General features: G+C 49.7%; 91 protein-coding genes, 4 tRNA genes, 1 other RNA gene and 1 other annotated feature (2 of these 97 only partly in view). Of the genes, 69 read left to right on the top strand and 27 right to left on the bottom strand.

What is annotated here, in order from left to right:
* From NOG13_RS08755 to NOG13_RS08720, 8 genes are all read left to right on the top strand, one after another.
* Positions 1-2,866 carry the final stretch of a hypothetical protein gene (locus tag NOG13_RS08755; protein WP_283110173.1) on the top strand. Its footprint begins 3,116 nt before the window's first position, so the window shows 2,866 of its 5,982 coding nt (coding positions 3,117-5,982); the start codon falls outside the window, past its left edge; the stop codon is at positions 2,864-2,866.
* Between the two features lie 71 nt (positions 2,867-2,937).
* Positions 2,938-3,855, top strand: coding sequence for an FHA domain-containing protein (locus tag NOG13_RS08750; RefSeq protein WP_283110172.1), 918 nt, complete (start codon positions 2,938-2,940; stop codon positions 3,853-3,855).
* Positions 3,852-4,886, top strand: coding sequence for a P-loop NTPase family protein (locus tag NOG13_RS08745; protein ID WP_283110171.1), 1,035 nt, complete (start codon positions 3,852-3,854; stop codon positions 4,884-4,886). Before NOG13_RS08750 ends, NOG13_RS08745 begins: the two co-directional genes overlap by 4 nt.
* Positions 4,887-4,900: 14 nt before the next feature.
* The gene (locus tag NOG13_RS08740) at positions 4,901-5,155 is read left to right on the top strand and encodes an EsaB/YukD family protein (RefSeq protein ID WP_283110170.1); all 255 of its coding nucleotides are present in this window, start codon (positions 4,901-4,903) and stop codon (positions 5,153-5,155) included.
* An 11-nt stretch (positions 5,156-5,166) separates the two neighbouring features.
* Positions 5,167-9,702 carry a type VII secretion protein EssC gene (gene essC, locus NOG13_RS08735; protein ID WP_283110169.1) on the top strand — a complete coding sequence of 1,512 codons (4,536 nt, stop codon included), beginning with the start codon at positions 5,167-5,169 and terminating at the stop codon, positions 9,700-9,702.
* Positions 9,703-9,852: 150 nt separating this feature from the next.
* The gene (locus NOG13_RS08730; RefSeq protein ID WP_283110168.1) at positions 9,853-10,188 is read left to right on the top strand and encodes a response regulator; all 336 of its coding nucleotides are present in this window, start codon (positions 9,853-9,855) and stop codon (positions 10,186-10,188) included.
* The gene (locus NOG13_RS08725; protein ID WP_283110167.1) at positions 10,151-10,660 is read left to right on the top strand and encodes an FtsX-like permease family protein; all 510 of its coding nucleotides are present in this window, start codon (positions 10,151-10,153) and stop codon (positions 10,658-10,660) included. Before NOG13_RS08730 ends, NOG13_RS08725 begins: the two co-directional genes overlap by 38 nt.
* A 345-nt stretch (positions 10,661-11,005) precedes the next feature.
* Entirely contained in the window at positions 11,006-11,176 is a 171-nt protein-coding gene (locus tag NOG13_RS08720) for a hypothetical protein (RefSeq protein WP_283110166.1), read from the top strand.
* 335 nt (positions 11,177-11,511) lie between these two features.
* Here the strand turns inward: NOG13_RS08720 and NOG13_RS08715 are convergent, their stop codons facing one another.
* A complete protein-coding gene (locus tag NOG13_RS08715; protein WP_283110165.1) occupies positions 11,512-13,920 on the bottom strand; it encodes a glycoside hydrolase family 94 protein in 2,409 nt (802 codons plus the stop codon).
* 210 nt (positions 13,921-14,130) lie between these two features.
* On the opposite strand from NOG13_RS08715, the gene hprK reads away from it, so the two are divergent.
* From hprK to pfkA, 7 genes are all read left to right on the top strand, one after another.
* On the top strand, positions 14,131-15,093 hold the full coding sequence (gene hprK, locus NOG13_RS08710) for an HPr(Ser) kinase/phosphatase (RefSeq protein ID WP_283110164.1): 963 nt from the start codon (positions 14,131-14,133) through the stop codon (positions 15,091-15,093).
* A gap of 28 nt (positions 15,094-15,121) precedes the next feature.
* Positions 15,122-15,898 carry a phosphatase gene (locus NOG13_RS08705; protein WP_283110163.1) on the top strand — a complete coding sequence of 259 codons (777 nt, stop codon included), beginning with the start codon at positions 15,122-15,124 and terminating at the stop codon, positions 15,896-15,898.
* Between the two features lie 12 nt (positions 15,899-15,910).
* Positions 15,911-16,819: a UDP-N-acetylmuramate dehydrogenase gene (gene murB, locus NOG13_RS08700; RefSeq protein WP_283110162.1), complete on the top strand. Its 909-nt coding sequence runs from the start codon at positions 15,911-15,913 to the stop codon at positions 16,817-16,819.
* 28 nt (positions 16,820-16,847) lie between these two features.
* A complete protein-coding gene (gene rapZ, locus NOG13_RS08695; protein WP_283110161.1) occupies positions 16,848-17,708 on the top strand; it encodes an RNase adapter RapZ in 861 nt (286 codons plus the stop codon).
* A 12-nt stretch (positions 17,709-17,720) separates the two neighbouring features.
* Entirely contained in the window at positions 17,721-18,635 is a 915-nt protein-coding gene (whiA, locus tag NOG13_RS08690) for a DNA-binding protein WhiA (RefSeq protein ID WP_283110160.1), read from the top strand.
* 110 nt (positions 18,636-18,745) lie between these two features.
* Positions 18,746-22,252, top strand: coding sequence for a DNA polymerase III subunit alpha (locus tag NOG13_RS08685; RefSeq protein ID WP_283110159.1), 3,507 nt, complete (start codon positions 18,746-18,748; stop codon positions 22,250-22,252).
* A gap of 169 nt (positions 22,253-22,421) precedes the next feature.
* A complete protein-coding gene (gene pfkA / locus NOG13_RS08680; protein WP_283110158.1) occupies positions 22,422-23,390 on the top strand; it encodes a 6-phosphofructokinase in 969 nt (322 codons plus the stop codon).
* A gap of 91 nt (positions 23,391-23,481) precedes the next feature.
* Here pfkA and NOG13_RS08675 read toward each other — a convergent pair.
* Positions 23,482-23,558, bottom strand: a tRNA-Ile gene (locus tag NOG13_RS08675).
* 154 nt (positions 23,559-23,712) lie between these two features.
* On the opposite strand from NOG13_RS08675, the gene NOG13_RS08670 reads away from it, so the two are divergent.
* From NOG13_RS08670 to nrdD, 6 genes are all read left to right on the top strand, one after another.
* A complete protein-coding gene (locus tag NOG13_RS08670; protein WP_283110157.1) occupies positions 23,713-23,997 on the top strand; it encodes a late competence development ComFB family protein in 285 nt (94 codons plus the stop codon).
* Between the two features lie 139 nt (positions 23,998-24,136).
* On the top strand, positions 24,137-24,457 hold the full coding sequence (locus NOG13_RS08665; RefSeq protein WP_283110156.1) for a putative heavy metal-binding protein: 321 nt from the start codon (positions 24,137-24,139) through the stop codon (positions 24,455-24,457).
* A gap of 86 nt (positions 24,458-24,543) precedes the next feature.
* Entirely contained in the window at positions 24,544-25,347 is an 804-nt protein-coding gene (locus tag NOG13_RS08660) for a M15 family metallopeptidase (RefSeq protein WP_283110155.1), read from the top strand.
* A gap of 78 nt (positions 25,348-25,425) precedes the next feature.
* Positions 25,426-26,886 (top strand): glutamate--tRNA ligase, encoded by a 1,461-nt coding sequence (gene gltX / locus NOG13_RS08655; protein WP_283110154.1) that lies wholly within the window; start codon positions 25,426-25,428, stop codon positions 26,884-26,886.
* A 12-nt stretch (positions 26,887-26,898) separates the two neighbouring features.
* Entirely contained in the window at positions 26,899-28,581 is a 1,683-nt protein-coding gene (locus NOG13_RS08650; protein ID WP_283110153.1) for a glutamine--tRNA ligase/YqeY domain fusion protein, read from the top strand.
* Between the two features lie 129 nt (positions 28,582-28,710).
* Positions 28,711-29,007: an anaerobic ribonucleoside-triphosphate reductase gene (gene nrdD, locus NOG13_RS08645; protein WP_283110152.1), complete on the top strand. Its 297-nt coding sequence runs from the start codon at positions 28,711-28,713 to the stop codon at positions 29,005-29,007.
* Between the two features lie 157 nt (positions 29,008-29,164).
* On the opposite strand, the gene NOG13_RS08640 is transcribed toward nrdD, so the two are convergent.
* The 3 genes from NOG13_RS08640 to NOG13_RS08630 all read right to left on the bottom strand — a co-directional run bounded on the left by NOG13_RS08640 (position 29,165) and on the right by NOG13_RS08630 (position 33,265).
* The gene (locus NOG13_RS08640) at positions 29,165-29,719 is read right to left on the bottom strand and encodes a hypothetical protein (RefSeq protein WP_283110151.1); all 555 of its coding nucleotides are present in this window, start codon (positions 29,717-29,719) and stop codon (positions 29,165-29,167) included.
* A gap of 73 nt (positions 29,720-29,792) precedes the next feature.
* Positions 29,793-31,538: an ABC transporter ATP-binding protein gene (locus NOG13_RS08635; RefSeq protein WP_283110150.1), complete on the bottom strand. Its 1,746-nt coding sequence runs from the start codon at positions 31,536-31,538 to the stop codon at positions 29,793-29,795.
* Entirely contained in the window at positions 31,535-33,265 is a 1,731-nt protein-coding gene (locus NOG13_RS08630) for an ABC transporter ATP-binding protein (protein WP_283110149.1), read from the bottom strand. Before NOG13_RS08630 ends, NOG13_RS08635 begins: the two co-directional genes overlap by 4 nt.
* 116 nt (positions 33,266-33,381) lie before the next feature.
* Here NOG13_RS08630 and NOG13_RS08625 point away from each other — a divergent pair, with 116 nt between their 5' ends.
* Entirely contained in the window at positions 33,382-34,272 is an 891-nt protein-coding gene (locus NOG13_RS08625; protein ID WP_283110148.1) for a LysR family transcriptional regulator, read from the top strand.
* Between the two features lie 569 nt (positions 34,273-34,841).
* On the opposite strand, the gene NOG13_RS08620 is transcribed toward NOG13_RS08625, so the two are convergent.
* Entirely contained in the window at positions 34,842-35,339 is a 498-nt protein-coding gene (locus NOG13_RS08620) for a phosphatase PAP2 family protein (protein WP_283110147.1), read from the bottom strand.
* Between the two features lie 91 nt (positions 35,340-35,430).
* Between NOG13_RS08620 and NOG13_RS08615 the strand changes: the two genes are divergently transcribed.
* Complete coding sequence (locus NOG13_RS08615) at positions 35,431-38,049, top strand: calcium-translocating P-type ATPase, PMCA-type (protein WP_283110146.1); 2,619 nt, start codon at positions 35,431-35,433, stop codon at positions 38,047-38,049.
* 160 nt (positions 38,050-38,209) lie between these two features.
* Here NOG13_RS08615 and NOG13_RS08610 read toward each other — a convergent pair whose 3' ends face one another.
* Positions 38,210-38,470, bottom strand: a complete 261-nt coding sequence (locus NOG13_RS08610) for a helix-turn-helix domain-containing protein (RefSeq protein ID WP_416200700.1) — start codon at positions 38,468-38,470, stop codon at positions 38,210-38,212.
* Positions 38,471-38,867: 397 nt separating this feature from the next.
* Here NOG13_RS08610 and NOG13_RS08605 point away from each other — a divergent pair, with 397 nt between their 5' ends.
* Together NOG13_RS08605 and rnpB are read left to right on the top strand one after the other, a co-directional pair.
* The gene (locus tag NOG13_RS08605) at positions 38,868-40,325 is read left to right on the top strand and encodes a nicotinate phosphoribosyltransferase (protein ID WP_283110144.1); all 1,458 of its coding nucleotides are present in this window, start codon (positions 38,868-38,870) and stop codon (positions 40,323-40,325) included.
* A gap of 45 nt (positions 40,326-40,370) precedes the next feature.
* Positions 40,371-40,716, top strand: an RNA gene (rnpB, locus tag NOG13_RS08600) — RNase P RNA component class A.
* A gap of 77 nt (positions 40,717-40,793) precedes the next feature.
* On the opposite strand, the gene NOG13_RS08595 is transcribed toward rnpB, so the two are convergent.
* On the bottom strand, positions 40,794-41,552 hold the full coding sequence (locus tag NOG13_RS08595) for a sugar transferase (RefSeq protein WP_283111186.1): 759 nt from the start codon (positions 41,550-41,552) through the stop codon (positions 40,794-40,796).
* 282 nt (positions 41,553-41,834) lie between these two features.
* On the opposite strand from NOG13_RS08595, the gene NOG13_RS08590 reads away from it, so the two are divergent.
* The 7 genes from NOG13_RS08590 (at position 41,835) to NOG13_RS08560 (ending at position 49,422) form a co-directional block, all read left to right on the top strand.
* Positions 41,835-41,909: transfer RNA gene (locus tag NOG13_RS08590), tRNA-Gly, on the top strand.
* A 765-nt stretch (positions 41,910-42,674) separates the two neighbouring features.
* A complete protein-coding gene (locus tag NOG13_RS08585) occupies positions 42,675-44,291 on the top strand; it encodes an ABC transporter substrate-binding protein (protein ID WP_283110143.1) in 1,617 nt (538 codons plus the stop codon).
* A 122-nt stretch (positions 44,292-44,413) separates the two neighbouring features.
* The gene (locus NOG13_RS08580) at positions 44,414-45,430 is read left to right on the top strand and encodes an ABC transporter permease (RefSeq protein ID WP_283110142.1); all 1,017 of its coding nucleotides are present in this window, start codon (positions 44,414-44,416) and stop codon (positions 45,428-45,430) included.
* 5 nt (positions 45,431-45,435) lie between these two features.
* The gene (gene nikC / locus NOG13_RS08575) at positions 45,436-46,347 is read left to right on the top strand and encodes a nickel transporter permease (RefSeq protein ID WP_283110141.1); all 912 of its coding nucleotides are present in this window, start codon (positions 45,436-45,438) and stop codon (positions 46,345-46,347) included.
* An 11-nt stretch (positions 46,348-46,358) separates the two neighbouring features.
* Entirely contained in the window at positions 46,359-47,336 is a 978-nt protein-coding gene (locus tag NOG13_RS08570) for an ABC transporter ATP-binding protein (RefSeq protein WP_283110140.1), read from the top strand.
* Positions 47,333-48,337 carry an ABC transporter ATP-binding protein gene (locus NOG13_RS08565; protein WP_283110139.1) on the top strand — a complete coding sequence of 335 codons (1,005 nt, stop codon included), beginning with the start codon at positions 47,333-47,335 and terminating at the stop codon, positions 48,335-48,337. The genes NOG13_RS08570 and NOG13_RS08565 overlap by 4 nt, the downstream gene beginning before the upstream one ends.
* Positions 48,338-48,345: 8 nt before the next feature.
* Complete coding sequence (locus tag NOG13_RS08560) at positions 48,346-49,422, top strand: M24 family metallopeptidase (RefSeq protein WP_283110138.1); 1,077 nt, start codon at positions 48,346-48,348, stop codon at positions 49,420-49,422.
* Positions 49,423-49,497: 75 nt separating this feature from the next.
* Here the strand turns inward: NOG13_RS08560 and NOG13_RS08555 are convergent, their stop codons facing one another.
* The 3 genes from NOG13_RS08555 to NOG13_RS08545 all read right to left on the bottom strand — a co-directional run bounded on the left by NOG13_RS08555 (position 49,498) and on the right by NOG13_RS08545 (position 50,734).
* Entirely contained in the window at positions 49,498-49,836 is a 339-nt protein-coding gene (locus tag NOG13_RS08555; protein WP_283110137.1) for a four-helix bundle copper-binding protein, read from the bottom strand.
* Between the two features lie 110 nt (positions 49,837-49,946).
* Positions 49,947-50,369 (bottom strand): TspO/MBR family protein, encoded by a 423-nt coding sequence (locus tag NOG13_RS08550; protein WP_283111185.1) that lies wholly within the window; start codon positions 50,367-50,369, stop codon positions 49,947-49,949.
* Between the two features lie 278 nt (positions 50,370-50,647).
* Positions 50,648-50,734, bottom strand: a tRNA-Ser gene (locus NOG13_RS08545).
* A 186-nt stretch (positions 50,735-50,920) separates the two neighbouring features.
* Between NOG13_RS08545 and asnS the strand changes: the two genes are divergently transcribed.
* The 5 genes from asnS (at position 50,921) to secF (ending at position 56,941) form a co-directional block, all read left to right on the top strand.
* Complete coding sequence (asnS, locus tag NOG13_RS08540; protein ID WP_283110136.1) at positions 50,921-52,315, top strand: asparagine--tRNA ligase; 1,395 nt, start codon at positions 50,921-50,923, stop codon at positions 52,313-52,315.
* A 36-nt stretch (positions 52,316-52,351) separates the two neighbouring features.
* Positions 52,352-52,738 carry a bacteriohemerythrin gene (locus tag NOG13_RS08535; protein WP_283111184.1) on the top strand — a complete coding sequence of 129 codons (387 nt, stop codon included), beginning with the start codon at positions 52,352-52,354 and terminating at the stop codon, positions 52,736-52,738.
* Between the two features lie 156 nt (positions 52,739-52,894).
* Positions 52,895-54,166, top strand: coding sequence for an aspartate aminotransferase type Ic (locus tag NOG13_RS08530; protein WP_283110135.1), 1,272 nt, complete (start codon positions 52,895-52,897; stop codon positions 54,164-54,166).
* A gap of 208 nt (positions 54,167-54,374) precedes the next feature.
* Entirely contained in the window at positions 54,375-55,829 is a 1,455-nt protein-coding gene (locus tag NOG13_RS08525) for a preprotein translocase subunit SecD (RefSeq protein ID WP_283110134.1), read from the top strand.
* On the top strand, positions 55,826-56,941 hold the full coding sequence (secF, locus tag NOG13_RS08520; RefSeq protein WP_283110133.1) for a protein translocase subunit SecF: 1,116 nt from the start codon (positions 55,826-55,828) through the stop codon (positions 56,939-56,941). Before NOG13_RS08525 ends, secF begins: the two co-directional genes overlap by 4 nt.
* Before the next feature lie 58 nt (positions 56,942-56,999).
* On the opposite strand, the gene NOG13_RS08515 is transcribed toward secF, so the two are convergent.
* Positions 57,000-57,395, bottom strand: a complete 396-nt coding sequence (locus tag NOG13_RS08515) for a hypothetical protein (RefSeq protein ID WP_283110132.1) — start codon at positions 57,393-57,395, stop codon at positions 57,000-57,002.
* Between the two features lie 88 nt (positions 57,396-57,483).
* Between NOG13_RS08515 and NOG13_RS08510 the strand changes: the two genes are divergently transcribed.
* The 4 genes from NOG13_RS08510 (at position 57,484) to NOG13_RS08495 (ending at position 63,371) form a co-directional block, all read left to right on the top strand.
* Positions 57,484-59,865, top strand: a complete 2,382-nt coding sequence (locus NOG13_RS08510) for a transglycosylase domain-containing protein (protein ID WP_283110131.1) — start codon at positions 57,484-57,486, stop codon at positions 59,863-59,865.
* A gap of 92 nt (positions 59,866-59,957) precedes the next feature.
* Positions 59,958-61,196: a homoserine dehydrogenase gene (locus NOG13_RS08505; RefSeq protein ID WP_283110130.1), complete on the top strand. Its 1,239-nt coding sequence runs from the start codon at positions 59,958-59,960 to the stop codon at positions 61,194-61,196.
* Between the two features lie 16 nt (positions 61,197-61,212).
* A complete protein-coding gene (gene thrB / locus NOG13_RS08500) occupies positions 61,213-62,109 on the top strand; it encodes a homoserine kinase (RefSeq protein ID WP_283110129.1) in 897 nt (298 codons plus the stop codon).
* Between the two features lie 41 nt (positions 62,110-62,150).
* Positions 62,151-63,371, top strand: coding sequence for an aspartate kinase (locus NOG13_RS08495; protein WP_283110128.1), 1,221 nt, complete (start codon positions 62,151-62,153; stop codon positions 63,369-63,371).
* A 93-nt stretch (positions 63,372-63,464) separates the two neighbouring features.
* On the opposite strand, the gene NOG13_RS08490 is transcribed toward NOG13_RS08495, so the two are convergent.
* From NOG13_RS08490 to NOG13_RS08475, 4 genes are all read right to left on the bottom strand, one after another.
* Positions 63,465-64,634 carry a cation:proton antiporter gene (locus NOG13_RS08490; RefSeq protein WP_283110127.1) on the bottom strand — a complete coding sequence of 390 codons (1,170 nt, stop codon included), beginning with the start codon at positions 64,632-64,634 and terminating at the stop codon, positions 63,465-63,467.
* 41 nt (positions 64,635-64,675) lie between these two features.
* Positions 64,676-64,725, bottom strand: a sequence feature (sodium ion sensor (DUF1646 type); this cis-regulatory element may regulate processes involved in with the transportation of sodium ions).
* Between the two features lie 114 nt (positions 64,726-64,839).
* Positions 64,840-65,937, bottom strand: a complete 1,098-nt coding sequence (locus NOG13_RS08485; RefSeq protein ID WP_283110126.1) for an oxidoreductase — start codon at positions 65,935-65,937, stop codon at positions 64,840-64,842.
* 186 nt (positions 65,938-66,123) lie between these two features.
* Positions 66,124-67,530 (bottom strand): glucuronate isomerase, encoded by a 1,407-nt coding sequence (uxaC, locus tag NOG13_RS08480; protein ID WP_283110125.1) that lies wholly within the window; start codon positions 67,528-67,530, stop codon positions 66,124-66,126.
* A gap of 35 nt (positions 67,531-67,565) precedes the next feature.
* A complete protein-coding gene (locus NOG13_RS08475) occupies positions 67,566-68,549 on the bottom strand; it encodes a LacI family DNA-binding transcriptional regulator (RefSeq protein ID WP_283110124.1) in 984 nt (327 codons plus the stop codon).
* A 274-nt stretch (positions 68,550-68,823) separates the two neighbouring features.
* On the opposite strand from NOG13_RS08475, the gene NOG13_RS08470 reads away from it, so the two are divergent.
* The 15 genes from NOG13_RS08470 to NOG13_RS08400 all read left to right on the top strand — a co-directional run bounded on the left by NOG13_RS08470 (position 68,824) and on the right by NOG13_RS08400 (position 90,956).
* Positions 68,824-70,293 carry a tagaturonate reductase gene (locus NOG13_RS08470; RefSeq protein WP_283110123.1) on the top strand — a complete coding sequence of 490 codons (1,470 nt, stop codon included), beginning with the start codon at positions 68,824-68,826 and terminating at the stop codon, positions 70,291-70,293.
* 1 nt (position 70,294) lies between these two features.
* Complete coding sequence (locus tag NOG13_RS08465) at positions 70,295-71,779, top strand: UxaA family hydrolase (RefSeq protein WP_283110122.1); 1,485 nt, start codon at positions 70,295-70,297, stop codon at positions 71,777-71,779.
* Positions 71,780-72,352: 573 nt separating this feature from the next.
* A complete protein-coding gene (locus tag NOG13_RS08460; protein WP_283110121.1) occupies positions 72,353-73,273 on the top strand; it encodes an ABC transporter permease in 921 nt (306 codons plus the stop codon).
* A 22-nt stretch (positions 73,274-73,295) separates the two neighbouring features.
* Positions 73,296-74,231: a carbohydrate ABC transporter permease gene (locus NOG13_RS08455; RefSeq protein ID WP_283110120.1), complete on the top strand. Its 936-nt coding sequence runs from the start codon at positions 73,296-73,298 to the stop codon at positions 74,229-74,231.
* Positions 74,232-74,299: 68 nt separating this feature from the next.
* Positions 74,300-75,817 carry an ABC transporter substrate-binding protein gene (locus NOG13_RS08450; RefSeq protein WP_283110119.1) on the top strand — a complete coding sequence of 506 codons (1,518 nt, stop codon included), beginning with the start codon at positions 74,300-74,302 and terminating at the stop codon, positions 75,815-75,817.
* A 77-nt stretch (positions 75,818-75,894) separates the two neighbouring features.
* A complete protein-coding gene (locus tag NOG13_RS08445; RefSeq protein WP_428849321.1) occupies positions 75,895-76,890 on the top strand; it encodes a glycoside hydrolase family 130 protein in 996 nt (331 codons plus the stop codon).
* Between the two features lie 188 nt (positions 76,891-77,078).
* Positions 77,079-77,219 (top strand): beta-galactosidase, encoded by a 141-nt coding sequence (locus tag NOG13_RS08440; RefSeq protein WP_346347678.1) that lies wholly within the window; start codon positions 77,079-77,081, stop codon positions 77,217-77,219.
* Positions 77,220-77,327: 108 nt separating this feature from the next.
* Positions 77,328-79,181: a beta-N-acetylhexosaminidase gene (locus NOG13_RS08435; RefSeq protein WP_283110118.1), complete on the top strand. Its 1,854-nt coding sequence runs from the start codon at positions 77,328-77,330 to the stop codon at positions 79,179-79,181.
* A 24-nt stretch (positions 79,182-79,205) separates the two neighbouring features.
* A complete protein-coding gene (locus tag NOG13_RS08430) occupies positions 79,206-80,225 on the top strand; it encodes a glycoside hydrolase family 18 protein (protein WP_283110117.1) in 1,020 nt (339 codons plus the stop codon).
* Positions 80,225-81,250, top strand: coding sequence for a glycoside hydrolase family 18 protein (locus NOG13_RS08425; protein WP_283110116.1), 1,026 nt, complete (start codon positions 80,225-80,227; stop codon positions 81,248-81,250). The genes NOG13_RS08430 and NOG13_RS08425 overlap by 1 nt, the downstream gene beginning before the upstream one ends.
* Positions 81,251-81,282: 32 nt before the next feature.
* Positions 81,283-82,341: a response regulator transcription factor gene (locus tag NOG13_RS08420; RefSeq protein WP_283110115.1), complete on the top strand. Its 1,059-nt coding sequence runs from the start codon at positions 81,283-81,285 to the stop codon at positions 82,339-82,341.
* Positions 82,331-84,181: a sensor histidine kinase gene (locus NOG13_RS08415; RefSeq protein ID WP_283110114.1), complete on the top strand. Its 1,851-nt coding sequence runs from the start codon at positions 82,331-82,333 to the stop codon at positions 84,179-84,181. Before NOG13_RS08420 ends, NOG13_RS08415 begins: the two co-directional genes overlap by 11 nt.
* 15 nt (positions 84,182-84,196) lie before the next feature.
* Positions 84,197-85,669 carry an alpha-L-fucosidase gene (locus NOG13_RS08410; RefSeq protein WP_283110113.1) on the top strand — a complete coding sequence of 491 codons (1,473 nt, stop codon included), beginning with the start codon at positions 84,197-84,199 and terminating at the stop codon, positions 85,667-85,669.
* A 16-nt stretch (positions 85,670-85,685) separates the two neighbouring features.
* Positions 85,686-88,781, top strand: a complete 3,096-nt coding sequence (locus tag NOG13_RS08405; protein ID WP_283110112.1) for an alpha-mannosidase — start codon at positions 85,686-85,688, stop codon at positions 88,779-88,781.
* Positions 88,782-88,853: 72 nt separating this feature from the next.
* Positions 88,854-90,956, top strand: coding sequence for a glycoside hydrolase family 3 C-terminal domain-containing protein (locus tag NOG13_RS08400; protein ID WP_283110111.1), 2,103 nt, complete (start codon positions 88,854-88,856; stop codon positions 90,954-90,956).
* Between the two features lie 1,019 nt (positions 90,957-91,975).
* On the opposite strand, the gene NOG13_RS08395 is transcribed toward NOG13_RS08400, so the two are convergent.
* The 4 genes from NOG13_RS08395 to NOG13_RS09525 form a co-directional block, all read right to left on the bottom strand.
* Positions 91,976-92,461, bottom strand: a complete 486-nt coding sequence (locus NOG13_RS08395) for an ABC-2 transporter permease (protein WP_283110110.1) — start codon at positions 92,459-92,461, stop codon at positions 91,976-91,978.
* Complete coding sequence (locus NOG13_RS08390; RefSeq protein WP_346347654.1) at positions 92,458-93,105, bottom strand: ABC transporter ATP-binding protein; 648 nt, start codon at positions 93,103-93,105, stop codon at positions 92,458-92,460. The genes NOG13_RS08395 and NOG13_RS08390 overlap by 4 nt, the downstream gene beginning before the upstream one ends.
* A gap of 69 nt (positions 93,106-93,174) precedes the next feature.
* Positions 93,175-93,384 carry an AbrB/MazE/SpoVT family DNA-binding domain-containing protein gene (locus NOG13_RS08385; protein ID WP_283110109.1) on the bottom strand — a complete coding sequence of 70 codons (210 nt, stop codon included), beginning with the start codon at positions 93,382-93,384 and terminating at the stop codon, positions 93,175-93,177.
* A gap of 187 nt (positions 93,385-93,571) precedes the next feature.
* Entirely contained in the window at positions 93,572-93,709 is a 138-nt protein-coding gene (locus NOG13_RS09525) for a class I SAM-dependent methyltransferase (protein WP_428849329.1), read from the bottom strand.
* A 618-nt stretch (positions 93,710-94,327) separates the two neighbouring features.
* Between NOG13_RS09525 and NOG13_RS08380 the strand changes: the two genes are divergently transcribed.
* The 3 genes from NOG13_RS08380 (at position 94,328) to NOG13_RS08370 (ending at position 96,592) form a co-directional block, all read left to right on the top strand.
* Entirely contained in the window at positions 94,328-94,861 is a 534-nt protein-coding gene (locus NOG13_RS08380; RefSeq protein ID WP_283110108.1) for a hypothetical protein, read from the top strand.
* A gap of 116 nt (positions 94,862-94,977) precedes the next feature.
* Positions 94,978-96,177 carry an ISL3 family transposase gene (locus NOG13_RS08375; protein WP_283110037.1) on the top strand — a complete coding sequence of 400 codons (1,200 nt, stop codon included), beginning with the start codon at positions 94,978-94,980 and terminating at the stop codon, positions 96,175-96,177.
* Between the two features lie 64 nt (positions 96,178-96,241).
* On the top strand, positions 96,242-96,592 hold the full coding sequence (locus tag NOG13_RS08370; protein ID WP_283110107.1) for a hypothetical protein: 351 nt from the start codon (positions 96,242-96,244) through the stop codon (positions 96,590-96,592).
* A 253-nt stretch (positions 96,593-96,845) separates the two neighbouring features.
* Here NOG13_RS08370 and NOG13_RS08365 read toward each other — a convergent pair.
* Both NOG13_RS08365 and NOG13_RS08360 read right to left on the bottom strand, forming a co-directional pair.
* Positions 96,846-96,922, bottom strand: a tRNA-Val gene (locus NOG13_RS08365).
* A 367-nt stretch (positions 96,923-97,289) separates the two neighbouring features.
* Positions 97,290-97,718: a Fur family transcriptional regulator gene (locus tag NOG13_RS08360; protein WP_283110106.1), complete on the bottom strand. Its 429-nt coding sequence runs from the start codon at positions 97,716-97,718 to the stop codon at positions 97,290-97,292.
* 231 nt (positions 97,719-97,949) lie between these two features.
* Between NOG13_RS08360 and NOG13_RS08355 the strand changes: the two genes are divergently transcribed.
* On the top strand, positions 97,950-98,648 hold the full coding sequence (locus NOG13_RS08355) for a C39 family peptidase (RefSeq protein ID WP_283110105.1): 699 nt from the start codon (positions 97,950-97,952) through the stop codon (positions 98,646-98,648).
* A gap of 45 nt (positions 98,649-98,693) precedes the next feature.
* On the opposite strand, the gene NOG13_RS08350 is transcribed toward NOG13_RS08355, so the two are convergent.
* Both NOG13_RS08350 and NOG13_RS08345 read right to left on the bottom strand, forming a co-directional pair.
* Positions 98,694-99,194: a superoxide dismutase family protein gene (locus tag NOG13_RS08350; protein WP_283110104.1), complete on the bottom strand. Its 501-nt coding sequence runs from the start codon at positions 99,192-99,194 to the stop codon at positions 98,694-98,696.
* A gap of 118 nt (positions 99,195-99,312) precedes the next feature.
* The gene (locus NOG13_RS08345) at positions 99,313-100,380 is read right to left on the bottom strand and encodes a GntR family transcriptional regulator (protein ID WP_283110103.1); all 1,068 of its coding nucleotides are present in this window, start codon (positions 100,378-100,380) and stop codon (positions 99,313-99,315) included.
* Between the two features lie 308 nt (positions 100,381-100,688).
* On the opposite strand from NOG13_RS08345, the gene araB reads away from it, so the two are divergent.
* The 3 genes from araB to NOG13_RS08330 all read left to right on the top strand — a co-directional run bounded on the left by araB (position 100,689) and on the right by NOG13_RS08330 (position 104,474).
* Complete coding sequence (gene araB, locus NOG13_RS08340; RefSeq protein WP_283110102.1) at positions 100,689-102,362, top strand: ribulokinase; 1,674 nt, start codon at positions 100,689-100,691, stop codon at positions 102,360-102,362.
* Positions 102,363-102,413: 51 nt separating this feature from the next.
* Positions 102,414-103,112 carry an L-ribulose-5-phosphate 4-epimerase gene (araD, locus tag NOG13_RS08335; RefSeq protein ID WP_283110101.1) on the top strand — a complete coding sequence of 233 codons (699 nt, stop codon included), beginning with the start codon at positions 102,414-102,416 and terminating at the stop codon, positions 103,110-103,112.
* Positions 103,113-103,250: 138 nt separating this feature from the next.
* The gene (locus NOG13_RS08330) at positions 103,251-104,474 is read left to right on the top strand and encodes an MFS transporter (RefSeq protein ID WP_346347677.1); all 1,224 of its coding nucleotides are present in this window, start codon (positions 103,251-103,253) and stop codon (positions 104,472-104,474) included.
* Positions 104,475-104,610: 136 nt separating this feature from the next.
* On the opposite strand, the gene NOG13_RS08325 is transcribed toward NOG13_RS08330, so the two are convergent.
* Positions 104,611-104,988, bottom strand: coding sequence for a DUF6483 family protein (locus tag NOG13_RS08325; RefSeq protein WP_283110100.1), 378 nt, complete (start codon positions 104,986-104,988; stop codon positions 104,611-104,613).
* A gap of 220 nt (positions 104,989-105,208) precedes the next feature.
* On the opposite strand from NOG13_RS08325, the gene NOG13_RS08320 reads away from it, so the two are divergent.
* Positions 105,209-106,816 (top strand): MORN repeat-containing protein, encoded by a 1,608-nt coding sequence (locus tag NOG13_RS08320; protein ID WP_283110099.1) that lies wholly within the window; start codon positions 105,209-105,211, stop codon positions 106,814-106,816.
* 58 nt (positions 106,817-106,874) lie between these two features.
* Here the strand turns inward: NOG13_RS08320 and spoIID are convergent, their stop codons facing one another.
* A complete protein-coding gene (gene spoIID, locus NOG13_RS08315) occupies positions 106,875-107,885 on the bottom strand; it encodes a stage II sporulation protein D (protein WP_283110098.1) in 1,011 nt (336 codons plus the stop codon).
* 275 nt (positions 107,886-108,160) lie between these two features.
* Here spoIID and NOG13_RS08310 point away from each other — a divergent pair, with 275 nt between their 5' ends.
* The 4 genes from NOG13_RS08310 to glgA all read left to right on the top strand — a co-directional run bounded on the left by NOG13_RS08310 (position 108,161) and on the right by glgA (position 113,795).
* On the top strand, positions 108,161-109,537 hold the full coding sequence (locus tag NOG13_RS08310; RefSeq protein WP_283110097.1) for a citrate/2-methylcitrate synthase: 1,377 nt from the start codon (positions 108,161-108,163) through the stop codon (positions 109,535-109,537).
* A 39-nt stretch (positions 109,538-109,576) separates the two neighbouring features.
* Positions 109,577-110,563, top strand: a complete 987-nt coding sequence (locus tag NOG13_RS08305; RefSeq protein WP_283110096.1) for a hypothetical protein — start codon at positions 109,577-109,579, stop codon at positions 110,561-110,563.
* A gap of 87 nt (positions 110,564-110,650) precedes the next feature.
* Positions 110,651-111,670 carry a type I glyceraldehyde-3-phosphate dehydrogenase gene (gene gap, locus NOG13_RS08300; protein ID WP_283110095.1) on the top strand — a complete coding sequence of 340 codons (1,020 nt, stop codon included), beginning with the start codon at positions 110,651-110,653 and terminating at the stop codon, positions 111,668-111,670.
* Positions 111,671-112,361: 691 nt separating this feature from the next.
* The gene (gene glgA / locus NOG13_RS08295) at positions 112,362-113,795 is read left to right on the top strand and encodes a glycogen synthase GlgA (RefSeq protein WP_283110094.1); all 1,434 of its coding nucleotides are present in this window, start codon (positions 112,362-112,364) and stop codon (positions 113,793-113,795) included.
* Between the two features lie 88 nt (positions 113,796-113,883).
* Here glgA and NOG13_RS08290 read toward each other — a convergent pair whose 3' ends face one another.
* A complete protein-coding gene (locus tag NOG13_RS08290) occupies positions 113,884-114,594 on the bottom strand; it encodes a helix-turn-helix domain-containing protein (protein WP_283110093.1) in 711 nt (236 codons plus the stop codon).
* Between the two features lie 173 nt (positions 114,595-114,767).
* Here NOG13_RS08290 and NOG13_RS08285 point away from each other — a divergent pair, with 173 nt between their 5' ends.
* Positions 114,768-115,343: the 5' portion of a histidine phosphatase family protein gene (locus NOG13_RS08285; RefSeq protein WP_283110092.1), read on the top strand. 147 nt of this gene lie beyond the right edge of the window; the window shows 576 of its 723 coding nt (coding positions 1-576); it begins with the start codon at positions 114,768-114,770; its stop codon lies beyond the right edge, outside the window.

Genomic DNA, 115,343 nt, shown 5'->3' with positions numbered 1-115,343 from the left:
TCTACTCGACTGCGTCCTTTCAGCCCTTACATTGGGGTTCTATGATTCTCCTGTGCAGGTAACTTTCACCGCACGCGATGCTACTTCCGGCGTGGATCATTTTGACTGGACCTATACTAGGCAGCAGGGAGCCAGCAGTGTCAACAGCAAGGCCGAAGCCGGAACCGTGAAGGCGGAAACAAAGGAAGGCGTGGCCACAGCAACGATTACGCTGCCTGAAACGGAAGAGCAACTTCGGGGCAGCATTTCGTTTACGGCAACCGACCAATGCGGAAATACCAGTAAAGAATATTCCGACGACGGGCACATCCTTGTTGTAGATACACTTCAGCCGAATATGAAAGTTACATACAGCGCACCGGCTTGCACAGTCGGCTCACGGATGTATTACAACGGCGTAGCGACCGCAACGCTGACCGTAAATGAGGCGAATTTCTTTGCACAGGATGTCAAAGTGATGGTTTCCAAAAATGGCGGGAAGCCTTATGCGGTCACGCCGTCTTGGACGGACAAAAGCACCGATGACCATATCGGTGTAATCACGCTGGCAGCACCGAAAAACCATTCCGGCGACGGGGATTATGTCTTCACGGTCAATTATACCGACCGCTCCGGCAATGCAATGGCGTCCTATACGTCCCCGAAGATTACAATTGACACAAAGGCACCAGCCATTTCGATTTCGTATTCCGGCGCGCAGGTAAAGAATACGGTGAAAGATAGTTCCGGAAACGTCAGAAAGTACTATAACGGCACGGTGACGGCAAAAGTCACGATTACGGAGCATAATTTTGACGCCAACCGCGTAAACCTGTCCGTCTCTGCAAAAGATGTCACGGGAAAAGCACGAAACAGCAACAGCCTGATTTCCAAATCCGCATGGTCAAGTAAGGGAGATCAGCATACGGCCACGGTAACGTTTTTCGGAGAAGCAAATTATCAGTTGCAGGTTTCCTGCACCGATCTTGCCCAGAATACGATAAAATCTGCTTATGATTCATTTACCGTTGACCGGACGGCTCCGGATCATTTGAAGGTCTCTTACAGCCAGAGCGTTCTTGATACGGTTCTGGAAGCAGTTTCTTTTGGTTTCTACAATGCCGGTGTGACGGTCACTATATCAGCTGCCGACCAGATATCCGGTATCTCGGAATTTCAGTACAGTTACATCAAAGCAGCAGGTGTAAGTTCGGTCAATGGGCAGCTGCTGAAACAGACCATTCCCTCAGCCAATATCACTTACTCGAGTGACGGCAGATATGCTACCGCAAAATTTAGAATTCCCAAGGCGGGGCTGGGGAGGGGCACCCAATTTAACGGCAACGTATCGTTTACTGCAAAGGACCGCTCCGGAAACAGCACGGATTACAAGGACGGCAAACGCATCGTAGTCGATAACATTGCCCCGACGGCGACCATTACCTATAATGCTCCGGTTAAGAAAGAGAACGGCATCTCCTATTATTCCGGCAACGTCACCGCAACGGTCACGATTAACGAGGCAAACTTCCGTGCGCAGGATGTTTCCGTGTCCGTGACGAAAAACGGAACGGCGGTGTCTGTTTCACCGAGATGGACAAATGTCAATGCAGATACGCATGTAGGAACCTTTACGCTGTCCGATGACGGCGATTACAAGGTTTCCATTGCATACCGCGACCGTTCCGGCAACCAGATGGCAACCTACACTTCCAACCAGCTGACGATTGATAAGAAAATCGAGGCACCTGTTATTGCGATTAATGGCTCCGACGGAAACGGAAAAGCGTTCCAGGGAGACGTAATTCCGTCCGTCAGTTTCAGCGACCAGAATTACGATGGCTATGAGATAAAATTGACCCGAACCAGCTATGAGAAAAAGAATGAAGACGTTACCTCGAAATTCATTGGCAATTTCGTGTCAATCAATGAGCACGGAGGCTCCGGGTCGTTCCCTGTATTCGAAAAAGTCGCGGAGAACGACGGTATTTACACACTGACGGTGATAGTCAAGGATAAGGCCGGGCACAGCAGCACGTCATCGTGCACGTTTACCGTCAACCGATTTGGCTCAGTGTATGCCTATAACGATGCATTGAACGATCTTATCGCCAACGGCGGTGCTTATGTCAAATCGGTGAAAAACGACTTGGTCATCACAGAATACAATGCCACCAAACTGCTGCAGGATTCGTTGAACATCGAAATCACATGCGACGGCAACCCGCTTTCAAAACCTGTTTATTCGGTTTCGCCGGAGATCAACTCTTTCGTCACTCCCGGAGAAAGCGGATGGTATCAGTACCAGTATGTCATCAGCAAAGACAATTTCAAGAGCGACGGTATCTACAAGATTGTCGTATCGTCAAAGGATTCCGCCGGTAATACCCCGGAAAACACAAATTACAAGGATAAGACGATTCTGTTCCGTGTAGATTCCACTCCGCCGGAACTGACAAGTGTAACGGGCCTTAACTCCGACATCATCAACGCCCAGAAAGTAAAGGTGCAGTATGATGCCTACGATACGATAGGGTTGAAAGCTGCTGAGGTTTACCTCAACGGCAAAAAAATCAGTGAAGTTACTGATTTCAAAGAGGACCCCAACAATTACAGGGGCAGCTTTGAACTGGAAGAAAACAGCAGTACCCAGAATATCCGCATTGTTCTCCGAGATATGGCGGGGAATGTGACGGATACCGATTCTGCTTCGTTCAAGAGTGCCTTTGCGTTCCATAAAGCGGTAATCATTTCAACAAATGCTTTTGTCCGCTGGTTTGCTGATAAGCCACTCTTTTGGGGATCTATCGGCGGTGGTGCAGCGGTGATTGCCTGCGGAATCGGGCTGGGCGTTCACTTGAAACGGAAAAAAGCAGCAGAACAGTAGTAATTCTTTTTGAAGATAACGTATGCCATTCCCAAAACCGCGTCAAAACGAATGGAGTTGTGCAAAACAGAATGAATGGTCTAGTACAAAGGGGCATTTGCACAGAGCTTAAGGTCCCCCAGAACATTGCATATCTTCTAAATGACGGTGTCACTTTTTTCCTCACCGGTTATAAGGTCCTTCAAAGTCAAGAGAAAAGAGGTTTTGTCAGGTGCGCGAGGCTGATGTATAACGGCAAGGTTGAACTGGTCTATTTCACTTCAGCCTATCAGCCGCTTTCTGCCCTACTCCCCAAAATTGGAATACACACATTCATGCAAATTCTGGTGAATCTGCTCGGTAAGATTTTGGAAGTGGAAGCAAACGGTTTTTTAGATTGTCATAATCTTGACCTCTCCGTGGACAAAATTTTCGTCGACGCAGATACCCACTCTGTTTTCTTGATTTATCTTCCCGTCAGCGTGCCTTCGGATGACCCGGGAAATGCAAATTTCGAGAATGAGCTTCGTGCGGATTTGATTCGCCTGATTCAGTCTACGCCGAATTTCGTGTCGCCGACTATGGCGGAAATCTGCACGAAGCTGGCAGACGGAACGATGTCGCTGGAAAGACTTTGCCGGTTCCTCACCACCCGCACGGAAAAGAATTCCAAACCGTGCGGGAAGGGTCAGCCGCCGCTCACCTTTACGGCAATCAATGCTCCGGAGACAGTCTCGTTTCACATCACCACCCCGGAATTTGTCATCGGGAAAAATGCTGCTGCGGTGCAGGGAGCTGTCACGTTCAACCGGGCAATCAGCAGGGTCCACTGCAAAATTACTTTTGCGCAGGACCGGTATTTCGTTACGGACCTCAACAGTGCCAACGGGACATTTGTCAATCGCACCCGCATTGAACCGCAGAAACCGGTGCCCATCCAAGACGGAGACGTTGTTCGGCTAGCCAATTCCGATTTCATGGTTCGGATTTCGGGAGGTGACGCGGAATGAGCAGACCAACCGTAATTCTAGCGGATGCGGATGAACAGTATATTGCAACGCTGGAAATGAAGTTCCTGGAAGAGCTTTATGAGAAAATTGATCTGATAGTCATCACGGATACAGAGTATTTCCAAAAGTTCTTTTCCACTCCTCAAAAAGCGGAAATCCTCGTCGTGAGCGAAGGGCTATATGACTCAACCCTGAAAAGGCATGACATTGACCACATTTTTGTTTTGGCGGAGCAGCCTGCCGGCGGAACGACAGAAGATCTTGCCGTCGATAAAATATACAAGTACACAAGCGTCAAGGAAATCTTCAATGAGATCGTCGGAAAGGGCGGGTCAATTTTTTCGGCGGAAAACTCCGGCAAACGTGAGACTGAGATAATTTTGTTTTATTCGGCGGCGGGTGGTGCAGGCACAACGAGCTTGGCGCTTGCTTTTGCGGATTCCGTCTCGCGCAATTACAAACGCGTTTTGTATTTTTCCGTCGGTTCTGTTCCGTCTTTTCAGTGCTGCCTTAAGGGGCAGGCTTTTTTGCCGGCGGAGGCATGCCGAATCTTCCGGGACAACACCGCCAGAATATATCAGGATATGAAACCTTACTTGAGGAACGAGGGATTCACCTATCTTCCGCCTTTTCATGCAACGCCGGGCTCGCTCGGGTTTAAGCGGGTGTCTTATCTCAATTTTCTCGATGCGGCAAAGGGGTCGAAAGACTTTGATTACATCGTGGTTGACGCGGAGTCCGGAATCGACGCGTTCCGTGCGGCGCTGATACAAAAGGCGAGCAAGGTTGTCATTGTGACACAGCAGGATACCTTGTCCATCGCAAAGACGGAATTTATGCTAAGGAATATTGACTGCAGGGACAATGAGAAATTTGTTTTCGTGTGCAATAAGTACAACCGAAGTTCCGAGGCAGTACAGAGTTCGCAGTACCTTGTGAGCTGCTATGTTGACGATTTAGATGGAAAATGCAGCATTGCCGAACTTGAGAAAACGGACGGCGTTCAGAGGCTCGTTTATCAGTTTGTCTAAGGAGGGGCAGTGTCATGGCCAGCGAAGTGATTACGCTTGTTGTGTGCAACCGCAAAACGGGGAAGACAGAAGATGTGGAAGTACCCGCAAGCATTACTGCCAATGATTTGGTAACTGCATTGAATGATGCCTATCAGCTGGGCATTCATACCGACAATATCCAGGAGTGTTACCTGAAAGCGGATAATCCTACGGTGCTGTTAAGAGGCAATCGAACGCTAGCCGATTTTGGCTTGTATGATGGGTCAGTCGTCTATATCAACGGTTAGGATGGGAGTTTATGCGGAATCGTTTTAAAATTATCCTGTTCAGCAAAAATATTTATCGGGAAATTGATCTTTCACCGGATATGCAGTCACTTAGCGTTGGCACGATGCTGTCCTGCGACATTCGCTTGAGAAAAGAACTGTTTTTTGAACCGTTTCGGCTCAATTTTTTGGTCGAGAACGATGCTTGGGTAGTCTATTGCTCCGACAATATCTACATGACGGCGGGGGATGTCCGAAAGCTTGCCGTAAAAACCCTTAAGCATGGCGACAAATTGACCGTCAAGTATCAAAGCTCCGACAGCGAAGTGTTTCGCTTCAGCTTCATGATTGATTTTGATTATGAAAAGAAAAATTATGATTTGAGCATTGATATTGCTTCATTGCAAGAGCTTCATGTCGGCGGGACAGCGGACTGCCAAATCTATCTTTACGGTGAACTAATCGAAATGGATCGGTTTGCCATCATTCACGAGGAAGGCAAACATTACCTTCAAGAAATCTCGGCAAAATACGGAATTCGGCTGAACGGGAAACGCATCCATGGAAGGACCGAACTGCAGGAGAACGATTTTATCTCCTTCTGCGATTACAGCTTTTGCTACAAAAACGGTTGCCTCTTCACAGACCGGCGCGCCAAACTGAAAATTGACGGATTGAAATCGTCCGTTATGGAAATCAGCAGAAGCGGTTATCAATATCCGCGCTTTAACCGAAGCACTCGCATTCATTCTGTGATTCCTGAAGACAAGATACCGATTCTTGCGCCTCCGGCACCGGTTGAGAAGCCTACTTCAAACTTTATTTTGCAGCTTTTGCCGGCCGTTGCGATGCTTGCGCTGGTTTTGCTTTTGCAGGGTTCCATCAGTTCCGGCAACAGCTCATTTATATGGATGAGTGCCGGCTCGGTCGGAGTCGGCGTAATTACCTCCATTGGGGCAATTATTACCGATCGGAGAAAATACAAAAAAGAAAAAGCGGAACGGGTCAGAAAATACAAAGATTATATCAGCAGAAAAAAAGAGCAAATTACATCTTACCGCAATGAGGAAAAACAACTGCTCAATGAAAAATATTATTCTGCCAGCAGAGAGCTGGAAATGATCCGTGACTTCTCGGCGGATTTGTTCAACCGTAATCCGGAAGACAAGGATTATCTCGATGTCTTTCTCGGAACCGGCCGACTTGAGGCAATTCGGCAAATTGATTACCAGCATCAGGAAAAGTTTGAAGGCGACGACGAACTGGCGGAAATACCGGAAAAAATTGCCGAAGAGTTTCGCTGGATTGACGATGTACCGGTTGTCCTTACCCTAAAGCAAAACAGCGCAACCGGTGTTGTCGGCCCCGAGGAAATCGTCTACGGCTTTTTGAAAAATATCACGCTCGATTTGGCTGTCCGGCAGTATTACGGCGATTTAAAATTGTTTTACATCATTGGGGAACAGGATCAGGAGCGGTTTCACTGGCTCCGCCTTTTGCCCCATGTCAAAAATGAGGTGCTCGGTGTCCGCAACATTGTCTGCGACGGAGACAGCAAGAATATCCTGTTCGAGTTTCTATATAAAGAGCTTTCACGCAGGGAGAGCCAAAAAATCTCGTCGCCCAATATCGTGGTGTTTGTTTACCGTGACATGGGAATCAAGCGCCACCCAATTTCAAAATTCCTAGAAAAAGCAGCGACACTTGGCGTCTGTTTCATTTTCTTTGAGCAGTCGAAAGAGTTTCTGCCGTCTTGCTGCTCCGATATTATTATGCTGGAAGACCGGCAAAACGGGTCAATTATTTCCGCTGCCGACTATACAAAGGTCCGCAGATTCCAATATGACCCGGTCAGCGACGATGAAATGGAGCGGGCGGTTACCAAACTGGCTCCGGTTTACTGCGAAGAGGTTTCGCTTGATGGCACCCTTACGAAAAATATTACCATGTTCGAGCTGCTCAACATTCTGAGCGTGGACGACATCGACCTCGAAAAGAACTGGTCGCAGTCGCAGGTTTATCAGTCTATGGCGGCACCGATTGGCGTCAAGGCGAAAAATCAGATTGAATATCTTGACCTGCATGAGAAGCACCATGGCCCGCATGGATTAGTCGCCGGTACTACCGGTTCGGGCAAATCCGAAATTCTGCAAACCTACATTCTTTCCATGGCACTTTTGTTCCACCCTTACGAGGTCGGCTTCGTCATTATCGACTTTAAGGGCGGAGGCATGGTAAACCAATTCAAAAACCTACCGCATCTGATCGGCGCCATCACCAACATCGACGGCCGAGAAATCAACCGGTCTCTGATATCCATTAAGGCAGAACTAAAAAAGCGGCAGGAACTGTTTGCACAGTATCAAGTGAACCATATTGACGCCTATATTAAGAAATACAAAAAGGGCGAAACAAAAATTCCGCTGCCGCATCTGATTTTAATTGTCGATGAATTTGCGGAGCTGAAAACCGATCAGCCGGAATTCATGAAAGAACTCATCAGCGCGGCGCGTATCGGCCGCAGCTTGGGAATCCACTTGATCCTTGCAACCCAGAAGCCGAGCGGTGTGGTGGACGCCCAGATTTGGTCAAACTCCCGATTCAAGCTTTGCCTCAAAGTGCAGAACCAGGAGGACAGTAACGAAGTGTTAAAGACCCCGCTTGCTGCGGAAATTAAAGAACCGGGCCGTGCGTATCTGCAGGTCGGCAACAACGAAATCTTTGAGCTGTTTCAGTCTGCGTACAGCGGCGCGCCGGCCGCGGCGGATGACACAGACTCCGGAAAGAGTTTTACCATGTATCGCCTTGACCTGAGCGGGAAGAAAACGCCCATTTACAGCCGAAAAGCGAAAAAAACGGCAGAAGAACGGGAAACGCAGCTCACGGCGATTGTCAATTATATCAACGAGTACTGCAAAAAGGAACATATTGAGAAGCTGCCCGGAATTTGTCTGCCGCCGCTTGCCGACCGTATCATTTACCCCGGCGCTTCGCCGGAGCCATTTGGCCCCGCGGCATCGGTGCCAATCGGAATTTACGACGACCCAGAGAATCAAATCCAAAGCATCGTCAAATTCGGCCTGCTCTCCGGGAATGTGGCAATCATCGGTTCCTCTCAGTATGGCAAAACGAACCTGCTGCAGTTGATTATCCGCGGAATTGCTGATCGTTATTCTCCACGGGATGTCAACCTGTATATTCTTGACTTTGCTTCGATGGCGCTTAAGGTTTTCGATTCACTCTGCCATGTGGGCGGCGTTGTCCTTGCCGCGGAGGACGAAAAACTCAAGAACTTCTTCAAAATGATGACTTTTGAAATGAAGAAGAGAAAAGAAACGTTTGCCAAACTCGGCATTACGTCATTCTCCTCTTATCGTGAAGCCGGGTATACCGATATTCCGCAAATCGTCGTGCTGATCGACAATTTCCTTGGTTTGAGAGAACTGTATCCGCAGTACGAGGATAACCTCACCTCCATTATTCGGGAAGGTGTATCGGTCGGCATTTGCATTGTGATGACTTCGCTCCAGACAAGCGGCATCGGTTATAAATTTATGAGCAATTTTCCCAATCGAATCTGCCTTTTCTGCAACCAATCCGACGAATACGGCACTTTATTTGATCGGTGTCACCTGCAGCCGAAGAATGTGCCCGGCCGAGGCCTCGTATTGATTGACAAGGTGGTGTATGAATACCAGACGTATTTGGCCTTTGAAGGGGAAAAGGAAATCGACCGTGTAAGGGCGATTCAGAGCTTTATCGAGGAGAAAAATCAAGCCAATGCAGGAGTATCTGCGAGAAAGATTCCGGAAGTCCCAGCACGGCTCGACCAAAAATACGTCGAAGAGAATATCGACCACAGTCTACTTCTGCCATACCGCGTACCGATGGGGATTGATTACGACAGTGTGGAGTTCTTCCTCAGCGATTTGAGCAGAGCGCTGACAATTGGCATCAGCGGCCGTTCCGAGGACACCCAAGCCCGCCTGCTGACCTTGATTCTCGAGTACTGTCAGAATCATGCCTCCGACTGCCCTGTTGAAGGCTATATTATTGATGATTATGACAAGAAGCTTCAGCCTTTCTCAACGGCAGAGTTCGTCCGCAAGTATTCGGTCGAAATCAATGATTTTGAGGCAGTGCTCCATGAGATGGAGGAAACGCTTCAGTCAAGGAAAGAAAAAGTCCGCGAATCGGGAATCTCCGTCTTGTCCGGCGAGCCTCTGCTGCTTTGCGTCATCCGCAATTCCAATGCCTTTTCGGAGGGTGTGGTTTCCGGGGAAACCGTCGATTTGTATAAGCGCATGATAAAAGATTACAGGCAGTTTAAGGTGCTTTTCGTTTTCGGCTCGATTGAAAACGCTTCGATTTCTTACAGTGCGCCCGATATGCTCAAATGCATGAAGGAACTAAGGTACCTGTTCATTTGTGAGGACTTGTCCAAAATCAAAATAGTAGACGTCAGCATGAATTTGCTTCGCCGTTTCAGCAAACCGATTGAAGAGGGTGACTGCTATGTCATTACCGGAGAAGATAACGCTGCCCGACTAAAGGTCATTCAAAACTGAGTTTCCGCAAAGACAACAGCCTCTTACATAAGACAGCCTGCCGCGTTAATCGGCAGGCTGATTTTTTGCCCAGATCCGGGAAATGATGCAGAATTTTCCTCTTTGTCATGTTATAATGGTGGCAATAGGGGAAAAAGGGAGCGAAATGAGATGGCAAACTACGATTGTCTGCTTGTGGATGACGAAGAGGCCCTGTCGCAGAGTACATGCGAATATTTCAATATGTTCGGTGTCCGCACGTTCTGGGCGGCGGATGAAAAGGCGTGCTTCGATTTTCTGGAACACAACCAGGTGAAACTGATTCTGCTCGACATCAATCTCGGCGGATCATCGGGTTTTCGCATCTGTGAAAGGCTGCTTTACGCAGGGCATCAGCATGGGAGGTCCCACCGCATTTCTCACCTATGGCGGTATGCTGAGGCTGGAACCGGATTTCCAACGAGAGACTTTGGAAATTTACTTGGACGACAACACAAAAAGTTCTGATTTCATCAAAACATTGCAGCAGGATTACAGCAGAGAATTTCGGTACCTTGTTGATGTTGACGAGGAATTCGACCAAGAGATGGGTTCTTACTCAACCGTTATTTCCAAAGTCGGCATTGCAATCTTTGTTGTTACCAATCTAATTGTTATTCTAATCCTGTACTTCGTTGTGAATTCCTCCATCACACGGCAGAAACGAACGCTCGGAATTCAAAAAGCCATCGGCTTTACGACGTTCCAGTTGATGAATCAGGTTTCGCTGAGTTTCTTAATTCCCGTGGCCGTAGGTGTTTTCATTGGCAGTGTGCTTGGCATCACGCAGACGAACGATGTGATGTCGGTCGGCGAGTCGGCTATGGTATATCGCAAAGGCAGATTATATCATTACCCCGAACTGGATTGCACTGTGCGGCGTAGCGATTATTGTGCTCTCTTATCTAATTTCCCTTCTTGTTACCTATCGCATCCGTAAAATCTCGGCCTATGCCCTCATCAGCGAATAACAGTTCGTGCTTAGGAAAGTGCTTCTTTCAAAACAGAATTATTCCTTGTAAAACGGCCTCTCATCATGGATTTAACCGTGGTGAGAGGCTTTTTGCCGGCATGTTTTTTGCCCTTATGCGCAGGATTCATTGAATTGATTTTCATTTTCTTGTATTATTATGCATATATTAAAAAATAATTAGAAAACACTGTTTTAATGTAACAATGTGATATAATGATAAATGGGAAAAAATAGAAGGGAACCGTCCGTCTGGCATCGATACGTTTCCATGATGCTTCGTGAGAGACTCACAATTTCGTTGGAGGTGTTATCATGACGGTGGAAGAATTGAAACGGATGGATCGGCGCATCAGACGGATTCCGGATCCATTCGGCTCAGGATATGAGGCTTGGATGAAGATACTGAAGGAGTATGCAGAAAAAAACGACACATCAGTTACCAACATTGCCATGCAGCATTTTGCGTGGAGGATCAAGAATTAATTCGGGAGAACCCTTGTGGTTTCCTCCTTAAAACTGTATTCGCCCGAAGAAATGTTTTACATTCCTTCGGGCTTTTTTGTGTTTCTCAAAATGATATCTCGTTTTTTGACGCTTTCCGTCAGGAATCAATCTGTTACCGTGCTACAATCAAACTGCTGGTCATTGGTTGATATTACATTGGTTAAGGAGAATGAAGAAAGTTTGGTTTTTTTGCTTTACCCCTGAGACACTGAAAGCCGCTGAAGAATCCATAAAGGTAATCCCTCAAAAGCAGTGAAAAGCAAAGAACCGCTGCCGGTCATGGCAGCGGTTCTTTGCACGAAAAGTGGAGGAAATTATTTCACCATTGTAACAACGACTTCGTTTTCAGACTGAAGCAAATCAGCCGAGATGAAATCACTGTGGAGGTTGGTGCCGTTTAGCACAATTTCGGTTTTGCCGCCCTGCGCACCGTCTGGGTTACGGACGGTAATGTTCAAAACCTTGCCGCGGAACACTTTCCGCATGGTAAACTCTTTCCAATCGGACGGGACGGAAGGTGAAATCACAATACCGTCAGGAGTCGGGCGCAGGCCCAGTATGCCTTCCACACAGCTTACCATGACGGTGGTGGCGGTTCCGGTCAGCCAGTGAACGTGAGATCTGCCAAAATGAGGACTGTGAATTCCCTCGGTGCTTTGGCCGTGAACGTAGGGTTCAATGACGCGGATTTCCGCTTTTTCGTTCATTTCGGCAGGGTTGCAGGCACGGAAGCAGCGGTAAGCGGCATCGCCGCGGCCGAGCAGCGCTTCCGCAAGAATCAGCCAGCCTTGCGTCTGCGAGAAAATTCCCGCATTTTCTTTTGTCGAGGCATTGAACAGCAGCATCCTTGCACCGTCAAAACCGTGTTCGCGGTAAGGCGGTTCAAACAGTGCTGCACCGTATTCCGTAAGAAGGCGATTCTCGACGTTTTCCAGAACCGTCTTGCCCTGCTCGCTGTCCGCACATCCGCTGATGACCGCCCATGACTGCGGATTCAGCCAGAAGTCAGCCTCGGGGTCGCCCGCAGAGCCGACCTTCACACCGTCGGCACGAATTCCGCGGATGAAACGGTCGCCTTGCCAGCAGTTTTCAAAAATCGACTTCTTCAACTTTGCGGCATCGGCTGTCATCTGCTTTTCGGTCTCTTTGTCGTGCCGCATCACGGCAATCTTTTTCAAAATGTCCATGGCAAGGTACAGCTGGAACGCAATGAACACGGATTCTCCCTGTTCGCCGAGGCGCAGGCAGTCGTTCCAGTCCGCGTAAAGACCGGCAGGGAGACCGTGGCTGCCGCTGTGTGTCTGGCTGAACGAAATGGCGCGTTTGAGGTGCTCGTAAACTGTGGCCTCGCCCTTGTCCGCAAACGGGATAATTTCGTCGAGGAACTCCGTCTTGCCGGTTTCGCAGATATATTTCCAGACAGCGGGGAACAGCCAGAGCGCGTCATCTCCGCGGTAAGAATCATAGTTGTAGCCCACCTCGCCGGGGAGCTTCACATGACCGGGACGGTAGTCATAAGGAATGAGCGGCAGCCCCGCACCGTTGGAAACCTGACCCGAAATCATCATGCGCAACTTGCCGAGCGCCATCTCCGGGTCAAGGTGTAGGATACCTTCCAGGTCCTGCACTTCGTCGCGGTAGCCGAAGCCGTCACGCAGGCCGCAGTAGATAAACGACGCCGCACGTGACCAAGTAAAGGTAATGAAGCATTGGTAGGCGTTCCAGATGTTGACCATGGAGTCAAACTTCTTGTCCGGCGTATGAACTGTCAGGCCGCTGAGCCTCTCACCCCAGACACGTTTCAGCTCGTCCACTTCGCGGTTGGGGCGGCTCGGATCGGCGATATAGCCGTCGAGAATTTCCTTTGCTTCCTTTTCAAAGTGTGCGCCGAGCAAAAAGCAGAATTCACAGCTTTCGCCGGGGGCAAGCGTGAAATCCGTCTGCAGCGCGCCGCATGGGTTGCCGTTGTAGCAATCCTCGTTCCCGCAGCTGCCGCGCTCAATCGTTTCCGGATTGGAATAGCTATGGTAAGCTCCGAGAAACACATCGCGGTCTCCGCAATAAGAGGTGACAGGCGCTCCGGCAAGCGCGAAAAAGCGCTGCACACCATTGGATTCATCTTTCAGACCGCAGTTTTCGCTCAGCAGGCAGTTTTCGTTGATGGTCTGCACAATCATCTGACCATGCTTTATGTAGGTTCGGCTGATAAACTGGGAATACTGAAGATTAACGCCGTCCTGCTCGTAGTTGTTGGCATTTGTCAGTTCGGCAAAGCCCACCGCAGAGAGGTTCCTTTTTTCTCCGCTTTTGTTTTCCACATGAACCCGCCAGACTTCATAGGTCTGCCCAATCGGTACATAGTACAGCACTTCGGCCCGAATGCCGGAATATTCCGAAGAAATCACAGAATATCCCGTGCCGTGGCGGCACTCGCTGTGGAACTGTGAAAGAGGCTTTGCAACCGGCTGCCAGGAAACCGACCAGTAGTCCCCGCTGCTGCGGTCGCGCAGGTAGACATAACGTCCGGGCTTGTCGTCCGCATTGAAGCGGTAGCGCAGAATTCGTCCATTTGCCCCGGATTTCACGAAGCTGTATCCGCCGGCGTTGTTCGACAGAATCGCTCCGTATGCGGGTGAGCCGAGGTAGTTTGCCCATGGCGCGGGAGTATCCGGCCGGGTAATGACATATTCGCGGTTCAGGTCGTCAAAATAACCATACTGCATAGGCATCCTCCACTTTTTATTTTCTCTATCATTAACGAAAAGATTTTCGCGATGATTCTATTTTAGCAATATATAAAATTTCGATTCTGGAATCTTTTGTACAAAATCTCTTTTATTTTTTTGCGGTTATCTGCTTTCATGTCGGTGCTCATTGGGTTATAATAAAAAAGAAATAAATAGCAGATTTTGAACGAAAGAGGCGGAATCCCAATGACCAATTATACCGTTTCCCTTTCCAAAGTGATTAAAGAACTCTCTCTTGATGTCATCAGTATGCCTGGGAATCCGGACGAGATTTTAATCTCCTCTACCGATGTGAACCGTCCTGGCCTTGAACTGAACGGTTTCTATGATTATTACGATCCAAAGCGGATTGTAATATTCGGTAAAGCGGAAACGGCGTTCCTCAATTCCATCAGCTCAGAAAGGCGCTCGAAGGTGCTCAATGAGCTTTTTTCCAAGAAGCCGCCGGCGGCAATTATCGCACGCGGCCTGAAACCTGTGCCGGAACTTGTGGAGGCGTCGAAAAACAACGGTGTTCCGCTTCTGTCCACGGCTGAAACCACTTCAAGCCTTGTGGCACGCCTCGTTTCCTACATGAACGTGGAAATGGCTCCCCGCATCACCCGTCACGGTGTACTGGTGGAGGTATACGGCGAAGGAATTCTCCTTGTGGGCGACAGCGGCGTCGGCAAAAGTGAAACAGCCATTGAGCTTATCAAGCGCGGCCACCGCCTCATTGCGGACGATGCCGTTGTGATTAAGAGGGTTTCGGCCATTTCGCTAGTAGGCGAGGCACCCGATAACATCAAGCATTTTATTGAGCTGCGCGGCATAGGGATTATCAATGCCCGCCGTATTTTCGGTATGGGCGCCGTCAAGCTGACGGAAAAAATTGATATGGTCATTAATCTTGAGATCTGGAATGACCAGAAAACCTATGACCGTATGGGTTTGGATAACGAGTATACCGAGATTCTCGGCATCAAGGTGCCGGTTTTGACAATTCCGGTCAAACCGGGCCGTAACCTCGCTGTCATCATTGAAGTTGCCGCCATGAATAATCGCCAGAAGAAGATGGGCTACAATGCGGCTCAGGAACTGATGAAAAACCTCGGTTTCAATGCGGAAGATATGCCGCAGACCGAGACAAAATTGCAACTGGACTTCTAACGAACGAAGGGAAAGCTGGAACAAAAAGATGAGACTTATCGCTGATACCCATACCCATACCATTGCTTCCACACATGCATACAGCACAGTTCAGGAAAATATCCATGCGGCAGCGCAGAAAGGCCTTTATGCCATCGCGATTACCGACCACGGCGTTCTGATGCCGGGAGCGCCCGGACCGTGGTATTTTACCTGCTTGAGAGGACTTCCGAGATATGTGGAAGGCGTTCTTGTCCTCCGCGGGGAGGAAACAAACATCATTGATGCGGAAGGCCATACCGACCTTCTCCCGGGCGACTTAAATTCGCTGGACTGGGTGGTTGCCTCCATTCATCCGCCGGTGTTCGGGCAGTATACCATTTGCGAAGACGGAACCTTCCGGAAGACTCCGTCCTCAAAACCTGCTTCCATCGAAGAAGTCACGAACGCATGGCTGAATATTGCGAAAAATCCTCACATTAACGTCATCGGCCACAGCGGAACTCAGGAGTATGTCTATGATTATGAAGCGGTCGTAAAGGAGTTCGCCAGAAACGGCAAGCTGGTGGAACTCAATGAAGCCACGTTTTCCGGCAGGAAAAGCTCTGTGCCGAACTGCAAAAAAATCATGGAACTCTGCAAGAAACACAGTGTTCCGATTATTGTGGACAGCGATGCACATTTTTCCACTTACATCGGCGAATTCCCAAACAGCCTGAGGCTGCTTGAGGAACTTGAATTTCCGGAGGAGCTTGTCGTCAATTCCAGTGCGGAGCGCTTTGAAGCCTACCTTAGAGAGTACACAAGCGTTTTCCGCGGCAAATAAACGGAGGGTCACATGAACGAAATAGAGAAGCTTGCGGAGTACGCCCGTTCACTTGGATGCGAGGCTGTCTTTAACGAACCGATGAGCCAGCACACCACATTCCGTATTGGCGGGCCTGCAGACCTGTTCCTTACCGTTGAAAATTTGCAGGCGCTGCAAAAGATATGCGCGCGTGCATTTGAAACAGGTGTGCGAGTGACCCCGCTCGGTAACGGTTCCAATCTGCTTGTGTCAGACCGCGGAATCCGCGGCGCCGTGATTCTGCTCAGCGGAGATTTCAAAAAAATATCCATGTGCGGCGAAACGTCCATTGTGTGCGGCGCAGGTGCATCCCTCGCGGCGCTTTGCGCCTTTGCGAGGGATCAGTCACTCACCGGAATGGAGTTCGCATGGGGAATTCCGGGTTCGGCGGGCGGCGCTGCCTATATGAATGCGGGTGCCTATGAACACTGTATGTCGGAGGTTATCACCTCCTGTTCGCATGTGACGCAGGACGGAACCTGCGGAACCATTTCCGGCAGCGACCTGCATTACGGATACCGCCACAGCGCATATTCCGAAAACGGATATATCATCACTTCGCTTCAGGTGCAACTGAAGCACGGCGACCGGGAAGCTATCACGGCGAGAATGGACGACCTTTTTAATCGCCGCAAAAGTAAGCAGCCGCTGGAACTTCCGAGTGCGGGAAGCGTCTTCAAGCGCCCTGCGGGACACTATGCAGGCACCCTCATTGAGCAGTGTGGCCTAAAAGGAAAACGCATCGGCGGGGCAGCTGTCAGCGAGAAGCACGCAGGCTTTATTGTGAACCTTGGCGGCGCAACCTGCGATGATGTGAAAAAACTGATTTCCTTGATTCAGGAAACCGTTCTGCGTGAGACAGGCGTAGAACTGGAATGTGAAATTAGAACTGCAGAATAGGGCTGCAGGAACGGATGAAGGAGAGACTATGGATTTTATCATTGTAACGGGACTTTCAGGAGCTGGGAAAACACGCGCAATCAACGCATTGGAGGACATCGGCTTTTTCTGTGCCGACAACATTCCGCCGCAGCTGATTCAGACATTTTATGAAATGGCGCAGCAGTCGCACGGTTCGCTGTCGCACGTTGCAGTCGTGACCGATATCCGCGGCGGCGATATGTTCTCCAAGCTGCTCTCTACGCTTGACCAGATGGACGCAGAGCGCAAAGTTTATAAAATCCTGTTTCTCGATGCCAGCGATTACGTCCTCATCAACCGGTTTAAAGAAACAAGGCGCAAACATCCGCTTGCAGAAAACTGCCTCGGATCGCTGGAACAGGCCGTCAAGCTGGAACGGGATGTACTTCGCCCCGTCAAGGAACGTGCGGATTACATCATTGATACTTCCTATCTTTCACCCGCTCAACTCAAAGAACGCATTTCGAGCTTGTTCCTCGGCGATGCTTCCGATGCCATGAAGATTCATTGCCTTTCGTTCGGCTTCAAATTCGGAATGCCTACGGAGGCCGACCTCGTGTTCGACGTAAGGTGTCTGCCGAACCCGTTCTATGTGGAGAACCTCAAACACCTGACAGGCCTCGACAAGCCGGTTCAGGACTATGTCCTGGGCTCCGAAGAAACAAAGGGCTTTGTTTCTCGTTTGTTCAGCCTCATTGACTACATGATTCCGCTCTACTGCAACGAAGGAAAAAGCCAGCTCGTGATTGCCATTGGCTGCACCGGAGGGCACCACCGTTCCGTTACGCTTGCACAGGTGCTGTATGAACACCTGATTGAGCAGAATCTGCGCGTGAGTGTCAACCACAGAGATATTCAAAGAAAGTAGCGGAGGTCCCAAATGTCGTTTGCGTCGGATACCAAAAACGAACTGTGCAGGATTGAGCCGCAGCGTTGCTGTCGAAAGGCGGAATGCTACGGCCTGCTTTTGTTCGGGCACAGCTTTTCCTTGCAGGGAGTGTCTCTGACGACGGAGAACCTTGCTACTGCGCGCCGCGCGGCTCAGTTCGCGGCTGAGGTAGCGGGAGCCGTTATGGATGTTTCAGCCCCGCAGGCACGCAAGAAGGATGCCGTGGTCTGCACGGTTTCCGCAGTCGGAGAGGAGGAAGCAAGGAAAGTCCTCGCCTGCTTTGGCCACACCGGCCACGAGATAAATTTGCATATTGGCTTTGCCAACATGGAAAACGACTGCTGCCAGGCAGCTTTTTTGCGCGGCGCGTTCCTTTCCTGCGGAACCGTAACGTCACCGGAACGTGAATATCGTCTGGAATTTGCTGTGCCGTACATGAACCTTGCAAACGACCTTGCCGGATGTATCCGCGACATTTTGGAACTTGACCTTGTTCCCCGCGTCTCGCGCAGAAAGGGCGCATTTGTTGTCTACATCAAGGGTGGTTCGCGGGTAGCGGACTTTTTGACGTTCCTCGGTGCACCGAACGCCGCAATGGAATTGATGCAGGTGCAGATGCTCAAAAACCTGCGCAACAACGTGAACCGCCAGACGAATTTTGAAACGGCGAATCTGGAAAAAACGGCATCCGCCGCGGCGCAGGAAGTGCTGGCAATCGAGAAGATTCAAAAACACGGAATGCTTGATGACCTGCCGGAAGACCTTCGGGAGCTTGCCGAACTGCGTTTGCAGAATCCGGATATGTCGCTGCGCGAACTCGGCAGTCAGCTTTCCGTTCCGCTGAGTCGTTCCGGTGTTCATCACCGGCTTCAGCGAATCCTCGCTTTTGCCGCAAAGCTTCGGTAGTGTTCCTGACGAGGTTCTGTAGGAGATGCTGGACTTATCTTCTGGTGCTGGGCAAATTCAGCACAAAGAAAAGAAGCGAGATTTTAGATTGAAAGGGTGTGTGCGCCGTTATGTTTGTCCATCTCCATGTGCACAGTGAATACAGCCTGCTTGACGGCGCCTGCCGCATTAAACAGTTGGTAGATACTGCTGCGGAGCGAAATATGCCCGCTGTTGCCATTACCGACCACGGCGTAATGTACGGCGCGATTGATTTTTACAAGGCTGCAAAAGCCCGCGGCATTAAGCCGATTATCGGCTGCGAAGTCTATGTGGCACAGCGCACGCGCTTTGACCGCGTCCATGAACTCGATTCCGAACATCGCCATCTGGTGCTGCTGTGCGAAAATGACACCGGCTACCGGAACTTGATTGCCATGGTGTCGAAATCTTGGACGGAGGGGTTCTATTCCAAGCCGCGCGTCGATTTTGAACTGCTTGAGCAGTACCATGAAGGTCTCATAGCCCTCTCGGCGTGCCTAGCGGGTGAGGTCGCGCGCGACCTCACTGCAGGGGACTATGAAGCCGCAAAGCAGGCTGCCCTTCACTATGACAGCATTTTCGGCAGGGGCAATTTCTACCTTGAGCTGCAGGACCACGGCCTACGGGAACAGAAAGCAATCAACCCCTCCATCATCCGCATCGCGCGCGAAACGGGAATTCCGCTTGTGGTCACGAATGACTGCCACTATATCAACCCCGAAGACAGCGAAATGCACCGCATTCTGCTTTGCATCCAGACGAACCATACTATCGAAGACAAAGACGGCATGGAGTTCGGCAGCGACCAGTTTTACTTCAAGACGGAAGAAGAGATGCGCGCCCTGTTCCCGCAGCTGCCGGAGGCCGCTGACAACACAGTGAAAATTGCCGAGCGCTGCAATGTGGAGTTTGAATTCGGCAAAACCAAGCTGCCTCGTTTCGATACGCCTACGGGCGAAGACAATGTCGCCTATTTTCGCCGCCTTTGCATGGAAGGCCTCATCCGCCGCTACGGAGAAAATCCAGACCAGTCGATTCGCGACAGGCTAAATTACGAGCTTGAAACGATTGAGAAGATGGGGTACGTCAACTACTACCTCATCGTGCACGATTTTGTCCGCCACGCCAAAGAAGTCGGTATTCCTGTCGGCCCCGGCCGCGGCTCGGGCGCTGGCAGCCTTGCGGCTTACTGCATTGGAATCACGGGCATAGACCCGATTCGCTACAATCTGCTGTTTGAACGCTTCCTGAATCCGGAGCGCGTCAGTATGCCGGATTTCGATATCGACTTTGCGGATGACCGCCGCCCGGAAATGATTGATTATGTGGTGAACAAATACGGCAGCGACCATGTGGCGCAGATTGTCACATTCGGCACCATGGCGGCAAGGGGCTCCATCCGCGACGTCGGCAGGGCGATGGCCATGTCGTACGCGGCGGTGGATGAAATTGCCAAGCTGATTCCCTCGGAGCTAAATATCACGCTTGATAAAGCTTTGGAGGCCTCCGGGGAGCTCAAACAGCGTTACGACTCCGACCCGCAGGTGAAAAAACTGATTGACATGGCGCGTCGGCTCGAGGGCATGCCGCGCAACGCCTCGACCCACGCCGCCGGTGTGGTTATCACCGATAGGCCTGTTTCGGAATATGTTCCGCTTGCCAAGAACGGCGATTCCGTTGTAACGCAGTACACCATGACGGCTTTGGACGAGCTTGGCCTGCTGAAAATGGACTTCCTCGGCCTGCGCAACCTTTCGGTTATCCGCAGGGCGCAGGATATGATTGAGAAACGGGAACCGGGCTTCCGCATTGAGAATATCCCGATGGACGACCATGAAGTCTTTGAGATGCTTGCTGCCGGAACGACGGACGGCGTGTTCCAGTTTGAATCCGGCGGAATGCGCAACGTGATGGTGCAGCTTCACCCGGAAAGCATTGAAGACCTCATTGCCGTTATTTCGCTTTACCGCCCCGGCCCGATGGAATCCATTCCGCGCTACCTCGAAAACCGCCATCATCCGGACAAAATCACATATCGCCATCCTCTCCTGAAGGATATTCTGAGCGTTACAAACGGCTGCATCGTCTATCAGGAGCAAGTGATGCAGATTTTCCGCACGCTCGCCGGTTATTCGCTCGGCCGTGCCGATATCGTGCGCCGCGCTATGAGCAAGAAGAAAAAAGATGTTATGGCGCGTGAAAAGGAGATTTTCATCCACGGTCTGACGGATGAGAACGGAAATGTCATCGTTGAAGGCTGTGTGCGCCGCGGCGTTGACGAAGCGACCGCCGAAGCCATTTACGGTGAAATGGCAAGTTTCGCTTCGTATGCGTTCAATAAGTCCCACGCTGCGGCTTACGCCGTTGTCAGTTACCAGACGGCGTACCTCAAGTGCCATTATCCGCGCGAATATATGGCTTCGCTGCTCACAAGCGTGCTGGATAATACCAATAAGCTTTCCACTTATATTGCCGAATGCCTGCGGCTGGGTATTCGCGTTCTTCCTCCCCATGTCAACGAGAGCGAGAGCGGCTTCACTGTCGCCGGAAAAGATATCCGCTTCGGGTTGCTCGCCATTCGCAATCTCGGCAGGGGCTTTATCGACCAGCTTGTGGCAGAGCGCAAGAAGAACGGACCATATACTTCTTTCTACGATTTTTGCAAGAGGATGTTTGATGGGCTGAACCGCCGCACACTGGAGAACCTTGTCAAGAGCGGAGCGCTGGACAATCTCGGGTTGAACCGCCGCCAGATGCTCACATCGGCAGAGTCCGTGCTCGACACCCTCGCCGAGAATAAAAAGCATAATGTAGAGGGACAAATCGGCTTTTTTGATGCGGCCCAAACGAACGGACAGGATGAATTCAAGGTTCCGCCCATGCCGGAACTCAGCATGAACGACCAGCTCGAAATGGAAAAAGAAGCAACCGGCATGTATCTTTCCGGCCATCCGATGGCGGCGTATGCCGGCAGGTATGCGGAGCTTCAGGCGGTGCGCATCGGCGATATTCTCGAGGAAGCAAAGGAAGGCAGCGGCAGCCTGCGCGACGGAGCTACCGTGAATGTGCTCGGAATCATCACCAAAGTCCAGCTCAAGGTGACGAAGAGCAACAGCACCATGGCCTTTGTTACGCTGGAAGACCTCTACGGCTCGATTCGTGTGCTCGTTTTCCCGAAATCGCTCACGGAATACGCCGGATTGATTGCCGAAGGCAAAATCCTGAAAGTGTCCGGGCGCATCAGTGTGCGGGACGAGAATGAGGTGGAACTCATCTGCCAGACCGTGCAGGAAATTCCGGCAGCGGGGCAGAGCGGTGCTGCGGCGCAGGAAAGCGCTCATCCGAACAGACGCCCGGGGCTTTATCTGAAAGTGCGCAGCAAGGACGACCCGGGTTACCGCAAGGCGATGCAGTATATCGCGATCTTTGACGGAGCAACTCCTCTGTATATCTATTTTTCGGAATCGAAAAAACTGATGGCGGCACCTCTCTCCATGCGCGTCAGCGTCAATGATGTCCTTCTGCGGGAGCTTCGGAAGGTCTTGGGCGAGAAAAATGTTGCCTTTGTAGAGAACATGCAACAAAAGTCCATATAGTAGATAGAATAATCCATATTTTCGCGTTGCTTGAGTTTTGCCTTATCGCTTATAATAAAAATGTAGGTTTCAATCATACCGCATTACAGCCGTACTTTTGGATGCGACAAATTGTGGTATGCTTCGGAACAGTTCGACAGGGATAATGCAAACAATAGGAGGAATCAGCATGGCGCTAAAATCCATTGCCGTTTTGACCAGCGGCGGCGACGCTCCCGGCATGAATGCTGCTGTGCGCGCAGTTGTCAGAACAGGCATTTCTTACGGAATGCGAGTGGTAGGAGTCTTAAGAGGTTACAACGGCCTGCTGAACGGTGACGTTATGGAAATGAATCTCCGTTCGGTTTCCGATATCATTCACCGCGGCGGAACGATTCTCTATACGGCACGCAGCCCCGAATTCAATACACCGGAAGGTGTGCAGAAGGCGGCGGATAACTGCCGCAAAATGGGCATTGACGGTGTCGTTGTCATCGGCGGCGACGGTTCGTTCCGCGGAGCACGCGACCTGACAAATGCAGGCATTCCTTGCATCGGAATTCCGGGTACCATCGACAACGACATTGCGTCGAGCGAATACACCATCGGTTTTGACACGGCCATGAATACCGCCGTTGAGATGGTAGACCGTTTGCGCGATACCATGGAGTCCCACGACCGCTGCAGTGTCGTGGAAGTTATGGGCCGCAGGTGCGGCGACCTCGCTTTGCAAACCGGTATTGCGGTTGGTGCAACGAGCATCCTTGTGCCGGAAATTCCGTACGATTTCCAGAGAGATATTATCGACCGCATGACTTTCACCCAGAAAACCGGCAAAAAGCACTTCATCATCATTGTTGCCGAGGGTGTCGGCGGCGTTGACAAGCTGGCAAAGGATATTGAACAGGCTACGGGCATTGAGACGAGAGCAACGGTTCTCGGCCATGTGCAGCGCGGCGGCTCGCCGACTCTTCGCGACCGTGTCGTCGGAAGCCAGATGGGTGCGATAGCCGCAAAGAAACTGTATGAAGGTTACAGCAACCGTGTTATTGTCATGCGCGGCGGCCGCATTGTTGACCTCGATATCACCGAGGCACTGAACATGAAGCGCGTATTTGACAAGGAACTGTATGATATCGCTTTGCGTATTTCCATCTGACTGAAATTTTTGCAGCAGCTTGATGTTTTTTCTTCGGCATCAGCTAAATGAAAAAATCCCGCTGAAAAGAATTTTCAGCGGGATTTCTTTTTGGTGGGCCATCAGGGACTCGAACCCCGGACCGACCGGTTATGAGCCGGCTGCTCTAACCAACTGAGCTAATGGCCCATGCGTCAAGACAACGCTAACAGTATAGCACAGGCACAAAAAAAGTTCAATCCGTAACGATAGATTCTTTAAATCGACATTTACTTTTCTTTCTGGAAATGTTATATTTACAGTGAAAATATTTTCCAAATGCATCGAGATTGGGGGGAGCTGGATGAACAAAGTTGTTCATAATGTCATGGAGGAATACGTCCAGCAGACACTAAATGAGGTGTGGGACAGCCTCGACTGCTGTAAGTGCGACCAGTGCAAAACGGATATTATGTCTCTGGCACTCAATCAGCTGAAACCGCATTATGTCAGCACGGAGCTTGGAAAAGCGTTCGTAAAAGTAAACACCATGTCCAGCCAGTTTGAAATTGATATTCTGACTGCCATTTACGAGGCAGCGAAAATCGTAAAAGAGAATCCCCGCCACGGAAAGAAACAAGCAAAATAGTTCTTGGGTTTGTACCGGCTGCACAGTTCCATAGGCACTCACTTCTGGGTGCCCGTTTTTTATACCAATCGGTTCCGGCAACAGCGAAACAAATTGCCTCATAGGATAAAGTATCAACGAAATTACAAGGAGGATATTTATGATTATTACAACAACCCCATCCGTGGAAGGCAAACACATTACGAGATATTACGGCATTGTCTGCGGTGAGGTCGTCGCGGGTGTCGACTTTGTGCGCGATTTAGCAGCCGGTATCAGCAACTTTTTTGGAGGCCGCTCCGGCTCCTATGAAGATGAACTGATTCGGGCGCGTGATGAAGCCATCAACGAAATGGGCAGGCGCGCGGATGCGATGGGGGCCAATGCGATTGTCGGCGTAAAGCTCGACTACGAGGTTCTCGGCGCAAACAACGGCATGCTCATGGTTTCCGCTTCCGGAACCGCAGTGCACATCGAGTAACCAGCGGAGCAAAAATTCCTTACAACCGAATGAAATGACACAAATCCCCCGATACTATCCATGGACAGAGTTAGGGGGATTTTGTGATGAAGAAAATTTTTCTGCATGCTGTCGCTTATGTGCTGCTGATTGTCGGCGGCATTTTCGTGTGTACCTTTTTGCTTTCCACCGCTTACGATGCAGGAGTGCGTTCGGCGCAGCTCGCCGCGTTGTCTTCTACAGCGGCTCAAAAGACCTCTGTATCGCAGGCAGCGTCCCAGACCGATGCGACGTCAGGGGCGGATTCATCAACGCAAATATCGTCTGCCGTAGCGACGGTAACACAGAATCCACAGAATCGCTGCCTTGTTCTGGTTGGGCCGGGCAATCCGTTCCCATCGTGGTATCAGCCCGAACTGACGGAGATTTTTGGAATCAAGGTTGACAAGGCGGTAGTCCAGCCGTTTACCGAAATGCGGACCGATGCCTCAAAAGACGGCATCGCTCTCTGGATTTCCTCAGGCTACCGGAGCGATTCGGAGCAGAGCACCCTCTTTCAGCGCGAGGTGGAGCAGTACGCGAAAACGTCACCCACCTATTCGGAAGCAGTCGCCGCCGCCGAACATTCCGTCGCAAAACCCGGTTTCAGCGAGCATGCCACGGGGTTAGCGATTGACCTCAACGGGGTCGAAGATGATTTCGACAGAACGCCGGCATTCCGCTGGCTGCAAAAGCATGCACACGAATACGGTTTCATTCTTCGCTACCCCAAGGATAAAGAGAATGTTACCAACATCAAGTACGAGCCGTGGCATTACCGCTATGTCGGAACAGAGGCCGCAGCGGCCATGAAAAAGTCCGGCCAGTGTTTAGAGGAGTATATCGCCGGAAAAACAAGTACCTCTCGTTGATTCTGCGGTGTATCTTTGCTATAATTAACAATACGGCGTTTGCCGCAATTTATTGGGGAAATGTCAGGAGGAAAATTCATGCCGGAGAAAGTTCGGACAAGGTTCGCCCCGAGTCCGACGGGCTTCATGCACGTCGGCAACCTGCGGACGGCACTTTTTGAATACCTGATCGCAAAATCAAACGGGGGAGACTTTGTACTCCGCATTGAGGATACCGACCGGGAACGTTATGTTGAGGGCGCTGTGAACGTTATCTACCACACACTCGAACAGGTCGGCATAAAGCACGATGAAGGGCCGGATATCGGCGGCGAGTACGGCCCCTATGTGCAGAGCGAGCGCAAAGAGATTTACAAAAAATACGCGGAGCAGCTCGTGAAGGAAGGCAAAGCCTACTACTGCTTCTGCTCCAAGGAGCGGCTTGACGCGCTGCATGAGAACAAGGGCGAAAACGGCGGAGGCTATGACCGCCACTGCCGCAATCTGCCGAAAGAAGAAGTGGAACGCCTTTTGGCTGCCGGAACGCCGTATGTCATCCGCCAGAAGATGCCCACAGAAGGCTCCACCACCTTCAACGATGTGGTCTACGGGCCAATTACCATCGAAAACAAGGAACTGGAAGACCAAATCCTGCTGAAGTCTGACGGATTCCCAACCTATAACTTCGCGAACGTCATTGACGACCATTTGATGAAAATTACGCATGTGGTGCGCGGGTGCGAATATCTGACCTCCACGCCGAAATATAACCTGCTTTATGAAGCCTTCGGGTGGGAGGTGCCGACTTACATCCACCTTCCGCTGATTATGGGCAAAAATGCGGACGGTTCCGTTTCCAAGCTGTCCAAGCGCCACGGCTCAACCGGATTTGAGGATCTCGTAAAAGAAGGATACCTGCCGGAAGTGATTGTGAACTACATAGCGCTTCTAGGCTGGTGCCCGAAAGACAATCGCGAGATTTTCACGCTGGATGAGCTGATTCAGAATTTCTCGATTGATGGAATCAGCAAATCGCCGGCCGTGTTTGACTATGAAAAACTCCAGTGGCTCAACGGAGAATATCTGCGTGCCATGACGCCGGAGGAGTTTACCCGCCGTGCGATGCCGTATTACAAAGAAGTTTTCCCAAAGGACGAGCGCCCGTGGGATGTGCTGACGATGATTCTGCAGCCCCGTGTCACTCGGCTGACGGACATCCCCGAAATGCTCGGCTTTTTCCGGGAACTTCCGGATTACCCCGTAGAACTGTTCGTCAACAAAAAGAGCAAAACGACGCTCGAGAATTCGGCAGATATGCTGAAAGCTGCCATTCCGGTGCTCCAGAATCTGCCTGAGTGGACGCTGAATGCGATTCATGACTCCATGATGGATCTTGTGCCCAAGCTCGGGGTTAAGAACGGTACCCTCCTGTGGCCTGTGCGCATCGCTGCGTCAGGGCAGCTGGTAACCCCGGGCGGGGCGTTTGAAATCCTCTGCATCCTCGGTAGGGAAGAATCCCTCAGACGGTTGAATCTCGGACTGAAAAAATTAGGTGCATAAGGAGTCTGCAAGATGAGCGAAGAAATCGTAACAAACGGAGCGGAAGAAAGCTCCGGCAACTTTATCCATACCCTGATTGAAAAGGACATTGCACCCGGCGGAAGATTTGAGGGAAAACGAGTGCACACGCGTTTTCCTCCGGAACCGAACGGATATCTGCACATCGGTCACGCCAAAGCGATTTGCATTGATTTCGGCACAGCGGAAAAGTACGGCGGTTTGTGTAATCTTCGCATGGACGACACAAACCCCACCAAGGAAGACGAGGAGTATGTCGAAGCCATCAAGGAAGATATCAAGTGGCTCGGTTTCGACTGGGAAGACCGCTTTTACTATGCTTCCGATTACTTCCCGAAGATGTACGAACTTGCGGTGGACCTCATCAAACGCGGCCTTGCCTATGTGTGCGAACTTACACCGGAGCAGATGCGCGAATACCGCGGTGATTTGACGCACCCGGCCATCAGCCCATACCGTGATCGTCCGATTGAAGAAAGCCTTGACCTTTTCCGCCGCATGAGAGATGGGGAGTTTGAAGACGGAAAAATGACGCTGCGGGCGAAAATCGACCTCGCGTCAGGCAACTTCAATCTGCGCGACCCGGTCATCTACCGCATCAATCATCAGCCGCACCACCGCACAGGAACAACGTGGTGCATTTACCCGATGTACGACTTTGCGCACCCGATTGAAGACGCCCTGGAAGGCGTGACACATTCGCTCTGTTCTCTGGAATTTGAGGATCATCGCCCGCTTTACGATTGGGTGATTGAACATGTCAATCTGCCTTCCAAACCGCGTCAGATTGAATTTGCACGCCTCAACATCAACAACACCGTCATGAGTAAGCGCAAGCTGCGCAGACTTGTGGAGGAAGGTTATGTTTCCGGCTGGGACGATCCGCGTATGCCGACCCTTTGCGGCCTTCGCCGCCGCGGATATACGCCGGCATCCATTCGCAATTTCTGCGAACGCATCGGTGTGGCCAAGGTCAACAGCACGGTTGACTACGCATTTTTGGAGCATTGCCTGAGGGAAGACCTCAATGAAAACGCCCGCCGCGCAATGGCCGTGCTGGACCCAATCCGTCTTGTCATCACCAATTACCCCCAAGGGAAAACGGAGACCTTTGAGCTGGAAAACAACCCGCAGAAGCCTGAGGCCGGCACGCGTAGCGTTACGTTCTCCCGCGAACTGTGGATTGAACGCGAGGATTTCATGGAAGTCCCCGAGAAGAAATACTTCCGTCTGTTCCCCGGCAACGAGGTTCGCCTGAAAGCGGCGTACGTCGTCAAGTGCACCGGCTGTGAAAAAGACGCCGACGGCAATGTTACAACCGTCTACGCCGAATATGACCCCGCAACTAGCGGCGGCAATACGCCCGACGGCCGCAAGGTGAAAAGCACGATTCACTGGCTCGATGTCAAAACGGCAATTGACGCAGAAGTACGCCTCTACGATAGGCTCTTTACCGTTCCGAACCCGGAAGACGGCGATTACATTAATGAACTGAACCCGAATTCCCTAATTGTACGAAAGGGCTGCAAGGTGGAACCTTGGCTTGCCGATGCAAAGAAGAACGAGTCGTTCCAGTTCCTGCGGCATGGTTACTTCTGTGCCGATAACCGCGATTTTACGCATGACCACCCTGTTTTCAACCGTTCAGTCTCCTTGAAAGACAGTTACAAGAAATAAATATCCTGTGTAAAAAATGCCCGGCTCGTCCGGGCTTTTTTACTGCACTGGATTACAATATATAGGATTTAATATTGACAAATGATACTATATGCTGTATACTTGGTGCAGCTGAAAGGAGAATGAACCATGGTAGGAACAATTGTGGAAAAAGATAAGATTACAGTCGAAGGCGGGGAGGCCTCCGAGAAGGAACTGGAAGCATATCTCAATCATATTGCTGAGCAGTACCCGAACCGCAAGCTCAAATATCTGAATGTGAAACTGGATGGCGAGTATGCCGATTTGAGTTACGAGTTTGAGCCGGTTCCGTTTGAAAGGGTCCGCCGCATTACTGGTTATTTGGTAGGAACCATGGACCGCTGGAACAACGCGAAACGCGCCGAAGAGCGTGACCGCGTCCATCATAGCGTTTCCTGCTGCTAACTTCCTGACAACAAAAGTGCAGGCATCCATTTTGGGTGCCTGCACTTTTTTCGCAGTCATTTAGCGGAAATCAGTAGAAATCGGTCGAAATGGTTGGTACATTAGCAGGAATATTTTTCTTTGCAGGAGCAATATGGCGCACAGAATTTTGTTCGCTTTAGGGAATGACTTCATCCGGCCGGAAGCACAGGCCGTCTAAAGTAACACAGATGCCCTCTTTTGTGGTGACCGTGTCGAAATTGTATGAGGTCACATGGAAACCGGAACGTGTCATCAGGTCAATCAGCCGCGTCCTGTCTTTGCCGAGGCTGCCGAGGTAGACGCAGCCAATGCCTTGTCTCAGCGCGTCGTAAATGTCTTCCCGAAATCCGGGGTATTCATTGTAGAGCAGCCGGTAAGCACGGTAGGCTTTTACGGCTTCAAAGAGGAAATCGCGTGTTACGGTGCGAAGTGTGTAACTCTTTTTTTGTGTGGTCAGAACGGCATCCAGACTGCTGTAAGTACAGTATTCTAGAAAATACTTTCCTTGATATTTCGTAACGGAAACACTGCGCTTTTCCATGCCGCGCCGAAAATAATAGACGACACAAGGGACATAGTCTTTGGACTGGGTGTCGAGCACGTTGTAACCAGGGTCTCCCATGCCGAAGCCTACAATGTGTCGAATGATACCGACGCTTGGGACAAGCATCTTGTCGATGTATTGAGCCATCCATTTCCGCCCCTTTCATTTTGCACCTATTATACCTGTTTCAATTATATATTCCAAAAAATAACATGTAAAGCTATTCTGGAGAATTCATTTGGCGGAATTGACTGTTGTAGAGTTTCGCATAGCTTCCGTTTTTTTGAAGGAGCTCCTCGTGTGTTCCGCTTTCCACAATGCGGCCGTGATCCATGACAAGAATTTTGTCGGCTGTCAATACGGTGGAAAGCCGGTGTGCAATTACAAAGCTTGTTCTTCCTTCGGTCAGGGCGGAGAAGGCTTTCTGAATCTTTACCTCCGTGTAGGTGTCAATGTTGCTTGTCGCTTCGTCAAGAATCAGCATGGGCGGATTTGCCAGCATGACGCGGGCGATGGTCAGCAACTGTTTCTGTCCCTCAGAAATGTTGCCGCCTTCGGCGGAAATCACGGTGTCGTAGCCGTTTTCAAGGCGGCGGATGAACCCGTGGGCACCGGCTTCTTTGGCGGCGCGGATAACTTCCTCGAGGGTCGCATTCGGCTTTGCATAAGCGATGTTCTCCCGGATGGTGCCGTCAAACAGCCATGTGTCCTGCAGAACCATGCCAAACAGGGAACGCAGGTCGTCGCGCTTCATTCTGCGGATATCAACGCCGTCAATGCGAATTTCTCCCGCTTGAACGTCATAGAAGCGCATGAGAAGATTTACCAGTGTCGTTTTGCCGGCCCCCGTATGGCCCACAATGGCAATGCTGCTGCCCGGCGCAACGTCAAGGTCGAAGTGCTCAATCAGCTTTTGGTCGGGCGTGTAGGAGAATGATACATCGCGGAATTCCACATGGCCGCTACAGCTTTCAAGATGCACCGCAGGTTCGGGGTCCGGGATTTCGGGTTTCAGGTCGAGGATGCGGAAAACGCGCTGTGCCGATGCTGCGGCAGACTGCATCTGCGCAAGCACGTTGGTAATGTCGTTGAACGGCTTTGCAAAAAGCACGGCGTAAATCAGAAAACTCGAAATGCCGCCAGCGGTCAGTTCGCCGCGGATAGCGGCAAGACTGCCGAAAACGCCTACAACCGTGTAAGCAATGTTGTTGACCACACGGGTGGATGGATTGGAGAGCGAAGAAATAAACTGGGACTTCACGCCGGTTTCATACAGCCTTGCATTAATCTCGCGGAATTTTTCCATCGCGCGCGGCTCATAGCGGAAGGCCTTAACAACTTTGTGCCCTTCGATGATTTCCTCCGCATAGCCGTTCAGTTCGCCGAGGCAGGACGCCTGCTCCTTGAACATCTTCTGGGAATGTGTGGTGATAAACCGCGCGGTAAAGAAGGAGGCGGGGGCGGAAAGAATGACAATCAAAGTCATCCACGGGTTCAGAGTGAGCATGAATACAATGGCGCCCAAGATGGTGAACACGCCCTGCAGAAGTGCCATAAAGCCCTGCAGAAGGCCGTCTGCGATGATGTCAACGTCGTTGATGAAGCGGCTCACCGTATCGCCGCGTGCGTTTCGGTCGTAGAATTCGAGCGGAAGGGTATTCAGCTTGTCAAACAGGGAGCGGCGCAGGCGGTTGACCGTACGGTAGGAGATTTTGTTCGTCAGGTAGTTGAGAAGCCATAGAAAGAAGTTCGAGCTGAAGTAAACAAGCAGAAGGAGCAGAAGCACGTGCGTCACCGATTCCAAACGGCTGCCTTCGGCATTTACCATGTCGTCGATTGCCCGCCCGACCAGCAACGGGGCGAACAGCGCGCACACCGAGCTGACGAGTGCGCTGAATGCGGCAAGAAGCAGGGAGGCTTTGTACTGACTGACGTATTGGAATAATCGCAAAAAAGTCTTTTTCATTTCATCGCCTCCTCGTCCGTCATCTGGGATAGGCAGATTTCGCGGTATGTCTCGCAGTTCTGCATCAGCTCGCGGTGCGTGCCGATGCCTACGATTTCTCCGTCATCAAAAACGAGAATCCGGTCTGCATCTCGGACGATGCCGATGCGCTGCGACACAAGAAGAACCGTTTGCGTCCTGCTGTTTTCCCGAATAGCCCTGCGTAAGTTTGCGTCGGTGAGAAAATCAAGCGCACTGGAGGCGTCGTCCAGAATCAAAATTTCCGGGTCGGAAACAAGCGCACGAGCAATGGTCAGGCGCTGGCGCTGCCCGCCGGAAAAGTTCGCTCCGCCGCGCTCTACTTTGGAGTCATAGCCCTCCGGCAGTTTTTCAATAAATTCCGAGGCCTGCGCGATTCTTGCCGCCTTCTCTACGGCTTCGCGGCTGGCGTTTGGGTACCCCCAGCTGATGTTTTCGGCCACGGTTCCGGTAAAGAGAAGCGCATGCTGCGGCACCATGCCGATTTTTGCGCGCAGCTTTTCAAGCGGATACTGTTCCACCGGCACTCCGTTGACAAGAACGGTTCCCGAGGTTACGTCGTAAAAGCGAGGAATCAGGCTCACAAAGGTGGATTTCCCCGAGCCTGTCCCTCCGATGATGCCAATGGTTTCGCCGCGCCGAATCGTGAGATTGATATTTTCGAGTGCGTGCTCGCCGGTTTTGTGATACCCGAACGATACATTTCGGAACTCGATTGCCGGCGCGTCGGGATTTTCCGAAGGCTCCACAGCAGGGCTTTGCATATCCGGCAGTGTGTCCAAAATTTCGTTGATGCGTGCGGCGGAGGCCATGGATTTCGTAATGATAAGAATTAGGTTGGAGACAACGAGCAGCGCCAGAAGGATCTGGTTCGCGTAGTTGATGAACGCAATGATCTGCCCCTGCGAAAGATTGCCGAACTGAATCCGGATATTTCCCTGCCAAAGGAGCACAATAATCACGAGATTGACTGCCATCGAAGTCATCGGGTTGAACAGAGATGAAATTCGGGCAATGGCGAGGCCGTTTTCCGTCAGGTCGTCATTCGATGCACGGAAGCGGCCCGTCTGCTGCTCGGTTTTGGAAAACGCCCGAATGACGCGGATGCCGGAGAGAGTTTCCCGAAGAACAGAGCCGAGCGAATCGAGCTTTTTCTGGTAGCTGCGGTACAGCGGCGCGGTCTTGGAGGTAATAAACCAGATAATTGCCGCCAACACCGGCGTGGCAGCAAGCAGAATCAGCGCAAGGTGCCAGTCCAGAAAAAACGCCATGATGATGGAGCCGATGCAGATAAACGGCGCGCGAATCATCAGGCGAATCATCATGGCAACGAACACCTGAAGCTGGTTGATATCGTTTGTGATGCGGTTTGTGAGCGTCGGTGCGCCGAATTTATCGGACTGCTTGAACGAATAGGAGAGAATCCGTTCAAACACGGCGTTGCGCAGGTCGGTTCCGAAGCCCTGGGAAGCGTGCGCCGCAAGGTATTGGCAGACGAGCGCACAGCCGTACCCGAACACCGCCATCAGAATCATAAGGCCGCCCTTTTGCAGTACATAGTTCGCGTCTTTTTGGTCAACGCCCTCATTGATAATCGTCGCCATAATCGTTGGCAGCAAAAGCTCAAAGCAAGCCTCGAGAAATTTAAAAATTGGTCCGATAATGCACTCTTTTCGGTATTTTTTTAAGTAAACAAGAAGTTTCCCCACAAAATTCACCCCATTATGATACAAAAGCTATTATACCCGCATCCGAGATATATTGGAAATACTAAAATTCATGGTATAATATACGAAAAAAGTATACCTATGAAATGGGGAATACCATGACTCTGAAGCAGTTGCGCTATTTTACAACGGTCGCGGAGGAGCGGCAGATTACCGCAGCAGCGCAGAAATTGCACATTGCACAGCCGCCGCTGAGCCATCAGCTTGCCATACTGGAAAATGAGCTGGGGGTTCTTTTGCTGAAGCGCGGCCCGCACGGTGTGGAACTGACCGATGCCGGTGAGCTGTTCTGCCGCAGGGCAAAACAGATTCTAGACATGGCGGCTTCCGCAGTGCGTGAGGCGGAGAGCTTCGGCAAAGGAATGCACGGGGTGCTTTCCATCGGTGCCGTGTCCTCCTCCGGCGGAACGGTGCCTTGCCCGGAGATGCTGGCTTTCACGAAGGATTACCCAGAAGTGCGTTTTGAAATCCATGAAGGGAATACATACGCAATTATTGAAATGCTGGAAAAGGGAATCATCGACCTTGGCGTGGTGAGAACTCCATTTCAGGCAGAGCGGTTTCACTGTTGCTTCTCGCGGCCCGAACCGATGGCTGCGGTCACTACGCCCGAGCGTTCGCTCGGCGGAGAAAACGGTGTAACGCTGGAGGAACTTTCCCGCCATCCGCTGATTCTTTACCGCAGGTTTGAGGGACTGATTCGCGAGACGTTTGCTTCAAAGGGGCTTCCGCTCAACATCTGCTGTTTGAATGACGATGCCCGTACAACCTACACATGGGCCATGAAGGGCTTTGGAGTGGGAATTCTTCCGCTTTCTGAGCTTACCGTCCTTAACCCGCATGGGCTGATTTGCCGCACCATTCAATGTGAACGTCTCGTGACGCAAATTGCGGTGATTTGGGAAAAAGGGCGCTACTTGTCGCCGCTTGCCCGCCGATTCGTAGACTTGTTCCGCTCCGGTGTTGGAAAACCGGAAAACTGCCCATAAACACAACAAAGGTGTCCGGCTTACGCCGGACACCTTTGTTATACGGGGTAGAAAGTTTAGTGTAGTTCATGATTGACACATAATTTCCTGCATGGCTGCATAACGCAAATCTTCCATAATTTCGGGTAAATTCTCAGGGAAAACGGAGCACCTTCGGAGCATGTATGCAATGTCAAGCGTTTCAGAAAGTTTAGACGAAACAAAACAGTTCGCGCTATTCACGTTGTTTTCGACAATTCGGATACTATAGCCTTTTCTCCGATTTCCAAACACAAAATATTTGACATTCACCCCCGGAATGTCTGCATTGCCAACAAACTTTACCAAAGTTCCGCCTCCTCTTTTCAGTGAAAAATATTCACAAATAGGTGATAAAGTACTTCTATTTTATTCCAATATTTTTGCAAAATCAATAGAAAAATGGGGATTTTTCTTCCAATTTAATGCAAATTTAGAATAACCGCAAAATAATCGGTAAAAAAGAAAAGATTGTTTATATCTTGTGTCTCTCGGAAAAGTTTCGCAAAAAAAAGCCGCGCAAAAGCGCGGCAGAAAGGGAAATTGAAAATTCAGAATTGATATAACAGCATGATGAGAAAAGCACACGCAACACCGAGTCCTGCACCAATCAGTGTGTCGGAAGGGTAGTGGACAAAGAGAAATACCCTTGAGAAGGCGATGCCGAACGCTAGAAAGAACGCGGCAATGGCAAACTGTTTTCCGGCCAAGCAAAGAATGGTGGCTGCTGCAAACGAGGTTGCAGAATGACCGGATGGGCACGAGTATCCGCTCGGGGTATGGATGAGAAGTGTTTTGCCGGGATATGTCACAAACGGGCGGGGGCGCCCGATAATCGGTTTTAGGATTTGGCTGATGAGGTGCGAAAGTGCAAGAGCAAAACAAAGCATCAGCGCTTGCTGGCGTTGATGGGGAAAAACAATAAGGTAAAGTGCAAAACTGAACCAAACCGCGCCGCCGTTTCCCAACCGTGAGAGGAGAGTGAAAATGAAATCCGTGAATCGGTTATGGCAGTGATCCTGCACATAATTCAAAATTGTTACGTCCATACGTCATCCTCCGCAGTCTTTATACCGCTTATTATACCATATTTTATGTCCAATGCGAATATACATAATTAAAAACTGGAGATGATGAACATTGGATTGGCAGAACCTGACCGTAGAGGAATGCGCAAAAAGGCTGAGCACCAGCACGAAGGTCGGGCTGTCCGCCAGACAGGCGGAAAGACGTTTGCGGGAATACGGTGCAAACGAATTGACCCCGCCAAAGAAACAAAACCTCTTTGTCCGCTTCCTGGCGCAGTTCTGCGACTTCATGGTTATCATCCTGCTGGTGGCTGCGGCAATTTCATTCGCTGTTTCTTATTGGCAGCAAGACGGCGATTACATCGATTCCATTATCATTCTTGCGATTGTAACGGTCAATGCGATTATCGGAGTGATTCAGGAAAGCCGCGCGGAACGTGCGATTGAGGCGCTTCGGAAGATGTCCAGCCCCACGGCCCATGTGGTGCGGGACGGAAAAGAAGTCGTCATTGATGCCTCGAAGCTCGTACCCGGCGACTTGGTAGTTCTCAAGGCCGGCGACTTGGTTCCTGCCGATTTGCGGATTACGGAATCGTATGACTTGCAGGTAGAGGAAAGTGCGTTAACGGGGGAAAGCCTGCCCGTGCACAAAGTCGCTGACATCGTTTTGCCGCCCAAAACGCCCATCGGGGATTGCCGTAATCTGCTGTTTTCCGCTACTGCCGTAACGGGAGGCCGCGGCAAAGGAATTGTGACGGAAACCGGCATGCATACGCAGGTGGGTCGGATTGCCGGAATGATAGGCAGTCAGACGCCGCCTCAGACACCGCTCCAGCGAAAACTGGCACAGACGGGAAAATACCTTGGCATCGGCGCACTTGTTATCTGCTTTGCCATCTTTGTTATGGGTTTGATTCAGCATGTTCCCCCGCTTGAAATGTTCCTGATATCCATTAGCCTTGCCGTAGCGGCTATTCCGGAGGGGCTGCCTGCCGTCGTTACCATTACGCTTTCCATCGGCGTCCGACGCATGGCAGCAAAGCGTGCCATTGTGCGGCGTATGCCTGCCGTGGAAACGCTCGGCAGCGCAAGCGTGATTTGCTCCGACAAAACGGGAACGCTCACCATGAACCGCATGACGGTGGCGGAACTTCGCAATGCGGAAGGGGAGCTGGCGCTCGGTTCTCCGGAAGCAAAACGCCTTCTGCGCCTCGCTGCACTTTGCACCGACTGTGAAATTACGCCGAAAGGCAGTATCCGGGGCGACCCAACGGAAACCGCAATCGTAAGAGCGGTCTCCCCGTCGGATTATTTGCACGACCGAAACAAATACCGCCGTGTCATGGAAGTGCCGTTTTCCAGCACACGCAAGCGCATGACGACCATCCACCGTATGGAGGGAGGCGGGTATCTCGCGGTAACAAAAGGAGCGCCGGACCTGCTTTTCCCGCTCTGTGTTTCGGGTGCAGCACCGCGGCAGAATGATATCATGGCGTCGAAAGCCCTGCGTGTTATCGGTGTCGCATACCGCAAGCTGGATACGCTTCCCGCAAAAGCAGAAGATGCGGAACGGGATATGATATTCGCGGGGCTAATCGGCATGGAAGACCCGCCGCGTCCGGAAGCTGCCGCTGCTGTGGAGACCTGCAAAAGGGCCGGCATCCGCCCGGTCATGATTACCGGCGACTATGCGGCAACCGCTGCGGCCATCGCCATGAAGCTCGGCATCGCGAAAAGTACCCGAGAGGTTCTCTCCGGCTCACAGCTTGACCGTATGTCGGATGGAGAGTTGGCACGGAAAATCTATGATTACAGCGTATTTGCGCGCGTATCGCCGGAACATAAGGTTCGTATTGTACGGGCCTACCAGTCACACGGGGAAGTCGTCGCCATGACGGGCGACGGCGTCAACGACGCACCTGCTCTGCGCGCAGCGGATATCGGCTGTGCCATGGGCAAAAGCGGAACCGAAGTCGCAAAATCTGCTGCGGACATGATTCTGACGGACGACAACTTTGCGACAATTGTCGCTGCCGTGCGGGAGGGACGCGGCATCTATGATAATATCCGCAAAACGGTACATTTCCTGCTGAGCTGCAATATCGGCGAAATCTTAGCTGTTTTTGTCAGCTTCCTGCTTCGGCTTCCGCTGCCGCTTGCGGCAATTCAGCTTTTGTGGGTGAACCTCGTCACGGATTCTTTGCCTGCGCTTGCCCTCGGTGTGGAGCCGCTTGACCCCGGCATTATGGACCGCAAACCGGTTCGGCGCGGCGAAAGTATCTTCTCCGGAGGAATGGCGTACAATATCGTCGTCGAAGGCTGCCTCATCGGTGCGCTTTCTTTGCTGGCGTACAGCATCGGCAGAGTCTTTTTCGACGTTGCCCCCGGTTCGCCGATTGTGGGCAGAACGATGGGATTTGCAGTCCTGAGCCTCTCACAGGTTGTGCATACCTTTAATGTCCGCACAGAGCGTTCTGTGTTTGATAAACAGCTTACGCCGAACCATAAGCTGCTTCCCGCGGCGATTCTTTGCACCCTGATGCAGGCTGCTGTCATCGCCATACCTCCGCTCGGGGCAATCTTCAAAACATCTGCGCTGAATCTGACGGAATGGCTTGTCGTAGCGATTCTGTCCCTTGCGCCGCTTGCGGTCATCGAACTGGAAAAGGCCGTTCTGCGCATCCGAGCAGAGTATCGCAAAACCTCCCGGAAAAAACTGATTGCAGGATGAGTTGACTAGATGGTAGAAAAGCGCTACAATGTCTTTACACCAATATTGACATTATCCAAAATTTACTATTTGCGAATATTTCGTGTATGATAACAGCTTGAAACTTCAAAAAAACAAACGCTCCGCGAATGCGGAGCGTTCCTTTCACATGAAGCGATCGTTACTTTTCTTCTCTTCCGAGAAGCCAGTCAACGGAAACATTCAGAATGTTAGCAAGAGCAGAAAGCTCATAGTCCGTTACGTAACGGATTTGTCCTTCCAGTTTAGAAAGACCGGAAGCGTTCATGTCAATACCGTTGACTTGAAGTTGAGCCAGCAATTCTTTCTGCTTCATGCCTTGATTTTTGCGTGCCATTTCCACGCGGGCGCCCACCAAATTGCGAGTGCCTAATGCCTGTTTGCGCAGTCTCAAATCATTCATCTCCTCACAAAAATTGGTTGCAGATTGACTACCGCTTTTCCACAAAACATTTGCAACAAAAGTCATCGGATTACTTTCAAAATAGTCAGATGCTGATGTCTTCCGTTGTCATTTAATAGTATAATACGTTTTTAGTATTCTTACAACAAATAATTGGATTATTTTCACACAAAAAAGAAAAATGTCAAAATTTATATTACAATATGTGAAATATGCATAGCGGCTTTTCTTATTTTATCAAAAAGAGAATTTAATTATTCAGAAGATTATTTAAATTTCCTCAGACCACTTATTGATTAATCGAATGTTGGAGCTTTTTTGACTTCACTCTATAATATGAAAGCAGGTACACAGAGGGCAACCGAAACTCATGAATCTTTTTTAGGGGGACTTATCAATGAAAAACAAGGAACCGATTAAAACGAATCTGACGATGCTTACGGATTTCTACGAGCTCACCATGGCAAACGGATACTTTGAAAACGGCTTTAAGGATAAGATTGTTTATTTTGATATGTTTTTCCGTGAGCTTCCTGACGGCGGCGGCTTTGCCATTATGGCGGGCGTACAGCAGCTGATTGAGTATCTCAATAATCTCACTTTTACCGAAGATGATATCGCTTATCTGCGCAGCTGCGGCATCTTCAGCGAGGAGTTCCTGTCGTATCTTGCCAATTTCCATTTTACCTGCGATGTCTGGGCTGTTCCGGAAGGAATGCCGATTTTCCCGGGTGAACCAATTATCACCGTGCGCGGACCGGCAATACAGGCACAGTTTGTGGAGACGATGATTCTACTCACCATCAACCACCAGAGCTTGATTGCAACAAAGGCGAACCGCATTTGCCGCGCTGCGAACGGAAGGCCTGTCATGGAGTTCGGTTCCCGCCGCGCACAGGGGCCTGACGGAGCCGTCCTTGGAGCTAGAGCGGCGTATATCGGCGGTTGCTGCGGTACAGCATGCACCCTCTGCGGAAAGGAATACGGCATTCCGGCGCTCGGAACCATGGCGCACAGCTGGGTTCAGCTGTTCGATAGCGAGCTGGATGCATTCCGCGCTTATGCGCGCCAATATCCGCAAAACTGCACCCTGCTTGTTGATACTTACAATGTCCTAAAATCCGGTGTTCCAAACGCAATCCGCGTTTTCCGCGAAGAAATTGTTCCCCGTGGGTACCGTCCGGCAGGAATTCGGATCGACAGCGGTGACATCACATACCTGTCGCGAAAAGCCCGCAGAATGCTTGACGATGCTGGCTTCCCGGATTGCAAAATCTGTGCCTCCAATTCCCTTGACGAATATATTATTCGAGATATGCTTACTCAAGGGGCATGCGTTGACATCTTTGGCGTCGGCGAGCGCATGATTACGTCTTCAAGCCATCCGGTTTTCGGCGGAGTCTACAAGCTCTGCGGCGTGGAAGACGAAGAGGGCAATGTGATACCGAAAATTAAAATTAGCGAGAACGTAACAAAGATTACGACTCCCGGTTTCAAAACAATTTATCGTTTATACGATAATGAAACCGAAAAAGCAATTGCCGACGTTATCACGTTGTTCGGCGAGAAAATAGACACCGAGCATCCCTATGTGATTTTTGACCCGGATTTTGTCTGGAAGAAGAAAACCCTTACCAACTTTAGGGCTGTTGAGATTCGCAAACAAATTTTCCGCAACGGACGCTGCATTGTTGAGAAACGCCCGCTAAAAGAGATTCGAGAGTATTGTTTCCGTCAGGTGGATACGCTTTGGGAAGAAGTCAAACGCTTTGAGAATCCGCACCGTTATTATGTGGACCTTTCTCCGAAGCTCTGGAATCTGAAGAACGAAATGATTTCAAAATATTCCAGCTGAAAAACATTGACAAGATTCCCCGAGAAGGTTATAATCGCTAATGCGTGAGCAGGTCGGGCAGCCGCGGACGCAGCGCGAAAGTGCGCGCCCGAGGAAAGTCCGAGCCCCACAGGGCAGAATAGCGGCTAACGGCCGCCGGGGGCGACCCCAGGGAAAGTGCAACAGAGATATACCGCCGCTTTTGCGGCAAGGGTGGAAAGGCGGGGTAAGAGCCCACCAGCGCACAGGAGACTGTGCGGCTATGCAAACCCTATTCGGAGCAACACCGCAGAGGGACATATAACGCTTGCCCGGCGTGTCCCGAGAAGGTGGCATTGAGCCGCGGTGGCAACACCCGGCCAAGATAGATGGCTGTCCAAGACAGAACTCGGCTTATAGACCTGGTCACAGAAAAAAGACGCGGAGATTTTTCTCCGCGTCTTTTTTCATGTTGCGTTTGCGTGCAACATTTTATCGGTGCTAAGTCGGTTATGTTCTCACGTTATCGCTTTGTGAAAAATCTTTTGATTCAGAAGAAGCATCGGAATTTCCGCGGAATGCCGAATCCCCTTCCGAGATTCCATCTCGTTTTAACACAGCTTTAATTGTCTGGAAAAAGATTTTGCAATCCATCTTAAAGGAAAAGGAATGAAGATATTCTTCGTCATAACGGATTTTTTGTCTCTGCGAAACAAGGTCACGTCCGTTGATTTGTGCAAGACCAGTAAGCCCCGGACGGAGATAGTAAATACCTCTCTGCATTCTGCCTGTGTGAATCTCTGTCTCCGAGAGAATCAATGGACGCGGCCCGATAAAGCTCATATCGCCGTGCAGAATGTTGATCAACTGAGGAAGCTCATCCAGACTTGTCACGCGGAGGAAACGCCCCACAGGTGTTATATATTGGTCCGGATTATGCAGTTTGCAGGTCGCCACATTAGGGGCACTGCAGTACATCGTGCGGAATTTATAAACGAGAATTGTTTTTCCAAATTGTCCCATTCGTTTCTGACGGAACAATACTGGACCGCGTGAAGTGGCTTTAACTATTAAAGCTATTGTTAAGAAAAGAGGCGAAAGAAGCAGTAATAGCAGACTGGAAAGAATGATATCTAAAGCGCGTTTTACAACACAGTATCTCCGTTGGCTGGGTGTAAATGAAATGGACGGATATAATTTTAAGTCGGCTACCTTATGTGAATTTTTAATATCATAAGCAATCGTTTGAGGTGAAGGCGAAACGGGCATATTCAATCCCCCTGTTCCTTTGAAAAGAGACTGTTTTCAGATTTCTTTTTGGTTGATGGAGAGAGCAAAATCATCGAAGAAAAGGTTAAAGGACAAACCTAAGGTATTTTATACTAATAGCTTGTTTAAAGCAAGGGGAAAAACAGGAAAGAGAAATATGAAATAGCTTATATTCAGAAATAAAGAGGAAAATATTTCATCTGCGGAACACTGCCGCAATATATGTATCAAAAAAGGCTTGCATGAAAGCAAAATTTATGGTAAAATTCAAGATGCGTTTCTGCGGGAGTAGTTCAGTGGTAGAGCGTCAGCTTCCCAAGCTGAATGTCGCGGGTTCGAATCCCGTTTCCCGCTCCAAAATCCATTCCGCATGGATGCTGAGAATCGAGTATTCATGCGGTCTTTTTGTGCTTTCTTGTTTCCTTTGGCTGTTTTTCAAACGTTCATTATGCATGCCGCGAATTATGATTTTATAAATGCTATGTAAAATTTTTATGAATTTTGAAAGTATGAATTTTCAAAGCAAAAAAGTTTCACTGCAAACATGTATCGAAAGCATAACGCTTTGCGAAAATTCGATTTATCACAATTTATTGAAGCATTCAAAAAGCTTTGTTTTGTAGGCAGGGAAACAGGAGTGCAGTCAGCGGTTAAATGATTTTACGTCTGCACAAAAGTCAAAAAAGTCAGAACGGTCGCGAAAAACGACTGCTTTTCTGCATCCGTTTCCACAGGTTTTGCGGGCTTGCAACTTTTGGAATTTGAGCCAGACGTTCGGAAAACCGTTTTCTGCGAGCAAAATGCTTTAATCCTGCAAAATTGGAACGCTTTAAATTTGTTGATTTGGATGAAATCAAATGCAATCTTGCATTTTTCTTAAAACAGCCTTGAAAAGAATGGGGAAATATATTATACTCTTTCAAACCGCCGAATTCAAAAACGGCTGATGCATGAAATAATTGGCAGCAGCGCTTCTTTGATTTGGCTGAAAGAAGCGCTGCTTTTATAGTTAATGATTTAATGTATTAACACGTTATTTCTGCAAAATTCGTTGGTTATATTACAGTTAGAGTTTGTCAATTCGCACGGTTTGAACGAGAGAAAGAGAGGGAGTTAGTTAGTATGAAAAAGAACTGCAAATTCAAGAAACTTTCCGCATTGATTCTAACTGCAGCTATCATTGGAACGGCTATGACAGGCTGCACAAAAAGCCAGCGTGCATCCGAAGTGAACTCCGGTAGCACAAGTGGAACTGACGCAGCCCTCAAAGATACTTTTACCTATGCTCAGGGTGCCGATCCGCGCGGACTTGATCCGGCATATGTGGATGATGGCGAGTCTGCCAAGGTCATGTGCAACATTTACGAAGGACTTCTGAGATACAAGAACGATTCCACCGAAATTGAGCCGTGGCTTGCAGAGAGCTATGAGGTCAGCGACGACGGCGTGACATATACGTTCCATCTTCGCAAAGGCGTCAAATTCCACGACGGCACGGATTTCAACGCTGACGCTGTTAAGAAGTCCATTGACCGGTTGCTCGAGCCGAATGTTTCTGACGATATGCCTTATGCTTCTTTCGTCTTCGGCTCAAAAAAGGCAAAGACCGGTGTTAAGGAAGTTAAGGTTGTAGACGACTACACGGTACAGATCATTCTGTTCACCCCGCAGACTTCCTTCATTAAGAATATTGCCATGATTATGGCAGCACCGATCGTCAGCCCGACGGCGCTGGAAAAATACAACGGCAACTTGAATGAGCATCCGGTTGGTACAGGGCCGTATAAGTTCGTTTCCTGGGACAAGAACCAGAACATCAAACTGGTACGCAATGACGATTACTGGGGCGAAAAAGCCAAAACGAAGAACATTGTTTTCCGCTTCATCAGCGAAAACTCCGCCCGCGACATTGCTCTGACTTCCGGTGAAGTGGATGCAATCGACGGAATCTCCGCATCCGATGTTGATCAGCTGAAAAATGCCGGTGAAAAGATTTTCTCCGCTGACGGTATGACCATCAACTACATGGCATACAACACAACCTCTGAGAAATTCAAGGATGTTGCAGCACGTAAAGCATTCAGCCAGGCAGTCAACGTTCCTGAGCTTGTCAAGAGCCTTTACAAAGACTACGCAACTCCGGCTACGAGCATTATGCCGTTCTTCATGAATCCAGGCAGCAAGAATGTCAAGTCGACTACGTATGACAAAGCTGCGGCAAAAGCAGGACTTGCCAAGGCGGGTATTACTTCCGTCAACATGATTACCTATTCCAACCCGCGTCCGTACAATACGGTTGGCGGTCAGGTCCTTGCAGAAGCAATTCAGGGTTATCTGAAAGAAGTCGGTGTGACCTGCAAGATCAGCACCTATGACTGGACAACGTATAAGTCCGTCGTTAAGAAGGGCGATTACGATATCTGCTTCTACGGCTGGACCGGTGACAACGGTGACCCGGACAACTTCATGAACCTGCTTGACGACAAGGATGTTTCCATGAATGTTTCCCGTTACAACAATCCGGAATACCACAAGCTGATTCTCAAGGGCCAGCAGACCCCCGAGGGCGAAGAGCGTGAAAAGATTTATACGCAGCTTGAGCAGATGGCTGCCGATGACAATGTATGGCTTGTCATTTCGCACTCCAAGAACCTCGCTGCCTACAATCCAAAGGTAAGCGGTTACTTCTATCATCAGACGGGCGTTACCCGTTTTGCTGGTGTGACTGTTTCAAAATAAGTAAAAATCATTCGGAATAACTGCCGTACTGAAAGCTGCAGGTTCTGCAGCTTTCAGTTCATTTTATTAGCTTATGCCTGTTCTTCTGTTTGAGACGGGCAAAGGAAAGGGATGCATTTGATTTGGTAAAATACACCATCAAACGAATATTGATGCTGATCCCGGTGTTACTTGGTGTTTCGCTCGTGGTTTTTCTGATCATGCGCGTTTTCTCACCGGATCCGGCGCCAGTTGTACTTGGTGAACATGCCAGCCAAGAGGCAATGGATGCATGGAGAGAGAGTCACGGCCTGAACCAGCCAATTCTGGTTCAGTATTTCGACTTTCTGAAAAATGCGTTAACGGGAAATTTCGGAACATCATATTACACAAATAAGCCTGTCTCACAAGAAATCTTTGCGCGTTTTCCGGCAACCGTTGAGCTTGCCATCTGCGCAATCATCATCGCTGCCGTGCTGGGTGTTATTTTGGGCACAGTCGCTGCTGTACATAAAAACACGATTGCGGATTATGCCAGCACCCTGCTTGCTCTTGCCGGCATCTCCATGCCGATTTTCTGGCTCGGCATTCTGTTCATTCTTCTGTTTACAGGTGCACTTCATATTCTGCCCAGTTCCGGAAGAATCGACCCGATGCTCCAGCCGGTCGGCGGTACCGGCCTCTATCTCTGGGATACGCTTACTGCCGGAGATTTTGAAGCCTTCGGAAATGCAGTACAGCATCTTATTATGCCTACGCTTGCGCTTTCGCTGTATTCCATGGCAATCATCACCCGCATGACTCGTTCCAGCATGCTTGACACGCTGAATCAGGACTATATCCGTACCGCACGTGCAAAGGGCATTACAAACAGACGTGTCATTCGTCACCATGCGCTTCGCAACGCCATGATTCCGATTACAACGGTCATCGGCCTGCAGTTCGGTTCCCTGCTCGGCGGCGCCGTGTTGACCGAAACAGTGTTTGCATGGCCGGGCATCGGCAAATACACAGTAGAGTGTATTCAAAAATCGGACTTCCCTGTGGTACAGGCTGTCGTGTTGATCATTGCAACGATTTATGTGATTATCAACCTGATTGTTGACTTGATCTATGCCTTCCTGGATCCCCGTATCAAGTATTCAAAGGAGGAGGGGTAATCAACATGGATGAGACAAATGAAATCATGGAGAACTCCTCAGTAACGGAGCTCCAGGAAAAACCGGAATCCGTCTGGAAATCAATGTGGGACAGCCTTAAAAAGAACAAGGCGGCAATGGTCAGCCTTGTTTTCATCGGTATTTTGGTCCTCATTGCGATTGTCACGGCGATATTCCCGGGAATTCTTCCGCATGACCCATATAAACAAGACCTTACCAAAGCGTTTGTTTCCCCCAATTCGGAGTATTGGTTTGGTACTGACCAGTTGGGAAGAGATATTTTCAGCAGAATTATGATTGGAACCCGCGTCAGCCTCTCGGTTGGCGTCATTGCGGTTGCCGTTGCTCTGACATTCGGCATCCTGCTGGGTTCCCTCGCCGGTTACATCGGCGGCTGGGTGGATACGCTCATCATGCGTATTATGGATATTATGCTTTCCATCCCGTCCATTCTTCTGGCAATTGCCTTCATGGCTGCTCTTGGACAGGGTATTGACAAAGCTATCATAGCCATCAGCCTTGTTTCCATTCCGGAATATGCCCGCATTGTCCGCGGTGAAATTCTTTCCGTAAAGCAGAACGACTATGTTCAGGCGGCAAAGGTAATCGGCAACAAGGATTCACGAATTGTTTTCCATCACATTCTTCCGAATGTTTTGTCTTCGATTATTGTCCGTGCTACGCTCGGTATTTCCTCAGCAATTCTGGATGCTTCGGCACTTGGGTTCCTCGGCCTCGGCGTTCAGCCGCCGGCAGCCGAATGGGGCGACATGCTCGGCCGTGCGCGTAACTACATCCTGATGGCCCCGTATTCGATGATTTTCCCGGGCCTTGCCATTTCGCTGTCCGTTCTCGCGTTCAATCTGCTCGGTGACGGCCTGCGCGACGCTCTCGACCCGAAATCCAGACAGAATTGAGGCGTGAAATTATGTTGCTTGAAGTTAAAAATCTTACCACGGAATTCAAGGTAAAGCACGGCACCGTTCGTGCAGTGAATAACCTCAGCTTCCATGTCAATGAAGGCGAGATTCTTGCAATTGTCGGTGAATCCGGTTCCGGAAAGAGTGTTACTTCGCTTTCCATCATGGGACTTCTGCCGCCTAACGGCAAAGTAACCGGCGGTGAGATCCTCTACCGAGGCGAAGACCTGCTGAAAAAATCAGAGAGTGAAATGCGCGCAATTAAAGGCGACAAAATCAGCATGATTTTTCAGGAGCCGATGACGAGCCTCAATCCGGTTTACCGCATTAAAGATCAAATCATGGAGAGCATCCTGACGCACAACAGCAAAATGACAAAGAAGGAAGCGCTCCAGCACACCATAGAAATGCTCCGCACGGTAGGTATTCCTTCTCCGGAAGAGCGCGCATACGATTACCCGCACGAGATGAGCGGCGGTATGCGCCAGCGCGTCATGATTGCCATGGCGCTTGCCTGCCAGCCTGACCTGTTGATTGCCGACGAGCCTACTACGGCCCTTGACGTAACCATTCAGGCTCAGATTCTGGAGCTCCTTTACGAAATGCGCGAGAAATTTAATATGTCCGTCATGCTTATCACGCATGACCTCGGCGTTGTTGCCGAGGCAGCCGACCGCGTTATCGTGATGTACTGCGGTCAGATTGTGGAAAGCGCAGAAGTAAAGTCATTGTTTGCAAATCCGATGCATCCTTATACGCTCGGACTTCTGAAATCTATTCCGCGCCTTGAGGATGAAAGCAAGGAACCACTCTACATGATTAAGGGCATGGTTCCGAACCCGCTCCATATGCCGCAGGGATGCCCGTTCAGCGACCGCTGTGACCGCTGCATGGAAATCTGCCGCAAGAAAAAACCGGAGCTCCGCCAGGTCGGAGATCACATGGTGCGGTGTTTCCTGTATGAAAGCGGGGAGGAGACAAAATGAGCGAAGAAGTTTTACTTGATGTCCAGCACCTGAAAAAGTACTTCGTTGTGGAGAAGAGCTTTTTCGGGAAACCTACTTCCATTTTGAAGGCTGTCGACGATGTTTCGTTCCAGATTAAGAAGGGCGAAGCATTTGGCCTTGTCGGTGAATCAGGCTGCGGCAAGAGTACAATCGGCAAAATGATTGTGGACCTTTACCAGCCTACCAGCGGCAAGATTATCTTTGAAGGAACCGATCTCACTGCGCTTCCCAAAAAGGAACGCAGAAAATACTGCAAAGACATTCAACTGATTTTCCAAGACCCGTACGCTTCTTTGAATCCGCGCATGACAATCGGCGACATTATCGCTGAGCCGATTATCATTAACAAGCTGCGCCCCAGAAACGAAGTGGAGAAGCGCGTGGAGCAGCTGCTCAATTATGTTGGACTTTCCAGCGCCTACCGCAACCGCTACCCGTATGAATTTTCCGGCGGCCAGCGTCAGCGTGTCGGCATTGCACGCGCCCTTGCAGTTGAGCCGAAGCTGATTGTCTGCGATGAGCCTGTTTCCGCTCTTGACGTTTCCATTCAGGCGCAGGTGTTGAACCTCCTTGATGAATTGAAGGAAGAATTCAACCTAACATACCTGTTTATCGCACACGGCCTCAATGTCGTGAAACATATCAGCGACCGAGTGGGCGTTATGTACCTCGGCAAGCTGATGGAAATTGCGCCGAAGAACGAACTGTATCATAATCCGCTCAATCCGTACACGCAGGCCCTTCTCTCGGCCATTCCGTCCATCGACCCCAACAAGCGCAAAAAGCGTATTGTTCTGGAAGGCGATGTGCCTAGCCCGATTGATCCGCCGGAGGGCTGCAGATTCTGCTCCCGCTGCTTCAAGCGAATGGATGGTTGTGAGACCTTCGATTGCATGTTAAGAGAAGTAGCCCCGAACCATCATGTTGCGTGCAAGCTGTATGAGAACGGCATGCCGGACGATGCCAAAAAGGAAGCGTAATCGGTACGATGAATGAAAGACGTGTCAGCCGCGTTTTGCAAAATATGGAGGCGAAGGGCCTTTCCCAGATTCTTATTAGCAGCCCGTCGGATATTTTCTTCCTTACCGGGCGCCTGATTGACCCCGGTGAGAGGCTGCTTGCCCTTTACCTCAACCGCAGCGGTGTGCGCAAAATCTATATCAATAACCTTTTCACCGTCCCGGAAGACCTCGGAGCAGAGAAAATCCGTTTTTCGGATTCCGATGATTCCATTGGCCTTCTATTTGACGGCATCGACCATACCCAGCCGCTCGGTATCGACCGCAACTTTGCGGCGCGCTTTTTGCTGCCGCTCATTGACCGCAAAGCCGCAACGGGTTATGTGCTCGCCTCCGACTGCGTAGGCGCAGTGCGTTCCTGCAAGGACGAGACAGAGATAGCGCTGATGAAGGAAGCAACTCGCATCAACGACGCTTCCATGGCGGAATTTTTCGCAGGTATCCGCCCGGGCATTACGGAATTGTCCCTCGCGGAATCCATGCTGAAAATCTACCGGAAAAACGGCGCGCAGGGTTATTCGTTCGAGCCGCTTGTCGCATTCGGCAAAAACGCCGCTTTGGGACACCATGCGCCGGATAATACGCCTCTGCACGAAGGCGACTGCGTGCTGATTGACGTGGGTTGCCGCAAAGACGGCTATTGCTCCGATATGACGCGCACCTTCTTTTACCGCAGTGCCTCTGACCACGCCAAACAGGTGTATGACATTGTGAAGCGCGCCAATGAGGCCGCCGAAGCGATGATTAAGCCGGGCGTGCGGTTCTGCGACATTGATGCGGCCGCGAGAGACCTCATCACCAAAGAGGGCTACGGCGAAGCCTTTACGCACCGTCTTGGCCATTCCATCGGGCTTGAGGTTCATGAAGGGGAGGACGTTTCCGCTTCCAACCGAAACGAGGTTCGCCCGGGTATGATTTTTTCCATTGAGCCCGGCATTTACCTCGAGGGAGAACTCGGCGTCCGCATTGAGGACCTTGTCCTTGTTACCGAGACGGGCTGCGAAGTTCTCAACAGCTACTCAAAAGAGCTTACCATCGTTCCTTAATTAATAAAACAATAGGCCGCTGCAGTCTACAAAAGGCTGCAGCGGCTTTTTCAATTCCCCGAAAGGCAACAAGCGTTACATGGAACGGCAGAGATCAGCGCATTTTTTACATTCGGCCGCGCATTTCTGGCAGTGGTCGTCTTTGAACTGTGCGCAGCCGGTTGAACATTCATCGCAGACTGTTGCGCACAACTGGCAGATTTCCTTTACATGTTTGGAATTCGATGACATCAGGCAGGCGGCTTCTTTGCAGAGGCTGGTGCAGTCCATCATCATCGCAATGTGGTCTTTTCTGGCAGCCACATCCGGTTCTTTCAGGCAGAGCATGATGCACTCATGGCACGCTTGAGCACACCGGTTGCACTGGTCAATGCAGGTTTGATATTGATCTGTGCAGGTGGAAACAACTCCCATTTAGCAATCTCCTTTTCCGTTTTTTGCTATTATGTGCGGTACTCCCTGAAATATGCACAATAAAGAGTCGGCCCTCCCAGATGCCTTGCGGCATGTGAGAGGGCCGTTGTTCAGCGGTTCAGCATCCACACGGAATAGCTCAGGTAAACCGCAAAGGTTACCCACAGCAGATAGGGAATTTGCAGTAGCGCCGCACTTCGACGGCAGCGGTAAAACAGAAGAATCATCGCAAGCACGAGTGCCCAGAGAAGAATCAGCCAGAGAAAAGCGAACAGGTATGCGCGCAGATTGAAGAAGAAAATCGACCACAGGAAATTGAATGCAAGCTGTACGCCGAAAACAATCAGGGCGGGTCGGCGGCAGTCCAAGTCCGATACATAAATCTGATAGGCGGAAATGCCCATCAGGATGAACAGAATTGTCCACACAATAGGGAATACGATTGCAGGCGGAGACAGCGGCGGTTTTTGAAACTGCTGGTAGGTTTCCATGCTCCCCTGCGTCAGCAAATTGGCAAGTGTGCCGGTGCCCAGCGTGACGGCGAGGAAGATGATCAGCGGTTTCCACCTGATGTGTTATACGGAGTACATAACCTCAGCCAGCTTTCTTAAAAATTTGGGTTCTGCTTCTTGCAGGCAGGCTATGAAACGGCACAGCCGCAATTAATCCTATTCATCGGCTGAGGCAGATATGCGGAAAGGCATAAAAAGGCTCCTCACAATGTGAGAAGCTGAATTGCGTATGAGGCTTAAAATTTGTTTCATGCGCTGCGAAAATGAAAAAGGCACCCGAAAACGGGTGCCTTTTTCTTTGGCGGAGAGGACGTGACTCGAACACGCAACACCTTTCGGTGCACTACATTTCCAATGTAGCTCCTTACCAATTAGAATACCTCTCCAACTGGCAATATTATTGTTCCTCTATCGAGGAGCTCTATAATTATAACCAAGGTGAGCGAAAAAATCAAGCCCTAGATTTCAGAAAATCAGAATTTCCTAAAAATCTTTTGAATGGTTGTAAAACGGTCATAAATGAGGTAAAATAAACGAAATTAGAAATAATTATTGTTTTGGGGATGAAATAATTGACAAGAACTCAGATTTCTGCCATCCACGCGGCGCCGGAGCAATTCGGTGGCAAAACCGTTACCGTCTGTGGGTGGATTCGCTCCGTGCGTTCTTCTAAAACATTCGGATTTATTGACCTGAACGATGGAAGCTGCTTCAAGGGGATACAGATTGTTTTTGAAGACGGCAAACTGCCGAATTTTAAGGAAGTTGCCAAGATGAACGTCGGCACGGCTATTTCCGTTACCGGAAGCGTGCTGTTAACGCCGCAGGCAAAACAGCCTTTTGAAATCCATGCCGATTCGATCAACGTAGAAGGCGCATCCACGCCGGATTACCCGCTGCAGAAAAAGCGCCATACAGTCGAATACCTTCGCTCGGTCGCTCATTTGCGCGCGCGCACGAACCTCTGCGGAGCCGCTTTCCGCGTGCGTTCGGCAGCCGCTTATGAAATTCACCGCTTTTTCCAGGAGCGCGGCTTTGTCTATGTGCATACGCCGCTCATCACCGGAAGCGACTGCGAGGGCGCGGGCGAGATGTTCACCGTCACCTCGTTCGACCTTGACAATCTTCCCAAAACGGAAGACGGCAAGACCGATTTCACGCAGGACTTCTTCGGCAAGCATACCTCGCTGACGGTTTCCGGGCAGTTGGAAGCTGAGTGCATGGCGATGGCTTACGGCAATGTTTACACGTTCGGCCCGACTTTCCGCGCCGAGAAATCCTACACGCAGCGCCACGCGGCGGAGTTTTGGATGATTGAGCCGGAGATGGCGTTTGCCGACCTGAACGATGACATGGCGCTTGCCGAGGATATGATGAAGTATGTCATCCGTGCTGTGATGGAGCGCTGCCCTGATGACCTTGAATTCTTCAACAAATTTGTGGACAACGGTCTTTTGGAGCGCCTGAACCATCTTGTCTCCTCCGAATTTGTTCGTGTTCCGTACACCGAAGCAGTTAAGCTGTTGGAGAAGAACAACGCCAAGTTTGAGTACCCCGTTTCTTGGGGCTCCGATCTCCAGACCGAGCACGAAAAATACCTCACCGAGCAGATTTTCGGCGGGCCGGTGTTTGTCACCGACTATCCGAAGGAAATTAAGGCGTTCTATATGCGCCAGAACGACGACGGCAAGACGGTCGCCGCTGTGGACTGCCTTGTGCCGGGAATCGGCGAAATCATCGGCGGTAGCCAGCGCGAAGAACGTCTGGAACTGCTGCAAAAGCGCATGGCCGAGCTTGGAATGAATGAAGAAAATTACCGCTGGTACCTCGACCTGCGTCGTTACGGCGGCCCGAAACATGCCGGCTTCGGCCTTGGATTTGAACGCCTTGTCATGTATCTAACCGGCATCTCAAATATCCGCGATGTCCTGCCGTTCCCGAGAACGACAGGTTCTGCGGAATTCTAATACACATCATAAAAAAGAAAGGGAGTCTTAACATTGATGTGGAATGATGGGCTGAAAATAGGAGTACCGCTGATTGACAGCGAGCACAAGGAGCTCTGCTCGAGGATTGACCAGCTCCTCGATGCCTGCAACAAGGGGCAGGGCCGTGCTGAAATTGTAAAGACGGTTGCATTCCTCGAGGAGTATACCATCAAGCATTTTTCCGACGAAGAACGTCTCCAGCGCAGCTCGGGATACCCGAAATGCGCGGAGCACAAGGAAATGCATGAATATTTCAAGGCGAAGGTTGCTGACCTGAAAAAGAGCCTCGACGAAAACGGCGCAAATATCGCGAATATCTCGGATACCAACTTCTTCCTGATGAATTGGCTCATCAATCATATCCAGAAAGTCGACAAGGAACTTGCTACATATATAAAATAAAATAAGATATTCCAAACGTTCAAAGAGGGGCAAAACTGAAAGAAATTTTTGAACAAATGCATAAATTTGAAAATCCGCTTGCAAAACTGCACTTCTGCGAGTAAAATATGAATTACGTGTTAATTTATTTTGCAACTCAAAGGAGATGCTCTTTCGGTGGATTTCACATCATTGCCCAAAACGGAGCTTGAGAAAAAGAAACAATCTCTGCAAGAACGTTATCGCGACTTTCAGGCGAAAAAACTGAACCTCAATATGGCTCGCGGAAAACCCGGAACGGACCAGCTTCGTCTTTCCGAGGAGATGCTGAATATTCTCACTTCGGATTCCAATTTGCACGCCTCAACGGGTGAAGATTGTCGAAATTACGGTTTGCCGAATGGCCTACCGGAACTCCGAACCATTTTTGCACAGATGATGGACGTTGATGCGGACCATGTGATACTCGGAGGCAACTCCAGCCTGAATATGATGTTCGACACCGTTTCCCTCGGGATGACGAAAGGTTTCGGCGGATGTGAACCGTGGGGCCGACAGGACCACCTGAAGTTTCTTTGCCCGTCGCCGGGATATGACCGTCATTTTGCTGTGACGGAGTATTTTGGCTTTGAGCTCATCACGGTAAAGATGACGCCGGAAGGCCCGGACATGGACGAAGTCGAGGAGTACGTCAAGGATCCCACGGTGAAAGGAATGTGGTGCGTACCGAAGTATTCCAATCCCACCGGAATTACATATTCCGATGAAACCGTGCGCCGCATCGCAAACTTGAAACCGGCCGCAAAGGATTTCCGCATTTTCTGGGATAACGCCTACTGTGTCCATGACCTTACGGATACCCCGGACCATCTGCTCAGCCTCTGGGACGAATGTAAGAAGGCTGGAACGCTGGAAAATGTATTCTTCTTTGCTTCGACCAGCAAAATCACGTTCCCGGGTGCCGGCATTGCCGCAATGGCCTGTGGGGACGAGAACTATAAGCAGCTGCGCCGCCGCAACTCATTCCAGACGATTGGCCCTGACAAGCTGAATGAGCTGCGTCATCTTTACTTCCTGAAAGATTTCAACGGGGTCAAAGCGCAGATGGCGAAACACCGTGCCTTGCTTGAACCCAAGTTCCATACGGTTCTGTCTAAGCTCGAAAAGGAGCTTTCCGGCAAGGGCGTGGCTACATGGTCGAAGCCGAACGGCGGCTATTTCATCAGCGTTGATGTCCTGCCGGGCTGTGCAAAGCGCGTCGTTCAGCTGTGCGCCGAAGCAGGCGTCAAGCTGACGGATGCCGGAGCGACTTTCCCCTATGGCAAGGATCCGCAGGATTCCAATATCCGCGTGGCACCGACCTTCCCTCCGATTTCGGAATTGGAGCAGGCCATGGAATTGTTCTGCATTTCCGTTCAGCTGGCAGCAGTCGAAAAGCTGCTCGCCTAAAAACAATTGCTTTCTATACGGCTGTTCCGCAGAGAGTTTCTGAACTGCGAAACAGCCATTTTGTTTGCTAAAGCACAGATTGCAATTCTTGCGTGCAATATGGACAAAGTTATTCCCGAAACGATTGACTTTTTAGGCCATTCACAATATAATTAGGCTTGTACGTCTGCATTTTTCGCAGAACACCACTACATTGGGGGATTTCCGAATGAAGCGAGCTAAAAAACCTGTGTTCTTCATCGTTGCCCTCCTCATCCTATTTTTTACTTACGCCTCTATTTTCGGTATCAAAGGAAAAAATGGGGATAATACGGTCACCTATATCAAAGGTGTCAACGATATTAGATGGGGAATTGACATTCACGGCGGCGTAGAAGCAACCTTTGCACCGGCAACATCTACGAAGCCGACAAATGCGCAGATGGATGCTGCAGAATCAATCATTGAACAGCGTTTGGTTCTTGAAAACATTACCGACTACGAACTCTACAAAGACTACAACCACAGCCGGATTATTGTCCGTTTCCCATGGAAAACGGACGAAAAGGACTTTGATCCTGAGAAATCGATTGAAGAACTTGCCGCAACGGCGCAGGTCACTTTCCGTGAAGGCATGGAATATACAACCGAAACAACCGGTTCCGACGGTGAACCGATATACAAGACTCCAAAGGGGAAGACCGCTTCCACGATTATTCTTCAGGGAAGTGATATTGTAAAGGCTGAGCCGCAAATTACGACAAACCCGACAACCGGAACTTCGACTTATGTGGTTACCCTGAAACTCAGCTCGGATGGCGCGAAGAAATTCGCGGAAGCTACCAAAAGGCTCAAAGACCAGATCATCTCCATCTGGATGGACGACACGATGATTTCTTGGCCGAAGGTCAATCAGGTAATCACCAACGGCGAATGTGAGATTGAGGGCGGTTCCAAAGGCTTTACGGCTGCTGAGGCTTCCTCGCTTGCCAATAAGATTAATGCAGGTGCCCTTCCGTTTAAGCTGACGGTCACCAACTCCAATACCATCAGCCCGACGCTCGGCCAATCTTCGCTCAGGGCAATGCTCGTTGCAGGCATTATTGCATTTTCGCTTGTTGCGTTGTTCATGCTAATTGTTTTCCGCCTGCCGGGTTTTGTGGCAATCATTTCCCTGCTTGGGCAGATTGCTTTGTCCTTTGCGGCAGTTTCCGGTTTCTTCCCGTTTGTAAACAGCTTTACGCTGACGCTCCCCGGTATTGCTGGTATCATCCTTTCCATCGGCATGGGCGTCGACGCGAACATCATTACGGCAACCCGCATCAAGGAAGAGCTGTGGATGGGCAAAACGCTTGATAGCGCTATTACAAAAGGCGACGACAACAGCTTTTCCGCAATTTTCGACGGCAACATCACGGTCATCATCGTGGCTGTGATTTTGATGCTGGTCTTTGGCCCGCAGAACATTCTCTCGTTCATGTTCGGTCCCTCTACGACCGGTTCCATCTATTCGTTCGGCTACACGCTGCTGATCGGTATTGTGGGTAACTTCGTGTTTGGCGTTGTTACCACCCGCTTGATGACCAGATCTCTTTCAGCGTTCAGCTTTGCACGCAAGAAATGGCTGTACGGCGGGCCTTCAGAATCCCGTGAAGCTTTAATGAACGGAGGTTCTGAAGCATGAAAACATTCCATATCCGTTTCTACGAAAACAGAAAAATTTATTTTGGCATATCCATCGGCATCATGCTGGTGGGCCTCATCTTTAACATCATCTTTGGCACACAGCTTGACGTTCAGTTCAAAGGCGGTGCCATGATTAAGTATTCTTACACAGGCGATGTCGAACCTAACAAAATCGAACAGGCTGTCGAAAGTGCAATCAAACGTGATGTCTCTGTTGCGACGAACATGAATGTGAAGTCTGCGGACAGTGACAAAACGCAGAACAATGTAACGCTCACTTTTGCCGGCAACGAGGCGCTTTCGGTTGATGACCAAAAAACTTTGCTCTCAACGCTGCAATCGCTTTACCCGAAGGCAAACTTCAAACTTAACTCTTCAAACTCGGTTGACCCGACTATGGGTACGAGCTTCTTCCAGAAGTGCATTGTTGCAGTCATCATCACATTCCTTCTGCTCGATATCTACGTTGCGTTCCGTTTCCGCAAGATCGGCGGCAGTGCGGCTGGTTTCTTCGGCATTGTAGCGCTGCTGCACGATGTCGTGATGGTTTACTTTACGTTTATCATTGCAGGCATCCCGCTGAACGACAACTTCATTGCTGTTGTTCTTACCATTCTGGGTTATTCTCTGAACGACACCATCGTTATTTATGACCGTATCCGCGAGAACCGCAGGCTGATGGGCCTCAAGGCCGGGTATGCTGCGTTAGTCAACACCAGCATCAACCAGACCCTTACCCGTTCGATCTATACGGCTGCCTGCACGTTTGTGTCAATTACAACGGTTTATGTTGTTGGCTTGGTGTATAATCTCCCAAGTGTTACTTCGTTTGCCCTGCCGATGATGGTCGGTATTGTTACGGGCTGCTATTCTTCTATCTGCATAGCCGGACCTCTTTACGTCATGTGGGAGAACCACAAGGCGAAGAAGCTTGCGGCAGCAAATGCCTCCAAAGGCGGGGAAAAGGCAGTTGAAAAACCGGCTGGAAAGGCAGAGGAGCTTCCTGCACAGAAGCCTCAGACGAGCACTTCTTCCAAATCGGCTGCTCCGAAGGCGAAAACCACCGGCGGCCAAAAGAAAAAGTCAAAATCTAAGAAGAAAAAGCATTAACAAGACAAAAGCGCCGTTCCATCATAGATGGGGCGGCGCTTTTTGATCTTTTCCGATTTTAACTGTCATAGTCTTCCATAAGTTTCTTCACTTCGGCAATTGAGTAGAGAACCTTTCCCTTTTCCAACACGTTTTGGTCCTCTTTCGGAAGGATCGACACATCGGTATTGATTTCTTCAATCGGGTTCGGATCATCGCCGTGAAAGACAGCAATGTGCCCTTTATAAGCTTTTACAATGTAGACGTCGGCGCTGCTTTCCGATGCCGGCGCGATGCTCTCGTTTTCTTGACTTGAAGGCGCTTTTGAGGTAAAATAACTTGACATACTGTTTCCAGGTGTTGACGAATTGTATTGCCGGTTTTCGAGGCTGAGTGTGTTGCCGGCTTTCACATATATGATTGTGCAGATTGCGGCTGCGGCAATACTATACAATAAGATATTTATTTTTTTCAACAGCCCATCACCTCAATCTTTATAATTTGTAAAATATTCCAAATTATTCACCATAATTGGCATTTGTCAAACGGAAAGGCGGTACTCCATGAGAAAAACCGATATCAATCAATACGCCGGCCCGGTCATGGTTCAGGGTGATAGAATTTCGACAGGCAAGTCGATTGTTCATATGCTTTTGAAGGGCCTTCTCACCTTTTTTGTCATTTGTGTCATTGCTGCGGTAATTGTTGTGGTTACCATAACTTCATACGTGCTCAGCATGAGGAACTCGTCCGTAGACCTCGACCTTCAGAAGCTGCAACTGAACTACACTTCGTTTATCTATGTGAACGGCGAAAATGACGATCCCACCAAGCCGGTAAAATACCAAAGCCTTTACAGCACAGAGAACCGTGTCTGGGTGGATTCCGATAAAATCCCGGCCAATATGAAGAACGCCATTATTGCGATTGAGGATAAGCGCTTCAATGATCATAAAGGCGTGGACTGGAAGCGTACAATCGGTGCGGCGGCAAGTCTTCTTCACCTTACCAACAGTGGCAGCGGTTATGGCGGTTCGACCATCACCCAGCAGCTCATTAAAAACCTGACCGGTGAGGACGACGTCAGCATTACGAGGAAAGTCAAAGAGATTTTCCGCGCAATCAACCTTGAGAAAAAGTACTCGAAAGATGAAATATTAACGGCCTACCTGAACGTCGTAAACTTTGGCAGCGGATGCAACGGCGTTGAGGCGGCGGCAAATCTCTATTTCGGCAAAAGTATTAAGGATTGCGACCTTGCCCAATGCGCAGCAATCGCAGGAATTACGCGGAACCCAACCGCTTATAATCCTTTGCTCCATCCGGAGGCAAACAGGAAACGCCAGCAGACGGTGCTCACCGAAATGTACGAGCAGAAGAAAATCACGGAAAGCGAGTACAAGAGTGCCATGGCGGAGTCTAATCATATGCAGTTCGTCGGCAAGAAAAAGGAAGAAGTCATCGACGAAAACGAAGTTTGGAACTGGTACACCGAGACTCTGTTCAACGATGTAAAGGAAGGCCTCATGAAGGCCTACAACTGTTCCGCCGAACACGCTATCGACCTCATTTATCGCGGCGGCCTGCACATTTATTCTGCGATGAACGTGGAGATGCAAAAGGCGGCTGATGATGTCTTTACCAGCAAGAAGCTTTTTTCACAGTCGGATTTAAAGCTGCAGGCCGGTTTTGTGGCAATGGATTACAAAGGCCGAGTCCTCGCAGTGGAAGGTGCCCGCGGAACAAAAACTCAGAACCGCCTGTTTAACCTTGCAACAGACGCAAAGAGGCAGCCCGGTTCTTCCATTAAGCCTTTAGCAATCTATGCACCGGCCATTAATTCCGGCATTGTGAATTATTCAAGCCTTATCAACGACGAGCCGCAGCCGGATTACTTCGGAAAAGGCAAGCCCGGCCCGAAAAACTGGGACAGCGCAGACCACGATTATCATGGCATGATTACAGTGGAATATGCCCTTGAGCAGTCATACAACGCAGCGGCCATTTCCCTTTACAAACAGCTCACGCCGAAGATCGGCCTCGATTTTATGCGCAAAAAACTCGATTTTACCAGCATTGAAAACGGAGATTACAACCTCGCTTCGGGTATCGGCGGTTTGACGCACGGTGTCACGGTTCGAGAGATGACCGCGGCGTATCAAATTTTCGGAAACGGCGGTAAATACTATAAGCCATACACGTACTATTACGTGACCGACCACGACGGGAACGTCATCGAAGGCATGGATAACCGCAATGTTACCTTTACGCAGGCGATTTCGCCTTCCGCCGCCACAGTCATGAACAAGCTGCTGAATCACGTTATGACATCCGGTACCGGTAAATCAGCAAATATCAGCGGCTGGCAGACCTTTGGCAAGACCGGTACAACCGACAGCAACAAGGACAGCTGGTTCGTGGGCGGCACCCCGTATGCTGTCGCCGGCGTATGGACCGGCTACCTAAATCCTTCCGAGATTAAAGATGCCAATGCCGCAAAACGAATTTGGAAAAACATTATGACCGAGTACCTTTCCGGCAAGGCGAAAAAGACATTCCAGTTTGATTCCAGTGTGGTTTCCGCCACCTTCTGCAAAAAGACGGGGCTGCTGGCAGTTCCCGGCCAATGTCTGGAAATCGGAACAGGATGGTATGACAAAAACAGCATGCCGGGGCTTTGCACCGGTGACGGTTCCTCAAGCCCGAGTTCGGCTGTTGTTTCCAGCGAGGTCAGCAGCCCGATGTCCACACCGGCTCCTGCTTCTTCCTTTGTTCCTCCCGAGAGCAATCCTTCTTCAGCGGATTCTCAGGAAACGAGCAGCGACTTTAGTAGTAGTAATAATGACGATAGCAGCAGTAGCAGCAGCTCAACCACATCCCGCAAAACAGGAGGAACCAAGCAGCACATGAAACTGAGCAATAGTGCTGCGTTTTTTGGCGAGTAACACAGTTGAATCCGAACTGAAATCATGTTAAACTGTTAAAGTGCAAAATCATTGGCAAATGTTGTGGGAAATGGACAACAAGGGGTGCTTGTATGGTTCAAATAGCAGTTATGGGTTACGGCACGGTTGGTTCGGGTGTCGTTGAAGTGCTGACAAAACACGCAGACAGCATTGCTGTGCGTGCCAAAGAGCAGATTAACATAAAATACATTCTGGATCTTCGTGATTTCCCGGGAAGCCCGTTTGAAAGCAAGTTCATCAAGTCGTTCGATACCATTCTCAATGATCCCGAAGTGCGGATTGTTGTGGAAGTTATGGGCGGACTCCACCCGGCATACGATTATGTGAAAATGTGCCTGGAGAACGGCAAGAGCGTCGTAACCTCCAACAAGGAGCTCGTGGCGGCAAAAGGCGCAGAGCTTCTAAAAATTGCACAGCGGAACAACCTCAACTTCTTGTTTGAAGCGAGTGTCGGAGGCGGAATTCCGATTATCCGCCCGATCAGCCAGTGCTTGGCTGCAAACGAAGTGGTTGAGATCGCCGGTATTTTGAACGGCACGACCAATTTCATTCTCACAAAAATGATTCGCGAGAAGATGGGCTTTGACGAAGCGCTTGCGCTTGCACAGAAGCTCGGCTATGCGGAACGCAATCCCGCCGCGGATATTGAGGGCGCCGACGCGTGCCGCAAAATCTGTATCCTTGCGTCTCTTGCTTACGGCAAGCACGTTTACCCCGAGCAGGTGCATACCGAGGGGATTACAAAGATTACTCTGCGCGATGTTGAATATGCCGCAGCCTGGGGCGGTGTCGTAAAGCTCATCGGAATGGTAAAGCGCGTCCCAAGTGGAAAAGTGCAGATTATTGTTTGCCCGATGTTCCTTCCGCGTGAAAGCCAGCTTGCAAACGTCGATGATGTGTTCAACGGCATCATGGTCCGCGGCGACTCCACCGGAGACGTTGTGTTTTACGGAAAGGGTGCCGGAAAGCTTCCTACGGCAAGTGCGGTTGTAGCGGACGTCATCGACTGTGTCAAGCATTTCAAGGCGAGAAAATATCTGTATTGGGACGATGGTGCTCCCGATTATGTGGAGGATTACCTCGAAAACGAAACAGCCATGTATATTTGCCTGAAATCGGAAAGCGACGTTTCCGGCAAGGTGAAGGAACTGTTCGGAACAGCGGAGCAGATAACCCGCAAACACGCGGAACCGGGAGAAGCGGCATTTGTCACTCCTGTCATGAAAGAAAAAGACATTGTGGAGAGAATTGCACGTTTGTCCGAATCCGGTGTGGAAATTCTGAACACAATCCGCATCGGCGATCTGTAAGTTTGGGGATGTTATCATGATACGCATTCAGGTTCCCGCAACCAGCGCCAATCTGGGTTCGGGCTTTGATTCGCTGGGCATTGCGCTGAATCTTTATAACCAAGTCTGGATGGAAGAATCCGACACCATTAGCATCACAAGCAAAGACGATGTTCCAATTCCGAAGGATGAAACAAACCTCATCTATTGGGCCGCTAAGAGCCTTTATGAAAGATGCGGGCATAAGCTCCCCGGTTTGAAAATCATCCAGTTAAACAATATTCCGATGGCACGCGGGCTTGGAAGCAGCTCCGCTTGCATCGTGGCCGGTATTCTCGGCGCCAACCGAATGCTCGGCAGCCCTTTGAGCCAGAAGGAACTGACCGACCTTGCGGCGGAAATCGAAGGTCACCCGGACAATACCACTCCGGCCATTGAAGGCGGTTTGGTTGCTTCCGCAATGGAGGCCGGGCGCGTTTACAGCGTCAGTGTCCCCGTTTCCGAGAAGATTCGCTTTGTGCTGTTCATTCCGCCGTTTGAACTCAAAACGGAAAAAGCGCGTTCTGTTTTGCCACAGCAGTATTCGCGCGACGATGCGGTCTACAATCTTTCCCGTTCTGCGCTTATGACGGCATCTCTTTTTTCCGGTAAACTTGAAAATCTGCGGGTGGCTGTGCAGGATAAGATTCACCAGCCGTACCGTTCAGGCCTCATTGAGCATCTCGACGATGTATTCCGCATGAGTTATGAGCTTGGTTCACTCGGTACATATGTCAGCGGTGCAGGCCCAACCATCATATCCATGGTATCTTCCAATGAGGCGGAGCGCTTTTCCGCTCTGGCCAAATCCCGCTTGAAGGAAAAAGGAATTAATGGCTGGAAAATTGAAACGCTTACTGCTGACCCCAACGGTGCACAGATCTTCACAGAGTGAGTGGCGCTAAATCACAGAAATAGATGGAGGATGGAACATATATGGCCTTGATTGTTCAAAAATTCGGAGGCAGTTCCGTCGCGGACAAGGATCGTCTGTTCAATGTGGCGGATATCGTTACCCGCACCTACGAAGCGGGAAACAAGGTCATTGTAGTCGTTTCCGCGCAGGGAGATACGACCGATGATCTTATCGCAAAGGCGAAAGAAATCAACGAAGATGCTTCCAAGCGTGAAATGGATATGCTTTTGACGGCAGGCGAACAAATGTCTGCTGCCCTGCTTGCCATGGCGATTGAAAAGCTCGGTTACCCCGTGATTTCTCTGCTCGGATGGCAGGCCGGGTTTATCACAAGTTCGGCTTACGGCAGCGCCCGCATTAAGCGCATAGAGCCGGACCGCATCCGCAAAGAACTTGATAAGAAGAACATCGTTGTTGTTACGGGCTTTCAGGGCATCAACCGCTACGATGACATGACGACGCTTGGGCGCGGAGGCTCCGACACGAGTGCTGTGGCACTTGCCGCCGCCATGCATGCCGATTTGTGCCAGATTTACACCGATGTTGAGGGCGTGTTTACTGCCGATCCGCGGAAAGTGAAGAATGCGCGGAAACTGAGTGAAATTTCCTACGATGAAATGCTTGAGCTTGCGTCGCTCGGTGCGCAGGTACTGAATAATCGCTCTGTTGAAATGGCAAAGAAATATGGCATAGAGCTAGAAGTGCTTTCAAGCTTGACCAGAAAACCGGGAACGATTGTCAAGGAGGCAGTAAAAATGGAAGAAATGCTGATTAGCGGCGTTGCAAAAGATGAGGATGTTGCCCGCGTTTCAATTATCGGTGTACCGGACCGCCCGGGCCTTGCATTCAAGATTTTCTCAAAGCTTGCAGCGAAAAACATCAATGTCGATATTATTCTTCAGTCTGTCGGTAGAAACGGAACGAAAGATATCAGCTTCACCGTGAGCCGCGCGAACCTCAAGACAACGGTTGACCTGCTTTCCGACTATCTGGAGCAGATTGGCGCCAATTCGATTGTTTATGACGAAAACGTCGCCAAGGTGTCCATCGTCGGCGCAGGTATGGAATCACACCCCGGAACTGCCGCCAAGATGTTTGAGGCACTTTATGACGCCAACATCAACATTCAGATGATTGCTACGAGCGAAATCAAGATTTCGGTTTTGATTGACCGCAAAGATGCAGACAGAGCGGTCAGCATGATTCACGAGAGATTCTTCGATGAAATGGAACAACACTAATTCTTTCTAGAAAAAATGAGCGGCTGCCCGAATTCGGGCAGCCGCTTTTGTGCTTTCTGGAAACATGACCTGTGTGAAATATTCATGAGTAGGTCAATTTTCGCTGTCAACCATGCGCATTCTGCGGTGCGTAAAGGTGAGTTTCAGCAGAATCGGAGTGATGATTGTAGTCAGTAGAACAACCAGAATTGTGGGAATAAAAACCTCCTGCGAGATGATTTTCGCCTGAAGGCCGATGTTTGCGGTGATGATTGCAACTTCGCCGCGGGAGACCATTCCCACGCCGATTTGAAGCGATTCCCGTTTGCTGATTTTGAAGATGCGCGCCCCAGCCCCGCAGCCAAGGACTTTCCCGATTACCGCAATCACGAACATAATAAAGGTAATCAGCACCTCGCGCATGCTGAATCCGTTCAGGCTGGCCTCAAGCCCTACGCTCGCAAAGAATATGGGGGAGAGAAAACCGGAAGAAATCGCTTTCACATTTTTCTGGAGGTACTGCTTGTGCGGGAACTGCGAAAGCAGCAGCCCGCAGAGGTAGGCGCCCGTAATGGCCGCAATACCAAGGCCCTCGGCTAGAAATGCAATCACAAGCACAGCGGCAAGGGCAATCGTAAAGTATGTATGGCCAGGGTGGATTCTGTCCTGAAACCGTTCCATCAGCTTCGGCGCGAATAGAATTGCGAGAATTCCGACTGCGCAGAACAGAAGGATACCAACAAGACTCCGCACAAGGGAGCCCCCATCGCTGCTGTTGTTTGCGGAAAGCAGCGCCGACACGAGAATGATTCCGAGAATGTCGTCAATCACGGCGGCACCGAGGATGTTGATTCCGGCTGTCGTGTTCAGTTTGCCGAGTTCGGTCAGCGTCTCCACGGTGATGCTTACGCTTGTGGCCGTGAGGATAATGCCGATGAAGAGGTTCTCAATCACGTTGTCGTAGAACAGAAAGGCACTTAGAGTACCTAAAATCAGCGGAACAAGAATTCCAAACAGCGCAATCATAAACGAAGATTTGCCGGCTTTTTTGAACTGTTCGAGGTCGGTTTCAAGACCGGCCAGAAACATCAGGAAGATTACGCCAAGATTTGCGAGGAGCTTGATGTCGCTGTCATAGCTGACGAGGTTCAGGCAGACCGGTCCGATGATAACGCCTGCCAAAAGGGCGCCGAGCACTTCCGGCATTTTTACTTTTCGGCTCAACAGCCCTCCGAGTTTTGTAGTAACTAAAATCAGTGCCAGATTCAACAATATTTTTTCCATACTCATCCTCCAAAAAAGAATAAAAGTGGGGAGCCCAAACGGACTCCCCACCCAAGGAGTAACTTCTTGAAGCGGCAGCAGCCGCCCAACCGAATTCTATATTTTATTATATAAAATATTATATCAAACGCTATTTTTTCTGTCAAAGGTTTGCCATCGGGATTTCCCAAAAAATGTCGAAAAGTTTCAAGGCAGTTTTGAAAGTTTATGCTTCGTTGTAATCAACGCAGTCGGGGTCGGTTTTGTGGCGCTCCGCAACAGCGGGGCAGCGGTGCGGCATAAACGGACTCCAAAAGCAGATTTTGCAGTTTCTGCATGGTACGTAAGAAGACCCCGTCAGCACGGCGTTCGGCCAGTTTGGGTCGGCAAGCATGGCGCGTGCGGAGTCGATGGTATCGGCCAAATTGTTTTCAATGATATAGGTTGCAAGCTCGGGCTTCAGAATACCGTTTACGACCGAAACGGGCACCCTGCCGTTGATATGCCGGTGCATTTCGGTTCCCTGCCAGACGATTGGCGTGTACGGCAGGCCCTCGGGGCAGTTAATCTGTTCCGAGCCCATTCCGCTGGATACCTGAAGGTAGTCCGCGCCGGCGGCTATGTACGCATCCGCGATGGCCCACGCATCCTCCAAGGTAGGCTCCGCTCCGGGCGTGCGGACGGAAACGATGAAATCACTGCCGCAGGATTCTTTGATGCCGCGGATGATTCGGCAGGCCAAGCGGGTGCGGTTCTCGACCGTTCCGCCGTATTCATCGGTGCGAAGATTCGACAGCGGGCTTGCAAATTGGTTCAGAAGATATCCGTGGCACCCGTGCAGCTGAACTCCGTCATAGCCTGCTTCATGGGCACGCTCCGCGGCACGGATGAACTGGGCGCAGATGGTTTCAATTTCGTCTACGGTGAGCGCTTCCGTTGTTCGCCCGTGGATTGTAAGTCCAGCAGAGGGGCCTTTTGCATGGCCACATTCGGGGTGGGTGTTATATCCGCCGTGGTGAATTTGTACCAGAACGACCGCACCGTGTTTGTGGCAGGCTTCGGCGATGGCGCGGTGTCCGGCAATCTGGGAATCGTCCCATAGGCCGAGCTGTGTCGGAGCAAGCCTGCCGGACGGCGTAACGCAGGTAGCCTCAACCACAATGAGACCCGCGCCGCCTTTGGCACGCAGCTCGTAGTGCCGGGCAAAGCGTTCAATCGGAATTCCCGAACCGTCTGTCCAATCAAATTTGACGGTCGGAGCAAAGGTGATGCGATTGCGCACAGTTTTGGAACCGATTTTAATTGGGGTGCAGATTTTTTTCATAACATCATCATCCTCAAATCTCTTCCGCAGATGAATTTGTACCATCAGCATAGCATATTTCAAGGATGATTTTATTGCACTATAAGAAAATATAGAACAGAGTTCTGCCTTGAGGAATATAAAAACTTGAGGAATATAAAAAAGCGGAGTACCGTTTGCCGGTACTCCGCTTTCGCTATGATGAAATTACACGTCGAATCCGAAATAGCGCACAGCGTTGTTGTAGGAAATATCCTGTACCATTTGGCCAAGTGTTTTCATGTCGCAAGGATACTCGCCGTTTTCCACCCATGTGCCAATCAGGTTGCAAAGGATGCGTCGGAAATACTCATGCCTTGTGTAAGACAGGAAGCTGCGCGAATCCGTCAACATGCCGACAAAGTTGCCCAGAACGGAAAGGTTCGCGAGGCTTGTCATCTGGTCAATCATGCCGGTCTTGTTGTCATTGAACCACCAGGCTGCGCCGTGCTGAATCTTTCCGGCCGCTTCAGTCCCTTGGAAGCATCCGATAACCGAGTCAAGCATCTGGTTGTCGATCGGATTGAGGGAGTACAGAATGGTCTTCGGCAGCTCATTGGTTTGATTCAGCGCATCCATGAACTTGGTAATCGCTTCTGCGCAGTTCGGGGTTCCGATGCAGTCGAAGCCGGTGTCGGGGCCGAGACGCTCAAACATGGCGGTGTTTGTGTCGCGGATGGTTCCGTAGTGAATCTGCATGACCCAGCCGCGCTTTGCGTACTGCTTTGCCAGGAACATCAAAACGGCATATTTGTATTTGTCCACTTCATCTTGGGTCAGTGCTTCGCCGTTTAAGCCTTTTTTGAAGATTTCTTCAACTTCGGCTTCGCTTGCCGGATTGTAAATGACATAGTTCATGCCGTGGTCGGAGGCTTTGCAGCCCATTTCCTCGAAGTGATTCAGCCGTTTTTCCAGCGCAGCGCATACATCCTTGACCGTTTTGATTTCCATTCCGCTGGCCTTGGCAAGGGAGGAAACATACTCGGCGAAAGTAGGCTTTTCAATGTTCATGATTTTGTCCGGACGCCATGTCGGAACCACTTTCACCTTGCAAGTGCTGTCCTCTTTGATGGCTTTGTGCCATTTCAGAGAATCAATCGGGTCGTCGGTTGTGCCAATCAGCTTTACATTGGACTTCTCAATGATGCCGCGAACGCTCAGCTCTTTGGTCTGCAGCTTCGCGTTGCAGAGATTCCAGACTTCTTCGGCTGTGTCGCCGTTTAATACGCCGTCATAGCCGAAATACCGCTTCAGCTCCAGATGCGTCCAGTGATAAAGCGGGTTGCCGATTGCTCTCGGCAGAGATTCCGCAAATTTCTGGAATTTCTCGCGGTCGGTGCCGTCGCCGGTGATATACTTTTCCTCGACGCCGTTGGAACGAATCATACGCCACTTGTAGTGGTCGCCGCCGAGCCAAACCTGTGTGATATTTGAGAATTGGCGGTCTTCCGCAATCTCCTGCGGATTGATGTGGCAGTGATAATCCACAATCGGCATTTTTTCCGCATAGTCATGATACAGGGTTTTCGCAGTTTCGTTGGACAGTAAGAAATCTTCATCCATAAATTGCTTCATTTTTGAGTTCCTCCGTATATTTGTTAATTTAATTCCTAAATAGGAAAGGTATCTCGTTCAATCAATTTTGAAGAAATTACGATTTTTTGCGGCACTGTTTTATTTTCAAGGATGTCGACCAATAATTGAACGGCGGTCGGGCACAGCGTATCCAGCATATTGTCCACCGTAGTCAGGGCAGGGGACGAACATTGTGCCAGAATCGAGTTGTTGAATCCAATCACCGGCATTGTCAGATTAAATTTCTGCAGCGCTTTCAGCGCGCCGATTGCCAGTAAATCCTCCGATGCCATCACGGCGGAAAATTTCAGTCCCTCACCCAGCAGTTCGGTAACTTTTGCCGTAACGCCGTCAATGGATTTCGGCACCTTAACCATTAGCGTTTCCTGAAACGGAAGATTGCATTTTTTCAGACCATCCTTGTAGCCTGAAATTTTAATACAACCGCTGTAAGTGAGGACATCATACAGATATAGTATATCGTCGTAACCCTGCTTATGCAGAAGTTGGACATTTTGGCTCACCGCGGATTGTTCATCGCACAGAACGCAGTATGTGTTTGGCAGCTCAACCAAACCGTTTATGATGATGACCGGAACCTGTTTTGCGGCATTTTCAATGTGGGAGTTGTCTGTGTTTTCCTTGAAGGCAGAGCCGATCAGGATTACGGCGTCCACTCTTTTTTTCAGCAAAAGATCCAGGCTTTTTTTCTTGTTCTCCAGTTCGTTTCCGGTGCAGCACAGCAGCGCGTCAAAGCCGTTCTGCCTTAACAGCCCTTCCACCAGCGAAACAGCTTTGGCGTAGAAGATGTCTGAAACATCCGTACACAAAATGCCAATCATCTTTATGGAGTTCAGTCCAAGCCCGCGGGCAAATATATTCGGCGTATATCCTTCTTCCTGCATGACCTTCAGAACTTTTTCCCGTGTTTTTGGGCTGACTTTCTCGCTTCCGTTGAGCACGCGCGAAACCGTTGCAATCGACACGCCGCTTCGCTTTGCGATGTCATAAATGTTCATACAACCGCCTCTGTTGTAAGCGCTTACAAAAGAGTATAATGTATTTCTGCTGATAAATCAATAGTAAATATAGAAAATACATGGGCTTTTTTAGATATTTTCAATAGATGAAAGATAGTACTATCTATACAAATTGCAAATTTATCTGCTGAATTTCCAAAACGTATAAAGTAACCGCAAAATAATAAATACTTTTTTTGAGCGCATTGATTTTTTCATTTATGGTAGCTAGAATGAGAATGTAAGCGCTTACAAACATAAGAGGTATAACGACATGAAGAAAATCAACGAACTTTACACTCGTAAACCCAGAATAATCAAAGTAGTGCAATTCGGTGAAGGCAACTTTTTAAGAGGCTTCGTCGATTATATGATTGATGTTGCCAATGAAAAAGGAGTTTTCAACGGCGATATTGCCATCGTGAAACCGAGACCGTTCGGAGACATGGAACGCTTTCACGCGCAGAATAACATTTACACCGTCTCCCTACGCGGCAAGAGAAACGGGAAAATCTATGTGGAAAACCGCGTCATTACTAGCGTGCAGAAAGCGATAAGTTCTTATAACGACTATGAGGAATATATGGCGCTTGCCCGTCTTGACACGGTGCAGTTCGTAGTTTCCAACACAACGGAAGCGGGAATTGTGTTTGATGCGGATGATAAATTTGAATTGACCCCGCCGAACACTTATCCGGGGAAGCTGACAAAGTTCCTGTACGAAAGATTCAAAACATTCCACGGCGACCCTAGCAAGGGCCTCATCATTCTGCCGGTTGAGCTGATCGAGGACAACGGAATCCGCCTCAAAGAGTGCGTGCTGAAGTACGTCGATTTGTGGAACCTGGGCGAAGAGTTCAAAAAGTGGATTTGCGAAAACAATATCTTTTGCAGCACACTGGTTGACCGCATTGTTACCGGATATCCCCAAAATCAGGCAGCGGAAATCTGCGAACAGCTGGGATATGAAGATCAGCTGCTCGATACCGGTGAACCGTTTGCCCTTTGGGTTATCGAAAGCGACAAGGATATTTCTGAGAAGTTCCCGCTGGACAAAGTCGGTATGCATGTCATTTTTACCGATAATCAGAAGCCGTATCGCGAAAGAAAAGTCCGCATCTTAAACGGTGCACATACTTCCACGGTTCTTGCCGCTTACCTTATGGGCAAAAACATTGTGCGTGAGTGCATGAACGATGCCCTTGTCCGTAAACTGATGGACAAAATCGTGTTTGATGAAATCGTTCCCACGGTCAAACTGCCGTGGCAGGAAGCAATCGACTTTGCAAAAGCAGTCTATGAGCGTTTCGACAATCCGTTTGTCGACCATGCGCTGCTTTCCATTTCACTGAATTCCGTTTCCAAGTGGAAAACGAGAATCTTGCCGACGTTCAAAGATGACTATGCAAAGAATCAGACTCCGCCAAAATTTTTAACCTTCTCCTTCGCCGCTTTGATGGCGTTTTACACTTCCGATAAGCTGGAGAACGGCGTGCTGGTCGGCGACCGTAACGGCGAGCGCTATGAGATTAAAGACGACCGGAAGGTTCTGGAATTCTTTGCGGCAAACAGCAAAAGCAAGCCTACCCGCGAATTCGTTACCGCGTTTGCCTCGAACACGGATTTCTGGGGCGAGGACCTCACTAAGTACAATCATTTCGTGGATATGGTTTGCGAAGATCTGGACAGTATGAAAAAGAACGGCATGAAAGCGACAGTCGAGGCGCTTGTAAAGGAATCATAAGATGAAAGCAATTTATAAAATCAATCCGAAGGATAATGTAGTTGTTGCTCTGCAAGACCTGAAAAAAGGCGAGAACATTCCGGCAGACGGAAAAACGATCACGCTGAACGCGAACATCGCCGCAGGCCACAAGATTGCCATAGCAAATATTCCGGAAGGCGAATGCATCGTAAAGTATGGCTTTCCAATCGGCACAGCGGCCTGCAATATCGCTGCCGGCGATTGGGTCCATACTCACAATACCAAAACCAGGCTGGGAGATTTGCTGGATTATTCCTATGAGCCCAGCTTCAAGCCGCTGGAACCCCAAACCCCCAGAACTTTTCTGGGCTATAAGAGGAAAGACGGCAAGGTCGGAATCCGCAATGAAGTGTGGATTATTCCGACGGTTGGCTGCGTCAATTCCATAGCCAAATTGATTGAAGAGGAATCTCAGAAATTTTTAACTCCGGAATTGGACGGGATTTATTCATATAGCCATCCGTACGGCTGCTCACAGCTTTCACAGGACAAGCGGAACACGGAATTGGCACTGTCCGGACTGATTCATCATCCGAACGCAGGAGCTGTGCTCGTCCTCGGCCTTGGCTGTGAAAACAGCAATATTGACGAGTTGAAAAAAGTACTGGGCGATTATGACAGTGACCGTGTGAAATTTCTGGTTTGCCAGGAACACGAGGATGAAGTAGAAGACGCCGTAAAGATTGTGGAGGAATTATGCCGGTATGCTTCGCAGTTTAAGCGGGAGCCGTGCAGTGTTGAGCATCTTACCATAGGCTTAAAATGCGGCGGGTCAGACGGCTTCTCCGGAATTACGGCAAATCCGCTTGTGGGTGCTTTGCCCGACTTGCTGATTGCGCAGGGAGGTACGGCGATTTTAACGGAAGTGCCGGAAATGTTCGGCGCGGAAACGATTTTGATGAACCGCTGCCGCAGCAAGGAAGTCTTTGATAAAACCGTAGACCTCATCAACAACTTCAAAAAATATTTCATGAGATACAACGAAAAAATTGATTCCAACCCGTCTCCCGGCAACAAGGCGGGTGGAATTACCACTTTGGAGGATAAGTCCCTCGGCTGTGTCCAAAAGGGAGGAACGGCGCCGGTTAACGATGTGCTTCGTTATGGCCAGTCGGTTCATGAAAACGGCCTCAATCTACTACAGGCACCCGGCAATGACCTTGTAGCTTCTACGGCTCTCGCTGTTTCGGGAGCGCACATGGTTTTGTTCACCACAGGGCGCGGTACTCCTTTCGGCTGCCCGGTTCCAACGGTAAAAATCTCGAGCAACTCGGAACTAGCTCGCAAAAAGGCAAGATGGATTGACTTCGACGCAGGGAAATTATTGACTGGCACCGAACTTTCGGAGCTCGCACAGGAATTGCTCGATTATGTCATCAATGTCGCTTCCGGAAAGCAGACAACAAAATCCGAAGCGTTCGATAAGCGCGAATTGGCAATCTTTAAGGATGGAGTCACGTTATAGCTCTCAGGCTATCGGATGATGCGTGGCAAGCCTTATGCAACTAAAAATATAAGTAACTTTTTAAAGGTAAAATCAGAGAGAAGAGTAACGCTGAAAATTGTCGGCGTTACTCTTTTTTGTGTGATGTCCATCGTGTTCCACCAGAACGATGGACCGAAATTTTTTCCTTTGAATATCAAATTTAATGGCAACTCATGCCAGAGATGCGAAATCATTACCCCTTGGCTGTTGTTCTTAAAAAGACAAATACAGAATTTCTATGAAAAAAGTACACGTATTATAAAAATCTTACCGATGTGTTCTCTAAGATAGCGATGGTATAATTACAAATGAAAAGAGTGGCAGATCAACAAATTAATTGTTTATATTTCACAATTAAATGATCTTGAATTCCAAGCAGGGACCTTCCGGAACGCTTTGGGTTATTGAAAAAGGAAGTATATACCGATCCCATCGATGGATACAGCAGATTTTTTGAAAAGCTTTTACACATTCGAATTAGACGTATCTTCACGCGTCAGGACGAAAAGTAGAAAGTTATGCAGCAGTGATAATTTCTGAGGAGTGAGAATATTGCATTTTCTTCAAGGATTCAAAAAAGAGTTCAAAAAAAACTGGCAGCTGTTTCTGTTGGCTACACCTGGCGTAATTCTAGTGTTCCTTTTTGCATATTTGCCGATGTTCGGCATTGTAATTGCATTTAAGAGCTACAATTACGAACAGGGCCTTCTGGGAAGTCCGTGGTGCGGATTTAAAAACTTCCAGTTCCTGTTTGCGTCGAACACGGCGTGGGAGATTACAAAATTAACGCTGGGCTACAATTTCCTTTTTATTCTTTTAGGTCTTGTACTGCCGGTGATTCTGGCGCTGGCATTCAACGAAGTTCGGCGTCCTCTGGCGTCAAAGATTTACCAGACGATTTCCATTATGCCGAACTTCCTGTCCTGGGTCATCATGTCTTACATAGGGTTGGCGCTTTTAGACACCAATGGATTTTTCAATTCTGTACTGCAGATGTTTGGCAAAGACCCCGTTTATTTTTACGCTGACCCAAAATACTGGCCGGCCATTTTAATTTTGACGAGTCAGTGGAAGAGCATCGGCTATAGCAGCGTGGTATACCTTGCGTGCATCTGCGGCATCAGCGTAGAGTATTACGAAGCGGCAATTTTGGACGGTGCATCCAAGTGGCAGCAGATTTGGTACATCACGCTGCCGTCACTGAAACCGATGATGGTGATTACCACGATTATGGCATTGGGCCATATTTTCAATTCGGATTTCGGCCTTTTCTATCAGATGCCCATGAATCAGGGACAGCTTTACCCGGCAACGGAAACAATTGACGTTTATGTTTACAATGCGCTGCAGTCGATGGGCAACATCAATATGTCCGCTGCGGCCAGCGTGTTCCAGTCCGCCGTCGGATTTGTAACAATTTTGCTTGCCAACGCAGCAATTCGGAAGATCGACAATGAAAACGCTTTGTTCTAATTGATATAGGAGTGTAAGCAGTATGGATAGAAATTCGGACGAGTTCGGAACTAAAGTTGCCAGAGTCGGCCAAAAGGTTCTGTTGCACGATATCATTCTAAATGCCATAATGGTGATTTTATCTATCATCTTTTTGGCTCCCGTGGCGCTGGTGTATATTATATCTTTCAGCAGCGCGGAAAGTATTCGAGAAATCGGCTACAGCTTTGTTCCAAAATCATGGTCGCTAGATGGATACATATACCTGCTCGGAAGTTCGGAGCAGCTGTTGAGTTCTTTGGGCGTTTCTGTGTTTGTAACGGTGGTCGGTACGGTGCTGACCGTTGTGGTAACGGGCATGATTGCCTACGTTATTTACCGAAAAGATTTCAAGTACAGAAAGCAGCTTACTTTTTATCTGTTCTTCACGATGCTTTTTTCAGGCGGCATGGTTCCGTCCTACATTGTCAACACAAATCTGCTGCATTTGGGTGACAACATTCTGATTCTGTTTCTGCCGACGTTGTGCAGCGCGTGGAATGCAATCATCCTGCGCACGTTTTACACTCAGACAATTCCGGATTCGCTGATTGAAGCGGCGAAAATTGACGGCGCCGACGAATGGGTAATCTTCTTCAGAATTGTGATTCCGATTGCAAGGCCGGCGCTCGCAACCATTGCCCTGTTTTCTATGGTCGGCCTGTGGAACGACTGGTTTACCGGTCTGCTTTATATCAATACACCGTCCAAGGAACCGCTGCAGGTGCTGCTGCAGAAGCTGCAGTCGACTCTTGATTACTTAACAACGAACGCTTCCTTCGCAAGTTCAGCAGACGGTATTCGCATGGCACTGAATATGCCGACTGACAGTGTCCGCATGGCGTTGACCGTACTCATTATGACGCCGATTCTGTTCGCATATCCGTTCTTCCAAAAGTACTTCGTGCGCGGCATTACGATTGGCAGCGTAAAGGGTTAATTACCTAGCTGATTTTATTGCACTCTATATTTTTTATAAATATAGAAATTTTATTGGGAGGAAAAAACATGAAAGCATCAACCCGAATCAAAAGAGCCGTTAGTGCAGTGCTTTCTGCGGCGATGATTCTCTCTCTCACTGCCTGCAGTAACGGTTCGACAACCAGTTCATCAACGGCAGACTCGAATGCGGCCGCAACAAAAAGCGGAAAGACTGTTACCCTGGATTGGTATATGTTCCTGGATACGATTCAGCCGGATCAGTCCAAAGTTATTGACAAGATGAACGAATATGTCAAGGACAAAATTAACGCGACCGTAAACGCTCACTTCTTCCAGGCGGGCGAATACGGCACCAAGATGCCGGTTATCATTTCTTCCGGTCAAAACTACGACATTTGCTACTCGTCCACATGGGGTACCCCGAACTACACACAGACTGCAACCATAGGCGCGTTTATGAAACTGGATGAAGAGACACTCAAGAAATACGCGCCGGAGACCTATTCTACCATTCCGGAAAATGTGTGGGATAGTGCAAAAGTTAACGGAGATATCTACGGCATTCCGATCTACAAGGAAGAGGGACTGCAGTACGTACTGATGGTCAATGCCGATATTGCTAAAAAGTACGACATCGACTACAGCAAGATAAAGAGCTGGAAAGATTTGGGCGGCGTTCTGGGCGAACTTCATCAGAAAGCTCCGAACATTATCGGCCTCTGCGCAGCTTCCCTCTGGCGTGCCGCCGGCTTTGCCGTTGATGCTGGTTCTGGCGTTGTTGGTGAGGTAAACATTCCGGGCCATGAAGCTTTTGCAAACCAGAAGGAAAACACCGTTTTCAACCAGTATGCAACACCGGAATTCAAGGAATTCTGCTCCACCGTGCATCAGTGGTACAAAGCAGGATATCTGGTACAGAACCCGCAGGCCTACTCGGACGATACCCGTAACGCTGATGACAAGGCCGGCCGCCTGTTCTCATGGATCATCGGCTATGCGCCGGATTTTGAAAAGACATATTCCAATACGGTTGGACACACTGAGGATTATGTCCCGCTGACACCAGTTTTTTTCACGGGCGCTTCCGACTTCCACTGCATTTCCGCAAACTCTCAGCACAAAGAAGTTGCTCTGCAGTTCCTTAACCTTGTGAACACAGATAAGGCCGTCGGTAATTTCCTGCGTCACGGCATCGAAGGAACACATTACATCTTGGAGAACGGCCAGGTCAAGCAGATCAGCAAAGCCTACGGCTACGATATGGGCTGGCAGTTCGGCAGCGTGTTTAACCAAGACTGGGTCATTAGCTATCCGTCAGACATTGCACAGGTTTACAAAGACTGGAACGCACAGGCTGTCGCCAATCCGCTGCTCGGCTATAAGTTTGATGATACCAATGTGAAGAATCAGATTGCCGCATTGTCCAATGTAATTAAGCAGTACTACGATCCGCTTACTTTGGGTGTGGCTGATCCTGACCAGATGCTGGGTAAATTCCTCGACAGCCTGAAACAGAACGGCGCGGACGAGCTGTTGAAGGTTGAGCAGGAGCAGGTAGACAAGTTCCTGAGCAGCAAGAAGTAAGTTCAAAAAGTCGAAATATGAAGTTGTTCTGAATCCCTCTCAGAGCATCTGTTGATAAACGAACTGGAGATGACATTATGAGTAAATTAATCGGCAAGGAATTGAAAAATATTCCCTGGGAGGATCGCCCGGCCGGCTGCACGGCACCGGTTTGGCGTTACAGCGGCAACCCTGTGATTCAGAGCAACGCGATTCCGACGTCGAATAGTGTCTTCAATTCGGCTGTGGTGCCGTTCGGCTCCGAATTCGCCGGTGTATTCCGCTGCGACAGTCGGGGTGTCAGCATGGATATTTACCCCGGTTTCAGTGACGACGGAATACATTGGAATATTTCCCCTGACCCAATCCGGTTTGAAGGCGATCCCGAGGTCACTGTGCGGGAATACCGCTACGACCCGCGTGTTTGCTTCCTGGAGGATCGGTATTATATCACATGGTGCAACGGCTACCACGGCCCCACCATCGGCGTCGGATACACTTTTGACTTCAAGACCTTTTATCAGTTGGAAAACGCCTTCCTGCCGTACAATCGCAACGGCGTGCTGTTCCCCAGAAAAATCGGCGGGTACTATGCAATGCTGAGCCGCCCGAGCGACACGGGTCATACGCCGTTCGGCGATATTTTCTGCAGCTTCAGCCCCGACCTTACTTTCTGGGGCAAACACCGCTATGTGATGGGTGCAGTTAATCAGGACTGCACAGCTTGGCAATCCAAGAAAATCGGCCCAGGCCCTACGCCGTTAGAGACGGATGAAGGCTGGCTGCTGATTTACCACGGCGTCATCAACACCTGCAACGGTTTCGTTTACCGCGTGGGCTGTGCGCTGTTGGATTTGGAAAAGCCGTGGATTGTCAAGCGGCGTTCACGGTTCTACATTCTGGGACCGCAGGAACTTTATGAACGTGTTGGAGACGTACCAAACGTAACCTTCCCGTGTGCTGCTCTAGCGGATCCTGCAACCGGCCGGATTGCGATTTATTATGGCTGTGCCGATACGGTTACGGGACTTGCCTTCACAACAGTCGATGACTTGATTGAGCACATGAAAAAATATCCGCTGGAGCTTGGGTGATGCCGAACCGCAGAATCCCAGCCTGAAAAACTTTTTAGTGCTGTTGTGTGCTTGAGGACAATGGTGAAAACCGGCAGGATGTGTCTATGCAAAAATGTGCCGAGCGTTTACGTTCACTCGGACATTTCATCAGGGACATATCCTGCCGCTCACCTAATTAGGAAATAAATGCATTTTTGCGTCAATTTGTGATAAATGGTGATTGTTTCCTATTGGATGGAAAACCGTTCCGGATTCTGTCCGGAGCGATTCATTATTTCCATGTGGTTCCCGAATACTGGGAAGACCGCCTTCGGAAGTTTGCGGCGTGTGGACTGAATACCGCTTGATGTAAGCGGGTGCGCCTGAACTTCCGGTTTTTGCCTGTTTTTCTCATCCGAAAGTTTTAGACCGGCAGATTTTACTATACTGTTGATATATGACGGAGATGGGTTTTTATGCAATTTCTCCCCCTTCCGAAAAAATTGACGGAAACCGGTGAATCTTTTCTTATAGGTCCGAAGTTCGTAATTACGCTGGATACCAACTGCGGCTACAGCGAATTCTGCGCGGCAAAGCAGTTCCGTTCGGAGCTTTGCCGCACGGTCTGCACCGAAATCTCCATTGAGAAGGCTCCGCAGCCGGTTGGCCCGGGACTTTTTCTGCGCCTGCGCGATGAGGAGGAAGAAGGCGCATACTGCCTGAAAATCACTTCATCGGGGGCGGAACTCAGCGGCGGCAGCGCCGGCATCTTTTGGGGAATTCAAACGCTGCGGCAGCTTGTGCGCCAATGCGGTACTCAGTGGCCCGGTCTGCTCATTGAAGATGCACCCGGTATGCAGACGCGCGGCTTTTTCCACGATGTGACACGCGGAAAAGTGCCGACTCTGCAAACACTCAAAGAACTTGCCGAACGACTTGCCTTCTATAAGATCAATCAACTGCAGCTTTATGTGGAACACACCTTTGCATTCCGTGGCTTCAGCGAAGCATGGACCGGCAAGGACCCACTGACTGCGGAAGAAATTCTGGAGCTGGACGAATACTGCCGTGAACGTCACATTGAGCTGGTGCCGTCCATTGCCACGTTCGGGCATCTTTATGAGGTCTTGAAAACCAAAACATGGCGCCGTTTCTGTGAATTGGAGGTTGACGACGCGGCACCGTTTGCGTGGTATGACCGTATGACCCACCACACCTTGGATGCGTCCAATCCCGACAGTCTGCAGCTCGTGAAAGAAATGCTGGATCAGTACCTGCCGTTGTTTACCTCCAATCAGGTCAACATCGGCTGTGACGAAACTTTTGACATCGGCTGCGGCAAGAGTGCGGCGCTTGCCGAAAAAATAGGGAAGGACCGTCTTTACGTGGACTTCCTTAAGCAGATTATCGCATATGTGCAGAGCAAAGGGAAAAAGGTCCTTTTCTGGAGTGACATTATCCTGAAAAGCCCTCAGTATCTTCGCGAATTGCCCAGAGGCACCACCTGTTTGTATTGGAACTACGGACGCAAGGTTAACGAGCAGGAGATCAAAGTCCTTGCGGATTCCGGCATTGATTTCATGGTTTGCCCCGGTGTATGCGGTTGGAATGTGATGATGAACATTTTGGACGGGGCGTATGAAAATATCGGGCAGATGGCAAAGTACGGAACCAAGTACGGTGCGCGAGGAATGCTTAATACGGACTGGGGCGACTACGGGCACATTAACCTGTTTGCCAACTCCATGCCCGGCATGGCGACCGGCGCCGCACTCTCTTGGAATCCCGGCGACCGGCGCAGCTGGCAGGAAATCTGCCGCGCTTATGCTCGCTTGGAGTTCGGCGAACAGTCCGAAAAGCTGATGGATTTGCTCACCGAGTTGGAGATGAATCAGGTCGGCACTTGGCAGGACGTTGTTTGCTGGCGAGAGTCGCAGCTGCTCTCCATTGAACGCGCAAAGCAGGATTCCGAGCGTATCGAGCACATGGATGCCGACAAAGCGCTAAACGGTTATAAAAAAATTTTAGAAATTGAACAGCAGCTTGTCGGCTTTACTGCGCCGGAACCGCGCCGCACGGATTTTAAAGAATTCCTCTGCGCGGCTCGCGGCGCAGCTTTGATGAACGCCGCCTGCCTCGCGCTGAAGAAATATGCGTATCACGCGGAAACAACTCCGCTAGCGCTGGACTGCGGCACCCTTGCCGTTGAATTGGAGCTGTGGCTGCAGTGCTTCACCGAATTGTGGCGTATCCGCAACAAGGAAAGCGAACTATACCGCATTCGTGCTACGGTGCAGGATTTGTGCGCATTCCTGCGGGACTGTGTTTGATTTTATCAACAGGGGCGGAACAAAATGTCAAAAAAAATTCTAGCAGGGTATTGCATTAACGAAAACGTAAAGGACTTAACAGCTGACGATGCACGAAAACTGACGCATTTGAATATTGCTGCCGGTACGGTCCGTGATGGTCGGGCAGTTCTGGTTTCGGAGGAGGGGGTTTCCTGCATTCCGCAGATTCGCAAATGGAACCCGGAGCTAAAATGCTCGGTCTGTTTTGGCGGAGAATTTTCCACCCCCTGCCTGACGCAGGAGGGCCGCCTGCAGATTGCCGAAGATTTGGCGGCAATTGTCCGCCGTTACGGCTTAGACGGAGTAGACATCGATTGGGAGTATCCATGCTGCGGAGAAAACGGACTGGAAGCAAACCCAGCAGACCGCAAGACTTACACCCTCTTGCTTGAGGCTATCCGCAACCAGCTGAATGCTGTCGGAGACCATTTGCTCCTAACCAGCGCAGTGGGTGCGGGGCAATATTTTCTTGACAGCACCCAGATGAAGGACGTGCAGAAGTACCTCGATTACGTATATATCATGACATATGATTTGCGCGGGGCGTTCCAAATCCTGACTGGGCACCACACCAATTTGTATACGCCTGTTGGGGATATCTTCTTAGATAGTGCCGACTCGGCGGCACGTGCATTTGTTGCCGCCGGTGTGCCGAAGGAAAAAATCGCAATCGGCATGGCGTTCTACACACGGATGTGGAAAGGGGTACCGAATCGCTACAACGGCTATCTGCAGATCGCCAAGACGCGCGGTGAATACGGCCCGCATTACGACGAGCTGCTGGCCGATTATATTGACAAGAACGGATATAAGCGTTATTGGGACGACGTTTGTAAAGCACCGTATCTTTTTAACGGGGACACCTTTATTTCTTACGATGATGAACAATCGATTCGATGCAAATGCGATTATGTGCGTCAGCAGGGCTACGCGGGTGTGTTTTACTGGGAACACGGCTGCGACACAACCCGCACGCTTCTGCGTGCAGCACACGAGTCTTTGTATATTGGGGATGAACATTAGTGAAACGTGTTTTGGCAGGTTATATGCTCAGCCAGTTTGTCCCTGCGCACTTTACCCGTGAGGATGCGCAGAAGCTGACACACCTGATGCTGGCGTTCGGACAAATTGACGACGGGGCAATTTATACAGGACACATGACCGGACTGGATCAAATCGAGCAGATTCGGCAGTGGAATCCGAACTTAAAAATTCTGCTTTCATTGGTGGGAAAGGAGGAAGGCTCTTTTTCGGACGGCAGTGCGACGGAAGCCGGTCGGCGGAAAATCGCGCAGTCTTGTGTGGAGACGGTCAAGAAATTCGGACTCGACGGCGTCGACTTAGACTGGGAGTACCCCTGTTGCCCGGAAAACTTCATTAAAGCCCGCCCTGAGGATAAACAGAATTTTACGCTGCTGTGCCGCGAAATCCGAAATGCGTTTGATGCCGCATTCCCGCAGCACCGCCTGTTGACCATAGCAGCCGGAGCAGACCGGTACTACATTGAAAATACGCAGATGGATTTAGTCCAGCTGTACTTGGACCTTGTCTTTGTCATGACCTACGACCTGCGGTGCGGATTTCATACGTTGACCGGGCACCACACCAATCTTTACACGGTAACAGGCGACCTGAACCGCACCAGCGGAGATGCCGCTGTCCGTTTATTTGAGCAGGCCGGTGTACCGAAGAACAAAATTGTTCTCGGCGCGGCAATGTATTCCCGCAAGTGGGAGCATGTGCAGGACCGCAATCACGGTTTTCTGCAGCTGACGGAGTCCGCGGGTGGCTACGGCCCGAATTATGACGAGCTTGTGGAATCCTATATCAACAAGAACGGCTATGTCCGGTATTGGGACGATGAAGCAAAGGCACCGTGGCTGTTTAACGGCAGTACGTTCATTTCCTATGACGACCCAGAGTCGATTCGCTGCAAGTGCGAATATGTCAAACAGCGTGATTTGGCAGGCTTGTTCTACTGGGAACACGGCGGAGACAGCACCCGTCAATTGCTGCGGGCAATGGCAGACAACCTTTCCGAAGCGTAAAGCGTTTCCGCTCAACAGAAAGGAGTAAGTTGATGAAAGCAATTGTGGTTGACGACGACGAAGTTGTTCTTCAGGGCCTTCATACGGTGATTCCGTGGGATACCCTTGGGTTCTGCGAGGTAATCAGTGCAAAAAACGGCGAGGAAGCCTACCAAAAGGCGGTCGCCGAAAACCCCGATGTTATCATAACGGATATTCGCATGCCGGTTATGGACGGGTTGGATCTTGCGCGAAAGATTCATGAAACAATGGACGGGGTTTCTGTGATTATCATGAGCGCTTACGAGGATTTCGAGTATGCGCGTTCTGCGATGCGTTACGGGGTGTCCGATTATATTCTGAAGCCGATTGACCTGGATAAAATCAATCAGCTGGTCCTCCGCCTCAAAGAAATTCGGGACGTTAAAAGTGCCAGAAGCAACGTGATGCGCAACCTTTACAACGGCGACCTGAAGGCGCGGATTTTTGAAGATTTGAAGGAAGGCCTCCTTGACGATATTGAGACACTGCTCAAACAATACAGCGAGCACGCTTCCATCGAAGATGTGAGAAGCATGTGCTTGAAGCTGGTGGAATTGCTTTTCAGCTACTATGAGAATATCGGGCTAAACCTGAACGCGGTCCGCAGCTTTCAGTTGGAAGCAATTGACAAAATTATGGAGCTGAAGTCCGCGCAGGAAATCTGCAGCGTGACGCATTGCCTGTTCTGCGATATTTTTACCTTTGTGTCGAAAGAGAAAGCGGACCGTGGAGCGATTTTGGCCAATGCGGCAAAGCAGATGATGGAGCAGGAGTTTGCAAACTGTAGCTTTTCGCTGCAGTATGTTGCGGACAAGCTCGGTGTAACGCCAAGCCGCCTAAGTGTGCTGTTCCACAAAGCCTTCGGTGTGAATTTCAGCTCTTACCTTGCACAGGTGCGCATCACAAAAGCGCAGGAGCTGCTCAAGGATTTTTCACTGAAAATTGACGAGATCGGCAGTATGGTCGGCTACACAGATTCCCATTACTTTGCCAAGGTGTTCAAGCGGGTTGTCAACCTGACACCGTCGGAGTACCGCAACGTCAGCGGAGGAATTTTGAATGCCATCTAAAAAGCGGCGCGGCCGGGTGCACAGCATACAGAAAAGAATCGCAATTATATACATACTGGTGTTTACGGCATTTCTCTCTTTCCTCGGCGGCATGACGTACGTGATTTTCCAAAAGACGCTGACGCAGCAGGTTATGACGGACCACGAGCACCTGCTCAAGCAGAGCCAGGAAAATATCGATCTGCTGGTGAGCAATATCAACTATGCGTTTGTGTATATGAGCGCAGACCAGTACACGGCGGAAATCCTGAATCATCAGGATTTGGACACAGTGTCGGCGTATAACTACATCCGCCTGCTTAAGCAGCAGTTCACAAATTTTATCGACCTGCCCGCAACCGACCTGAATACGGTTTACCGCGCGTATCTGTTTTTAAACCCCAACGAACCGCTTGCAAAGTGGCTTCCGTCCTACAATATCACCAGCGAGAATATGGAAAGCGGCGTTTACAACACTGACGCAGTAAAAGACGCATCCTGGTATCGGCAGGCGGTCGAAACGCACGGTGAATTGGTTTTTACCGTGCAGAAAGACGAAGACAAGACAAATGAGATTTATATTTCCAAGCTGATTATTAACCCCTATATTTTTTCGGATTCCATCGGCGTTGCACTGTTTGTGGTTTCGCCGAATGCTTTTGCCCAGCAGATTCAGATGCCACAGTACGCTGAGTCCACAACAATTCTGCTGACGGACAACCACAAAAACGTGATTTACAACGCAGCACCGTCTGTCGGTACACAGCCATCCAGTACAGATATCCTGCAGGCGGTGGACCGGAACCAGATTGACAATGTGTGCAAAACAGTCAGTATTAACGGCGAACCATATATCATCAGCTGCAACCAACTGCAGTGGGGATGGTATATGATTTCTGCCGTGCCGTATTCCAGCCTGACTTCGAGAATGCGGCCGGTGCTGTACATGATTATTTTGATTCTAATCATCGTCATTTTGCTGGGTGCGTTCTTTGTTATCTTCGCTGCAAAGAAAATCTCGAAGCCGATCATCATGCTGACAAAGACGATGGAAGATTACAATGCAGGCGAGGTGCCGAACCTGCCGGATGTCAAACTGCCGAACGACGAAGTCAGCCAGCTCTATGCCAGCTTTGCCGATATGACGTCGCGAATTCAAACATTGATTGAGGGCATCAAAGAAAGCCATAACCGCCAGCTGCAGGCGGAGTATGACGCCTTGCAGGCGCAGATTAACCCGCACTTCCTGTACAACACGCTGAATTCCATCAACTGGATGGTGATTATGCGCAAGGAGTACGACATTTCCAATGCAATTTCTGCACTTTCTGCCATTATGCAGTACAGTATCAGCCGTCGAGACAGTGAAGCCACGATTGCGGATGAGCTGCAGCACGTGGAAAAATTCATGGTCATTGAAAAACTGCATTACGGAGAAAAGGTGCAGTACAGCTGTACGGTCAGTGAGGCGTGCAACGACTGCATGGTTCCGAAAATCATCCTGCAGCCGCTTGTCGAGAATTCTATCATACACGGCATTGCGTGCAAGAACGGCAGCGGATACATCCAAATCACCGGTGATGTAATTGACGGTTTGGTGAAGCTGCAGGTGACGGACAACGGCGTCGGCGTTGATGCCGAGCAAATGAATCAAAGACTCAAAAATGAAGATTTGGTTCCCGCCAAAGAGCACGGCATCGGTGTGGTCAATGTGAACAACCGCATCCGCATGATGTTCGGCGAGCAGTACGGGCTGATTTATTCCAGCAACGAAGAAGGTGGCACAACCGTAACGGTACAGCTGCCCGCAATCAAAAAATCCCCGCAGGATAAATTAGCGGGCAAATTTTTGAGACAGTGAAAAGGGCGAGAAAACTTGGATCGAAACAGATATTTGAAAGAGATTAACCGTGTGGTGCGCGAAGGAACCTTCCACGACACATGGGAGTCGCTTTCACAGTACCGCATTCCGGATTGGTACATTAAAGCAAAGTTCGGCATTTTTATTCATTGGGGCGTTTACTCCGTCCCTGCATTCGGAAGCGAGTGGTATTCCCGAAATATGTACCTGAAGGGAACCAAGGAATTTGAGTATCACCGCAAGACGTTCGGGGAGCAAAAAGACTTCGGCTACAAAGATTTTATTCCGATGTTTCGCGCGGAGCATTTTGACCCTGAAGCGTGGGCAGATTTGTTTCAGAAGGCGGGTGCCCGATATGTGGTTCCGGTAGCAGAGCATCATGACGGGTTTCAGATGTACAAAAGCGAACTGTCGCATTTTAACTCCTACGAAATGGGTCCGCACCGCGACATTGCAGGCGAGCTGAAGCTGGCGATAGAAAACCGCGGCCTTGTGTACGGTGCTTCTTCCCATCGGATTGAGCATTGGTTCTTTATGGGGCACGGCAAGGAGTTCCCAAGCGATATTCATGAGCCGCTCAAGCAGGGAGATTTGTACTGGCCTTCTATGCCGGAGCCGGATATTCTCGACCTGTTCAGTAAGCCGGAGCCCAGCGAGGAATTCCTAACAGACTGGCTGCTGCGCACCTGCGAGATTGTGGACCGCTACCACCCCAGAGTGCTGTATTTCGATTGGTGGATTCAGCACAGCGCCGTTAAGCCGTACCTCAAAAAATTTGCGGCTTACTACTACAACCGTGCTTTGGAGTGGGGCACCGGCGCAGTCATCAATTATAAGTACGATGCGTTTCCGATGGGCACCGCGGTTCTGGATATGGAACGCGGCCAATTTGCGGAAGCAAAGCCGTACTTCTGGCAGACGGATACTTCGGTAGCCCGCAATTCGTGGGGATACACTGAAAACAACGATTATAAACCTGTCAGCGAGATTCTCTGCACACTTGCGGATGTGGTCAGCAAAAACGGCTGCCTGCTGCTTAATATCGGCCCGCGCGCGGATGGCACCATTCCGGAAGAAGACCGGAACATCCTGCTTGCGGTCGGCGATTGGCTGCGGGTAAACGGTGAAGCAATTTACGACACGCACGTGTGGCGCGTGTCTCAGGAAGGGGAGACCAAGGCAGCCAACGGTCAGTTCGCAGACGAAAAAGGCACGGCGTATACGTCAAGGGACATCCGCTTTACGGCAAAGGGACCGTATATTTACGCAATTGTTCTGCGTGCACCGGAGGACGGCGTAGTTCGCATTCAGTCGCTTGCAGACCGCGACGCGCAAAAGACGCCATGCTTCCACGGGATTATTCGTGACGTGACGGTTTTAGGCCAACAGGAGAAGCCGCAGTGGGAGCGTTCTGCGGAAGCTTTGACCGTAAGAATGGAAAAAGCCAAAGATGAAAACCCAGTTGTTATTCGAATTTTGACAGACTGAGAGATAGGAGGAGCACATGATATTTGCAAAAGAGCGGGCGCAGGTTATCTGTGACCAGTTGAAAAAAGCCGCCTGCCTGCAGAAGCAGGAGATTACTGAGTGGAAAGTCAAAAAAGGCCTGTTCCTGCGTCCGGAAGAAGCGGAGCGGGACGCGCAGGAGTGGAAATTGTTCGACAGCAGCACGATGCACTGGTACGGGCCGGACCAGCACTATTGGTTCCGCACGATGCTTACGGTGCCGGAAAGCTTTGAGGGTCGTCCTCTCTGGTTTCGCATCCGCACGCAGATTGACGAGTGGGACGACGGAAAGAATCCGCAGTTCCTACTGTTTCTCAACGGCGAAGTATTGCAGGGACTGGACATGAATCACCGCGAGGTTCTCGTAACGCGCTCCGCCAAAGCAGGGGTGACCTATCAAATCGATTTGCAGGCCTACACCGGCATCTTACATACCGAGTTCCAGCTGCTCGGTGAAATACTGGAGATTGACCCCGAAACGATGGGCCTTTACTACGATATGCAGGTGCCGCTCTGGGCACTGAGTCGCATGGACAAAGACAGCCAGTCTCGCTACGCAATCGAAACGGTCGTGAACGACACCGTGAATCTGATTGATCTGCGGGACGCACCGTCGGAGGCATTTTCGGCTTCCGTCAAAAGAGCGCGGGAGTACATCGCCCAAAAGCTGTATACAGACCTTGCCGGCCATGACGAAGTGATTGCAACCTGCATCGGCCACACGCACATCGACGTTGCGTGGTGGTGGACGGTAAATCAGACCCGGGAAAAGGTCGTGCGCAGCTTTTCCACGGTTCTTAAGCTGATGGACGAGTATCCGAATTTCAAATTTATGTCCAGTCAGCCGCAGCTCTATCAGTTTCTCAAGGAGCGCTACCCGGAGTTATTCGCCAAAATTAAGCAGCGCGTCAAAGAAGGCCGCTGGGAGCCTGAGGGCGGCATGTGGCTGGAGGCCGACTGTAACCTGACTTCCGGTGAATCCTTGGTGCGGCAGTTTATGTACGGCGAGCGCTTTTTCCGCGAGGAGTTCGGCAAGGAAAACCATGTGCTGTGGCTGCCGGACGTGTTCGGCTACTCCGGAGCTCTGCCGCAGATTGCCAAAAAGTGCGGCATTGACTACTTTATGACAACAAAGCTTTCCTGGAACCAGTTCAACAAGATTCCGTATGATACGTTTCGGTGGCGCGGCATTGACGGCACGGAGATTTTGACGCACTTCATCACGACGCTGGGCGTCGGTCAGTCAAGCAGCAATTTCTTCACCACCTACAACGGGATGCTGCATCCGGACGCAATTATGGGTGCTTGGGAGCGCTACCAGAACAAAGAGATTAACAACGATGTACTTATCTCCTACGGCTATGGCGACGGCGGCGGCGGACCGACCCGTCAGATGCTGGAGACTTCCATGCGTTTGGAAAAGGGACTCCCCGGCGTACCGAAAGTGCGGCAGGAGTTTGCAGGAACCTACTTCCGCGAATTGGATGAGAGGGTTTCCAAGAATCCGCGCTTGCCTGTGTGGGAAGGCGAATTCTATTTCGAATATCATCGCGGCACCTATACTTCCATGGCACGCAATAAGCGTGCAAACCGCAAGAGCGAGCTGCTGCTGATGGACTTGGAACTGCTGTCTGTGATGGCGCAAAACGCCGGTGCAGCTTACCCTGCGAAGGAACTGGAAAAGATGTGGAAAATCGTACTGCTGAATCAGTTCCACGATATTCTGCCCGGCAGCGCGATTCACGAAGTGTATGAGCAGACGAAAAAAGAGTATGCGGAACTGGCGGAGCAGGCTGGTAACCTGCTGAACGAACGTCTGCACCTGCTGGCCGGTATCGGTGAAGCGCAGGTTGCGTTTAACACCCTCGGTTTTGTGAGGGACGATGTGGTTTATTTGAAAGACTGCAAAGCATCGGCTTTGCGTCTGCCGGACGGCACGATTGCGCCGGTACAGCAGTGCGAGGAAGGCTCTGCTGTGGCGTATGTAACCGGACTGCCTGCTAAGGGATATGTCAGCCTGCAGCCTTGCAAGGAGAGAGAACCCAAAAATCCGCTGGTCTGCATGGAAGACGGCATCGAAACACCGTTCTACACCGTCAAATTCGGTGCGGACGGCTGCATCACTTCGATCTGGGACAAAGAAAATCAGCGCGAAGTGCTGCAGAAGGGCAAATCCGCAAACCTCATGCGCGTATATGAGGACAAGCCGATTTACTACGACAACTGGGATATTGATATCTTCTACAAAGAAAAGTCTTGGGATGTAACGAATCTTACAGCCATGCAATGGACGGAACGCGGTCCGGTGCGCGCAACGCTGCAGATTGAGCGCCGCTACCAGAATTCCGTCATTCGCCAGAAGATTCATTTTTACGCGAACCTGCGCCGAATAGACTTTGAAAGCTATGTGGATTGGCACGAACATCAGCAGCTGCTGAAGGTGCATTTCCCGCTCGATATTCATACCGATGAGGCGACATTCGACATTCAATTCGGCAACATCAAGCGCAAAGTGACACAGAATACGAGCTGGGAAGTTGCGCGGTTTGAGTCCTGCGGGCACAAGTGGGCGGACCTTTCCGAAGGCGGCTACGGCGTTTCGCTGCTCAACGACTGCAAGTACGGCCATTCCGTACATGACGGCGACCTTGCACTGACACTGATTAAGTCCGGCATTGAGCCGAACAAGACTGCCGACCAGGAGGAGCATTTCTTTACATATTCTCTGTATCCGCATGCGGGTTCTTGGCAGGAAGGCAGAACGGCGCAGGAAGCGGCGAAGCTGAACCAGCCTGTCTATGTGGTTCCGGGCAGAGAGGGGATTTCCTTCTCGCTGATGTCTGTGGATGCGGAGCATGTCATGCTGGAAACCGTCAAGCAGGCAGAGGACGCAAGCGGCACCGTGATACGTATTTACGACTACAAGAACCAGCGCGGACCGGTTACGGTAACCTGCGGCAGAAAAATCAAGTCCGTTACGGAGTGCAACCTGGTGGAAAAAGAGCTTGAAACAGTTCCTTGCAGTGAAAGCAGCTTTACGTTCCGGATTGCGCCGTATGAAATCAAAACCTTTAAAATCTTGTTTGCGGAATAATCTGCAAAAGCCGCTTTTAAAGCGGCTTTTGTGCTTTTGGGGTGAGAGGTACTTGTGAATTACAGAGACAGAATGAAAACATTTAGGGAACAGGCAGCTGCTTTGGTTGCGCAGATGACCCTGGAAGAAGCTGCTTCCCAATTGACCTACGACTCGCCGGCGATCGAGCGGCTGAATGTTCCAGCTTACAATTGGTGGAATGAGGCACTACACGGTGTCGCGCGGGCAGGCACCGCGACGGTTTTTCCGCAGGCAATTGCTTTGGCGGCCATATTTGATGAAACGGAAGTGTTCACAATGGCTCGCATCATCGCGAAAGAGGCGCGTGCCAAGTATAATATGCAGGCAGCTGCCGGAGACCGCGACCTCTATAAAGGTTTGACGTTTTGGTCGCCGAACATTAATCTGTTCCGTGATCCGCGCTGGGGACGCGGTCAGGAAACCTACGGCGAGGACCCGTTTCTGACCGCTCAGCTGGGCTGCGCGTATGTCACAGGCTTGCAGGGTGACGGCCCGTATATGCAGGCGGCGGCCTGCGCCAAACATCTTGCCGCGCACAGCGGTCCGGAAATCACCCGCCACGGCTTTGATGCACATGTTAATGCGCATGATCTCTGGGACAGCTATTTGCCTGCATTTGAGGCGCTGGTCAAGAAAGCGCACGTTGCGGGGGTCATGGGCGCATATAACCGAATTAACGGCGAGCCGTGCTGCGCCAGCCCGAAACTGAACGCGCTGCTCAAATCGTGGGGCTTTGACGGATATTTTGTCGGTGACGCGTGGGCACTACACGATTTATACCAATTCAATCCGCTGACCGAAGGCCCGGTAGATACCATAGAGCGCGCTCTGCCTGCCGGCTGCGACCTAGACTGCGGCGACACCTACCTGCATGTCATGGAGGCTTACCGCGAGGGGAAAATCACGGAAAAAGATATTCGCACAGCGGCAGAGCATCTGTTTACCATTCGGTTTGCGCTGGGTGAATTTGCGTCGGATTGCCCGTACCGTGATATTCCGTTTACAGAGGTCGATACACCGGAGAACAACGCGGCATCGCTGCGAATGAGTGAAAAATCTGCTGTCCTACTCAAAAACGACGGACTGCTTCCGCTCAACTTAGATGCAGTTCACACCATTGGCGTCATCGGCCCGAATGCAAACAGCATCGAAGTCCTGCGTGGCAATTACTGCGGGGAAGCCTCCAAGTGGGAAACCAATCTGAGCGGAATTCAGGACTATGTCGGAGATAAAGTACGTGTCCTGTATGCGCAGGGGTGCCATCTGTACCGAAAGAGCGTCATGGATCTTGCGCAGGAGAATGACCGCCTGAGCGAAGCCTGCGCGGTGGCACGCCTTTCCGATGTAGTGGTGCTTTGCCTTGGACTGGACCCCACTCTGGAGGGCGAGCAGGGCGATGCCGGAAATGAATTTGCGGCGGGGGATAAAACGGATCTTTCGTTCCCTGCACCGCAGCAAAAGCTTTTGAAAGCGGTCTGCGAAAGCGGAAAACCGGTCATACTGGTCGTTAACAGCGGCGGCGCGATGGACCTGCGTTACGCACAGAAACATTGCCGTGCGATTCTGCAGGTTTGGTACAGCGGCGCACATGGCGGTACGGCACTGGCACGGCTGCTGTTCGGCGCGGTAGTGCCCGGCGGACGGCTGCCGGTTACCTTTTATCAGGATGTAGCGGACCTCCCTGACTTTGATGACTACACAATGGCAGGGCGCACCTACCGTTATTACCGCGGCACGCCGTTATATCCGTTCGGGTATGGACTTTCTTACTCGAAATTTGCCTATCGGAACCTAAAAACCGAAGCAGCGAAAATCCGTGTAGGCAGCGGTTTAACACTGGAAGTGGAAGTTGCAAACATCGGCACATGCGACGCAGATGAGGTAACGCAGGTGTATCTGCGAAAGCGTGACGCAGGGGAGCTGGATCCCATCTGGCGCTTGTGCGGTTTCTGCCGCACGCACCTTGCCGCAGGGGAAACCCGTCGACTGTCGTTTACGATTCCGCCGGAACTGTTCTACAGCGTCGCGGCGGACGGAAGCCGTTCGTATGTACCGGGTACCTATACCGTGTACGTTGGAGGGCATCAGCCGGATGCGCGCAGTTTTGAGCTGACCGGCGACCAAGTACTGCAGACCAGTGTGGAGTTGCTCTAAAGAACAAGATTTGAGCCGGCCACTCACGTTAGATGAACTGAAACGCGAACATCTCGGTATAGTGCCGCCAATAAATGGAAACCAACCGGAGTTTTCGGTGGGCTTTCATTCTATCAAGTTTCAATTACGAGATAGAAAAAGCCGCATGGTTTTGCATTACCATGCGGCTTTGATGATGGACGTTATTCGACTCGAGACCTTTCGCACGTCAAGCGAACATACAAATTAAATTTATCCGGTATTCATAGGGCTTCTTGGAACGTTTAAGTCCCTACCCAATAATATCTTTTGAAAATCAATTACATATTATCGTCTTTATCTGCTAATATGATTAATTAAGTCGATGACTTCACTTGGAGTAAGCAAGACGGGCCCCTCAATGCTAACATAAAAATTACCATACTTAATACAAAGAATTCCATAATGGTTGTCAGACAATAGCTCTGCATTAATCTCTTCCGAATGTAGATAACATAACTTGTATCTGGCTTGAAATCGAAAATTCGGCGGCACTCGGTTCCAAGTCTCCAGGTATGTATCATTCTCACATTTTTCCGATGTTTCGATGTCTCTGGTTATTCCGTACGATATTGCACGAAGTCGAGAACCATACTTCTCAGCCGTTAGATGAATCGCTTTCTCATCGCGAACCATATAGAGCTGAACAATTTTTTTATCTTCCAAAGCCTTGACCGCCTTTCATGAAATGATTTTTTAAGACCTTCAACCTCCTTATCGTATTCTTTACTGGAATGGTTACACTTTTATGTAACTATTTTTTTGATTTAGACATTTGAAAACGTCAGTCAGGTCAAAGACTGAGTTGAGTAATAAATTTATGTTTTTTTAAGATTACAGATTAATTACCTCGAACCGCTTTATTGATATTTTTAATGCTATAAAGGTCAAAAAAGCATATAACACCGCTCCGGCAATTAGACCTAAAAGTTGAAGAGACATATTTGCAAATCCGAACGCATCGACAGCTTCCAATCCAGGAATATGATGTAATGTTTCCGCTATACCAATGATAATAAAAAAACAATTAAATAAATAATAAACGGTTTCCCATAGTTGTAAGCAGTCTTAAAAAATCCACAAATGAAGATAGCATTAAAACATCCGAAAATCAGCAATGCGAATCCCAGAAAAATGAGGTTTGCATTCATTAAGGCATTATTTCTGTAAACAACCGCATCAGCTAATACCGTCATGCGCAACATGGTCATGATAACCATAACAGCAAAGCCGAACATCTCAATAAAAATACAAAATAAAAATTTGCCTCTAACGATATCAGCCTTCGATATGGGAAGAAGTGCCGAATATAGAATATCGTTAGCCTCTCTGGCGGTCTGAAATGACTGAAAAATACCAAAGCTTACAAAGAATGCACCCAAAAGAATCGGATAACCGGGAATAAGAGTCATTACGCCAAAGGCAATGAACAAATAAGATAAAAGTGATGCGCTGAGCCTGAATTCCTTTTTTAGCAGCCTGCTCATCGCATGAACCCCCTTTCCAACCGAACCATAGTCTCATCTAGCGTTTCAATGGCCTTGCTAAACTTATTTCTGAATTCGTTTCTCGGTAAAGAAGCAATCAATTTCCCATCATGAATATACAGAATATCGTCCGCACATTTTTCCAGATCTGATGTAATATGTGTTGAAAAAAGGATTGCTGTCCCACGGTCTTTAAGCATAAGAAATGTTTCTAGCAATTCGTCTCTTGAAAAAGGGTCCAATCCACTGGTTGGTTCATCGAGAATAAGGATATCCGCCCGGTGTGAGAGCGCAAGAAGCAAATTGGCTTTAACTTTCATGCCTTCGGAAAGTTCCGATGGGGTTTTGTTTGTGTCCAGGTGAAAGAGCTTGAGATACTCCAGACACGCTGCGTCATCCCAATTGGAATAGAAAGTTTTCGTCACGCCAATAATGTCTTTCAACTTTTTCTTCGGATAATAATTTACCGTACCGTTGGAATAGCCTATTCTCTGCTTGATTTTAGCCTCATTGCCTTGCAGATTAAGTCCGAAGTATTCTATTTCGCCCGAGTCGGGATGAACCAAATTCAGCATGGATTTAATTGTGGTAGTCTTTCCTGCCCCGTTTCTTCCGATGAAGCCGGCAAATCCTGCCTTTTTCAAGGCTGAAGGAAATATCTTTGAGTTGAAAAGCCGGATATTGCTTGCTGAGGTTCCTTACTTCTGCTATATTCATTGCTTTTTACCCCCAAAAATTCGTTGAAACAAGGACTCAAACGCATATTTCGGTGGAATTGCTATTCCCAATTGTTTGTCGCCAAGCAATATAAGAGTATCGCCAGGCTTGATATCAAACATCTCTCTCGCCTCTTTCGGAATGACAATCTGTCCTTTTTGTCCCACTGTTGCTGTCCATGCGTATTTATTATCGAATCCTTTCATACTTTGACCACCTTATCATAAATTTCATACTTTTCATACCACGATGATAACATAGACTCAAACTAAAGTCAATCTGTTATTAACTACATTATACCTAAGATTTCATAGAAAGGCTTCATTCCCATACGGTCTAAAAAAGAGCTTTTAGCTCATTCAAATGATTCCTTTGGATATTCGATCTCACCAATCACACCAACCCTAAAGTCAGCATAATCGCATTCATCTTGGCATACTCTATGGCCTGTTCCGAATAATCAAATCCATGTATGTTCGCTCCAGTTCTTTCTTGAAGATATTTAAGCATCTTCCCGTTTCCACAGCCAATATCCAGAATTTATACTGAAGAATCTTTGATATATGGAAGAATCTGATTGATTTGTTTGATATCACGAAACCCATCCTGTGAAAAATCAGCGCCATAAGCTTCTTGACAAAATTTTATGATACCTGCGAATCTGATGCCATTTTATAGAATCCTTCGTATGCGTCATAAATAATAAATCTTCCTTCACGCGAATAACACTCCAAAAAATATTGGCATAACCTCTAAGGAGATTATGCCATAATAATCGGATAAAAGGGACTATAAACATTTGGTCAATATTTCATAGATTAAGGCTCTCTTTTCAGAGAAGCAATACATTTATTAAGTATAAGAAAATTACTATAGCAGCACAATTCTTGCTGCCACAAAAATAATCGCTGTTGCTTCCGGATAACAGCAACGAAACCTAGAAATTTGAAAAAATCGCCGTATGGAGTGCATGAGTACCCAGACATCACAGCAAAGGTTAAGAGGGAACTTGAAATGCAGAAATTAGGCTTCCTTAGCAAATATTTCGATATTTCTTCGCGGCTTCGCCATTTTTGGTATGAGATATGCTACAATTAGTTGATTTGTGTCCAAAGATAATGCAAACAAAATTTTATGGAGAGTGTTGGCATGTCGAAAACAAGGAGAAGTTTCGGCGATAGAAAAGATGGTCGAAGAATCCGATCCCTGGATCCTTACAATACGGTTTCACCCTATATCATGGTCACACGCAACGATGCCCTAAATTATCTTGCCGATAAATTTGAGACGTCTGAAGTCGATAAGTATGTCCGGCAAAAGCGCAGAAGCGGGCTGGAAGGTTTCGGCATCCTACACGTCATCCTCGCGGCTTATATCCGAACGGTGTCCCAGCGGCCGGGCATCAACCGTTTTATCTCCGGGCAGAAGATATATGCCAGAGAGAAAGTTGAAGTCAATATGGTTGTGAAGAAAAAGCTCCGCGCAAATGAAGCCGATACTGTGATTAAAATTCAATTTGAACAGACCGACACCGCAGAAGATGTTTATCATCGCTTCAAAGATGCCGTTGCAAAGGCCTTTGGGGAGAAAGAAAACGATTTTGACAAAACAGCCAGAATCGTAAATTATATACCTGGATTAATCAAGAAGTTTACAGTTTGGTTCTTAAAAGGGGCTCTATAATAAATGTTGGGGTGTAACGAATAGAGCCTAAGAAAAAGAGTAAAAAAAGTAGAGCATATTCGATGAAAAACCTTTAAAATGGAAATTACCACTATCCCATGTTGGAGGTCATCGATATGCTCTGTACTCATTCTACCGAAAAACTGCTTGGATTAAAAGGGGTAATCGTAAAAAATGTGAGGCAATTACCCGATAAAACGGAAATTTTCATTGAGTTGCCGAGAAAGCCGCATATTTGCCCTTGCTGTGAACATCAAACCAGCTATGTCCATGATTACCGTTGTCAAACGGTAAAGGACATTCCCGCTTTTGGTAAACACACCAGTTTAATTCTCCGCAAGCGCCGGTATCGCTGCTCTTCCTGCGGAAAGCGTTTCTTTGAACATAACTCGTTTCTGCCAAGATATCACCGCATGACAAATCGATTAGCCGCGTATATCATTTCAAAGCTTTCCGACGTACGTTCCTTTACCAGTGTAGCACGAGAAGTAAATCTTTCGGTTTCAACCATAATCCGGATTTTTGATTGTATCAACTATGGAAAGCCGCAGCAATTACCCGAAGTTGTATCAATTGATGAGTTTAAAGGCAATACAAACAATGAGAAATATCAATGCATTCTGACCGATCCGGTCCGGCACCGAATCCTTGATATTCTTCCTGCTCGTTACAACCACAAGCTGACAGAATATTTTAGCCGGATCGACCGTTCTCAAACCAAGTATTTTGTCAGCGATATGTGGAGTACATATGCTAGTATTGCTCAGACATATTTTAAAAATTCCATTTATGTCATTGACAAATATCATTACATTCGTCAGGTATTTTGGGCTTTTGAAGCTATTCGCAAGGAAGAACAGAAAAGGTTTAGCAAGACCCGAAGAATTTACTTTAAGCGCTCTCGAACCTTGCTGAACAAACGATATGAATTTCTCACTCCGGAGCAAAAACAACAGGTTAATATCATGCTTTATGCAAGCAGCCGTTTGCTGACAGCCTACTCTCTTAAAGAACAGTTTTTCAAAGTTCTTGATTCCTCCGACAGTCAGTCCGCACGGACAGCGCTATCCCATTGGATTATGACCGCACAAAACAGTGGCCTTTCAAGATTTGTTGCTTGTGGAAATACCATGGTGCGCTGGTCAAAAGGTATTCTAAATTCGTTTGATTGCCCTTACACCAATGGTTTTACCGAAGGGGTTAACAACAAGATTAAGGTACTCAAACGCAATGCCTACGGTTATCATAATTTTACCCGCTTTCGTAATCGCATTCTTCACATGTTCCATGTTTCAACGAAAAATGGAGCAGCTTAGTGCCGCTCCATCCCGTGTTTCCATTTTGGGTTACCCCAACTATTGACATAGAGCCTTAAAAACGTTGGATTATTTCGGACTGCTGCCTATGGCCTTGCTCAAGGTCAGTCCTTTTCACGGCTCTTTGTTTATCACTTCAATGGGGTCGCTGGGTATTCCGCCTATTTACCACCATCTGTACAATTTCGGTAATGTTCCAGTATTTTTGGCTTTCGGTGCCAAGAGGTATGAAAACCAGATAGATGATTCGGGTAAGGTCGTGAAGAAAAAATATATCGATTATACCTTTGTCACAGACGAACGAATTTGTGATGGATTTTATTTTGCCTCCGCGCTGAAATTGTTCCGCAGCTATCTGGCCAATCCTTCCACTCTGGATACTCCGCCACAAAAAGTTATCAGGGATATGGAGTAAAATCCAGCTAAGATGTAATCCAGTCTTCGCCGCTCCGGTTGCCTTAAGGTAACAGCAACGTATTATGTCTGAATAAAGTGCCCGTATGGATTTGAGATTTCAATTCCATACGGGCTTTTTTATGTGTGAATCGTGTCTGAATATTTTTAATTTCAGGTAATTTTCTGCAATGTTTTTTCGTCTCTGGAAATAGAAAAACCGCATGACAAAGCTGAAAAATGCCCGTCTCATGCGGTTTTCTGATGTTTTGTGATGGTGGACGTTATAGGACTCGAACCTATGACCTTTCGCACGTCAAGCGAACGCTCTAGCCAGCTGAGCTAAACGTCCATTTGGAGCTGACTTTGATATTATAACGCGCCTCCCAATAAAAATCAAGCCTAAATCGAAAAAAATGGCCTCTTTCTGCGAATTTTTGCGTGCTGGTTTCAAAAAGTCTTGGAATATTTACAATACCCATCAAACATTGGAAATTTTTGTTTCAGAAAAGACTTGAAGAAACCGCTCGTTCGGGGCTAAGAAACTACGGCGATGTTCTGAGCAATGCGGAAACCGCAGCGGCGAGCGGTTCCCATGCGGCCTTTTTGGTCCGTAGTAATGATGCACTGCTGGCAGGAATAGAAATAGGTAATGGCAAAAGTTACAAAAAATCCCGCCGAACCCGCGGCGGGAAAAACGGTAAGATGATTTTATGTTGCTACGAGCGCTTTTTTCGGCACTCTTTGCAGTATCCGTAAATTTCAATGCGGTGGTTGGAAACTTCAAAATCGTACTTTGTCTGCATCAGCTGGTCAAATTGGCCGAACGGACAGTCGTCAATGGGGATGATGCATCCGCAGCCTAGGCAGATGGCATGGTGCACATGGCCGCCTTTCAGAAATTCATATCGCGCGATGCCGTCATCGGTAAGGTTCGTTTTCAACAGAAGACCGTTTGCGGAGAGAGTTTCACATGTGCGGTAAATGGTAGAGAGACTGAGTTTTTCGCCTCTTTGGGTCAGCAGAGAGTCAAGCTCATCCACGGTTTTGGGGGATGACTGCGTCAGCAGCTCAAGAATGAGCTTGCGGGCTTTTGTAATCTTCAGATGCTTTTTGCTCAGCATGGCTTCGATGCTGACGCTTTCCATTCCCATCATCCCTCCATTTTGATGCCGCACATGTCCGCATTTCGCGGAAGGTATTGTTGCATTCATTATGGCCTTTTTTGCGCCAGCAGTCAATACCCGGGCCTGTGCGAAGAAAGCATCCCTCTCCCGACGGATTGATACTGAAAAGGTAGAGATGGTTCACTTTAGCAGTCATCGTTTCGTGTGGTTTATTGATGAACATAATTGGAGGTGTGCGTCACGGAACGGTTGTTGAGGCAAAAACATTGGCGCTGCAAGCTGCGCCTCGCGATGGTTTCTGTCTTTGCGGTCAGTGCTGTAATATCCTTTTTGTGCTATCACGAGTGGAAACAGGTCCTTGATGTGCCTTACATCAGCCAAAAAGGTACCTACGCCACCGGCTGTGAGCTTGTCAGCGCAACCATGGTGCTGAATTACTATGGATATGATGTTTCGGTAAAGGACGTTGTCGCAGAAACACCGTTTGCGGAACTAAAACAGGTCAATGGAAAATTAACTGGGCCGCACCCATCGGAAGCCTTCATCGGCGACCCGACATCGCAAGACGGCTTTGGCTGCTACGCTCCGGTCATAACGCAGGTGATGAACTCATTCTTTCAGCAGGATAGCGGAAAAAAGGCAGTCGATATTTCCGGGCTGGATTTTGACGCGCTTCTTCCTTATATCCGGAAGGGAGACCCGGTTCTCGTCTGGGCGACTATGAACATGACGCCTTCCTATGCCGGGAAAAGCTGGTTTCTGAAAAGAACGGGGCAAAAATTCGTTTGGCCGGCAAGGGAACATTGCCTTGTCCTGGTCGGGTATGACCAACACAAGTATTATTTCAACGATCCGTACAATTCCAACGGACTCATCGGCTTTGACAAAGATTTGGTACGACAGCGGTATGAGGAGCTTGGCCGACAAGCGGTTGTGGTCGAGAGCTCCTGATTCGCTTCAGAAGCTCATAAGACCCTGTCTGTGCAGGAGATTGCGTTATGCTTGGTTTGCAGTGATTTCGCCGCAGGCGATTTTTGCACCGGAATTTCCTGCAGGCTGTGTGGTGAAATCGTCTGGATTTCGGTGAATTAAAATTGTTTTGCCGAGAATGTCTCGAATCGTAAAGCGGTTGGTGAAGAACGCCAGAAAGGCATAGCCGTTGCAGCCGAACAGCGGGGGAAGATCTCCTGCGTGCGCGGGGTGCGGACATTCCTCCGGGTTGTAGTGGGCGCCCGTGTTTGCAAAGGGATCCTGCTCATTGCCGGTGCACTCCGAACCAGAATGAATGTGGAATCCGAAAACGTCGGAAGGGCACGGCCCGCTGCTCTGCGGCAGCCCCTGTACCTGAGCGACTACAAGAACCCCTCCGGTCGCTTCATAGAAAAACACCATTCTGTGAATGGATTCATAGCCGGGACTCCCGTTCACTACGGCCTGTGCATTCGGGGTTTTGGAAAGAATTTCGTTCAGCCCTTCATATCGCGGTTTTACATACACAAAAACCACCTCCGCACTATATTATGCAAAAGTAGAATTATTGACCGCGGAGGCCATTCAACAAAAAAGGGGGAACACAGCTGCAAACTGTGTTCCCCTTTTGTGTAGCTATTTTTATTTAGCTGCTTTCTTTCTCCATTAAGGTCCACGGAATCGTTTTGGAATGAACTTCTTCGCCGCGAAGCATCCGAATCAAAGTTTCTGCCGCAATTTTCCCAATGTGCTGCGGACTGTGGGCGAGGGAGGTGATGCGGACGCTGCTGAATTCACTGTATGAGCTGTTGTCGAAGCTGACGACGGCCATGTCTTGCGGAATGTGGACGTTTTGTTCCCGCAAAAGCCCGATGAGGGCAAATGCGATTTCATCGTTGTAGCAGACTATGGCGGTGCAGTCACGGATGATGTCCTGGATGAAATCCGTCATCTTAGCAAGGGCTTTGTGATTTAGAAAACGGTCTTTCTCTTCCGTTGTGTACCACAGAACATTGGAATCCGGCAGCGGAAAACCTGCGTCACGGAACGCGGTAAGGAAACCGTTGTACCGCTCATGGCCTTGAATGTCGTCGCTCTTGAAGATGCCTGCAATCTTTTTGTGGCCTTTCTTTATCAGGTAGTTCGTCAGAAGGTAGCCGCCGTGGAAATTGTCATCGGAAATGCACACTGCTCCCGGCAGGGCAGCGTAGGTGCCGTGCAGAAAAACAACCGGAATCCCCATCTGCTCCAGCTTTTGGTAGAGGTCGAGGTTCGGGTTGGGCAAAGCGGTCTTTGTCCCTTCCACGAGAAGCCCGCAAACGGATTCGCTGAGAATCCTAGTCAGGATTTCCCGCTCAAGATTCACTTGGTTGTGTGTGCAGAACAGCATGGTGGAATAGCCGTTCTGCGCAAAGGTGCTCTGCGCGTCCTGCAGAATGGCGGGGAAAATATAGTCATTGATGGAAGTAGTGAGAATCGCAACGCTGTTGCCACGGCGAACGGTGGATATTTTGAGGAACGAACCGCTTCCTTGGCGGCGTTCAATCAAGCCTTCCTGGGCCAGCAAAGAAAGTGCGCGCCGGATGGTTTGGCGGTTGACGCCGTATGTCTCGGAGAGTTCTTTTTCGGTGGGGAGCTTGCCTTTCTCGCGGTAAACTCCGGAACGGATTTCCGTGCGGAGCTGCGAGGCAATCTGTGCGTATTTCGGTGACATAATATCCCTCGGCAGAATTGTGAAATGTCGGATTCAGGCGGCAGAAACATGCCGCCGTTTTTGTCATTCTACCACAGAATTTCCGCTGGAAAAAGGGAAAAGGACAAATTTGTAAAAGATGTAGACAAATATTAAAGATATGTATACAAATTGCCATACAAATATTCGACAATTGGTCTATGGTATTCACAAAAATATGTTGACTTTTTGGCAACATATTGTTAGAGTTTAAATCAATAAGAATATGTTGAACTACGGTTCCGCAAGTTTCCGCAGCGGGCCGAATTGAAAGGAATGGTGGCAGCAAAATGGCGAAATATGTTATTGGCGTAGATTACGGCACCCTTTCCGGCCGCGCGCTTCTGGCTGATGCACGCACAGGGGAGGAGATTGCTTCTGCGGTTTATGAATACCCACATGGAGTAATGGACACGGCTTTGCCGGATGGCACGCCGCTTGGACCGGACTGGGCTTTGCAAGACCCGCAGGATTACCTCGATGTGCTTGCGCATGCAGTTCCGCAGGTCATCAAAGAATCCGGAGTATCGCCGGCTGATATCATCGGAATCGGCACCGATTTTACGGCTTGCACAATCCTTCCGGTCAAAAAGGACGGCACACCGCTGTGCTTCCTGCCGGAGTTTAAGAACCGCCCGCATGCTTATGTGAAGCTCTGGAAGCACCACGCCGCACAGGATAAGGCAAACCGCCTGAATGAGATTGCCGCCGAACGCGGCGAGAAGTGGCTGGATAACTACGGTGGAAAGATTTCTTCCGAGTGGGCCATTCCGAAGATTTGGCAGCTCCTTGACGAAGACCCCGAAATTTACAATGCCATGGACCGCTATATCGAAGCGGCGGACTGGATTATCTGGCAGCTTTGCGGCCGTGAAACACGCAACTCCTGCACGGCGGGCTACAAGGCAATGTGGAACAAGAGCACTGGCTATCCGTCCGATGACTTTTTCAAGGCGCTCGACCCGCGGCTGGAGCATGTCATAGATGAAAAGTTCTCCCGCACCATCACACCGCTCGGTCAAAAGGCCGGAGAAATTACTCCGGAAGCTGCAAAACTGACCGGCCTGCTGCCGGGTACTGCTGTCGCAATCGGCAATGTCGACGCTCATGTCTGCGTGCCGGCTGTCGGCATTGACGGCCCGGGCAAAATGCTCGCCATTATGGGAACCTCTACCTGCCACATCATGATGGGCACGGAAGAACATCAAGTGCCGGGAATGTGCGGCGTCGTCGCTGATGGTGTCATGCCCGGATATTTCGGCTACGAGGCAGGCCAGTCCTGCGTCGGAGACCATTTTGCATGGTTTATTGAGAACTGCCTGCCGGCATCTTACTATGAAGAAGCAAAGAAGCAGGGGAAGAATATTCACAAATTCCTGCGCGAGAAGGCGGAGAAGCAGAAGCCCGGCCAAAGCGGACTGCTTGCACTGGACTGGTGGAACGGCAACCGTTCCGTCCTCGTGGACGTTGACCTGACGGGTATGATGCTCGGCATGACCCTCCTTACAAAGCCGGAAGAAATTTACCGCGCCCTGATTGAAGCCACAGCCTACGGCACCCGCATGATTATTGAGAACTACCGTGAACACGGCGTTCCGGTGGAAGAATTCTTCGCTTCGGGCGGCATTTCACAGAAAGACCCGATGACCATGCAGATTTACGCGGATGTCATTAATATGCCGGTCAAGATTGCAGGCTCCGCACAGGGCCCGGCCCTCGGTTCTGCCATCTTTGCCTCCGTTGCGGCAGGGGAAAAAGCCGGCGGCTATGACTCCATTTTTGAAGCCGCGCGCAACATGGGCAAAATCAAAGACACTGTCTACAAACCGATTCCAGAAAATGTCGCGGTTTACGACAAACTCTTCGCCGAGTACCGCACGCTGCACGACTATTTCGGCCGCGGCGAAAACGACGTGATGAAGCGTTTGAAGGCCATAAAGAAGAATACTCTGTTGGGAAAATAATTTTCATAATTCAAAGGCTGAAGAAACGCGATTTCTGGAGGGAATATAATTATGCTTGAAAAATTGAAAGAGCAGGTCTGCAAAGCGAACCTGCAGCTTCCGAAGCTCGGTCTTGTAGTGTTCACATGGGGCAATGTTTCGGGAATCGACCGTGAAAAGGGCCTTTTCGTCATAAAGCCCTCCGGTGTTCCGTATGAAGAGCTGACACCGGACGACATGGTTGTCGTAGATTTGAACGGAAATAAGGTAGAGGGGCGTCTGAATCCTTCGTCCGATACCCCTACGCATTGTGAACTGTATAAGCATTTCCCGACAATCGGCGGCGTGGTGCATACACATTCCCGCTGGGCGACCATCTGGGCGCAGTCGGGCCGTCCGATTCCGGCCTATGGAACGACCCACGCCGATTATTTCTACGGCGAGATTCCCTGCACCCGTGCCATGACCGATGCAGAAATCAAAGGGGAATATGAAAAGGAAACCGGTTCCGTTATTGTGGAGACGTTCCAAGGGAAGAATCCGGAGGACATTCCCGCCGTTTTGGTGAAATCGCATGGCCCGTTTACATGGGGAAAAGACTGTGATGAGGCTGTTTATCACGCAGCTGTTTTGGAAGAAGTCGCGATGATGGCTTGGCACACCGAAGCGATTTCGGCGGCGCCCGTAGCTTCCATGCAGAGTACCCTTCTCGATAAGCATTTTCTCCGCAAACACGGTGCAAATGCTTATTACGGCCAGAATACACGCTGATTTTTATTCCTCATTTCGGAAAGCCGAAAGTTTATCTTTCGGCTTTCCGGCGGTTTACCGGGCATAATTCCAGCACTTTCGAGCAAAATGAAATTCTACAATTCGTTCGACTAAGAGACGGAGAAAGAAGGGGTTCCCATCCGCAGATTTTTTTCTGCAGGCTTAGGCTACACAAGCAGATATGCTTTTATACACATATCCTACTGGCCGGCAGTATGCAGCAGTTTTGCATTCGGAGCAGTTTTTTTTCTCTCAAAAGGATATACCAACAGTCAGGTTGGCATAGTTCTTGCAGCGGCAAGTATTTTGGCGGTGCTGATGCAGCCGATGGCAGCATCTTTTGCCGACCGATCTGCCCGAGTATCCATGAAGCAGCTGATTCTGCTGATAACGGGTATGTGTGTTCTGCTTGCGGTCGGCCGCTTTTTTTGTTCTGATATCCCTGTGGTACCGGCAATCCTTTACGTTTTGGAACAGGGACTTTCCTACTCCTTGCAGCCGCTGATCAACGCACTCGGCGTTCGCGTCATGAACTACGGCGCTAAGATAAATTTCGGGCTTTCGCGGGGAACCGGCTCGTTGGCGTATGCGGTCGTGTCTATCGCACTCGGCCTTTTTCTACGCATCGCAAAGTCCGATGCCCTTCCACTGTTTTCGGTAGTGTTTTACCTAATCCTTGCTCTTGCTGTCGCAAAATTTCCGCTTCCGGAAAATCAGCCTTCCGTCAACACATCCCGCAGATTCGGTTCCAGTAAAGAAGACGGCGGGGCAAAGGTAAAAGTGCGCAGAAAGCTTGATGTCCGGTTTATTTTGCTTCTTGCGGCGGTTGTCCTTGTTTTCTGTGCGCAGAATATGATCAGCAATTATCTGATTCAGATTATGAAAAACGTTGGCGGTTCTGCCGACAGTGTGGGTATCTCCAACGGAATTTCCGCAGCAGTTGAGCTGCCTGCGATGGCGCTGTTTACTTTCTTGGTGACGAAATTCCGCAGCAGCACGCTGCTGCGGGTTTCATTCGCTGTTTTTGTGTGCAAGGCAGCCGCCACCATGCTTGCACCGAGCGTCGGCGCACTGTATCTGGTTCAGTGCCTGCAGTTCGGCGGATACGCCCTGTTCATACCGTCCTCTGTTTATTATGCCAACGAGGTCATTCCGAAAGAGAGGCTTGCAACAGGTCAAGCCGCACTGACGAGTGCGTCAACTTGCGGCAGCGTTCTCGCCAGTATTCTGGGAGGCTGGCTGCTTGACAACTTCAGCGTCGGCATAATGCTTCGGGTCGGAGTGCTTGTTGCAACTGCGGGGTGTGCCTTGGGAGTTTCAGCAGTCAAAACCGTAAAGAGAATTTCAGACCGTGCAGCGTAATTTTGAAGCCCTTGACAAATATTCCGGAGTATATGCCCCTGCCGCTCACAGTGATGGGGGTTACAGCACAGAACGCAAAAAGCCATTCGGAAGGAATTCCTTCCGAATGGCTTTTCTTCGGGGTAAATTACAGTGCTTAAAGCTCTACCGGAAGCTCCGGCATTCCCTTGAAGCGGAAAAGAACTTCTTTCAGGCCGTCGTAAATTTCCTGCCTTGAGAAATTGTGTTGCTCCAGTTCTTCATCACTCATTTTTGAGAGCTTTTGGTAGAAGTCGAGCGCAAGGGTCAGGTACGCCTCCGTGTCGCTCCGATTTTCAAAGAGCAAATCTTCCGCTTTGCAGATTTTCCCTTCCTGTAGCAGTTTTTGTATTTTCAGGTACAGGTCATCCGTATCGGTGAGGTTGGTTTCATCCTTAATATCATACTCGACGGTGTCTTTATGGAAAATCACGCGGGCAGCAAACTGCACGAGCATGTTAATCTGCCGCATAACCCAATCGTTTTCATAAAACATGGGCGTTCCTCTTTTCTTTCAGGCATATTGTTGGCAAAGCCATTATAGCATTTCTGCGCAATCCCATAAAGATGCAAAGTCAATGGAAAATGATTACCGCCATGTCGTGTAATCTGTTGGTTACGAAGTTTATCATAAAAACCGTTAATTTACAAAAATTGGTTGAAAAACATCTCGGAAGTAATATAATAAAGACAGACTTCGCGCGGAGGAGAGCGATATGCGTATTCCCGCAGAGAGCGGCGAACGCACGTTTGTGCTTTCCGGCGGGGTGATGCTCAACTATATTTCCGCAGAACATCTTGCAATTCCATCGGAAATCCAATATAATCAGTCAAACCTGGGGTACATAATTAGGAAAGAGATGCTCCGGGGTAACAGGAGGAGCTTTATGCCGGAGAAAATCAACGAATACTATTCCGTGAAATACCGCCCTTTCGATACAGAAGGTGACGGTGCTTCCGTTTTGGAAGAAGCGCGCCGCGTCTTTTTCTCCAGCGGCTCTGCATCAGGCCATGTCCGAAAAATTGAAAACGGGCAGGAAGTACATATTCGTTACCGACTTTCGCCGAAACGGTTTCGGTGGAAAAAGACCTGCAAGGGTGTTACGCTGCAGGAGGCTTTTTCGATTTCTGGAGGAAGGTTCTGCATGGTATCCCATGACATGGCGGGGAATCTGCTTTCTTCCACGGAATTTGACAGCGACCTTCGCTGGCAGCGCACGACATACTATGACGGCGACCCCAAAAGTCCTACGGTTGTGCTGCGGCGCTGTACGGATGGGATAGCCTTTCGGAAAAACGGCGAAACGGAGGAACAGTTGCTTGTTCCGTGTCCGTGGGAGCCTGGAACAGCGGAACAGAGTTATGTCAATGAAATTGCCGGCGAGCCGGTTGTTGTAGCGCAGACGGATGCCGGAAGTTTTTGCTTCTGTACGCCGGAGGAATGTGCCAAACGGCTTGAACTGCGCAGCAAGGCAGCAGCCGAAGACGGAATCGCTCTTGGGGAGCAGGCGGAGGAGACTCTTGATTTTGAGGTCATTCCCAATGCGGTGGTGCAGGTGTATTCCCGCAAAACAAAGCCGCCTGTTCCGCAGAAAACAGCGGTTCCCGAAGCGGAGCAGAAGATTTTACCGCAGGCGGAGAACCGGAACGAGTATGCCGCTGACCATGAAGTGTTTTCGGTTCCGTCCAAAAGGTCTTCGGTTTCGTCCAAAAGACCGGCACGCTATGCCGTTGCGGCTAAAGGCCTTTCCGGCGGAATTCGGGGCGGTTTAGAACCTTCGGCATCGCGCCGCACCGCAAATGCGAAGGAAACCCCGAAGCAAAATGAGCCGGAACCGGAGAAGGATGCCTTAATCCCCGCAAAACGCATTGTCGTGAGCAGCATGGAAAGCTACTTGTATTTCGGCAAGCTCATCAATGGCTTGCGCGAGGGCCGTGGCAGAACGGCTACGCCTGACGGACGTACGGCATATGAAGGCGAATACCGAAACGATATGCGGGATGGCTTTGGAGTATATTACTACAAATCGGGGAAGCTGTGTTATGCAGGAGAATGGAAGCGTAACCTGAGAAACGGACTCGGCGTGGCGTTCGGGGCCAAAGACGGGTCAATCTTTGTGGGAAACTGGAAAGACGGGAATGCAACCGGAATCGGCAGCGAATTTGATCTTTTCGGAAACCTGTCTTACACAGGCGGATGGAAAAACGGCCGCAGGCACGGTTACGGTACGGAATACCGGAACGGAAAAATCGTGCGCAGCGGCATCTGGCAGAACGATGTTTTCTGCGGTGAAATGCCTGCCGAAGCCTCGCAGGACTTATAACAGCAATAGACAGGAAAGGCGGAAACAGTTTTCAGAACTGTTTCCGCCTAATTGATTGTTATAAAGTGCGGATTTCTGTACCCGGGTAATACCAGCTGAGAATCTCTCGATAGGTTGCCCCCTCACGTGCCATTGCCTCGGCGCCGGTTTGGCTCATTCCCACGCCGTGGCCGTACCCTTTTACCGTAAAGGTAAACTGTCCGTTGCTATGGGTTATCGTAAAGACGGCGGAGCGCAGACCGAAGGCCTGCCGCACTTGCATGCCGGTCAGGTTTTGTCCGCCGATTTGAATCGTTTTCACGGTGCCCGCCGCAGAACACACCGGTGAGCTGACCCAGCTTCCCGCGTCGCCGGTTAAGTTTGCAGAGGGACACACTTTTTTCACGCGTTCAACGAACTCGCTGTCCGAAAAAGCGGCCGAAGACTGGTATCCTCCCGCAAAGGCGTCCCACGGGCTTGCAACGGAGACGAGATAGGGGTACTGTGTCCCCCAGACATCCGCAGAATTTTCTGTGTTTCCCGATGAAATGGCAAAGTAGGTTGCGTCAATCAGGGCACCGTTGTACTCTAACACCTGCCCCAGAACCGCACTGGCCGCCTTGTTGAGGGAATCCGAGTATTTTGGATAGGAATTTCCCCAGCGCTTCTGCATCTCGCTGTCTGTTACATAGACGCTCCACTCCGAGGGGCAGGCGTCAAAGTCGTACGAATTTCCGGATTGCGCTCTTCTTATCTGGCGGATTCTGCTGTAATAGGTGTAAGCCGCAACCGCCTGCGCTTTCAACGCTTCCTGCGGCGCTTCGGGCGACATTTCCGCCGCAATCGCACCGCGCACAAAAGCGTTGTCGTCAACGGTTATGATATTGCCCGTTGCCGTATCTCGGATTCGGAATTGCTTTGTGGAAGGCGGCAGGCTGACAGATGTGCCGGAAGAGTTACTGCCGTTTTTGCTGCCGAAGCCTCCGCCGGAGGCGGAGCCGGAACTTCCGCCGAGTCCGGCGAGCGGAATCAGTGTCATACAGAGAAAAAATATTAGACAAAGGAGCAGGATTCCTCTTTTTGAACTCATTTGTTTTTCCCTCCATGTACTTGCTTGAAAAAATACAGGAACACCTAATGAAAAATTCAAAAATGAAGCTCAGTTAAGCCAAAATGACCGATGAAACGGAAGAAAATGAAATATTTATGCTGAATACTGCATAAATTTGTTAAAAACCGCTTTTATTTGCTTGACTTTGCCATAGTGCTGATATAAAATGAATTAGCTGATAAAGAATTCTCTAAGCCGCGCGGCAAAAGCCAGAGGCGGCTTATTTTTTGTATTAGACGGGGGAGACATCGAGTATGGGAACGAAGCAGGAAATTTATTCTCTGGACAAGTCAAGTCCTCAGCTGAAGGAACTGTGCGAGGAATACCGTGCGAACAATCGGATTTCTCCCAAAGACTATGAACTTTACAATGTCAAACGCGGTTTAAGGAATCCCGACGGTACCGGCGTGATGGCCGGCCTGACGCTGATTTGCAATGTCCACGGATACTTGATTGCGGACGGCGAACGGATTCCCGATGAAGGAAAGCTGACATACCGCGGAATCGACATCAATGAAATCGTAGACGGCTGTGTGCGTGAGAACCGCTTTGGCTTTGAAGAGGTTGCTTGGCTTCTGCTTTTCGGAAAACTTCCAACGCGTGAGCAGCTGGACCACTTCACAAAGGTGTTGAGCAGCTGCCGTGAGCTGCCGGAATATTTTGCGGAAGATATGATTATCAAGGCGCCTTCCAAAAACGTGATGAACAAGCTGGCGCGTTCCGTTCTGGCGCTGTATTCTTATGACGACAACCCGGATGATCCGTCGCTGGAAAACAATATGCGGCAGTCCATCCAGTTAATCGCCCGCCTTCCCACCATTATGACCTACGCCTATCAGGTCAAGCGCAGGCACTATGATAAGCAGAGTATGTATTTTCACCCCATCGACCCATCACAGTCAACTGCCGAGTCGATTCTGAATGCCATCCGGCCCGACCGCGTGTTCACCGATGAGGAGGCAAAGCTGCTCGATATCTGCATGATGATTCATGCGGAGCACGGCGGCGGCAACAACTCCACTTTTGCAACGCGCGCCCTCTCCTCAACCGGAACGGATATCTACTCCGCAATTGCCGCAGGCATCGGTTCGCTCAAGGGGCCTCGCCACGGCGGAGCAAACCATCGCGTCATGATGATGATGAATGAACTGATGGAGCAGGTGAAAGACTGGAAGGATGAAGATGAAGTTGCGGCTTATCTGGAAAAAATCCTGAGAGGCGAGGCTTGCGACCACAGCGGCCTCATTTACGGCATGGGACATGCAGTCTACACCCTATCCGACCCGCGCGCGGTCATCCTGCGTTCGCATGCAAAGAAACTTGCCAGCGAAAAAGGAATGCTCGGCAAATTTGAGCTTTTCGAGCTTGTTGAGAAGCTCGCCCCGAAAGTCTTTACCAAGGTTACGGGCAAGACAAAGGTCATGTGTGCAAATGTGGATTTCTATTCCGGCCTCGTGTATGAGATGCTCGGAATCCCCAGCGATCTTTACACACCGCTTTTCGCGGTATCCCGCATCGCTGGATGGTGCGCGCACCGTATCGAAGAAATGCAAACCTGCGGAAGAATCATGCGTCCTGCCTATCGTTCCCTTGCAAAGAACAGACCGTATGTGCCCCTTGCAGAAAGATAAGGCAAAAGATAAGGCGGAACGATGGGAGGAAAGATGTCTATGAAACGTGCCTGGGCTGCGTTTTTGGTTACTGTGGCTGCAGTGCTTCCGATTCGCATTTACTCTGTTTTCACATGGATTGACCCAACAACCGGATTTTACAAAGATAACGGCAAAATGGCTGTAACAGGGGCAGCGGTTGCCATACTTGGGGCGGCGGTAACGGCTTTCCTCGGAAGGCGAAAAGACCAGCCGCAACTAAAAGAGTCCGTGCAAAGTGTTTCCGCTGCGGTTTTCGCCGCACTTGCCGGTGTTTTCCTCGCCGGTCAGTCAATTGTTAGCCTCGGGAACGGATTCTCGCCGATGAACATGCTGCTCGCCATTTTTGGGGTAGGCGCGGCGGTGGCTCTTCTGATGGCTGCGTACGATTTCGGCTGCGGTAGCATGGTTCTTCGGCGCCATCCGCTTGCGGCACTTCTTTTGCCGGTTTGGGGCTGCTTCCGGCTGATTTCCCTTTTCATCACTTATGTGGCTACGGTTAACCGGTTTGAAAACATCTACCACACATTTACGGCTGTCCTTCTCCTTTTATTCCTCTTTGCGCAGACAAAGCTGCTTGCAGGTGTCGACGCGGCCCGGGGAGCAAAAAGAGTTTTTCTCTATGGATTTCCAGCAGTTATCGCGGCGTTGACAGACAGCATTCCCAATATTGCGCTGCTGTTTGCGGGCCGGAGTACTCTCGGCGGTATCTCAGCCGGCTTTTACTTTGTGGATTTGCTCCTGGCCGTTTACGGCATAGCGTATCTTTCCGCAGAAGGAAAACGCCGTACCTCTGTGCCGATGGTGGAGATTACTCCGGATTTTTCCGAAGATGATACTCTGGCTCAGAACCGTGAATCGGCGGAAGAAACAGACAAGCAAAACGCGGAAAAAACTTCCGAGGAACGGGAGTATCTCGATTTTCTCCAGAAAGTTTACCATGGCGAGCATAAAATTGTGGAAAAGAGAGAACCGATTCCAGACATTTCCGCGGCAATAAAAAGTTAGTTAAAAAACTGTCAGAATCACTTGTAAAACGAACCCGAATGCTATAAAATAATAAAAGTCTGATTAATAAACAGGAGGTAGCAAGTTATGTCCATTAAAATTGGCATTAACGGCTTCGGCCGCATTGGCCGTCTTGTGTTCCGTGCAGCAGTTGCTCAGCCGGAAACATTTGAAATCGTCGGAATCAATGACCCGTTCATTGGCCTCGACTACATGGTTTACATGGTTAAGTACGACACCATGCATGGTCATTTCAACGGCGACATCAAAGCAGAGAACGGCAAGCTGGTCGTAAACGGCCACGCAATTGATGTTTTTGCTGAGAAGGATCCGAGCAACATTCCGTGGGCAAAAGTCAATGCTGAGTATGTTGTTGAATCCACGGGTGTTTTCACAACCACCGAAAAGGCATCCGCTCACCTGAAAGCAGGCGCAAAGAAAGTTGTTATTTCTGCTCCTGCAAAGGATAAAGAAACTCCGACTTTTGTATGCGGCGTCAACCTTGACACCTATACAAAGGATATGAAAGTTGTTTCTAACGCATCCTGCACCACAAACTGCCTTGCTCCGCTGGCAAAGGTCATTAACGACAAGTTCGGCATTGTGGAAGGCCTCATGACCACGGTTCACTCCACCACCGCTACCCAGAAGACGGTTGACGGACCTTCCATGAAGGATTGGCGCGGCGGCCGTGCGGCTTCCGGCAACATCATTCCTTCCTCCACCGGCGCTGCAAAGGCTTGCGCTCTTGTCATCCCGTCCCTGAAGGGCAAACTCACCGGTATGTCCATGCGCGTTCCTACGCTCGATGGCTCCGTTGTTGACTTGACCTGCCGTCTTGAGAAAGCCACCACCTATGAAGAGATCTGCAAGGCTGTCAAAGAAGCATCTGAGGGCGAAATGAAGGGCGTTCTGGCTTACACCGAAGACGCTATCGTTTCTTCCGATATTCTCGGCGATCCGCATACATCGATTTTCGATGCTACTGCCGGCATTATGCTGAACGACCACTTCGTCAAGCTGATTGCTTGGTACGACAATGAGTGGGGTTACAGCAACAAGGTTCTCAACCTCATTCAGCACATGTACAAAGTTGACCACGAATAATTTCGTGCAATTCCGATTCAGCTCCCGCAGCGAAAGCTGCGGGAGTTTTTTAATTTGTCCTGCGGCTTGCCGCAGGACATTATTTATTCTTAGGTAAAACCCAGAGCAAAGCTGACAATTTGTATGAGAATCAGCAAATCAGAAATATCAGTAAAAATCTACGAAAAATCATTGCCGCTTTAATGGGAAATACGACAATCTTATGTGATATGACAATTCAAGTTTGCTAGCAAGCGAATCAACAAAATATTATGACGATATTACTAAAACATTCAACAAAGCGATGTGAAAACTATGAGAAAATTACTAAGATTACTTGATTATACGAAAAATAATGGTATGATTATGTCAGAAATACCGGCCCATTAGGAAGTATTTTCGCCAAACAACGGGATGATTACCCTTTTACCTGTACTATTAGAGACCAATATCAGGGTATATGACTTTCTTGATATACATAAAGCGGAAATAACGTTAGAAAATTCATGGTCTGCCATGTAAGCACAAAGCGCAAGAGAACGCCGTCACTGAGAACTGCGTTGTTCTGCAGGTCACCAAGATGATAATTACAGAATGATGCCATTACGGACAAGAAGGAGCAGATGAAGGAAGACCATACGATTTCTCAGTCATATCCGGTTTCCATCGCCAAAGGCAGTGTCGTCCGACAGAGGGACAGGAGGTAACTGTATTGAAAGTCTTGTATTGTGCAAGTGAGGCCGTACCGTTTGCTTCAACGGGAGGACTTGCGAAGGTAGCGGGTTCCCTTCCGAAGGCGCTTCGCCTGCGCCTCATCGGCTGCCGGGTTGTTCTGCCACTCTATGAGGACATTCCGCAGGAGCTTCGCGACAACATGAAGTTCGTAACGAGTCTGTCTGTCCCTGTGGCATGGCGCAGACAGTATTGCGGCGTGTTCGAGACTCGTGTGGACAATGTGATTTTTTACCTCCTCGACAATCAGTACTATTTCAAGCGCCACGGCCTTTACGGGCATTACGATGACGCGGAGCGTTTCGCGTTCTTTTCCCGTGCTGTCATCGAAATGCTTCCGTGCCTTGATTTCAAACCGGATATCATCCACTGCAACGACTGGCAGACGGCGCTTGTTCCGGTTTATTACAGTCAGTTCTATGCAAGCAAAGACTGGTTCCGCGGTATAAAGACGATTCTGACGATTCACAACATTCAGTATCAGGGTAAATTCAGCAAAGAGATTTTGGAGGATGTGCTTGGGTTTCCGCAGTCCTCCATGCCGCTACTGGAACACGGAAATTACATCAACCTCCTCAAGGGAGGAATCGAGTGCGCGAACTGCGTTACTACGGTTAGCCCGACCTACGCAAAAGAGATTCTCGACCCGTTGTTCGCTTACGGGTTGGAGAGCATTCTTCAGGAGCACAGCCGGAAAATCCAAGGAATTTTGAACGGAATTGATGTCACCGTTTATAACCCGGAAACGGACCGGGATATTTATGCGAATTACTCAGCAGACGACTTAACCGGAAAAGCAAAGAACAAACTGGAATTGCAGAAACGCCTGAATTTGAGGCAGGATGTTGCCGTTCCGCTCATCGGCATGGTAACCCGAATGGTTCCATCCAAAGGACTTGACCTTGTAGAAGAGGCGATTGATAGCCTGCTTCAGAAATCGGACGCTCAGTTTGTGATTCTCGGTTCCGGAGACTGGGACTATGAGAATTTCTTTAAGGAATTGCAGCAGCGCTGGCCGGGACGTGTCTGCTCATGCTTTGGGTTTATTCCGGAACTGTCGCATAAAATCTATGCTGCGTCCGATATTTTCCTCATGCCGTCAAAGTGTGAGCCTTGCGGTCACGCCCAGTTGATTGCCCTGCGCTACGGAACAATTCCCGTTGTGCGCGAGACCGGCGGCCTGAAAGATTCGATTCGGGATTACAACGATGGGGAAGGCAACGGATTTACCTTCCAAGAGTATGATGCCGGCCGCATGAAAGAAGCGGTTGAGCGCGCGCTGAAAGCCTACCGCGATAGGGAAGGGTGGAACATGCTGATTCGCCGCGCCATGGCATGTGACTTCAGTTGGGGGCATTGCGCAAACGAATATATTCGCCTTTACCGTGAACTCCTGAAAAGCGACGGAACATAAAAGACAAAAAACTCCCGAGGCACTCATCGGAATGAGAACCTCGGGAGTATTATTTTATCATTCAATTTTCAACCAATGTATGCTATAATCAATTCTGACCTTTTTTGGCACCCATCCGATTTTCAGAACTTTGGATGAGGTTAAACAGCGAAGAAGCAAACAGCGGGTATTCCTCGTTGATTTTTTCGGGGGATAAGGCTGGAGCCTGTCCCTTGGCAACAGGTTCGAGATTTTCCACTTTTTCGCCGGCCAGAAGGGATTCGGCATTGCTCAGGGCAATTTCCTGCGCTGCGGTAGCATATCCGTCTCCCTGCCTTAGCGGAACAGAGAACAGCCCCTGCGGGTTCTTCGCATTGGCTGAATACAGCATCCGGAAAGCACGGTAAACAGCAAGATTCAAGTAGGCGGAAATTTCGGTCGTCAATGCTCTGCAGTTAAACTTCTGCAGACAGCCGTAAAGAACGTTTAGGGAATTTGCAATCAGCTTTTTGTTGAGCACCGGCAGCAAGCTTCCGGCTCCGTGCATGATATTTTCCTTCCCTGCGGCATCCGGCTCGGGAATATCTTCAACCGAGATGGTAGCGCCGCTGCGGTGAGGAGTTCTGCCCAGCAGATAATCGCACGATACATCGTAATAATCTGCTACTTTGACAACGAAATCAAGCCCGCATTCGCGGATTCCCTTTTCGTAATGCGAAAGAAGCGCTTGTGAGATGGACAAGTCAGCGGCTACTTTTTTCTGACTGTATCCCCGTTCTTTTCTCAACAGCGTTATAATTCGCCCAAAGCTGCTGTTCATCGGCTTCACCCTCTGTCGAATTGTGAAAGAAAACGTCCAGTAAATCATACAATAGATATAACGTTTTGTAAAGCCGCTATATTTCGTGCGCGCAGGTTGACTTTTTCCCTTCATTTTGGGTTTTCCGAAGAGTTACGTCAAAAAGGGCGCAAAAGCGCTAGGGAGGTTTTAGTTTGAAATCTTATACAATTCATTTGATTCGCCACGGCCTGACAGCCGGAAATGCCGAGGGCCGCTACATTGGCAGCACCGATCTGCCGCTTTCCGCCGAAGGGATCAAACGCCTTAAGAAGCTCGCTAAAAAAGCGCCGTATCCGAAGGCAGATGTCTATTTCTGCAGCCCGCTCAAGCGCTGCACTCAGACCATGAAGATTCTCTACCCCGAAGCCAAGCCGATTCTGATGAATGACCTTCGCGAGTGCGATTTTGGCGAATGGGAAGGAAAGACCGCAAAGGAGATTGCGGCAAAAGACCCTGCCTTTGCGCGCTGGATTGCCGGTGAAGGCAAGGAAGTTGTTCCTCCGGGAGGAGAAAGCGGCGCGCAGTTCTTCCAGCGCACCTGCGCCGCCTTTGAGAAAATCGTCAAGGGCCTTATGACTTCGGGCATCACTTCTGCTGTCATTGTGGCACACGGAGGTTCGCTGATGTCCATTCTTTCCGCCTATGGCCTGCCGCGCGCCGAATTCTACGACTGGATGACCGAGAGTGGATGCGGCTACTCTATGCGCATCATGCCTGACCTGTGGATG

This window comes from Thermocaproicibacter melissae (assembly GCF_024498295.1).
Classification (GTDB): domain Bacteria; phylum Bacillota; class Clostridia; order Oscillospirales; family Acutalibacteraceae; genus Thermocaproicibacter; species Thermocaproicibacter melissae.
This window is presented reverse-complemented; position numbering and strand designations above follow the sequence as displayed.

Excerpts from the sequence above, each read along its gene's own strand:
- NOG13_RS08415 (WP_283110114.1), top strand. The coding sequence starts at position 82,331 with ATGCCATCTAAAAAGCGGCGCGGCCGGGTGCACAGCATACAGAAAAGA.
- rapZ (WP_283110161.1), top strand. The coding sequence starts at position 16,848 with ATGGATTTTATCATTGTAACGGGACTTTCAGGAGCTGGGAAAACACGC.
- NOG13_RS08470 (WP_283110123.1), top strand. The coding sequence starts at position 68,824 with ATGAAGAAAATCAACGAACTTTACACTCGTAAACCCAGAATAATCAAA.
- NOG13_RS08435 (WP_283110118.1), top strand. The coding sequence starts at position 77,328 with ATGCAATTTCTCCCCCTTCCGAAAAAATTGACGGAAACCGGTGAATCT.
- NOG13_RS08585 (WP_283110143.1), top strand. The coding sequence starts at position 42,675 with ATGAAAAAGAACTGCAAATTCAAGAAACTTTCCGCATTGATTCTAACT.
- NOG13_RS08745 (WP_283110171.1), top strand. The coding sequence starts at position 3,852 with ATGAGCAGACCAACCGTAATTCTAGCGGATGCGGATGAACAGTATATT.
- NOG13_RS08305 (WP_283110096.1), top strand. The coding sequence starts at position 109,577 with ATGAAACGTGCCTGGGCTGCGTTTTTGGTTACTGTGGCTGCAGTGCTT.
- NOG13_RS08660 (WP_283110155.1), top strand. The coding sequence starts at position 24,544 with ATGAAGAAAATTTTTCTGCATGCTGTCGCTTATGTGCTGCTGATTGTC.
- NOG13_RS08610 (WP_416200700.1), bottom strand. The coding sequence starts at position 38,470 with ATGAATGATTTGAGACTGCGCAAACAGGCATTAGGCACTCGCAATTTG.
- NOG13_RS08395 (WP_283110110.1), bottom strand. The coding sequence starts at position 92,461 with ATGAGCAGGCTGCTAAAAAAGGAATTCAGGCTCAGCGCATCACTTTTA.
- NOG13_RS08405 (WP_283110112.1), top strand. The coding sequence starts at position 85,686 with ATGATATTTGCAAAAGAGCGGGCGCAGGTTATCTGTGACCAGTTGAAA.
- NOG13_RS08620 (WP_283110147.1), bottom strand. The coding sequence starts at position 35,339 with ATGGACGTAACAATTTTGAATTATGTGCAGGATCACTGCCATAACCGA.
- NOG13_RS08490 (WP_283110127.1), bottom strand. The coding sequence starts at position 64,634 with ATGGAAAAAATATTGTTGAATCTGGCACTGATTTTAGTTACTACAAAA.
- NOG13_RS08345 (WP_283110103.1), bottom strand. The coding sequence starts at position 100,380 with ATGTCACCGAAATACGCACAGATTGCCTCGCAGCTCCGCACGGAAATC.
- NOG13_RS08475 (WP_283110124.1), bottom strand. The coding sequence starts at position 68,549 with ATGAACATTTATGACATCGCAAAGCGAAGCGGCGTGTCGATTGCAACG.
- NOG13_RS08290 (WP_283110093.1), bottom strand. The coding sequence starts at position 114,594 with ATGAACAGCAGCTTTGGGCGAATTATAACGCTGTTGAGAAAAGAACGG.
- NOG13_RS08430 (WP_283110117.1), top strand. The coding sequence starts at position 79,206 with ATGTCAAAAAAAATTCTAGCAGGGTATTGCATTAACGAAAACGTAAAG.
- NOG13_RS08400 (WP_283110111.1), top strand. The coding sequence starts at position 88,854 with ATGAAAACATTTAGGGAACAGGCAGCTGCTTTGGTTGCGCAGATGACC.
- NOG13_RS08635 (WP_283110150.1), bottom strand. The coding sequence starts at position 31,538 with ATGAAAAAGACTTTTTTGCGATTATTCCAATACGTCAGTCAGTACAAA.
- NOG13_RS08420 (WP_283110115.1), top strand. The coding sequence starts at position 81,283 with ATGAAAGCAATTGTGGTTGACGACGACGAAGTTGTTCTTCAGGGCCTT.
- NOG13_RS08665 (WP_283110156.1), top strand. The coding sequence starts at position 24,137 with ATGATTATTACAACAACCCCATCCGTGGAAGGCAAACACATTACGAGA.
- thrB (WP_283110129.1), top strand. The coding sequence starts at position 61,213 with ATGATACGCATTCAGGTTCCCGCAACCAGCGCCAATCTGGGTTCGGGC.
- essC (WP_283110169.1), top strand. The coding sequence starts at position 5,167 with ATGCGGAATCGTTTTAAAATTATCCTGTTCAGCAAAAATATTTATCGG.
- NOG13_RS08560 (WP_283110138.1), top strand. The coding sequence starts at position 48,346 with ATGAATGAAAGACGTGTCAGCCGCGTTTTGCAAAATATGGAGGCGAAG.
- araD (WP_283110101.1), top strand. The coding sequence starts at position 102,414 with ATGCTTGAAAAATTGAAAGAGCAGGTCTGCAAAGCGAACCTGCAGCTT.
- NOG13_RS08375 (WP_283110037.1), top strand. The coding sequence starts at position 94,978 with ATGCTCTGTACTCATTCTACCGAAAAACTGCTTGGATTAAAAGGGGTA.
- NOG13_RS08570 (WP_283110140.1), top strand. The coding sequence starts at position 46,359 with ATGTTGCTTGAAGTTAAAAATCTTACCACGGAATTCAAGGTAAAGCAC.
- NOG13_RS08505 (WP_283110130.1), top strand. The coding sequence starts at position 59,958 with ATGGTTCAAATAGCAGTTATGGGTTACGGCACGGTTGGTTCGGGTGTC.
- NOG13_RS08650 (WP_283110153.1), top strand. The coding sequence starts at position 26,899 with ATGAGCGAAGAAATCGTAACAAACGGAGCGGAAGAAAGCTCCGGCAAC.
- whiA (WP_283110160.1), top strand. The coding sequence starts at position 17,721 with ATGTCGTTTGCGTCGGATACCAAAAACGAACTGTGCAGGATTGAGCCG.
- hprK (WP_283110164.1), top strand. The coding sequence starts at position 14,131 with ATGACCAATTATACCGTTTCCCTTTCCAAAGTGATTAAAGAACTCTCT.
- NOG13_RS08510 (WP_283110131.1), top strand. The coding sequence starts at position 57,484 with ATGAGAAAAACCGATATCAATCAATACGCCGGCCCGGTCATGGTTCAG.
- NOG13_RS08380 (WP_283110108.1), top strand. The coding sequence starts at position 94,328 with ATGTCGAAAACAAGGAGAAGTTTCGGCGATAGAAAAGATGGTCGAAGA.
- NOG13_RS08385 (WP_283110109.1), bottom strand. The coding sequence starts at position 93,384 with ATGAAAGGATTCGATAATAAATACGCATGGACAGCAACAGTGGGACAA.
- NOG13_RS08670 (WP_283110157.1), top strand. The coding sequence starts at position 23,713 with ATGAACAAAGTTGTTCATAATGTCATGGAGGAATACGTCCAGCAGACA.
- NOG13_RS08720 (WP_283110166.1), top strand. The coding sequence starts at position 11,006 with ATGACGGTGGAAGAATTGAAACGGATGGATCGGCGCATCAGACGGATT.
- NOG13_RS08360 (WP_283110106.1), bottom strand. The coding sequence starts at position 97,718 with ATGGAAAGCGTCAGCATCGAAGCCATGCTGAGCAAAAAGCATCTGAAG.
- secF (WP_283110133.1), top strand. The coding sequence starts at position 55,826 with ATGAAAACATTCCATATCCGTTTCTACGAAAACAGAAAAATTTATTTT.
- NOG13_RS08595 (WP_283111186.1), bottom strand. The coding sequence starts at position 41,552 with ATGCCCGTTTCGCCTTCACCTCAAACGATTGCTTATGATATTAAAAAT.
- nikC (WP_283110141.1), top strand. The coding sequence starts at position 45,436 with ATGGATGAGACAAATGAAATCATGGAGAACTCCTCAGTAACGGAGCTC.
- NOG13_RS08730 (WP_283110168.1), top strand. The coding sequence starts at position 9,853 with ATGGCAAACTACGATTGTCTGCTTGTGGATGACGAAGAGGCCCTGTCG.
- NOG13_RS08625 (WP_283110148.1), top strand. The coding sequence starts at position 33,382 with ATGACTCTGAAGCAGTTGCGCTATTTTACAACGGTCGCGGAGGAGCGG.
- NOG13_RS08485 (WP_283110126.1), bottom strand. The coding sequence starts at position 65,937 with ATGAAAAAAATCTGCACCCCAATTAAAATCGGTTCCAAAACTGTGCGC.
- NOG13_RS08685 (WP_283110159.1), top strand. The coding sequence starts at position 18,746 with ATGTTTGTCCATCTCCATGTGCACAGTGAATACAGCCTGCTTGACGGC.
- gap (WP_283110095.1), top strand. The coding sequence starts at position 110,651 with ATGTCCATTAAAATTGGCATTAACGGCTTCGGCCGCATTGGCCGTCTT.
- NOG13_RS08525 (WP_283110134.1), top strand. The coding sequence starts at position 54,375 with ATGAAGCGAGCTAAAAAACCTGTGTTCTTCATCGTTGCCCTCCTCATC.
- NOG13_RS08465 (WP_283110122.1), top strand. The coding sequence starts at position 70,295 with ATGAAAGCAATTTATAAAATCAATCCGAAGGATAATGTAGTTGTTGCT.
- NOG13_RS08455 (WP_283110120.1), top strand. The coding sequence starts at position 73,296 with ATGGATAGAAATTCGGACGAGTTCGGAACTAAAGTTGCCAGAGTCGGC.
- NOG13_RS08325 (WP_283110100.1), bottom strand. The coding sequence starts at position 104,988 with ATGTTTTATGAAAACGATTGGGTTATGCGGCAGATTAACATGCTCGTG.
- nrdD (WP_283110152.1), top strand. The coding sequence starts at position 28,711 with ATGGTAGGAACAATTGTGGAAAAAGATAAGATTACAGTCGAAGGCGGG.
- NOG13_RS08565 (WP_283110139.1), top strand. The coding sequence starts at position 47,333 with ATGAGCGAAGAAGTTTTACTTGATGTCCAGCACCTGAAAAAGTACTTC.
- NOG13_RS08750 (WP_283110172.1), top strand. The coding sequence starts at position 2,938 with ATGAATGGTCTAGTACAAAGGGGCATTTGCACAGAGCTTAAGGTCCCC.
- NOG13_RS08320 (WP_283110099.1), top strand. The coding sequence starts at position 105,209 with ATGCGTATTCCCGCAGAGAGCGGCGAACGCACGTTTGTGCTTTCCGGC.
- NOG13_RS08445 (WP_428849321.1), top strand. The coding sequence starts at position 75,895 with ATGAGTAAATTAATCGGCAAGGAATTGAAAAATATTCCCTGGGAGGAT.
- NOG13_RS08555 (WP_283110137.1), bottom strand. The coding sequence starts at position 49,836 with ATGGGAGTTGTTTCCACCTGCACAGATCAATATCAAACCTGCATTGAC.
- araB (WP_283110102.1), top strand. The coding sequence starts at position 100,689 with ATGGCGAAATATGTTATTGGCGTAGATTACGGCACCCTTTCCGGCCGC.
- murB (WP_283110162.1), top strand. The coding sequence starts at position 15,911 with ATGAACGAAATAGAGAAGCTTGCGGAGTACGCCCGTTCACTTGGATGC.
- NOG13_RS08640 (WP_283110151.1), bottom strand. The coding sequence starts at position 29,719 with ATGGCTCAATACATCGACAAGATGCTTGTCCCAAGCGTCGGTATCATT.
- NOG13_RS08605 (WP_283110144.1), top strand. The coding sequence starts at position 38,868 with ATGAAAAACAAGGAACCGATTAAAACGAATCTGACGATGCTTACGGAT.
- uxaC (WP_283110125.1), bottom strand. The coding sequence starts at position 67,530 with ATGAAGCAATTTATGGATGAAGATTTCTTACTGTCCAACGAAACTGCG.
- NOG13_RS08495 (WP_283110128.1), top strand. The coding sequence starts at position 62,151 with ATGGCCTTGATTGTTCAAAAATTCGGAGGCAGTTCCGTCGCGGACAAG.
- NOG13_RS08705 (WP_283110163.1), top strand. The coding sequence starts at position 15,122 with ATGAGACTTATCGCTGATACCCATACCCATACCATTGCTTCCACACAT.
- NOG13_RS08450 (WP_283110119.1), top strand. The coding sequence starts at position 74,300 with ATGAAAGCATCAACCCGAATCAAAAGAGCCGTTAGTGCAGTGCTTTCT.
- pfkA (WP_283110158.1), top strand. The coding sequence starts at position 22,422 with ATGGCGCTAAAATCCATTGCCGTTTTGACCAGCGGCGGCGACGCTCCC.
- NOG13_RS08310 (WP_283110097.1), top strand. The coding sequence starts at position 108,161 with ATGGGAACGAAGCAGGAAATTTATTCTCTGGACAAGTCAAGTCCTCAG.
- NOG13_RS08740 (WP_283110170.1), top strand. The coding sequence starts at position 4,901 with ATGGCCAGCGAAGTGATTACGCTTGTTGTGTGCAACCGCAAAACGGGG.
- NOG13_RS08535 (WP_283111184.1), top strand. The coding sequence starts at position 52,352 with ATGTGGAATGATGGGCTGAAAATAGGAGTACCGCTGATTGACAGCGAG.
- NOG13_RS08715 (WP_283110165.1), bottom strand. The coding sequence starts at position 13,920 with ATGCAGTATGGTTATTTTGACGACCTGAACCGCGAATATGTCATTACC.
- spoIID (WP_283110098.1), bottom strand. The coding sequence starts at position 107,885 with ATGAGTTCAAAAAGAGGAATCCTGCTCCTTTGTCTAATATTTTTTCTC.
- gltX (WP_283110154.1), top strand. The coding sequence starts at position 25,426 with ATGCCGGAGAAAGTTCGGACAAGGTTCGCCCCGAGTCCGACGGGCTTC.